Raw genomic sequence first — 115343 nt, 5'->3', positions numbered from 1 at the left:
TTTACAGTAGAGTCTATAGATAAGTATTTAGATTCTAAGTATAATCAGAAATATAATGAGGGGAGTAAAAAAATAACTTGGAACTTAAACTTTGCTCCGGGACAAATTGGGGTGGTAGGTACTTTTTAAAATGTAATATATACTTTATATCAATATTGCTCGTTCTCGTTAATATAAATTTATAATTAACAACCATTAAAAATTACATATGAAAAAGATTGCATTACTAGCATTTTTATTTATTGCAGGAGCAACTCAAGCTCAAAAAATGAAGGATATAGACGGTAATCCTAAAGATTTAAAAGAGATTAAAGAGTATAACCTTGAGTTTGATTATTCTGATTTAGAGATTCCTAAGTACGATTCGGAAGAAGATTTCTTAGCGGATAAAATGAAGAAGAGAGAAGAAAAAGAAGCTGGTTTAGGAGAAAAATTTAAGGCGTCTTGGTTTTCTGATAGAGAAGAATTTTATGAGCCTAAGTTTATAGAGTCTTTTAATAAAAGATTTGATGAAGGTGAACTTTCTGTTTCTAGTGAAAATGCAGAGGCAGAATACACAATGAAAGTACACACCAATAAAATATATGCAGGATACAATGTTGGTATTGTTAGACACAATGCAGAGATAGATGTAACGTTTACTATATATGAAACTAGTAACCCAGGAAACGTTTTGTTCTCTGGAAAGTTTTATGATGTACAAGGTTATGGTGCTATGGGTAATGATTATAACTCTGGTTATAGAATTTCTGAATGTTATGCTAAAGCAGCAAAATCTTTTGCAGCGTATCTTAAGAAGAAGGCTTTAAAATAATAAAGCTTTATAAGTATAAAAAGAAGAGAGCAATTATTAATTGCTCTCTTCTTTGTTATTACACGGTTTGGTTTTCCATATCTATTACCTTTGCAACAGTTCTTACCAAACGGTTATGATTTTTTACAAAAGGGTTAGTTTTATCCCAAACATACCCAGCTAGTACGGCACATATTTGCTTTTTTATTTCAGGATTTTCTGGTCTGTGAAAAAATATTTTTTGTAAGTTTCCAGTATACCATTCTTTTACATAGGTAGAAAATACATCTACACCTTCTTTTATGTATTCATAGTAGTCTACTTCCCAATTAACATTTTCTCCTTTTAGTTCTTTTGCAGCCAATTTTGCTGCAAGTAAAGCAGATTCGGTTGCGAAAGTTACACCAGAAGAAAATACAGGGTCTAAAAATTCTGCACTATTTCCGGTAAGAGCATATCCTTTACCATAAATTTGTTTTACAGATTTAGAGTAATTTTTAATAAGTTTTGGTTCAAAGTTAATATCTACTCCATCAAAACGGTCTCTATAGTACGTAGAGAGATTTATTATTTCTTTTAATTTCTCTTCGTTTGTCCCTTTAAAAGAATCCATATATTCTGTGGGTCCTACAAGACCAATACTTGTGCGTCCATTAGAAAAAGGAATTACCCACAGCCAGGTTTCTTTACTCAAAACATCAAACGTTATTAGGGTGCCTTCTACCCCTTCAGGGCGTTTAGGGTCATTTACATGCGCAAATATAGAAGAGTGTTTTGGTAGTGGAGATGGTTTATCTAAGTCTAGTAATCTTGGTAATACTCTGCCATATCCACTAGAGTCAATAATAAACTTGGCAAAAATTTTAGATATTTCACCTTTATTATTTTTTATGCTAATTGTAGAGCCTTCGTCTGTAATAACTACATCTGTAACTTCTTGTTCAAAAGCAATATCTACGCCTCTTTCTATTAATGTATTGGTTAATATAGTATCAAAATCTGCTCTAGGTACTTGCCATGTCCAATCCCAACCTTCGCCGTGTTTTTTTGCAAAGTCGAAGTTACAAATTTCTTCCCCTCTCATAAATCTAGCACCAGATTTAACTTCAAACCCAAAATCTTTTAAGGGTTGTAATAAATCTACTTCATCAAAATGATCCATACATCTTGGTAGAAGACTTTCTCCAATTACAAATCTAGGGAATGTGCTTTTTTCTACAACCTTTACTTTAAAGCCATTGTTGTGCAAATAGGAAGCTGCTACTGAGCCAGATGGTCCTGCTCCTATTATTAATACTTCAACATTTTCTTGAATCATCTTACAGATTAAATTGGATATTTATTAAATAATGTAAATTTGCACAGCAAATTAATCATTTTTATTTATAAATTGCCGCTTATTTAAGTATAGCCAACATTAGATGCCAAAAATTAAAGGAAAGTTAGGAATTACAGAGTTTTATAATGTAATTTTCAAAGGAGAAAAGTTAACTATAGACCCAAAAGTTGTAGCTACTATTAATGAAAGTCATAATTTTTTAAAAGAATTTTCTCAGAATAAAGTAATCTACGGAGTAAATACAGGATTTGGGCCAATGGCTCAGTATAAGATTAAAGATTCTGAAAGAATTAAATTACAATACAATCTTATAAGAAGTCATGCTTCTGGAACAGGAAACCCAATAGCACCAAAATATGTAAAAGCAGCAATGCTTGCAAGGATTAACACATTGAGCTTAGGGAATTCTGGAATTCATATTTCTGTTGTTGAGCTAATGATAGAATTAATTAATAGAGATATAACTCCGTTAATTTATGAACATGGTGGTGTTGGTGCTAGTGGAGATTTAGTTCAATTAGCACATTTAGCTCTGGTTTTAATAGGAGAAGGTGAAGTTTTTTATAAAGGCGAAAGAAAAACAACAGAAGAAATATTTAAAAAGGAAGGTTTACAACCAATTTCTGTAGAACTTAGAGAAGGTCTAGGACTTATTAATGGTACTTCTGTAATGACGGGTATTGGTATTGTAAATACTATATACACTCGTAGACTTTTAGAGTGGATGATTTCTTCTTCTTCTGCTATAAATGAAATAATGCAAGCTTATGACGATCATTTATCAGAAGAGCTAAATAATACTAAAATGCATAAAGGACAGCGAGAAATTGCACGTTCTATGCGTAGCCATTTAAAAGATAGTCAGTTAACAAGAAAAAGAGAACATCATTTATATACCAATAATGATGGTGTCTCCGTTTTTGAAGAAAAAGTGCAAGAGTACTATTCTATTAGGTGTGTACCACAAATATTAGGACCAGTTTTAGACACTTTAAATGGTGTAGAAAAAATAATGATAGAAGAAGTAAACTCTGCAAATGATAATCCTATTGTTAATGTAGAGAAAAAGCATGTTTATCATGGCGGAAATTTCCATGGAGATTATGTTTCTTTAGAGATGGATAAGCTAAAAATAGTAGTTGCTAAAACCAGTATGTTGGCAGAAAGACAACTAAATTATTTAATGAACTCTAAGTTGAATGATATACTTCCGCCTTTTGTTAATTTAGGAGAATTAGGTTTAAACTTTGGAATGCAGGGAGTACAGTTTACAGCAACTTCTACTACTGCAGAAAACCAAATGTTGTCTAACCCTATGTATGTGCACAGTATACCAAATAACAATGACAATCAAGATATTGTTAGTATGGGTACTAATGCGGCCTTAATAACCAAAAAAGTAATAGAAAATGCTTTTGAGGTTATGGCAATAGAGTTAATTACTATAACACAAGCAATAGAGTATTTAGGAGTTCAGGATAAAGTTTCTTCTAAAACTAAAGCTTTATATTCTAAAATAAGAAAAATTGTTCCCCCGTTTAAAGAGGATCTTGTTATGTATCCTTTTGTTAATCAAGTAAAAGATTTTATTATTAACAACGAAAACTAAAAATTATGAAAAAGGGGTTTTTATTCATTTTAACTATTTTATTATCAGTTTCTTCTTTCTATGCGCAAGAACTTGCGTTGGTTAGAGAGAATGATTTATTTGGGTATATTAATAAATCTGGGGTATATGTAATTGAGCCTCAATTTGAAAAAGCTGCAAGCTTCTCGGGAAAATATGCAGCTGCTAGAAAAGATGATAAGTGGGGTTTTATTAATGCAAAAGGAGAATGGGTAATTAAACCAGAATACGATAAAGTAAAGAGATTTAATTCTGGATACGCTTTGGTTTATAGTAATGAAATTTGGAAATATGTAGATGGTACTGGGAAACAATTAGAAACCCCAATACCAGATAAGTATTATGATTTTAATGATGGTGTTGCATTATTTAAAAAAGGAGATAGAATAGGGATTTTAGGAACTGATGGAAAACTTATTTTAGAACCTAAATATACAGTAATAAAAAACTTTTGGGAAGGTCATGCTAAGGTAAAAATTGGAGAGTCTTGGGGGCTTATAAATAAAAAAGGAGAGCTAGTTATACCTGCAGATTATAAAGAAATAAGTAAGTATAATAGCAATGGTATATGGGCAAGAAAAGGAGAAGATTTTGGTGTTATTGTTAACGGTAAATTACAAGTTGTACCTGGTGCTACTAAAATATGGGACTTTCATTCTTCATCTAAACTTACCTATGCTAGAAAAGGAAAAACTTGGGGCTTTATTAATGCAAGCGGAGAATGGGTTATAGAGCCAACTTTTAATAAAGTAAAAGCTTTTGTTGATGGATTAGCACCAGTTTTAAAAGGAAAATCTTGGGGTTATATCAATGAAAAAGGAGAAGAGGTAATTCCTTTTGATTATAGAGATGCAGAAATCTTTGGAGATAAAGGTTTGGCTCCAGTAAGAGATAAAAAATGGGGATTTGTAAATACATCTGGAACATTAGTAATACCTATGGAGTATGATATATCTGGTGGGTTTTCTTTTGTAATGTCTGGATTTAAAAAAGGTTTTATTAATGGTTTAGCCAAAGTAAAGTCTAACAAAAAGTGGGGCTTTATTAATGAAAAAGGAGAAGCTCTAGGAGGTAAATGGTTTCAGAATGCAGAAAACTTTGTGGATACTAGTAAATAATTTTAGAAAGCATCATAAATAAATGAAGGAGAAAATTGCGCCTAAAAAATATGCTCTTGTAACTGGAGGATCTCGTGGAATAGGAAAAGCTGTTTGTATTCAGCTAGCTAAAGATTCTGAATATAAAATTCTAATCAATTATAATAGTAACCAAACAGCAGCAGAAGACACTTTAAAAGAAGTTGAGAATGCTGGTGGTTCCGGAGAAATTATTCAATTTAATGTTGGAAATTTAGAAGAAGTAAAAGCGCGTTTAGATGCTTGGCAAGAAGCAAATGAAAATGCAATTATTGAAGCTGTAGTTAATAATGCGGGAATAACAAAAGACGGTCTATTTATGTGGATGAAACCAGAAGACTGGTCTAGTGTTATTAATACAAGTTTAAATGGCTTTTTTAATGTCACCAATCACCTAATTCAAAAATTGCTTGTAAATAAATACGGAAGAATTGTAAATATGGTTTCAGTATCTGGTCTTAAGGGTACTCCGGGTCAAACAAATTATTCTGCTGCAAAAGGAGCAATTATTGCAGCAACCAAAGCATTGGCACAAGAAGTTGCTAAAAGAAACGTTACTGTAAATGCTGTAGCTCCTGGTTTTATTAAAACAGATATGACCGGAGAATTAGATGAAAAAGAATTAAAAAGAATGATTCCTGCCAATAGATTTGGGGAAGCTCAAGAAGTAGCAGATTTAGTTTCTTTTTTAATTTCTAAAAAAGCTTCTTATATTACAGGAGAAGTTATTAATATAAATGGAGGGATATACTCTTAAATGAGTTTGTAGGTAATGAGAAGAGTTGTAATAACGGGAATGGGTATTTACTCTTGTATAGGCAAAAATCTAGAGGAGGTAAAATCTTCCTTATATGAAGGTAAATCTGGAATTGCTTTTGATCAAGAGAGAGAAGATCTTGGATATAGATCTCCGATTACTGGTATGGTAGATTCTCCAAATCTTAAAAAAGAGCTTTCTAGACGACAACGTATTAGTTTAGGTCAGGAAGGTGCTTATGCTTATGCTGCAACACAGGAGGCCCTTGCTAATGCAAAAATTTCACAAGATTTTTTAGATGCAAATGAAGTAGGAGTTATTTATGGTAATGATAGTACGGCCAAATCTGTAATAGATTCTATAGATACGGTTAGAGAAAAAAAAGATACTACCCTTGTTGGTTCTGGTGCAATTTTTAAAGCTATGAATTCTACCATAACCATGAACCTTTCTACAATATTTAAATTAACAGGAATTAATTTTACTGTGAGTGCGGCTTGCGCAAGTGGGTCTCATGCTATAGGAATGGCGTATCATTTAATAAAAAGTGGTATGCAAGACTGCATTATTTCAGGAGGTGCTCAAGAAATTAACCCTTTGGCAATGGCTAGTTTTGATGGATTGGGTGTTTTTGCAATAAATAATGAAAACCCAACAAAGGCTTCAAGACCTTTTGATAAAGATAGGAGTGGACTTGTGCCTAGCGGTGGTGGTGCTACTGTAATATTAGAAAGCTATGAGTCCGCGGTAAAAAGAGGGGCTCCAATTTTAGGAGAGATTGTAGGTTATGGTTTCTCCTCAAACGGGGGGCATATATCTACACCAAACGTTGATGGACCATCTAAAGCAATGAAAAAAGCTTTAGAAGACGCTAATATGAATGCTTCGCAAATAGATTATGTAAATGCGCATGCTACATCAACTCCTGTAGGAGATGCTAATGAGGCAAAGGCAATTCATGAAGTTTTTGGAGATTATCGTCCATTAGTAAGCTCAACAAAATCTATGACAGGCCATGAATGTTGGATGGCTGGTGCTAGTGAGGTAATATACTCTATGCTAATGATGCAAAACTCATTTGTAGCCCCGAATATAAATTTAGAGAATACAGATGAAGATTCCGCTAAATTAAATTTAGTAACCAAAACCATAGATAAAAAAATTGATGTATTTTTATCCAATTCTTTTGGCTTTGGAGGAACAAACTCTGCGCTTGTAATAAAAACAATATAATTAGATGGATAAAGAAGTTATTATTGAAAAGATAAACGACTTTCTTATAGACGAATTTGAGGTAGAACAAGATGACATTCATCCAGAAGCTAACCTTAAAGATACTTTAGAATTAGATAGTTTAGATTTTGTAGACCTTGTGGTTGCAGTAGAGTCTAATTTTGGAGTAAAACTTGTTGGTGAAGACTTTATCAACGTTACTACATTACAACATTTTTACGACCTTATTGAGAAAAAATTAGGCTAACATTGCAATGGCAAAAAAGTGGGAAGGAAAATCCAAAGGAACCGTTTTAGGGTATAAAATCTTTGTTTTTTTTATAAAAACTTTAGGTCTGTCTTTTGCCTACTTTATATTAAATTTTGTTGTTGTTTACTACTTTTTCTTTTCAAGAGAAGGTAGAACATCTAGTTATGACTATTTTAAAAATCATTTAAAATATTCTACCCTAAAAAGTACCATAAGTATATTAAAGAATACGTATGTTTTTGGGCAAACTATAATAGATAAAGTTGCTATTTCTAGTGGTTTAAGAAATAAGTTTACCTATGAGTTTGATGGTGTAGAAGAAATAAATAACCTTCTAAAAGAAAAGCGGGGAGGTATTCTTATTAGCGCTCATGTTGGAAATTTTGAAATAGCAGATTTCTTTTTTGATGAAATAGATTATAATTCGCAAATTCATCTTGTAACCACAGATAACGAGCATGAACAAATAAAAGAATATTTAGAAAGTGTAACAGGAAAGTCTAAAATTAAGTTTATTCTTATTAATGAAGATTTAAGTCATATTTTTGAAATAAAAACAGCACTTGATCAAGGAGGTTTAGTGTGTTTTACAGGGGATCGTTATTTTGAAGGAAATAAAACCCTAACAGAAAAATTATTAGGAAATGAGGCAGAATTTCCTGCTGGACCTTTCTTAATGGCATCTAGATTAAATGTTCCTGTTCTTTTTGTATACGTAATGAAAGAAACTAAAAAACACTATCATTTATATGCAAGAAAAGCTAAAGTAGAGAATAGGAATGCACAAGCTTTATTAAAAGAATACACAGAAAGTATAGAGTGGATGTTAGGAAAATATCCTTTACAATGGTTTAATTATTTTAAATTTTGGAATTCTAAAAAAGTAGAATGAAAGAAATACTAGTTATACATTATTCTCAAACAGGGCAGCTAACAACTATTCTTAAAAATATGATTACCCCAATTTTTAAGGAAGAAATTAATGTAACCTATTATGAAATAAAACCCGTAAAGCCTTTTAAATTTCCTTGGGGAAAAGATAGTTTTTATGATGTTTTTCCAGAGACCTTTTTACAAATACCTTCAGAGATAGAAACCCCTCCAGAAGAAATTTTAAATAAAGATTTTGATTTGGTGGTTTTAGGATACCAAGTTTGGTTTTTAACTCCTTCAATACCTATAAACTCTTTTTTAAAGTCAGAATTTGCAGAAAAAATAATGGGTAATACACCTGTTATAACTGTTGTTGCTTGTAGGAATATGTGGTTGCAAGCGCAAGAGAAAGTAAAAAGACTTTTAGTAAAAGCTAATGCAAATTTGGTTGGGCATTTAGCTTTTGTAGATAAGCATATTAATCACATTAGTGTTATAACTATTGAATACTGGATGTTATCTGGTAAAAAAGACCGTTATTTAGGAATTTTTCCTAAACCAGGGGTATCAGATAAAGATATAAAAGAGGCAAATAAATATGGAGCGCCAATTAAAGAAGCATTAGTAAAAAATGATTTTTCAACACTTCAAAAAACATTTGTAAAGCTTGGGGGTGTTATTGTGAATCCTTATCTAGTAATGACAGACGAAAGAGGGAATGTTATCTTTTCTAAGTGGGCAAATCTTATCATAAAAAAAGGAAAGTCTGGAGCACCTAAAAGAGTAAAATTCCTTAAGGTTTTTAAGTATTATTTATTATTTGCAATTTGGGTTATTGCACCAATAGTTTTTATTGTATTTTTGTTGACTTATTTGCCTACGCACCTTAAAAGAAAAAGAGAGAAAGAATATTTTTCTTCGGTTTATTTAAAGGAAAATTCATGAAAGAAGTATACATAACAAGAATATCTAAGTTTTTACCCAACAAACCAGTTGATAATGATCAAATGGAAGAAAAACTTGGAAAAATTGGAGGAAAAACATCAAAAGCAAGACGTATTGTTTTGCGTAACAATAAAATTAAAACTAGATATTATGCCATTGATGAAAATGGCCAGGTTACCCATAATAATGCACAGCTAACAAAAGAGGCTGTGGAGAATTTGTGTGATGCTAATTTTACAACAAAAGATATTCAATTGTTGTCTTGCGGAACATCTAGTCCTGATCAAATATTACCTTCTCATACCTCTATGGTACATGGTTTTTTAAAGAATGGTAATATGGAAATAAATTCTCCGTCTGGAGCTTGTTGTTCTGGAATGAATGCTTTAAAATTTGGATTTCTTTCTATAAAAACCGGTCAAGTAGAAAATGCTGTATGCGCAGGTTCTGAAAGAACTTCTAGTTGGATGCGAGCAGATGTTTTTGAAGATGAAGTAGAGCAACTTAGTGAGTTAGAAGATAGCCCTATTTTAGCTTTTAATAAAGATTTTTTACGTTGGATGCTATCGGATGGTGCTGGTGCTGTTCTTTTAGAAAGTGAACCTAAAGGAAATACTCCATTGAAAGTAGAGTGGATGGAAGGCTACTCTTACGCACATGAGATAGAAGCATGTATGTATGCAGGAGCAGACAAATTAGAAGATGGCAATCTAAAACCTTGGAGCGAGTTTCCTGCAAAAGAATGGGGTAAAATATCCTTGTTTGCTATGAAACAAGACACACGTTTATTAGGTGAAAATATCTTAGTAAAAGGTGTGGATAGTTTAAAATTAGCTTTTGAGAAAAATAATATTGGCCCAGAGGATGTAGATTATTATTTACCTCATATTTCGTCCTATTATTTCAAAGATAACCTCTATGAAGAGCTTAAATTACAAGGGGTAGAAATTCCTTGGGATAAGTGGTTTTTAAATTTAGAGAATGTAGGTAATGTAGGAGCTGCATCTATATATGTAATGTTAGAAGAATTGGTGGCTTCTGGGAAGCTAAAAAAAGGAGATAGAATACTTCTTCATGTTCCGGAAAGCGCTCGTTTTTCTTATACTTATGCATATTTAACTGTATGTTAAATGAATGTAGTAGAACAACCAATTACGGATGAAAGTTTTATACAAAACTTAATACCACAAAAATGGCCATTTGTAATGGTAGATACATTGTTCTATTTTTCTGCCGAGAAGATAATTTCTGGATTTAAAATAAAAAAGGAAGACTTATTTTCATCTAACGGTTATTTTCAAGGCCCTGGATTAATAGAGAATATGGCACAAACCGTTGCCTTACATACTGGGTATTCTTATTTTCTTAAAAACCAAGAAGCACCTACTGGTTATATAGGTTCTATAAAAAAAGCAGAGATAATTAAGCTGCCAAAAGAAGGACAAGAACTAAAAACCACGGTTGTTATTTTACATGATATAATGGGGGTAACTTTAGTAAAAATTGAAGTGGAGTGCGAAGGGGAAATTATTGCATTAAGCGAAATGAAAACCGTATTAGCAAAATAAAAAATACGTGGGCAAAAATAAAATTGGCATTAAAAACTTTCTACCGCATAGAGACCCAATGCTCATGGTGTCTTATATTACCCATATAAATGACGATAGTGCCACAGGAGAATTTCAGATAAACAACGATTGCGTTTTTGTAAAAGATGGTGTTTTAAAAGAACCTGGTCTTATAGAGAATGCTGCGCAAGTTAGCTCTGCGGTTGTGGGGCAAAGTTTTTTTGAAAAAGGAGATTTAGAAGGTAAAACTAATAATATTACAGGCTATATAAGTGCAATTAAAAAAGTAACTATACATCAGCTTCCAAAGGTAGGAGATACCATTGTGACCAAGACAAAGCTGGTTTCTAGGTTTGATACAGAAGGAGTTAGCATTTGTACAATTGAAGGGGCTATTTTTAATAATGATGAATTAATTGTAGCTTGTACTCTAAACTTTCTAATTCACGAAATATAGAGATGAAGAAAAACGAAGTGCCTCAGGATAAAAGTAATCTAGAGTCGGCTAATATTAAAGAAATGTATTATGCTGTAGATGAAAACGGAGAATATACTACAGAATTAAGTACTGGTTGGGACCCTAAAACCATTGCTTTAGATAATGCTATTAAGGATATAGAGGAAAGAACCGAGATTGCTAAACAAAAAGTTTTAAATAATACTACCAGTCCTATTGAGTATTACATGGAACTCCACAAAATGGATGTAGGTATTTTAGCAAGTTATGTTGGCATGTGGGCATGGAGAGTAAAAAGACATTTTAAACCTTCCGTTTTTAAAAAGTTAAATAAAAAAATACTTCAAAAATATGCCGATATTTTTGAAATTACTGTTGAACAACTAAAGGATATTCATAAATAAAGTCCATGGAAATAAACTTTACCCACAAACAATCTGCACATTGTGAAAATGGCGTAGTGTCTAACTTAATGCGTTTTAATGGTTTTGAAGTTAGTGAACCAATGGTTTTTGGCATTGGCTCTGGATTATTATTTAGTTACCTTCCTTTTTTAAAAGTTAATCATGCACCTGTAGTTACATATCGTGCAATGCCAGGAACTATTTTTAATCGTTTTGCAAAACGTACTGGGGTAAAAATAAAACGCGAAAAATTTAGTACTGCGCAAAAAGCAAAAGCAAGGTTAGATGAGAATTTAGAAAAAAATAACCCTGTTGGTTTGCAAGTTGGAGTGTATAATTTATTGTATTTTCCAGAGGAATATCGCTTTCATTTTAATGCTCATAACATGGTGGTATATGGGAAAAAAGAAGGAAGATATTTAATAAGTGATCCTGTTATGGAGGAGGTAACCTCTCTATCAGAAAAAGAACTAGAAAAAGTTCGTTTTGCTAAAGGAGCATTTGCCCCTAAAGGGCATATGTATTACCCTATAGAGTTTCCAGACAAATTAGAATTAAAAAAGGCAATTGTAAAAGGGATTAAGCATACTTGTAAAGACATGACTGCCCCTGTTCCTATTGTTGGAGTAAAAGCTATACGTAAAATTGCAAAACTAATTCGTAAGTGGCCAGCAAAAAAAGGAGTTAAAACCGCTAATCACTATTTAGGACAAATTGTTCGTATGCAAGAAGAGATTGGTACTGGTGGTGGTGGCTTTAGGTATATTTATGGTGCTTTTTTACAAGAAGCAAGTAAGATTTTGGAGAATGACCAACTTTCTACAATGTCTAAAGAAATTACACAAATTGGAGATTTATGGCGAGATTTTGCTGTAGATGCTTCTCGTATTTATAAAAACCGTAGTGCAACCGAAGATGGTTATAATAAAGTGGCGGATCAATTGGCTACTATTGCAGATAAAGAAGAAGCTTTTTTTAAAAAATTAAAGAAGGTGGTCTAATTTTATATAAAAATGATAACTATTAACCAACTATCTAAAAAATATATAGGAGCAGAAGAATATTCGGTGTCCAATATAGATTTGGTAATAGAAAATCAAGAAATTTTTGGTTTGCTAGGGCCTAATGGCGCTGGAAAAACTACTTTAATTTCTATGCTTAGTTCTTTAATAAAACCAACGGAAGGTTCTTTTACAATAAACGGACTTACCTACAAACAAAATAAAAATAAACTTAAGCAAATTATTGGTATTGTTCCGCAAGAATACGCTTTGTATCCATCATTAACAGCATATGAAAACCTTTTTTATTTAGGAAGTATGTATGGGCTTAAAGGAAATAAGCTTAAGGAGTTAATAAAACAACATGTAGAAATTCTAGGTTTAACCGATTTTTTAAATAAAAAAATTCTTCATTTTTCTGGCGGAATGAAAAGAAGAATTAACCTAATAGGGAGTATTTTACACGAGCCAAAAGTGTTATTTTTAGATGAACCAACAGTAGGTGTAGATGTACAATCTAAAAATGCAATAATTAGTCATTTAAAAGAATTAAATAAAAACGGAGCTACCATTGTTTATACATCGCACCATTTAAATGAAGCAGAAAATTTTTGCACTAGAGTTGGTATTATAGATCACGGTAAGCTTATTTGTAATGGAGAACCTTCTGAATTAATAAAACTACAAGAAGGAGCTCGTAGTTTAGAAGAGGTTTTTATTGCAAAAACAGGCAAAGAACTCAGAGATTATGTATAAACTTTGGGCTTCAGCATATAAAGAATTTTTACTTCTAATCAGAGATTTAGGAGGAATGGCCATTCTTTTTGTAATGCCGTTAATTTTACTAATAACCATTACTTTAATTCAAAATAATACCTTTAAGACCATTAAGGATTCTAAAATTCCTATTCTTTTTGTAGATAATGACAAAGGTTCTGTATCGCAACAAATCAATAAAGGACTTACGAGCACCAATGCTTTTGAAGTAATAAATAAGGTTTCAGAACAGGAAGCCAAAGACTTAGTTTTTAAAGGGGATTATCAATTAGCAATTGTAATACCAGAAAACTTATCTTCAGATTTAGAAATAAAAGTAAATGAAAATGTTGATGGTATTCTAGCTAAATTTGGAGTAGAGGAAGAGTTAGAGCCTAGTATTCCAAAAAAAGATAAGAAGAAAGAAGTTAAACTTTATTTTGATCCTGCAACCCAACAATCTTTTAAGAGTTCTGTTAAGAATGGCATAGACAGAGTAATTTCGGGCATAGAGATACAAACTATTTATAAAGCTTTTGAAGAACAGCTGTCTGAAGAGCCTAGTACAGAGCCAATTTTTGACACCAATAGTTTTATCTCCTTTAAGGAGATAGTCCCGGAAAGTACTAAAAATGCCATACCAAATGCCAGTCAGCATAACATTCCTGCATGGTCCTTATTTGCTATATTTTTTATTATACTACCACTTTCCATAAATATGGTAAAGGAAAAGTCTCAAGGAACTTTTGTTAGGTTACGAACAAACCCTGTTTCATATGCTACCGTTTTAGGAGGAAAAACTATAGTTTATTTAGGTGTTTGTGTACTGCAATTTGTGCTTATGCTATTAGTGGGATTGTATTTGTTTCCTGTTATTTCTCTACCAGAAATTAACATTACGGGAAAATTGCCATTACTATTAATAGTTTCTTTATTTGCAGGCCTTGCGGCAGTAGGTTTAGGATTATTACTTGGTACAGTTTTTAAAACACATGAGCAATCTGCACCTTTTGGAGCAACTTTAGTAGTTATTCTTGCAGCTTTAGGAGGCGTATGGGTTCCTGTTTTTGCAATGCCAAAATTTATGCAAACTTTATCAAATATATCTCCAATGAATTGGGGATTAAATGCATTTTATGACGTTTTCTTAAGAAATGTAGGTTTTTCAGAAATTATTCCAGAAATTACACTCTTGTTTTTATTTTTTATAATTACAACAACAATAGCCATACTTTATAATGAGAAAAAAATTGCGGTCTAAACCCTCAAAGGAAATTTCCTATACTAGTGAAATTCGTGTACGTTTTGTAGAAACGGATCCATTAGGAATTGTATGGCATGGTAATTATATACAGTATTTTGAAGATGGTAGAGAGGCTTTTGGAAGACATCACGGTGTTTCCTATTTAGATCAGAAAGATAATAATTTTTCTACGCCAATAGTAAAATCTAGCACAGAGCATAAATTACCATTGCGTTATGGAGATATAGCTACTGTTAAAACAACTTATGTAGATTCCCCCGCTGCAAAAATGATTTTTAAGTATGAAATTTTTAATCCTGAAGGAGAAATTGTTTGTACTGGAGAAACGGTTCAGGTTTTTGTAGAATTAGGAGGAGAATTATCCTTGACAATTCCTGATTTTTTTATGAATTGGAAAAGAAAAGTGGGTTTAATAGATGCGTAAAATTTATCTTTCCTATAATAATATAGTTTCGTCTTATGGCTTTAACAGTGCTGCTGCTGTTAATAAGATTAAAGATGAAATTACTAGTTTAAAACTTGTTAATAATAAAGCGTTAATGCCAGAGTCTTTTTATTCTTCTTTAGTAGATAAAGAAAAATTGGAAGAAGAATTTACGGGTTTAAACTCTAAAAATGCGCATACTACATTAGAGAAAATGATGATACTTTCTCTAAGTAAAGTTATTTCTGCTAGTAAAATTAAAATTACAGAACGCACAGGGTTAATTATTTCTACAACCAAAGGAAATATTGATGCTTTAGAAATAAATACTTTACACAATGAAGGTAAAGCATATTTATCTGAATTAGGAAAAGCAGTGCAAACTCATTTTGGGTTTTTAAAAGAACCTTTGGTTTTATCTAATGCTTGTGTTTCTGGTGTTTTAGCAACATCCATAGCAAAACGCTTAATTAAGCAAGATTTGTTTGACTCTGTTTTTATTGTAAGCGGAGATTTGGTAACTAAGTTTACAGTTTCTGGTTTCAATTCTTTTCAGGCACTAAGTAATGAACCATGTAAACCGTATAGTAAAAATAGAACAGGAATTAATATTGGGGAAGTTGCAGCAAGTATTTTGGTAACAAAAGATATTTCTAATTTAGCACCCGAAGCAGTAGAGATTTTAGGAGATGGTACCGCTAATGATGCAAACCATATTTCTGGCCCTTCAAGAACTGGAGAAGGTTTGGTTAGGAGTGTAAATTCAGCTCTTAAAGAGGCTAATATTCTTGCTTCGGATATAGATTATATTTCGGCTCACGGAACAGCAACAATCTTTAATGATGAGATGGAGGCAATAGCTTTTAATAGGTTGCAAATGAACAAAACACCACTTAATAGCCTTAAAGGTTATTTTGGTCACACTTTAGGGGCTTCAGGCTTATTGGAGACTATAATAGGAATGCATTCCATGCATAAAAACACACTTTTTGCTTCTTTAGGTTTTGATGAAATAGGAGTAAGTAAAACAATAAATATTATTAAAAGTACTGCCGCTAAAAATCTTACTATTTTTTTAAAAACAGCTTCTGGTTTTGGAGGTTGTAATACAGCAGCAATTTTTAAAAAAGTAAAACACTAATTACTCAAAATTAAATAAATGCCACAAAAACACATGAAAGCAATAGATGCATTAGAAGAAGCACAAAAAATTGCTTTTGCACCGTTTATTTTTCAAACCTCAGTTTCTTTAAAAAAATTGGGGGTTTTGGATTATATTTTTAAAAAAAATAAATCGGGAGGAACTACTATAGATGAAATAGCAAAAGATTTATCTGTTAGTGAGTATGGTTTAGGTGTTTTGTTAGAAATGGCAGAGAGTTCAGATATTGTTTATGTAAATGAAAATAATAAATACGAGCTTACTAAAGTTGGTTATTTCTTAGCGTTTAATGAAACTGCTAGGGTTAATATGAATTTTACTAATGATGTGTGTTTTAAAGGGCTTTATCATTTAAATGATTCTATAAAAACAGGAAAACCTTCTGGTTTAAAAGAGCTTGGAAAATGGGATACCATTTATGAAGGGTTATCTGTTTTACCAGATGAAATTAAAAAATCTTGGTTCGAGTTTGATCACCATTATTCTGATGGCGCTTTTGAAGAGGCTTTAAAAATTCTTTTCAGAAATAAACCAAAACAAATTTTTGATATTGGCGGTAACACAGGAAAATGTGCTTTACTTTGTTGTAAGCATGATCCAGATGTTAAGGTTAAAATATTTGATCTTCCTGGTCAATTAAATGTGGCACTTAATAATGCTAAAAAGAATAATTTAGACCATAGAATTTCTGGACAAGAGATAGATTGGCTTTCTGAAAATCCAAAAGTAGGAACTGGAGCAGATGTTATTTGGATGAGTCAATTCTTAGATTGTTTTTCTGAGGATGAGATTGTAAAAATACTATCTACCTGTGTAGAAGGCATGAATGAGGATACAGAACTTTTAATTATGGAAACGTTTACAGACAGGCAACGGTTTGATAATGCTAAATTTATTCTAGAAGCAACTTCTTTGTACTTTACAGTACTTGCTAATGGTAACAGTAAAATGTACAGAGCAGAAGTTATGATTAGACTAGCGGAAAAAGCTGGACTATATATTAAAGAAGATATTGCTATAGGAGAATACCATACTATATTAGTTTGTAAAAAAAGATAAGAATAATTGAGTTCTAAAACTTACATAAAGAGTTATTGTCATATAAAAAACAATTCTATTTTGTTAAATGGAGAATTGCTTTATAAGGCTCCAGAAGAAGAATCTTTTGTAGACTTTATAAAAATGGCATATAAAAATTTGGAAACAGATTATTCCAAGTTTTTTAAGATGGATAGCTTAAGTAAATTAGCTTTTTTAGGGGCAGATGTTTTATTAAAACATGAAAATGTTGTGCCAGAAAAAGAAGAAAATATTGCACTTGTTTTTTCTAATAATGCCTCTAGTTTAGATACGGATAGAAAGTATCAAAAATCTATAGAGGATAATGCTAATTTTTATCCTAGTCCGGCTGTATTTGTATATACATTACCAAATATTTGCATGGGCGAAATTAGTATTAAACATAAACTGTATTCTGAAAATAGTTTCTTTATCTTTGAAAACTTTAACCCAGAATATCTATATGCATATAGTAAGGGCTTAATAGAAGAAAATAAAGCAGAAAAGGTTTTGTGTGGTTGGGTAAATGTAGATGAAGAAGAGTATACCGCTTTTTTATATCTAGTAACAAAAGAGAAAACAGAAATTCCGCACACAATTAAAGAAATAAATAGTAGATTTTAAATATTATGGAAGCGTTAAAAGAAGAGTTAAAAAATAAGATTATTGAGCAGTTAAACTTAGAAGATGTTTCAGTAGATGAAATTGCAGATAATGACCCTTTATTTGGAGAAGGCTTAGGGCTAGATTCTATTGATGCTCTTGAACTTATTGTAATGTTAGATAAGGATTACGGGATAAAATTGTCGGATCCAAAAGAAGGGAAAAAGATATTTGAATCCATAGATACAATGGCTACTTATATTTCTGAAAATAGCCCTAAATAACAATCTTAGAGAAAGATTTTATATTATTTTTTAAGAATCTATGAATAAGGGAGTTGCAATAACTGGAATGGGAATTATTTCTGCAATTGGAAACAATGTAGAAGAGAATTATAATTCCTTAATTTCTGGAAACAAAGGCATTTCTAGAATTTCTAAAATAGATACGGTTCATAAAAATGCTATTATGGTTGGTGAAATTGCTTTCACTGACAAAGAGCTAGAAGAACAACTAGGAATACCACCAGACAATAATTATTCTAGAACAGCTCTTTTAGGATTAGTAGCGGCTAAGGAAGCAATAAAAAATGCTAATATTCTAGATATTACAGCACACAAAACTGGATTAATTTCGGCAACTAGTGTTGGCGGAATGGATAGGACAGAGAAGTACTATTATGACTATCTAGAAAGTGATGCGCATAGAAAATATATAGAAGGCCATCATGCAGGAGATTCTACCCAAAAAATAGCAGAAGAGTTAGGCATAAAAGAAAGTTTAGTTACTACTATTAGTACTGCATGTTCCTCGGCAGCAAATGCTATAATGTATGGCGCCAGACTTATAAAATCTGGAAAGCTAGACCGTGTTGTGGTTGGCGGTGCAGATTGCCTATCTAAATTTACCATTAATGGCTTTAAAACCTTAATGATATTATCAGACACCTATAATACCCCTTTTGATGAAAATAGAAAAGGACTAAATTTAGGAGAAGCAGCAGCTTTTTTAGTGCTAGAGTCTGATGCCTTGGTAGCTAAAGAGAATAAAAAAGTATTGGCCTACGTAAAAGGATATGGGAATGCTAATGATGCTTATCACCAAACAGCATCTTCTGAGAATGGAGATGGAGCTACTTTAGCAATGGAAAAAGCTTTAAAAGTTGCCAATTTAAAACCAGAGGCTATAGATTATATAAATGCACACGGTACTGCAACAGGAAATAATGATTTATCGGAAGGTAGAGCTATAATACGTGTTTTTAAAGATGCCGTTCCGGATTTTAGTTCTACAAAACCATATACAGGACATACCTTAGCAGCTGCAGGTGGTATAGAGGCAGTGTACTCTATTTTAGCACTTCAGAATAATGTGGTATTTCCTAATTTAAATTTTACAACTCCTATGAAGGAGTTTGCAATTAGGCCGCAAGTACAAATAAAAGAAAAAGAATTAAATACAGTTTTATCAAATTCTTTAGGGTTTGGAGGAAATTGTTCCACCGTAATATTTTCTAAATAATGAAAAAAGTTTTTATAAACGGTTGTGGTGTTATTTCTGCTCAGAAAACCTTTGATAATAAAGCGTTTTTAGAGGAAGTAATTACCTATAATGACAGAGTTATGCCTGTGGTAAACCCTGTTTATAAAGATTTTATTTCTGGCGGTGCAGCTCGTAGAATGGCTCTTGGTGTAAAAATGGGAGTAGTTGCTTCTAATATTGCTATGCAAGACGCACAACTAGATTCTGTAGATGCAATAATCACAGGAACTGGAATGGGGTGTTTAATAGACTCTGAAAAATTCTTGAGTAAATTAATAGATAATAACGAAGAGTTTTTAACCCCAACTTCATTTATACAGTCTACACACAATACTGTTGGCGGACAAATAGCTCTAGGCATACAATGCAAAGGATATAATTTTACATATGTACATTCTGGAGCGTCTTTTGAGTCGGCTTTACTAGATGCGCAATTACAATTATCTTCAGGCGAGGAAGAAAATATACTAGTTGGTGGTGTAGACGAGAATGCCCCACATACAGTTAAGATTCATCAATTAATAGGTTTTGTAAAAGAAGAAAATACAGATACTTCTTCTTTATTAGAAAGTAATACTTCCGGAGCTATTTTTGGAGAGGGAGCAGGTTTCTTTGCACTATCTACTACACAACAAGAGAGTTCTTACGCTCAAGTAATTGCAATAGAAACCCTAAATACAATTTCAAAAAAAAATTTAGAAAAACGTATAATTTCTTTTTTAGAAGAAAGCGGTTCTAATGTATCCGAAATAGATGCTGTTATCCTAGGTAATAATGGCGATGTAGATTTTGACGGGTATTATAATCTGCTTTCTGAAGGTGTTTTTGCAGATACACAACAAGTATATTACAAACATTTATGTGGCGAGTATAATACGGCATCTTCTTTTGGCTTTTGGTTAGGAGCTAAGGTTCTTAAAACCCAATCTATCCCAGATGTGGTTAAACTAAATCAGAAACAAACTAAAACTTTAAAAACCATTCTATTATATAATCAGTATAGAGGAGAAAATCATAGCTTCACTTTACTAAAACAATGCTAAGGTTTGGTAACGTAAATAGAATTGTAATTGCACTTTTCTGTTTGTTATTACTTACAAGTTATTGGTTTCCTATTCCTGTTTATGTATATGGCATTATTGCTTTTATTTGGTTTGCGCTAACAGTTTTTGGTTCTTTTTTTATTCAATGGAATTACCATTTAACCTCCTATCATAAAAATAAAAAAATAGAAGAAAATAAAGTTGCCATTACTTTTGATGACGGTCCGCATCCAGAATTTACGCCTCAAGTTTTAGAACTTCTAGAAAAATATAATGCAAAAGCTACTTTTTTTTGTGTTGGTAAAGAAATAAAGGAACACCAAGCTATTGTTTCTACAATATTAGAAAAAGGGCACACTATAGGGAATCATACTTATTCACACACTCGTAATTTTGGTTTTTTAAGTACAGAAAAGGTAAAGCAAGAATTAGAAGAAACAAACACTCATGTTAATGCTGTTTTTAATAAAAATATGCGTTTATACAGGCCGGCTTTTGGGGTAACAAACCCAAGAATTAAACAGGCAGTAAAAGATTTGGGCTTAACTTCTATAGGTTGGAGTGTTCGTTCTTTAGATACTACCAAAAGAACAAAGAATATGGTGGTGCGTAGAATAACCAAAAACTTAAAAAAAGGCGATATTATTCTTTTACACGATACTAGTGCTAAAAGCGTGGCTGTTTTGGAACAGTTATTGCTATTTTTACAGCAGAAAAAAATGCAGTCTATAACTGTAAATAAATTACTAGATATTGTAGCTTATGAATAAGATAGTATATTTTCTTTTTTTTATTGCTTTAGGAACAGTAGCTACGGCACAAACAAAAATGAGCTCTAAAGAGGCTGATGCATTAAAGAATAAAGTGAAAGTTACGGCAAATAAAACCCAATCTATCTCTAGTGATTTTACCCAATACAAACATTTAGATTTTTTGTCTAATGATATAGAGTCTACAGGGAAGCTGTCTTTTAAAGCTCCAAATACAGTAAAATGGGAATATGTAAAGCCTTTTGCGTATTCCGTTTTGTTTAAAGGAGAAACCCTTTATATAAATAATGAAGGAGATAAGAGTAATGTAGATATTGGTTCTAATAAGTTATTTAAAGAGCTAAATACACTTATAGCAGCTAGTATAAAAGGCGATATGTTTAATGATGAATACTTTGCTATCACCTATTTTAAAAAAGATAAAAATAGCGAAGTGCATTTTGCCCCTAAAGACCCAAAATTATCTGAATTTATAAAAGTCTTTCACATTACATTTACTAGTAATGGGGATGTTTTGGAAGTAAAAATGGTAGAGCCTTCTAATGATTATACGCGAATTATTTTTTCTAATCGTGAAGTAAATAAAGTAATTCCAGATGCGGTATTTGCTCAGTAGTATTTGTTTCTTAGTTATGGTTTCCTGTGCAAGTTATCCTAAGAAAAATGGTTTTGCAGAAAGTAATATAAGTGTATCTCAAGTTTATAATCCTTATTTTTCTAATGCAAAAAAGGATTATGTTTATAAGGCCGATTTACAGTTTTATAAAAAAAAATTCTCTGGAATTATTATCATAAAAAAGATTACAGATAAAGAGCATAGATTAGTTTTTACAACGGAAATGGGAAATAAAATTTTCGATTTCTCATTTTATAAAAATGACTTTAAAGTAAATCATATCTTGGAAGATATGAATAAGAAAATTATTTTGAATGTTTTAGAAAGAGACTTTACAACATTAGTAAAAGAATTTAATGTAAGTACCCAAACTTATACTAAAGAACATATTCAAGTTAAAGAAGCGGAAGTATTAAACAAAAACCATTTTTACTTTTATGAGAATATAGGCTTAACAAAAATTGTTAGAGAGGGTAATGGAAAGGAGAAAGTGGTATATCAATTTTCAAACATAAAAGATGCTGCTGCAATGCGTATATTAATAGAACATAAAAACATCAAATTAAAAATACAATTAAAAGGAATTTAAGATGAAGAAGATAATTTTAGTAACTCTATTTTTTGCTTTTTCTATGGTAGGTTTTGCACAATCTAAAGTAAATCCAGGAATACGTTTAGGGGTAAATAGTGCTAACATTTCTAATACTAATTTAGAGGACAAGATTGGGCTTAATGGTGCTGTTTTTTTAGATGTTAGGTTTACAAATTTCTACGCTTTACAACCAGAAATAGGGTTTTCTAGTCAAGGCGGAGAATCTACTAACGGAGGAGAAGACTTAAATATTAACTATATTTCTATAGCTGCAATAAATAAATTTTATGTAGCACCTAAACAAGGGTTTCATTTTATTTTGGGACCTAGTTTAGATGTCGATTTTGATAATAATTTTATAAATCTAGTTAATGATACAAATGAGTCTAATGTTACACCAATAGATTTATCTTTGCTTTTTGGAATAGGATATGAATTTCCTTTTGGGCTTATAATAGAAGCACGTTACAAACAAGGTCTTATTAATATAGACTTGTTTGATGATTTTTTTGACGATTATAATGATAATAACACAAGCTTAAATAATGTTTTTCAAGTAGGTGTAGCTTATAAATTTAAGATTTAAAATATGTTGATAGAAGGATTATATAGTGTAGAAGATTTTGCAGAAGAAGCAGGAACTGTAATTGCAACTATAAAGATATATAAAGAGCACGATATTTTTAAAGGTCATTTTCCTGGGAATCCTGTAATGCCAGGAGTTTGTATGATACAGATTATAAAAGAACTTACAGAGAAAGCAACAGGAAAGCAGTTGTTTTTATCAGTGTCTTCTAACATTAAATTTATGGCAATTATTAACCCAGAAAAAAATGATACTCTTAAACTTACTTTGGCAATTACAGAAGTAGAGGATACTATTAAGGTTAAAAATACAACCTCTTTTGAGGAAACTCTTGCATTAAAATTAAGTGCAACCTTTAAAATTATAAGCTAACATGAAATTTTTCATTGGTAGTATACTTCTAATACTAAGTTTTCTAAGCCCTAATTTAACCGAAATTAGAAAGAATTATATATTGGCAAGTGATAGTAAAGAAGTTTCTGAAAAGCTATATATGACCCTAGAAAATATTACTAAAGAAAGTAAACCTATTTTAGTGGCTTATAAAGGAGCAACTGCTACCTTAAAAGCAAAACACAGTAAAGGAATAAAGCAAAAAAAGAGTTTCTTTAAAGAAGGGGTAGATTATTTGGAATTTTCTATAGAAAAAGCACCAAAAAATATAGAGATACGTTGCCTTCGTTTAAGTGTACAAGAACATTCCCCAAAAATTTTAAAATACAAGAAAAACATAGAAGAAGACAAGCAATTTTTAATAAATAATTTTAAAAGAACTACAGATAAAGCTATTAAAAAGTTTATTAAAGATTATGTTTTGCAGTCTTCCCTTTTTGATGCTTCTGAAAAGAAGTTGTTTTAGTATTTTCAATTGTTATCTTTGTTAAAAACTAAAGTCTTTATAAAAGACCCCCACAACGCATATATTTTTGGCAGAAAACACATCATCTATAAAGGAGTCTATGGAGCAGCTAAAATGTTGTGTAGTTATTCCAACCTACAATAATCAAAAAACCTTAAAAAGAGTTATTTTAGGCGTTCTTGCGTATACCCAAGATATTATTATCATAAATGATGGCTCTACAGATACTACTTCTAATATTTTAGAAGAATTTAAGCATTTAAACTGTATAGAATTACAAGAAAATAAAGGAAAAGGTAATGCCTTAAGAGTAGGTTTTAAAAAGGCCTTTGAGTTGGGCTTTACCTATGCCATTACGATAGATTCTGACGGGCAACACTTCCCGGAAGACATTCCTGTTTTTATAAATGCTTTAGAAAAGGAAGAAACCAAAAATGTTCTTTATATAGGCGCTCGTAATATGGGACAGACGGATGTTCCTAAGAAAAGTAGCTTTGGAAATAAGTTTTCTAACTTTTGGTTTTGGTTTGAAACTGGAGTAAAATTAAAAGACACTCAAAGTGGCTTTAGGTTATATCCAATTTCAGAACTAATGGGCTTAAAATTTTACACTCCTAAATTTGAGTTCGAAATAGAGGTTATAGTAAGAGCAGCTTGGAAAGGAACTTTGGTAAAGAATTTACCAGTGCAAGTTACCTACAATGAAGAGGAAAGAGTGTCGCATTTTAGACCGTTTAAAGATTTTACAAGAATAAGTATATTAAACACTTGGTTGGTATTAATTGCTTTGCTTTATATAAAACCAAGAGATTTATACAGGCGTTTTAAAAAAAAAGGATTTAAACGATTTATAAGGGAAGATTTTTTGCAGAATGATGATTCTCCAAGAAAAAAAGCCCTATCCATAGCATTAGGAATTTTTATTGGGCTTTCTCCATTGTGGGGTTTACATACGGTAATAGTTATTTCTTTAGCCATACTTTTAAAGTTAAACAAAGTCTTAGCATTTACTTTTTCTAATATAAGTTTACCACCATTTATACCTTTTGTATTATACGCAAGTTCTAAGGTTGGGCAATTTATGTTAGGAGATTATTATTCCTATACCATAGAAGAAATGACTACTAATTTTGAAGTTCTTAAACACTTAAAAACATATATAGTTGGTAGCTTAACGCTTGCTACATTTGGTGCCATTTTATTTGGACTCTCTGCATATTTATTTTTAACTGTTTTGGAGAAAAAAAAGCTAGTAAGTCATAATGGGTAATTTTCTATATAAAATATATGAACTAATACATAAGCAAAAAGTTGCTGGCTTACTCTCATTCTTTACTATTTTAATTGCTTTTGGTTTTATTGCTAGTAAAATTTCTTTCGAGGAAGACATTACAAAGCTTATCCCTGTTAATACGAATAATAAAGACTATCAAAAAGTACTACAGACCGTTAAGTTTACAGATAAAATTATTGTAAACATTAAAAGAGAACCTAATAGCAAGGTTTCAGATATTACTGCTTATGCAAATACGTTTTTAGATAGTCTATCTAAGGAGTCCGACTATGTAGAAAATATTCAAGGGAAAGTTTCAGATGCTGTTGTTTTTAATACGATTGATTTTGTTTACAAAAATTTACCGCTTTTTTTAGAGGCCTCAGATTATAAAATTCTGGAGCAAAAAACAACAAGAGACAGTTTATTAAGTATTACAAAGCAAAATTACAATACCCTTATTTCTCCTACGGGAATAATTGCAAAAAAAACTATTTTAAAGGATCCATTAGGATTGTCCTTTATGGCAATGAAAAAATTGCAAAGTTTAGGTGTTGGAGACGATTTTACTCTTAAAGATGGCTTTTTACTAAGTAAAGATGAGCAACATATATTGCTTTTTATCACCCCAAAATACCCTTCTAGTGAAACGGATAAGAATACTAAATTTTCTACATCACTATATAAAATACAAGAAGAGTTAAACACAGCATATAAGGGTAAAGTAAGTAGCGAGTATTTTGGTGCTGCCTTAGTTGCAGTAGCCAATGCAAACCAAATTAAAAAAGATATTCAATTTACAGTAGGAATAGCATTAACGCTACTTCTTGTAATTCTAATTTTTTTCTACCGTAAAATTACAGTGCCTATTGTCCTTTTTTTACCAACTATTTTTGGAGGACTATTATCGGTGGCTATTCTATACCTTTTACGTGGTAAAATTTCTGCAATTTCTTTAGGAATTGGGTCGGTACTTTTGGGAGTTACACTAGATTACTCATTACATATACTAACACATATAAGAAATAACAAAAGTATAAAAAGTTTGTATGTAGATGTTTCACCGTCTATTTTAATGAGTAGCGTAACAACAGCAAGTGCATTTTTATGTTTGTTATTTATAAAATCACAAGCATTACAAGACCTTGGTATTTTTGCTGCTATAAGTGTTTTAGGAGCATCTTTTTTTGCTTTGCTATTAATTCCACAAATATATAGTACTAAGAAAGAAAAGGTTTCTAAAAAGAATATTTTAGACCGTATAGCATCGTATGAAATTCATAAAAATAAAATTGTCCTTTCTGGTATAGCTTTAGTATTACTAGTTTGCATTTTTACGTATAACAACGTATTGTTTAATACGGATATTGCTAAGATGAATTACGAACCTAAAGCATTGTTAGATGCTCGTAATAATTTAGAAGCATTAACAGATATTGGTTCAAAATCTATCTACGCAGCAGCATACGGAAATAATTTAGAAAGTGCCTTACAGGTTAATGATAGTATTTACCACCTATTACAAGAATATAAAGATAAGGGGGTACTTAAAAATTATAGCGCAATAGGAGCATTGGTTTCTTCTCAGAAAAAACAAGAAGAAAAGATTAAACGCTGGCAGCAATTTTGGAATACAACTAAAACCAAACAAACCAAAAACGACTTAATAGTAGCTGGAGAGGAACTAGGGTTTAAACCAAAAACATTTAGTCCTTTTTATGCTGCTTTAGAAAAAGAATACCAACCTTTAACATTAGAGGATTATAAGAGTATAAACGTATTGGTAATAGCAGACTTTATTGGCACTAAAGAAGATTTTACAGCAGTAACTTCTTTGCTAAAAGTAGAGACTTCAGAAAATGCCCAAATTATTAAAGAAAACCTTAAGCATAAGAAAACAATTTTAATAGACCGTCAAGGAATGAATGAGGCTTTTCTGGGTAATCTAAAAAATGATTTTAACCGCCTAATTGGTTATTCGGTACTTGCAGTTTTAGTGTTATTGCTTCTTTTTTATAAAAGCTTTTCTTTAACCTTAGTAACAGGAATTCCTATTTTCTTAACTTGGTTTTTAACCATTGGTATTATGGGACTTTTGGGAATAGAGTTTAATATTTTTAATATCATTATTTCTACCTTTATTTTTGGATTAGGGGTAGACTATAGCATTTTTATTACTAACGGTTTTCTGGCAGAAAATAGGACAGGAGAAAAAATAGTACCAACACACAAAACATCTATACTATTATCGGTAATTACTACAATTTTAGGAGTTGGCGTTCTAATTTTTGCGAAGCATCCGGCCTTATATACCATTTCGGTTGTTTCTCTAGTAGGTATACTATCTGCAGTGCTTATAGCATTTACGGTACAACCTTTATTATTTAAATTATTTATTGGGGATACAACTAAAAGACCAATCTCTTTTCGTCTTTTTATACATTCTGTTTTGTCTTTTACCTATTTTGGTTTGGGTGGTTTGGTGCTTTCTTTTTTTAGTTTAGTATTAAAAATAATTCCAGTTTCTAAGAAAATAAAAATGGCGGGCTTCCATAGGTCTATTTCTAAACTTATGGGGTCCGTACTATATACTAATGGTTTTGTGTCTAAAGAAATAATTAATTTAAAGAAAGATACTTTTAAAGAACCGGTTATGATTATTGCCAACCATACCTCTTTCTTAGATATTTTGGCCATAGGAATGTTGCATCCAAAAATTGTTTTTTTGGTGAACGATTGGGTATATAATTCTCCCGTTTTTGGTAAAGCAGTACAAGCAGCAGGTTTTTATCCAGTTTCTAAAGGAGTAGAAAATGGAGAAGCACATTTGCGTAAAAAGGTAGCGCAAGGGTATTCGCTTATTACGTTTCCGGAAGGCACACGTTCTAGAACCAATAAAATAAAAAGGTTTCATAAAGGGGCATTTCATTTGGCCGATAAATTAGGGCTAGACGTTCTTCCAATTCTAATTCATGGGAATTCGGAGGTATTACCAAAAGGTAGTTTTATTATTCGTGATGGGAGTATAACCATTAAGGTGCTAAATAAAATAGGAATTCAGGATTCTTCTTATGGAGTAACTACAAGAGAAAAAACGAAACAAATAAGCACCCATTTTAGAAAGGAGTTTAATACAATACGAAAAGATATAGAAAATGCTTCATATTTTCATTCTCTAGTGTTGTTAGAATATAGGTATAAAGGAAATCTCATATATAATACCGTTAAATCAGATCTAAAGTTATATGCTTCTATTTATAAAGAAATTATAGATTATTTAGATTCTAAAGCACAAATTATACATTTGTCTAAAGATTTTGGTCAATTAGATTTTTTATTAAAATTAGATGCTCCAGACAGAAAAATAACAACATATATTAAAGATTCTGAAGCCAGAGAAATTGTTACTAATAGTTACATTACACATAATTATAAGAAGTATAATTTTTCAAATTCGGTATTAGAAGCCTTTAAAGAAATAGCAAATGTGGCTATAGTAAATTTAGACTCATTGAATTCTGAAGAAATCATGGCACTTTTAAAATCTGAAATTACTATCTTAATCCTTTTAAAAGAAAGTAAATCTTTACATATTGATACTATTTTAGAAAACGGATTTACCATAGATAAAGAATTACCAGAAGCCTTATTTTTAAAGCGATAAATTAAAGAATGGATAAGAAGTATGATGTTGTAATTGTTGGCAGTGGCATGGGAGGACTTGTTTCTGCTATTATTTTAGCAAAAGAAGGGAAGAGTGTATGCGTGCTAGAAAAAAACAACCAATATGGTGGTAACCTACAAACATTTGTACGCGAGAAAACCATTTTTGATACCGGAGTGCATTATATAGGCGGACTTTCTAAAGGACAAAATTTATATCGTTACTTTAAATATTTAGGCATTTTTGATGGGCTAAATTTAAAAAAAATGGACGTAGATGGTTTTGATATTATCACTTTTGATGAAGATGAAAACGAATACAGCCATGCCCAAGGGTATGAAAATTTTCAGCAATCTTTAATAAGCCAATTTCCAGAAGAAGAAGAAGGTATTAAAGCCTATTGTAAAGAATTAAAAGAAACTTGCGATAAATTTCCGCTTTATAATTTAAAATTAGGAAAACCTTATTATGATGATACCGAGCTTTTTTCACTTCCGGCTAAAGCACATATAAATTCTTTTACTTCTAATAAAAAATTACAGGCAGTATTAGCGGGTTCTAATTTATTGTATGCTGGGGAGTCCGACAAGACTCCATTTTATGTACATGCACTTTCTGTAAACTCTTATATAGAAAGTTCGTACCGTTGTGTAAATGGTGGTAGCCAAATAACTAAGCTGTTAATTAGAAAATTAATAGAAAACGGTGGCGAAGCATATAAACATAAAGAGGTAACCCAATTAGAATATAAAGAAAAGCAAATTGTTGCGGCACATACTAAAGACGGTACTATTGTAAAAGGAGACCTTTTTATATCTAACATAGAACCAAAACTAACTTTAAAATTAGTTGGGGAAACCAATTTTAGAAAAGCCTATAGTAATCGTATTAAAGATATAGAAAGTACCATATCGGCCTTTAGTATTCATTTGGTGTTAAAACCAGAGAAGGTAAAGTATTTAAATAAAAATTACTACCACTATAAAACGCCAGAAGCAGTTTGGAACTGTCATAATTATACCCAAGAAAACTGGCCATTAGGATATATGGTTTCTATGGGTGTAAAAAAAGGATTAGGAGAGTGGGCAGACCAATTAACGGCTATTACTTATATGCAATACGATGAGGTAAGGCCATGGGACAATACATTTAATACGGTTGCACATAAAAACAACAGGGGAGAAACCTATGAAGAGTTTAAAAAGAATAAAGCAGAGCAACTTATAAAAGAGTTAGAAAAAAAGTTCCCAACAATTAGAGAATGTATACAAACGGTGTACACCTCTACACCTTTATCCTATAGAGATTATATAGCCTGTAATGAGGGTTCTATGTATGGCTATGTAAAAGATGTAAATAACCCTTTAAAATCAGTCTTGTCTCCAAGAACAAAAATTAAAAACTTGTTATTTACAGGACAAAGCTTAAATATGCATGGTATTTTAGGGGTTACCATTAGCGGAATTGTTACCTGTTCCGAAATTTTAGGAAGGGAATATTTGTTAAATAAAATTACAGAACCTACTGCAGAAGAAAACATTGTAAACGTAAATGCGTAATGGGAAAATTTAAAATCACTCCTATAGAGCGAGTAAAAAATATTACCAAAGCAGATTTTATAGAAAAGTACTACAAGCCGCAACGTCCAGTTTTAATAGAAGGTTTAACTAAAGATTGGCCTGCCTATGAAAAATGGACGCTAGATTATATTCAAGAAAGAGCAGGGGAGCAAATTGTACCACTTTACAATAATGAGCCTGCAAAAGATAAAGAGAGTGTATACGCTCCAGTAAAAGAACTTAAGCTATACGATTATATAGAAATTTTAAAAACTAAGCCTACCGATTTACGAATTTTCTTTTATGACATTCTAAAAAGTATGCCCGAGTTATTAAAAGATTTTAAATACCCAGATATTGGGCTAAAATTCTTTAAAAGATTACCTGCTTTGTTTTTTGGAGGTGGAGATTCTAAAGTTTTTATGCACTATGATATTGATTTGCCAGACAGTATGCATTTTCATTTTCATGGCGATAAAAGTGTAACTCTGTTTTCTCCTGAGCAAACCCAATATTTATATAAAGTCCCTTTTTCAATACACAATATTGATAAGATAGATATGGATAATCCAGATTTTGAAAAATATCCAGCATTGCAGTATGCAGAAGGGATACAGGTGCAGATGAAGCATGGCGATGCTTTGTATATGCCCAGTGGTTATTGGCATTATATAAAATACCTTAATGGTGGTTTTTCTATGACTTTACGTGCATTGCCAAGGACGCCAAAACGTTTTTTAAATATGCTGTATAATGTGGCAATTATGCGTCATTTTGATAATATTACACGTAGATTTTGGGGGCAAAAATGGTTAAACTATAAAGAGGAACTTGCGGTTAAAAAAACACATAAAAATTTAGAAAAACATTAGAATGAAATTAAAATTAAACTCTTTTTTTTCTATTGTAGTTACCTTTATTTTAAGTACGTTACTGTTCTCTTGTGGTGTTTCTAAGTCTTTAAAAAACGTGCCAGATATTAGTAATTATTCTCTAGAAAAACCGCAGAGAATTAAAGTTTCGGATACTAGTTATGTTACCCAAAACGGATTTTTAAATAAAAATAAACAAGGGCAATGGGAGCTTTATGTAAAAGGCAACCCAATGCAGTTGGGTTTAGCAACAGGATCGCTAACGCAAGAGCTTTTTCATAAACAAGAAAATGCATTATTATCTAAGGTAGACGAAATGGTACCTTCTAAAACTAAGCAGTATTTATTACGTAAATTTTTAGCTTGGTTTAATCGTAAAATGTATTTGAATATTAATGAGGATTTTAAAGCAGAAATTTATGGTTTGTCTCAGTACGCGTCACCAAAATACCAGCATATTGCGGCCCCATATCCCAGAATTTTATATTTGCATGGTGCGCATGATATTGGCCATGCATTACAAGATTTAGCACTAGTTGGTTGTTCTTCTTTTGCTGCTTGGGGAGATAAAACCAAAGATGGGAAACTTATCATTGGGCGTAATTTAGATTTCTATGCTGGCGATACTTTTGCAGAGGATAAGATAATAGCATTTATAGAGCCAGAGAAGGGGCACCCATTTATGTCGGTTACTTGGGGCGGAATGCTAGGAGTAGTTTCTGGAATGAATAATAAAGGGATAACGGTTACTATAAATGCAGGAAAATCTAAATTTCCTTTAGTCGCAAAAACCCCAATTTCTTTGGTCACTAGAGAAATTTTACAATATGCTAGTACTATCAAAGAAGCTATTGCAATTGCAAAAAGTAAAGAGGTTTTTGTTTCCGAATCTATTTTTGTGGGTAGTGCAAAAGATAAAGAAGTAGTCCTAATTGAAGTATCCCCTAAGAACTTTGGAGTTTATAAAGTGGAGAATCAGAATACCTTGGTGTGTTCTAATCATTTTCAGAGTGCAGCGTATGCTAATGATGAAAAAAATCAAAAACATATTTTAGAGAGCCACTCGCAGTATCGTTATGAACGTATGGAAGAACTGCTGCAGGAAAATCCTAAAGTAACACCAGAAATTGCCGTAGATATTTTAAGAAACAAAAAAGGTTTAGACGATAAAGACATTGGTTATGGGAATGAGAAAGCCTTAAACCAATTACTAGCACACCATGGTATTGTTTTTAAACCAGAAGAGCTATTGGTATGGGTATCTTCTAATCCATACCAATTAGGAGAGTTTGTAGCGTACGATTTAAATACCATTTTTAAAAAAAAAGCTAAAAATATAGAGCCAAGGCAGTTGGCAAATAATAATTTAGTAATAGCTAAAGACACTTTTCAATTTACTGAGGCATTTACAAATTATGAGGCGTATAGAACTCTAAAACGTACCATTGAAAAAGCAATACATAAAGAGGAAAAAGTAGACTTACAGCTTTTTAAAGAGTTACAGAAGAAAAATCCAAACCACTGGGAAAGCTACTACATTAGTGGAAAATATTTATATGAGCAAGGGTATTTTAGAGCTGCTTTGGCCGAGTTTAATAGTGCTAAAACAAAAGAAATTACTACACTTGTAGACCAAGAAAATATAGAGGAGTATATTCGCAAAATAAAACGGAAAATAGACGCATGATTCCTGAAATAGAAAAGGCAGACCAGAAAACAATAAAAGCTTTTCAAGAAGAAAAACTGAGAGAATTAATATCTTATCTACTGGAAAAATCTCCGTATTACAGACGTTTGTTCAAGAGTCATAAAATTGTTGCAGAGGATATTCAGACTTTGGAAGATTTGGTAAAAATAACACCAACTACGAAGGAAGAGTTACAAAAGCATAATGCCGATTTTCTATGTGTTTCTAAGACCGATATTGTAGATTATGTAACCACATCGGGCACCTTAGGAGACCCAGTTACCATAGCTTTAACTGATGCCGATTTGGAGCGTTTGGCCTATAACGAGTCTATCTCTTTTGCTTGCGCTGGTATTACAAAGGAAGATGTTTTACAACTTACTACGACTATGGATAGGCGTTTTATTGCTGGTTTGGCATATTTCTTAGGCGCCAGAAAATTGGGCGCCGGAATTATAAGAGTAGGCGCCGGCATTCCAGAATTGCAATGGGATACTATTGTAAAATTTAAACCTTCGTATTTAATAGTAGTGCCTTCTTTTTTATTAAAATTGGTAAGCTATGCAGATGAGCACGGTATAGATTATAAAAATTCGGGTATTAAAGGAGCAGTTTGTATTGGAGAGTCGTTACGCAACCAAGATTTTTCTTTGAATATTTTAGGAAATAAAATTAAAGAAAAGTGGGATATAGATTTGTTTTCTACCTACGCTTCTACAGAAATGAGTACTGCTTTTACGGAATGTTCCGAAATGCAAGGAGGGCACCAACATCCAGAATTAATTATTGTGGAGGTCTTAGATGATAACAACCAACCTGTTCCGGCAGGAACAGAAGGAGAATTAACAATCACAACACTGGGAGTAGAGGCAATGCCGCTTTTACGTTTTAAAACTGGCGATATTGTAGTGGCACATAATGAGCCATGTGCTTGTGGTAGAAATACGGTTAGAATAGGGCCTTTAGTAGGAAGAAAAAAACAAATGGTAAAGTACAAGGGAACTACCCTTTATCCGCCAGCGATGGATAATCTTTTAAACGATTTTACAGAGGTAGAAAGCCATGTTATAGAAATTTATCATAACGATATTGGTACCGACGAAATTGGAATTAAAATAGCTTCTAATAACCAATCCGACGAATTACAGAGCGAAATCAGAGACCACTTTAGGTCTAAACTTAGAGTTGCTCCAAAAATTGAATTTTGTAATAATGCAGAAATTCAGAAACTCAGAAGTTCTATGTTAGGCAGAAAACCCGTTACGGTAATTGATAGGAGGGGGTAAAGGTGTTTTTTAAATCTTTTAGATATGGAAGAAGTAAGAAAATCTCTAGATACTATTAGCAAGCTTTCGGATGCCGATTGGGAGATATTCTCTTCCAAATTAAAGAAATACGAAATAAAAAAAGGCGATGCGCTTTTAAAAGCAGGAAATGTAGAGCGCTATCTTAGTTTTATTATAGAGGGCTCTGCTAGAATTTATATTCCTAAAATAGAGAATGATGTAACTGTTGGGTTTGTTTTTGAGAATGAATTTGTGAGCTCTTATGCTTCTTTTTTAAACAGAGAACCAAGTATATTTCAGATAGATGCTATGTCTACTGTCGTAGTTTGGCGTTTAACCTATGCCGATCTTCAGGATATTTATAAAGAAACAGTTGATGGAAATAGTATTGGTAGGGTAACGGCAGAAACTTTGTTTCTTGCCAAATCTAAAAGAGAAGCGTCTTTATTAACCCAATCTGCTGAGGAAAGATATCTTAATCTATTTAGAGAAAGACCTAATTTAATAAAGGAAATTCCTCTTAAATATATAGCTTCTTATATTGGAGTAACACCACAAGCTTTAAGTAGAATTCGAAAAAGAATTACTTAACCTAGGTTCATTGTTTGGTCTTTTAGCTACCTCTACTTTTGCTAAAAAAAAGATGAAACCATTTTTAATTCTTATTGTTGTTAGTATTCCTGCACTTATTTTTATAAAAATAAACACAGGAAATTATGATTATGCTTTTTCCGCACGTATAGGAATGTCTGCCATGTTGTTTTTTACAGCATTAGGGCATTTTATGTACGCAGACGGAATGGCTTTAATGGTCCCCGACTTTATTCCTTTTAAAAAAGAGGTTATTATTTTAACTGGAATTATAGAGGTGTTTGGCGCTTTTGCTTTACACTTTTCGGAATACCGAGTAGTAGTGGCATGGCTTTTAATTTTATTTTTTATAGCAATACTTCCTTCTAATATAAAGGCAGCACTAGAAAATATAAACTATCAAAAAGCTACCTATGATGGGCCTGGATTAGTATATCTTTGGTTTAGAGTGCCGTTACAAATATTCTTTATTGTATGGATATATTTAAGCGCCATTAGAGTCTAACAAATACAATCCCATTTTAATTTTCCAGTAGGGTATTTTTTCTTCAAAATAGGTAAAATATGCTTTTAAACCATCTTCTGCTGTAAGTGCTTCTTTGGCTTTTTCTATTTTTTGTATTTCTTCGGAAGATATAAATTGTTCAAAATCTATGGGTTCACCATTTTCATGCATCTTTTGTAAATGTCCGTAGATAGTATCTTGTTTTATGCCTCTTTCTACAGCAATATCGCTAATAGAAATTCCGTCTTTAAACATAGTATACGAAACCTCATGAGTAGGAACTTTTGTTTTTACGGTTCTTCTATGCGCTGCTATTTCATCCATAAAAACCTTAGCATATTTCTTTAGTTTGGCAGCACCAACACCAGAAACTTTTTCAAAAGCTTCTATGGTCATAGGTTTTTTTGCTTCCATATCTTTTAAACTGGCATCGGTAAAAACTACATAGGCAGGCACGTTTTCTTCGGTTGCTATTTGTTGTCTAAGGGCACGTAATTTTTCAAATAAAGCACTTTGTTTTTTAACAGCTTTTGCTTTTTCCTTAGCTCTTTCTTTAAGGTCTATAAGGGTAGCCAATTGCACTTTTTGTTTTTCAAACAAAATAGACTTTGCCAGTGGTGTTAATTCTAACTTAGAATGTTCTTTAAAGTTTATTTGCAGCACTCCTTGATTTAGTAATTGTACTATATATTGCTGCAAATCTTGCCAAGGAATATCCTTTAAAGCACCGTAAGTTTTTATGTTTTGATATCCTTTATCGTATACCGCAGCGTTTTGGGAACCTCGTAAAACATCTATAACCGTTCCCATAGCTTCTTGCTCTTTTAGACGAACAATAGCGGAGCAAATTTTTTGGGCAAGCACCGTAGCATCAAAATAGGCAGGTGGGCGTTTGCATATATCGCAATTCCCACAAGCTTTGGTATTGTGTTCTCCAAAGTAATTTAATAGTGCAATTCGCCTACAACTTAAAGCTTCGGCAAATTGTTGCATACGTTCTAATTTTGCCAACTGCACGGTAGTATTACCTCCGTTATCTATAAATTTACGTAGTTGCAAAACATCAGAATAGCTATAAAAAAGTAAGGTGTTAGAATCTATACCATCACGGCCAGCCCTACCAATTTCTTGGTAATAACCTTCTAAGTTTTTAGGCATGTTGTAGTGAATAACCCAACGTACGTTACTTTTATCTATTCCCATGCCAAAAGCAATGGTAGCAACAATAATTGGAGTGCGGTCATTAATAAAGTCTTCCTGAATTGTAGAACGTTTATCGGCCTGTATACCTGCGTGATATGCTTTGGCTTTAAAACCTAAACTACAGAGCTGTTCGGCAATTTTTTCGGTACTTTTTCTGCTTAAACAATAGATAATACCACTTTCGGTACTTTTACCTTCTAAGAACTGCTGTATTTGCTGCATTCTATTTTGCCCAGGTCTAACCTCTAAATACAGGTTTGGTCTGTTAAAAGACGCCAAATGGCGCTCTGCATGCGGAATAGAAAGTTGGTCTAGAATATCATCTTGTGTAGCACGGTCGGCAGTTGCTGTAAGTGCAATAATAGGCACTTTTGGGTAGGCTACTTTTAAACGCCCAAGTTGGGTATATGCAGGTCTAAAATCGTGTCCCCAAGAAGAAATACAATGCGCCTCATCTACCGCAATAAGGTCTATGTTTACTTGGGTAAAATAGGGCTCTATAAAAGACAAACTTTCTGGCGCTACGTAAAAGAGTTTTAGTTTCCCTTCTTTAAAGTTTTTTAAAGTTTCTTGTTGTTCCTCGGTTGGTTGGGAACTATTGTAATAAGCTACTGAAACACCGTTGGCACGTAACACATCTACTTGGTCTTTCATAAGTGCAATAAGTGGAGAAATAACCACCGTTGTACCTTCTAATGCTAAAGCTGGTAATTGGTAGCAGAGCGATTTACCACCACCTGTTGGCATAATAGCCATTACGTCTTTTTTGTTTAGTACATTGGAGATAACCTCTAACTGGTTGGGTCTAAAAGAATCGTAACCAAAATGGGTTTTTAAAAGGCTAAGTAATTGTTGTTTTTGTTCTTCTTGTAGCATACGAGGTAAAGTTACAGTTTGCAGCATTGGTTACAAAACAAAAAACTGTTCTTCTATACTAGAAGAACAGTTTCTTCAAAAAATGTTTATCTAATCTTAATTATTATTTTTTTCTCTATCGATTTTGGATTTTATAAAGCATAATAATGATCCCAAAAAAAATGCAACTATAATTAAAAAACACATATTGTTTAATGATTCATTCATACTATATAAACGTAATTGAGGACTGTTTAAAGTCAATATAATATATATACCAAGAGTAATAAGTAAAATAAAATTAGTAATAATGGCTTCATTACTTAATTTAATTTCTTTTTTAAAATCAAATTCGGATTTAAGTATTTCTAAAAATGGTTGAATAACTTTTAATATGGCGATATAGATAATAAAGCTTAAAATTTTTTTGAAAGTTAATATTTCAATGGATATATTACTATTTAAAATAGAATATCCGTTTGATAATATTGTAATACATTCTGTATATAAAATTACAATAGAAGCTTGTGCAAGCATGGTAGAATTACTTATTAGATATCTTGCGTATTTAGTTATATATGTACTCATTTTTTTACTTCCCTAACATTAATAACTCATTGCAACGAATCTCGGTAATGTATCTTTTTTCGCCTTCCTTGGTTTCATAACTACGGTGCGTAAGTTTTCCTTCTACAGCAACTTGTTTTCCTTTTTGTAAATAGCTTTCTACAATGTCTGCCGTTTTTCCCCATGCAACAATAGTATGCCATTGGGTGTCTTCTACTTTTTCGCCATTCGCATTTTTGTAATGGTCTGTTGTTGCGATAGAGAATTTTGCTAGTTTTTTCCCACTGTCTAGGGTTACAATTTCTGGGTCTTGTCCTAAATGTCCAATCAACTGTACTTTGTTTTTAAGTGCGTTCATAAGTTCTAAATTTTAATGTTAAACAGTTAATACTATGGTGCTTTATTGCTGCCACGTTGCAAACATAGAACGGCTCTTAAAGTTTATTCGGTTACAAAATACTTACTTTCGTTTGTAAACGTTTGTAGTCGTTTAAATTCGAATATAAAATTTTATATGAGGGCATCTATATACTTGTTAGAAAAGGTTTCTCCAATCTGTTCTAATAAAATGATTTTTCACAACATACTTGTCGGAATTAATGCATTTCCATTTTTAAATTCACTATCGACAAGATTAATATTTTTCATATCCTTAAATAGATTCTCCGAAATATGTTCAAATACAATCATTTGAAATTCACTTTTATTTTCGTTTCTTTCTTCAATGAATTTATCTAATAATTTAAAAGCCTGAGTTATTTTGTAATCATCACTATGGTCTTTATCTAATCTTGTTTTTCCATCATCTCCGTAATAAGGTCTACTTGGTTGGTCGATAATTAGAAACGGAGCTACATAAGGTGATTCATTTTTAAAAATTACTTCTTGCATAGCTAATGAGAAAAATAAATGTAAAAACATATGATTAGAACTGCTTCCTACATTTTCATAAAACGTTGTTTTTGGCTTTCTTAATAGTAAAGATTTGTTTTTATAATCAAAGTTTGGTAAGAAATCTTTGTAATTTTCCATTGCGTTATCAACGGTTAACATATATTCTCTTATAATTTCTTCTATTAGTTTTATTGTTAATTCTCTCTTTATTTCAGTATCATCAATTTTTATTGATTCTAGTTCTTCTTCTGTTTTTTTGATATCAGCTTTTACAGTAGCTGAAGGTGAAGAATCCGATTTTGAGTATAAATTTATTTTGGCTTTTACTTCACCTATAAACATATATTTTTTCTTCTCGTTTTCGAAAATTTTGTTCTCCTTGGGTAATGATTCTAATTGGTCTTCTATAGAAGATAATTTTATGTTTAATTGAGAGATTTCGTCTTTAACTTGTTTATCAATTGGAGTTCTTGCTTTTCTAGCTTTTTTTATTTCATTTAATTCAATTGATAATTGTGAAATAAGACTTTTGAAATTATCTGACTTAACTATTTTGTCAGTTTCTTTCTGTATAAAAGTTATTGGTTTCAAACTGTCTTCAATTTCTGTTAGGTTTTTTTTAAAAGCAGAATATTCATTAGTAAAATCTTTTAGGTTTTTGATTTTTCTTTTAATAATATTTCTTTCTTTTTCTAATTTTCCTCTTTCAACACCAGCTACAGTTTCAATTTTAGCACCTTTTACAACATTATTTAATTCAACCAAAGCATCTTTTTCAACAGTGTCAGGGTTTATTAATGAGAACTCTTTTGCTTTTTTTACTAAAGCTTTTTGTTCACGTTGAAAATATTCTGATTTTTTAGATATCTCGGATTCTTTACGTTTTAATTTTGCTAGTTTCTTTTCTAATTCTACTTTTTTCTCTTTTTTTAATATGTTTTCTATTTTTTCTATTCCAGTTGCTATATCAAAAATTCTAGGTAATGCATCTCTGTATCTCGATTCGTTTTGCTTATCAAAAAATATTCCTTGTGAGTTTGTTATAAGGTCTTGAGAAATAGTATTAAACATCAAGAAATATCGTAAAGAAATCTTAGAACCAACTTTAATATTGTTACTACCATAACCAATAGGGAATGATACCGTTTTATCTATACTAAATTCTGTTTCTATTAGTGATTTTATATTTTCCTGAGTATTGTTTGATTCTGGAATTGTTATTGGGATTTCACCTGTAGATGAAAAATAATATTCACTTGAAACATTTCCTTCAAATAAAGCTTTTCTTCCAATGGTATATTTTTTATCATTTATGTTTATTTTTAATCCATACCAAGAAACATTCTCATTAATAATACTTTCTGAAATTGTTGATTTACTAGAAAAATAACAATAATCTATTATTTCTAAAATAGCTGTCTTTCCAGTATTACTATCTCCTGTGATTACATTAACCTTATTTGGTTTAAACTCTAATTCTCTTTTTTTTTCATTCTTAAGCCAAAGAATAATTTTTTCAATATTATATTTCATAATTCTATTCTAAGATTTAAGTAAAGTTTTTCAGTATTTTCATTTAGTAATTTTGATACATTTTGAGATGCTGAATTTATTTTATCAGCTCTTTTTCCCATAGCTTTTTCAAAATTAAAGTGTTGGTTATTTATTAAAATACCATCTTTAATTGAAATGCTATTAGTCTCAATTAAAAGTTGTATTGCATTTAGTGAATTAGCTAATGTATCATAATACCTTTTATTAAAATTTGAAAATAAAGGAGTCTTTTCAGATATTAATTTTTCAATACTTTTTATTTCTGTTGTTTTTCTTGATAAATGTGCTGTTAAGGCTTTACTTGTAAATAAAGGCATAATAAGTAAAGCTTTAGATAAAGAGAGCTCTTTTGATAAAGACAAAACAGAGCTTATGCCTATTGAGGTGATTCCAATATTGTTATAGTTTTCTAAATTCATTCTTTATGTTTTTCCCAATCTTTTTTCCATCCAATTTTTGGTATATCTGATAAGTAATAAAATTCTCCATTACTTAATTCTGTGCCTAATTCTTGTCCATCAATTCTAAGGTTTTCCTCTCTTAAGTGATTAACAATATCCAAACTAGAATCATTATTAAAACCCGATTTATTTGTTAACGCTCTAAACTTATTAGACCATTTTAATATGGCTTCATTTCTATAATTATCAATCTCTTCTATTGTAATTTCACCTTCAGTATGCCATTTAGCTATGTTGTTTTCTAGTTTAAGTTTAAAACGTGTAAACTGAGCAATTAACTCAATGTCATTAGTTTTAATATCATTAATCTCTAGTAGTTGTTTAATAAATGTTTGATTTTCAAGTTTATCAGGTAAGCTCATTGTTAGAGGTACAATTTGTAGCTTTTCTGTTCGGGTATTATTAAAATACTTTCTGTATTTTTTCTGAAAATCTTCAAAACTGATTTGAATTTTATGACCAGTTTTAATTTCTATAAAATTATCTTCTCTTATCCTTGAATCAATTTTTGCAAAAACATTATCAACTTTATTTTTTGGAATTAACTTTGTTTCTATTGCGTCTTTACAATTTTGAAGTATTTCATCTTCACCTAGTTCAAAAGTGATTTTTGATATATAATTATTAAGAACATTTTTATCTAAAAGTAAAAATTCGTTAATGTATTTTTTTATTGTATTATTCTCTGAGTTTTCCTCAAATTTCTTGATGTTTTTGATGAAATTATCAATAGAAATAGTCTTGTTCTTTAGTTTTTCTATATTGGCAATAATTTGATTTTTAGAGCTATGATTTTTATTACTCCACATCACAAAATGAGCCTTATGAACAAATTCCAATTGTGATTTTACTTCTTTCCTGTTATCATTTTCATCACTTATTACTTTCGCCCAATTATATAGCGTTTTCCATAAATCAATATCAGAGGCTGTCATATTTTTTATATCACCCTGCTTGTTTTTTTGTACAGAGTGCTTAACTTGATAAAAAATATTAATATCATTTTCTAGTTCAGTGTGTACATCATCTTTTACCTCTAAACCAACAGATTCACCTTTATTTAGGGTTAATAATTTCCACAAGAAAAAGTAGTATTGAAAATCGAATCCAATTGATTTTGTTTCGCCTCCAGTTTTCTCAAAATGTGTTTTATAACTCATTAATTCCCTAGTGTTTATATTAATCTCATCTAGTATTCTTAAATTATCAAAAATTAATTTCAATTTCAAATGTAATATTATAACTACAGGGTTTGTTTTATAAAAACGGAGAATAACCACATAGTTTTTAACACACAATGTTGAAATGTAGGCTTATCTATAGCGTTTTTAGGCATTAAGCAAACACCAACTAACGGTTAAAATATGAAGTACACCAAAAGGTATATGCATTTTATCGATAAATACGGTATTTTAAAGATTATAACATAGGGTAGTAGCGTTCTCATTTGTATTATATATACACCATAGGAAATAAGAAAGGATAATAGTTTAGCGTACTAGTAACCTGCTCGTTGTTAAAACTCGTTTTTTTGGATTACAAAGTTACTATCGTAACGTAAAAAAGCATCGAGATTATATCCTCATAAAACTATTTTAGAGGTAATTTCTGGAGGTGTATTTGGGCAGGAATTTTTAAAGGCCAAATCTTAAAATTAAGGTATATGCTATTCCTCATGTTAGTATAATATGTAATAGCTTAAATGTAGGGTCTATAAATTTAATGTGCCCTATTTTTTGTATTTTAGAATACTAAGTTTAAACCGTTTTTACAGTTAAAATTCTCGTAAATGAAAAAGAAAATAATAGTAAGTGCAGCTTTACTTTCTATTGGTATATATGTAATTAATCTCTTTTTTATACAACCAAAATCTGTAGAAAAACAAATGGCGTCTGTGGCTCAAAGTATAAATAAAAAATGCCCCATTTATTTAAAAAAAAGTTCTAGGCTAGATAGTGTTAGTACAATCTCCAATACAAATTTTATCTACTACAAAACGCTTTACGGAATGGATAAAAAATATATGAAGATAGATTCTTCTACCGCATTAATACGCCCTTACTTATTAGAAGAAATTAAAGAGAATCCAAATTACGAGGCTTTTAAAAAACACGACATTATTTTAGACTATGTTTTTTATGATAAATATGGATCGTATGTTACCAAAATCTCTTTTACTCCAGAACTATATGCGCACTAATAAATTTTATTTCCATAGCCTTTTCTTATGGGTTGTTTTATGCTTTTTGTCTTGTGAAGAGAAAGAAGACAACATACCACCTACAAGCCTTTTTACTAGTATGCCAGTAGATGTTACTGGGGTTACATTTGAAAATAAGGTTTTAGAATCCGAAGAGCTATACTATTATAAATACTTGTATATGTACATTGGTAGTGGTGTTGCAGCGGCAGATTTTAATAATGATGGGTTAGAGGACCTTTTTTTTGTGTCTAACCTATATCAAAACAAAATTTTCTTAAATAAAGGAGATTTAAAATTTGAAGATGTTACCTCTACATCTGGTATAAAAAAAACAGACGGATTTAACACAGGCATTTCTATTGTAGATATTAATAATGATGGTTTTTTAGATGTATATATTAATAGAGCCGGGTGGTATGAAGATGAAAAAAAACTAGCCAACCTACTTTATATTAATAATGGCGATGTAACTTTTACAGAGCAAGCAAAATCTTATGGCATAGCAGATACTAATAGATCTATAACTTCTACCTTTTTTGATTATGATAAAGATGGCGATTTAGATTTATTCATTGCCAATGCCCCTTCTAGGTTTGATGTTTCTGGTGTGGTTTTAGATAAAAAAAATATTCAAAATCATCCATTAACTAAAACCTTTAAAGGGAGTGATAAACTTTATAATAATGACGGAAATGGTCATTTTAACGATGTATCTATTACTGCAGGAATATTACCAGATTTAGGATTTGGACTAAATGCCCAAATAGGAGACTTTAATAATGATAGTTGGCCAGATATTTATGTTTCTAATGATTTTGTTGGCTCAGACTTTGTATTTATTAATAACCAAGATGGCACCTTTAAAGATGGTAGAGATGAGACATTTAAACACATATCTTACTTTAGTATGGGTAGCGATATTGCAGATATAAATAATGACGGATTACAAGATGTAATGGTTTTAGATATGGCACCCGAAGATTATATTAGATCTAAAACAACAATGGCAATGACCTCTATTGCTAAGTTTAAGAAAATGATAGACAAAGGCTACTATTACCAATACATGCACAATACCCTGCAATTAAATAATGGTAATGGCACCTATAGTGATATTGGTCATATGAGCGGAATTGCCAAAACAGATTGGAGTTGGTCAACCCTCTTTGCAGATTTTGATTTAGATGGCTTTAATGATATTTATGTTACTAATGGAATTTACCGAGATGTTGTAAATAAAGATGTTATTAGGTCTCTAGATGCATACGCTTCTAAAAACAAAGATAATTTAGATGCTAAAAAGATTTTAGAACTAACCCAAAAATTACCGCAACAAAAATTAACCAATTATATTTTTAGAAATAAGGGAGATTTAACGTTTGAAAATAAAACTGCAGATTGGACAAACGAGAAAGAAAGTTTTTCTAACGGCGCTATTTATAGCGATTTAGATAATGATGGAGATTTAGATATTGTTGTAAATAATATTGATGATAATGCTACCATTTTAAGAAACAATTCTAGAAGTGTTTCTCCAAATAAGTATGTTCAATTTAATATAAATGGCCCTAAAAAAAATAAGCAAGGCATTGGTACTATTATAAAATTGCATCTGGGGAATGGAGAGACACAAACAAGACAAGTCATAGGTTCCAGAGGTTTTTTATCTTCAGTATCTAACAAATTACATTTTGGATTAAAGGAAAACAAAACAATTCCTATGGTTGAGGTGCTATGGCCCAATGGAAAAACGCAAGTTCTAAAAGATGTTGCAGCAAACCAAACCGTAACTATTACTTACAATCCACAAAAAAATATAGCACAAGAAAAAACACCTAAAGCCGTACTTTTTAAAGAACAAAGAATAGACTATTCTCATGAGGAGCCAGTTTTTGATGATTATAAAAAACAATTACTACTACCACACAAACTGTCGCAAACTGGGCCTGCTATTGTAAAAGTAGATATTAACAACGATTCTTTAGATGATATTTATATTGGTGGGGCGCATAATTCTCCAGGGAAATTAGTACTTGCACAACCAAACAATACTTTTAAAGAAGTTACCATACCAGATTTTATAAAAGATAAAAAATTTGAAGATGTTAGTGCCACTTTTTTTGATGCCGATAATGACAATGATTTAGACTTGTATGTGGTTAGTGGTAGTTATGAGTTTAATGAAAACTCAGAAATGCTAGAAGATAGATTATATATTAACAATGGAAACGGAATTTTTGAACGTTCTAGGAATAGTATTCCATCCATAAAATCGGCGGGATCTATAGTTACTGCTGCAGACTATGATAATGATGGGGACCAAGATTTGTTTGTTGGCGGTAGAGTAATTCCTGGAAAATACCCGTATACGCCTAATAGCTATTTGCTAATAAATGAAAAAGGTAAATTTAAGATACAAACCAAAGAACTTGCTCCGTCATTAGAGAAAGTTGGTATGGTAACCGATGCCATTTGGAACGATATAGATAACGATAAAGATTTAGATTTAATAGTTACTGGGGAATGGATGGGTCTTGAAGTATTCACTAATAACAATGGAAAATTAACTAAAAACAATTCCTATTCGGATCTTTCTTCTACCGTTGGTTGGTGGAATAAATTAATGATTGTAGATATAGATGAAGACGGAGATAAAGATATTATCGCAGGAAATTTAGGTCTTAATTACAATTTTCATGCATCTAAAGAAGAGCCTTTTCATGTTTACACCAACGATTATGATAACAATGGTATTGAAGATATTATTTTAGCTAAATATTACAGAGACAATCAGGTTCCTATACGTGGTAAGTCTTGTACCGCAGAGCAAATACCATCTCTCAAAGAAAAATTTACCACCTATGATGCTTTTGCCAATGCGGATCTTAAAGATATATTTGGAGAGGGTTTAAATACCTCTTTACATTTTAAAGCTACAGAATTTAGATCCGGTATTTTTATAAATCAAGGAAACAATAACTATTCGTTTCAACCTTTTTCCCATGAGGCGCAAATTGCTCCTATAAATTCTATTCTATTCGAAGATTTTGATGGAGACCAGAAAAAAGACTTGCTTATGGCTGGTAACAATTATATGCCTGAAGTAGAAACTACAAGAGCAGATGCAGGAAAAGGAATATTTTATAAGGGAGATGCTACTGGAATTTTTAATTATATAGAGAATACTACTACTGGTTTTTTTGCAGATAACGATGTTCGGAAAATGTTGCTCTTAAACTCTAAAGAAGGAAAGAATATTTTTATAGGAAACAATAACAATAAACATCAATTATTTAGGGTAAAAAACTTAAAGTAGAGGAGTATTTAAAACCAATAAAACCCTAATACATCAGGAATAAAAAAAGAGATAAGCATTACTACGAAAGCTTATCTCTTTTTTATTTGGTGTAACTCAAAAATAGCCTATTATTTATACGTGTAAATTTCCGCTTTCTGGATTCCTATACCCTCCACAGGAAGAAATACGCCCTTCCCTCTATTAGTTTCATCGCCTCCAAGTCTTCGGCCTTTAATCCATTTGTTATTAACCTCTATATATTCGTCTACAGTGCCAATACCAGCTTTTACACTCTTATCTTTTGATATAAAGGTAATAACAGCTTTGCTTCCCGTTATGGTAAAATGGTTCTCTCCTGTTTTAAGTATTACGCCATAAGCATCTTCTACTCTGTAACTGCCTTTTCTTTTATACAGTTCTGCTCTAACTATATAATCTCCCATGCTAACTTCTATAAATGGTTTGTCTTTGTTTAATAAGAAAGCGCTTATTTTATTTTTATTTCCTTGACTTTCTAAAATAGATGGGGATAAATAGTTAACAGCACTATACATTTCTCTAAGTAATGGTTCGTCTTTAGGGTTTACCCTGTCTATACCAAAGGGTGCAACACCCAAAGTATTATAATTTCCAATAGCATATAACATATAGCCTACATATTCTGGTTTTGTCCACCAGGTTTCTGGAATAAAAAGAGGGTCTCCTTGCGTGGTATATTGGTTACACCATTCTACAAAGTCTCCGCCATAAATATCTGGACTCATAAAATCTATATCTGGTGCGCCAGCTTTCCAAATATCTTTTACTCTTGGTAATGGTCCGCCAGTTGGGAAACCTCCAGGAAGTGGACTGCCTTCATATTCTAACCAAGCATTAACAAACATTGGTAAATTGTATTCCTCTTTGCCCAATTTTGTAACATAATTCATGTAAGTAGCATATTGCCATGACATAAAAGCCAAGTCTGTCCAAACACTTGAACCAAAAACTTCTTCCCAACTGCCTGATTTTTTATAACCACTAGAAGCCCATAACTCTTTTAATTGCGGCATTAGTGTTTTTTTATTTTTAATTAGATATTCTATTAATGCTTTAGGAACATCCTTTTTAAATTCTTTCTCGGCAATTGCAGAACGGTCTCTAGAATCCTCCATAAGACCAACCTCATTTTCTACTTGTACCATAATAACAGTTCTATGCTCGCTATCCACTTTTTTAATATGCTTCATTAGTTCTGAAAAAGCTTTGGCATCTGCATTACGAGCTTCTAAGCTTAAGGTAGAAACAACCTCTACACTGCCCGAATTTTTTTTTTTTTTGATCTAGGGAATCTTTTATAGTCTTTTTTTACCCAAAGTGGCGCATAACTAGACATTCCGTTTTTCCAGGTGCCAAACCATAGCGGTATTACTTTTAAGTTTTTTTTGCGGGCTCCTTTAAGTATAGCATCTACCACGGTAAAATTAAACTTACCTTCTTCTGGTTCAATCATTTCCCAGCTTATAGCAACTAATACGGTATTTACATTTAGATCTACCATTTGATCCCAAACGGAACCATCATAATCCATATTTTTACTGGTGTCATTTCCTAAAGTACCACCCACCATGGAATATTCTTTTCTTGGTAATGGTTTTCCGCTAGGAAGCATATGTTCTATACTACCACTAATAGAATTGGATAGTTCCCCAGCAAGCATAAGAAATGGCTTGTTATTTACTATAAGTTGTGTTTTATTTTTTTCTTTTTTGAGGTACGGAATATCTTGGGCTGTAGTACTTATACAAAAAGAAACTATAACAATAGTAACTATTGTTTTGAGTAAAGAGAATTTTATAGTGTTGTTAGAATTAGAGAGCATAATTTTTTAAATTTTATTAATGTGGGTTGATAGCTATTATTTCTAGAGCCCCACTATTTTTTACTGCAATAATGTTTTTACGTTTATTAATGGTAATAGTTTTAATGTGTTTTACTTCCCCTTGGAGCATTAATCCGCTTTTGTTGGTTTTTATAAGGTCAAAATCACCTTTGGATTTACCCTTTAAAAATAGGCCGTGCGAAGCATCATTTCTTGGTGTTTCTACTTCGGAACCATAGAGGTTTCCTGCCATTAGAATATCAATATTTCTATCTGCATCTAAATCCTCTATTAAAATAGCATTTACCGAAGAAAACTGAATTTCGGTTTGCATGGGTTGTGCTATAAAATGACCACTCTTATTTTCAAAAAATGTGGTAGCAAAAATATTTGCTTTTAAATGGGTAGATTTTTTTAGTTGGTCCTCATTAAAAATATCATTTACTGATGCTTTTCCAAAGGCATCATAGGTAGGGAATTTTTCCTTTAAAAATGGCATTTGTCTAGAAGAACATTCGCGCCCACGAACTGGTACCAATTTTTCATTATCGTAATAACTTAATACAATATCATTACTGCCAGAGGCATCAAAATCGCTAGCATAAACTTCAAATGGAGCGTCTTTACTAGCTCTATATTTATAGTTAAGGCCTAAATTTCCTGCGATAATATCTTTGTCTCCGTCATTGTCTATGTCATGCACAGCAAGGCTATACCACCACCCGTTTGTGTTTTTAAAGCCGTAGTCATTTGTCTTTTCTATAAAATCTTTTCCTTTATTATTTTCAAATACTCGTATAGGCATCCATTCTCCTGTAACTACTAAATCTAAATAATAATCGTTATTAAGATCTACCCAAACGGCATCGGTAACCATTCCTAGTTTTTTCCACGTAGCATTACCTTCTATTTCTTTAAATGCTATTTTTCCATTAGCACTATTGTTTTGGAGTATATAGCTTTTTGCAGGTGTGGGGTATTTTCCTGGTACTTGGCGGCCACCTATAAATAAATCTGTATCACCATCTTTGTCATAATCTACTGCTTTTATGCAGGAACCGCTTATTGCAATTTTTGGTAGTGCATTAGATGTTTTTATAAAGTTGCCTTTACCATCATTTACATACAATCTATCTTCTAAAAAAGAGAATCCTTGTGCATATTCATTACCACCACTTACTACATACAAATCTAAATCGCCGTCGTTATCAACATCCATAAATTCTGATGCAACATCTTCATAAGCAGCTTCACTATTCATGAGTGGTATATTTGTTTCTAAAAAAGTACCGTCTTTATTTTGAATATATACAACTCCTTTCCTAGATAAGGCCCCTCCAACATGAATATCGTCTAAACCATCTCCGTTTATATCGCCAACAGCTAATGATGGGCCTTCGGTAGACATTTTATGGGGTAGGAGGCTTTCTCTAGAAAAATCATCAAAATTATTTTCTATATGCTTGTAGTCTAATCCTTGAATATTACTTTTTGAAAAGAGATGCTTAGCAGTCTCCTTATTTTCATTTTTAGATACCGCTATTGCATCGGCATAATCTATAGTAATTAATTGATTGGCATCTACATTTTTTATAAGTTGCTGTTTATTGTCTGGCCATATAACTTCTACTGTTGCTTTTGATGAGGTGCCAAGTCCAAAATGTAGTTCTCTAGACATGGCAGACATAAAACCTCTTGAAAAATATAATTCTTGTGTTTGCTTGTTTTCTTCTGTGGTAACCATAACACGAGCACCTATACCATCTATATTTTTTTGTGGCCCTTTTAGTGTAATAGTTACGCTATGGCCTAAGCCTAATTCTTTTGAATTGTTTTTTAAAATAAATGCAGGGTCATCTGTATTATTAACAATAATATCTAAATCGCCATCATTATCCATATCTGCATAGACAGCACCGTTAGAACTTGTTAATGTTTGGTCTCCCCAAACCTTATTCATTTTTGAAAAATTAAGTCCATCGTTATTTTTAAAGAAAAAGTTCTCTTTTTTTCTTGTTGGCATCTTATCTAAGAGATCAGAAATATAATCTTTAGGTATAAATTTTTTACTTGCAAGAATAGTGTCTTGCTTTTTATTCATGTAATTTACAAAGTCATTATTTCTAAAATCTCTTTTAATTCCGTTAGAAACAAAAAGGTCTTTAAAGCCATCATTATCCATATCAAAAAATAATGGTGCCCAACTCCAATCCGTTCTTGATACTCCTGCTAACTGTGCAAGGTTAGAAAATATTGGTACATTATTCTCATTTAAAAAGCCAGAATTTATTTGTAATGCATTATACATATATTGATGGTGTAATCCTATATCCACTGTATTCTGGAATTTTTTAGGATTCATTCCACTCATACTTGTTTTAATATCGTAATTGCTTTCTCCCATCATGTCTACCGTCATAATATCTAACCAACCATCGTTATTTATATCAGACATGTCATTTCCCATGGCAAAAAAAGAAATGTTATTTGTAGCTTCTAAAATTCTATCTGTAAAAGTGCCATCTGCATTATTCATATATAGATGGTCTTTCCCGGAGTAATCATTAGATACATAAATATCTGGCCAAGAATCGTTATTTACGTCTCCTATTGCCACACCCAATCCGTACTCTAAACGATTATGTATGATGCCTGCTTCCTTACTTATATCTGTAAAATAATTAGTATCATTTCGTAGCAACCTATCGTTAGAAACACCACCGTCTACATTTAATAATTCTTCAATAGTTGTATTATCAGGGTATGTTGATGGAAAATGATTTAATAAATACATATCTAAATCGCCATCTTTATCATAGTCAAAAAAAGTTGCTTGCGTGGAACAATCTGCTATATCTAAACCGTATTTTTTTCCTTGTTCCGAAAAAGTGGGGATTTTATGTTCTCCCTTGGTGCCCATATTAATATAAAGCTTATTTCTTCTTTTTTCTTTATCCTTAAATTTTCCAGAGTTAGAAATATAAACATCCATCCACCCATCATTATTTATATCCACAATGGTAACTCCTCCAGAAAATTTTTGCTGATATACTATACCTGTAAATCGTGTTACATCTTTGAATTTTAAATCCCCTTGGTTTAAGAAAATTTGATGTTTTTTTAAAGTTGATACAAAAAACACATCTTTTAACCCATCGTTATTAAAATCGGCAACTGCCAAGCCACTACCATTATAATAGTACTCATATTGCACACCATTAAATTTCATATTCTCATAAAGCTCATTAGAAAAGTTTATTCCAGTTTCTTCTTTAGAGAGTTTTGTAAATATGGCTTCATTAACTGAATTTAATCCAGATAACTTAATTTCTTTGTTACAGCTCCATAGAACTAATACTATAAGAATACATATCCAACCGTTTTTCTTCATCCTAAATTCATTTTCAAATTTTTCCTATAAAATGCACTTGTAATATTATGGATTTAAAAATGTTATAAACAAAAACGACCCAACCTCATTGTAAAATGATATTGAGCCGTTCTCAAAACTAACTCTCAACTTACTCGTAACCAGGATTCTGAACCAAACTTGGGTCAGCTTGTATTTGGGAAATATGAATTGGCAAATAATACATTTTATCTAACCATACTCTATTTTCAAAACCTGGGTCTATATCTTGCACTGTATAGGTGTAATCGTAGTTATCCTTATCATAAGCATAAGTGTCCACACTTGCTCCAGGTTTTAAGGCTCCTGAAACATTAATTATTTTTACAGGTGCTCCATGTGTTTCAGAAGGAATCATCCATCTTCTAATATCAAAATATCTGGACTCTTCATATGCCAATTCTACTCTTCGCTCTTTTCTATACGCTGTAACTAAATCGGCACCGCTAGCTCCTGTAATAGCAGGTAAGCCAGCTCTATAACGAACTTTGTTTAACCATGCAATTGCATTTGCTTCATCTCCTGTTTCTATACACGTTTCTACAAAATTAAGCATAGCCTCGGTATATCTAAAAAATGGCCATGGTATGGTTTGAAATTGTTGAAAATCTACTATACTTGGATCATTATTTATAAACTTTCTTACGTAATACCCTGTTCTTGTTCCATTCCAATCTTCTACAGGACCTTCTCTTGTATCTAACCCTGGCCATATTCCACTATTAATTTCATACGATCCCGTTTGTATTTGGTTAGCAGGGTCTCTAGATGCAACATCGTCTGTTCTTGGTTTCCAATCTGCACCATCATACAATATACTTGCATAAAATCTAGGTTCTCTGTTTTCGTATGGTGCAGCAGCATGAGCTGGGTTATCCCAATCAAAATCTGAACCATCCTCCATAGCATAAGCGTCTATAAGGTTCTGAATAGGCACATTACCTGCCCAGTTATGGTATCCATTGGGACCATTGAAAAGGCCTATTCGTTTACCTCCCCATTCATCACCTTCTGTATTAAATTGTCTTTCCCATAATATATCTTCTTCTCCTCCATTTTGAGCAAGGGAAACACTTATGTAATTCTCTTTTGCATCTTCCAAAGATTCAGGAGCAGACAAACCTGTTTTATAACCTCCAGCATAATCTAAAACAGCTTGTGCTGCATTTTTTGCTCTTACCCAACGAGCTTGCTGGTCACCAGAAGTGTACCCAAAAAGTTCAAAATTAGCACCTCCAAGTAAAGAAGAGTTTGCAGTTGCTATAGATGCATCGTGCAAATCACTTGCAGCATCTAATAACATTCTTGCTTTTAGAGCTAAAGCGGCATCTGCAGTTGCTCTACCTCCATCCATACTTTCTCCGTCTAATAAACTAAATGCAGCGTCACAATCTTTTACAATGAACTCTATACATTCTTCGTAGGTATTTCTTGGATTATTAAAATCAGAATCTAAGTCAAAAGGAGTATCTATTAGTGGTACTCCTCCATAAAATCGTACTAATTTATGGTAATAAAAAGCTCTTAAAAACGTAGCTTCTCCTAATAACCTATCTCTTAAAGCGTCATCCCCTATATCTCCTTCTTGTAGGCCTTTTATAGCCAAGTTAGCATTCCTTACACCAACATAAATATAATCCCATTGATTTTCCTGAGCTATAAATCCAGTATTACTAGAATTAGCTCTTCCTTCTGTGGTTGTATTAACTCTAGCTCCTGTATGTATATATACAGATTCATCGGTTAAAGAAGATAACATTTCTGGTCCAAATCCTCCAGTTAACAAATTCTCGTATACATTGGTAACTGCTGCTGCTGCTAGACCAGGGTCATTCCATATAGCTGACTCTGGAGCACCATCTGTAGGTGTTACATTCGTAAAATCATCGTTGCAACTGACTGTTATAATTAGTAAAGCCAGTATGCATATAAAATTATTATTTTTCATATGTATGTTTTTTTAGTAATAAATTTAAAATGAGACTTTAAATCCTGTGTTAATTATTTTTTGGTTAGGATAATCTCTACCAGCTGCCTGAAGTCCTTCAGGATCAAATGTAGTATCTGATATTGTAAACAAATTAGATGCACTTACATAAAACCTAATGTTACTAAGCCCTACTTTACCAACAATTTCTTCTGGGAATGTATAACCTAGTTCTAAAGTTTTAAGTCTTAAATAGTCTGTATCTTCTAACCAATACGTATTGCCACTACTATAGTATTGATCGGCTCTATTGGTAATTCTTGGATGTACCGAACTTGGGTTATTTACTGACCATCTGTTTCTATAAGTATCCGCTGTATAATTTCCAATTTCACCTGCTTCATTAAAGAATAACTGTACACTTGAGCCAGTTGCTCCTTGCATAAAGATAGTAGCATCAAAATTCTTATACCCTAATTTAATGTTTACCCCTCCCATAAAAGTTGGGATATTAAATGCACTCTTATCTGTTCTAAATTGATCATCTGGTGTTATTGCACCATCACCAGAGAGATCTTTAAATTTCATATCACCTGGTCTTAAATTATTTGAAATTGCAGAATAATCTAATGTTTCTGCATCAATATCTGCCTGCGTAGCAAAAACACCATCATAAGCATAAACTAATGGAGCACCTATAGCATGTCCTGTTATTTTTTGACGATCAAGTACACCATCTGGCTCATCAATATTTACTATTTTATTCTTAGCTAAGCCCCCATTAATAGCAATATTATAAGTAAAATCTCCCTTGCTATTAAAATAAGCTGCAGTAAAATCAAACCCTTTATTCTCTACCTCTCCAATATTTTGTCTAGGAGGGAATATTCCTGTATAAGAAGGCAATGAAGCGTTTGGTTGCGTTAAAATATCTGTTCTTACATTTTTAAATACATCAAATTCTAAAGTTAAATGTCTTTCTAAAAATTTAGCCTCTAGACCAATATTAATGTTATTAGCTTTCTCCCAAGTTATTCCTGGATTAGGAACTACTGCTTCTGCCAAAGTGGTGGTTTGACCTCCGTTAATAGTATATGTACCAAAGGCATAGGTAGGTAAAAACTGATTTGTTGGAAAATCTTCATTATCGTATCTATCATTTCCTAATTGTCCCCAAGAACCTTTTAATTTTAAGAAATTTATAAACGAACTATCTTTTAAGAAATTTTCTTCAGATACAACCCAACCAGCAGAAACACCTGGGAAAAATCCGTATCTACTACTTTCTGGAAAAGCGTAAGAACCATCATATCTCCAAAGAAATTCTAGTAAATACTTCTCTTTAAAATCGTAATTAACACGTCCAAAATAATTTAATCTAGCTGCGCTATTTGAAAGACCACCATTATTTTGCTCAAGAGCTCCTCCTTGATCTAAATTATCAAGCGCAGACGATATAAAAAATCTTCTGTAAGCAAACATATTCTCGTCTTGTATTGTCTCTTTATTTAATCCAGCAAGAAACACTACATTATGATCACCTATACTTTTCTTATACTTTATGTTTGCTCCCAGAAAAATATTTAATCTATTGGAAGATACTTGCGTTAAGTTGGGCTCTGGTGGTCCTTTTTGACCAGCTTCCAATGCTGGCAAACCATCTTCTCCTAAAGTTGTTCCATCCCAGCTATATAAGGTCCATGGCGTAACCCATGTTTTTTGGTTATGAAAACTTTTGTCAATTGCAGCGGTACCTTGTAAAGACAAACCTTCTACCCACGGAATATCTATATCTAAAACTCCATTCGTCTGTAAAAAATCACTTTTTCCTCTATCATAACCAGTTGCATTGGTAGTTATTACAACAGGCTGTTGGCCGTTTTCAATGTCTGGCCCAGGGAGCCCATTAGGATAGGTAGCAATTTCTGTGGGTCTACCTCTGGTTAGCATTCTAAAAATAGCGCCCACATCTTGTGTTGGTGCTTTACGTATTTCCTCTCGTAGCATAATTCCCATGTTAAATGTAACATGCTCATTTATGTTCATATTCACATTCAATCTAGCATCATATTGCTCATATCCTGTTGCTGAATTTTTATATATAGCATCTTGACTTAAGTAGCCTAAAGAAGACATATACTGTACTTTCTCTCCTCCTCCAGAAACTTGAAAATTATGTCTTTGCTGAGGCGCTGATGTTTTAAATGTTTCATCGAACCAATTCGTATTTGGGTACCTCCAAGGGTCTTGACCATTTCTAAATAACTCTATCTCCTGCGGAGAAAATGGAGCATTAACTACAGTGCCATCTGGTTGCGTAAAAGTACCAGAAGATGCAAACCCATCCGTAGCCCCTTGCCACTGATTTGTTGGGAGTTGATAAACTCTTAACTCGTTAAGTAATTCCGCATATTGAGGGGCATCAGCCATATCTGGCAGTACAGTTGGTTTTGACCAACCCTGGTTAAAAGAATAACTAATTTCTGTTCTGCCTTGCTTCCCTTTTTTGGTAGTAACTAGAATTACTCCGTTTGCAGCTCTTGCACCATATATAGCAGCAGATGCATCTTTTAAAACAGAAATATTATCAATATCGGCGGGGTTTATACGTGCCAAACCTCCAGCTCTATCTGGAATACCATCAATAACCACTAATGCATTGGAATTATTATAGGTATTTATACCTCTAATTCTAATGTCTGCATTATCCTGTCCTGGCTCTGCACTTTGTTGCGTAATAAATAAACCAGGAACTCTACCTGCAAGACTATTCGTAAGGTTCACTGCAGGTGACTTGGTAAGTTCTACTCCTTTTACGGAAGCAACAGCACCCGTTATTGTTTCTTTTTTTTGCGTACCGTACCCAACTACAACAACTTCTTCTAAAGCCGCAGAATCTGGCTGCATTTTAATATTTAATTGCGTTTTATTAGCTACTACAATTTCTTGAATAGAGTAGCCTATGTAGGATACTACTATAACAGGATTATCACCTGTTAAGGTTAAAGAGAAGATTCCATCAAAATCTGTAGTTACTCCATTCGTAGTACCTTTTTCAATAATACTAGCTCCTGGTAAAGGTTGCCCTAATTCGTCTATAATAACACCACTAATACTATTCTGCGTGCTAATAAATGAAATATCTGATTCTTTTGTAGGCACTTTATTAGATTTATAAAGTAATATTTTCCTACTATCTATTTCAAAGGAGGTCTTAGTGTTCTTAAAGACCCTATTAAGAACATTACCAATGTCTTCCTTATTAGCATTAATAGATACTTTTCTATCTAAGTTTACTACATTTGTTTTAAAAATAAACTTAAATTTTGAGTTAGCTTCTATTTCGTCAATTACTGATGAAACGCTAACATTGTTTAAATTTAAGGTAATTTTATTTTTTTGAGAGTATGCAGAATTTGCCTGTAAGGATAGTGCAGTTGTTAAAAGAAAAAGAAGTGATAACTTCATTTTTAAATTCAGTTTGATTCCCCACGGCATAATACCATTGGGATTGAGTTGTTTTTTCATACTTTAAGAGTGTTTTTTTGGTAGTTTGTTTTTTGTAAATAAATTGCCTTAGTTAGATTGAGGGATGTTCCAGCATTCCTCAATTTTTTAGTTTAAGACAATTGGTAATAAAAAAGAGTTAGTTAATTCATATAGTTTAGTTATTAGTTAATTAAAATTTCATTGTTAATAATCTTATATTCAATCTCATACACTTTATTAAAGTAGTTTAAAACTTGTTCTATAGTTTCATTTTCTACTTCAATACTTGCATTAAAATTTTCATTATCAATAAGGTCTTTATTGTTTAGGATAATAGTAACATTGTATAACCGTTCTAATTTTTTTACAATTTCTCTAAATGGAGTATTTCTAAAAACTACTGTTCCTGTCATCCAAGATGTATAGATAGATGTGTTAACCTTTTTAGATGTAATGTTTTTTTGTCTTTTGTTAAAAGACCCTTTAAATCCAGGCTCTAAAACAAGGTCATTTTCTTTGTAATTAAGTTTTTTTTGAGCATCTAAACCAACACTACCTTCCACTAAAATAACATCAACTTTAGAATCCTCTTCGTAGGATTGTATATTAAATTTGGTTCCTAAAACTTGTACGTTTAACTCTTTAGTGTCTACAACGAAAGGATGATTTTTATCTTTTGCAACATCAAAAAAAGCTTCACCATTTAAAAAAACTTGTCTATTATGACCTTGAATAAATTTAACAGGGTATTTTATAGAACTGCCAGAATTTAAAAATACTGTTGTGCCATCAGATAAAATTAAATCAAATTTTTTCCCATAGGGTACCGTCAATTTATTGTACACTAATTTTTGAACATCTTTATCATTTTTATAGACTAATTTATCTCCTTGTTGCGCCCCAACTACTTTTCCATTATTATCTACAACAGTTGAGGAACCGTCTTCGGAGATTACTTGAATATTTCCATTTTCAAGTTCTAAGGTTATAAATTCTTCCTTCGGAATAACTATATTATTTGTTTCTTTTTGTAAAAAAACATTTTGAAAAAAATAACCAACACCAATAAAAACAATAGATATTGCTGCGTATTTAAATATTGACTGTACTCTTTTTTTATGTACAAGTTTTTTATCTTTCCTAATTTCTTTAAGTAAGCGCTCTCTAATTTTACTAGAATCTGGGTTGTTCATACTAATAGTAATGGCGTAATGGGCCTTTATATATTTTTCAAAAATAGGTGTGTTAGAAGAATTCGAAACCCATGTATTAAGCGCATCTAACTCTTTGCTTTTTGCAAATTTGTTAATAAATTTAGTAAGAAAATTCTTAATTTCAGGAGTACTCATTAAACTAATTTGTTATTTGTATTACAAGTCTAAATAGCAATACCCTAATGTTTTGTTATTTTTTTTTTTAAATTCGTATTTATTCACAGTTATTATTGTCATTTTAAAAGTGTTTTAAATTATGGATTTAAACGATAACAAGTCACTTATATATTTTTTAAAAAAAGGCGATGAAAAAGCATACATGTTTTTACTAGACAAATACCATAGAAGATTGCACGCTTATGCTTTAACTTTATTAGATGACCATAGCTTGGCTCAAGATATTGTTCAAAATGTATTTTTAAAAACTTGGCAGTATCGCAAAAAGTTAAATCATGAATATACAATTCAAAGTTTCCTATATAAATCTGTTTATAATGAATTTGTAAATACTTATAAGAAGGATAAAGCTATGATGCTTTTACAAATGAAATATTATGAAGCCTTGCACCAAGAAATTGAAAAAATAGATGAAAAAAGCCTTGAAGAATTAATACAACTAGTAACTAAGGAAGTTGAGAAATTACCTCCCAAATGCAAGCAAATATTTTCGCTTAGCAAAAAAGAGGGGCTTACCAATATGGAAATATCAGAATATTTAAATATATCTATTAAAACGGTAGAAGCTCATATTACAAAGGCTTTTACAATACTCAAAAATAAATTAGACGGTAAGGTTGAAATTTCTCTTTTTCTATTATTTGGAATTAGTTTTACCCAAAAAGTAGATTAATTGTAACGTGTAATCTTAGTAAAAGCAATTTTCTTCTGTTGCATTTTCAAAAATTATGTAATTCATCTGTTTTGTTTAAAGAATAGAATAGTCTAAAAATATTTTCTACATTAAATCAAATTAATTTTTTTACTAAAGCCTGCATTTTACCGAGGAGTTTTGCTTTTTGCTGGTATAAATATAGATAGCCTAATATTTTAATCACCTTTGCTAATTAAAGTATAGAGGTTACCAAATACTTAGGATAAATTTTTATTTTTTTATTAAATAATTAACCAATAATCAAACATTTAGAAGTTAAAAACGTTTATTTATTCTAAACATTAAAGATTACCTATAACCATTTTCTAATGAAGACTAAAATATTCCCCCTTTATAGTTTCTTGTTATTTATGTTAACTACTGTGTTTTTAGGTACGTTACATGCACAAGAACGGTCTGTTTTAAATATTGCAAGTCCAAATGCTACTACTGTTTGGAAACTGTCTGATGGTGCTACTTTAGAATGGTCTACGCAACATATTGGAGAAGAAAAAAATATTCGTTTTTTTCTTATTAGAGATGAGATGGTAGTGCAAGAGCTAGGTATTTTTCCAAATACGGGAACTGCTACCAATATAAAATTTGCAAAAAATATAGGAGCTGGTAATCATTACAAAGTAATGGGTATTGAACTATTTCCGGATGATAAATTTAAGATAGCAAAATTTGCGACACCATTTTTTTCTATACAAAAAGAAGTTAAGAATTCTCCTGTAGTTTCAGAACGAGCGGTTGTGGTAGCACAACCAAAGCAAGCTAAACCAGAAAGTTTATCTAAAAATGAATTAAGAAGATTAGAAAAAAAAGAACGTAAAGCCAAAAAGTTAGCAGATGCTAAAAAGAAAGAAGAGGCTAAGAGAGTAGAAAAGGTTGCTGCAAAAGAAAAGGAAACAACTGTTGCTGTAAAAGAAAATGTAATTCCAGAAAAACCTAAGCTTAGAGAAGAGTTTGTAGGTAGAAATATTACTTATGTAAATGATTTATCTTTTGATGGCACAGAAATTAGTGTATATATCTGGGATCACGGAAGGCAAGATGGTGATATTGTTTCTATATATTTAAACGGAGAACCAGTATTATCTAAATATTATTTAACCTATTGGAAAAAAGAAATTAAAATTAAAGTAGATCCAAATAAACCTAACGATTTGTTTTTATATGCTCATAATTTAGGTAGCGCACCTCCCAATACAGTTTCTTTAAAAATTTCAGACGGAACCACTACCTCTGAAGATATTATTTTAAATTCCGATTTAAAGAGTTGCGAGGCGGTAAGTATTAGTGTAAATAAATAGTATTTTTTGTAAAAGAAAAAAGAAAACCCTAACAAGTTAATTGTTAGGGTTTTGTTGTACTCGAGGTGGGAATCGAACCCACACTCCGAAGAACTGGATTTTGAATCCAGCGCGTCTACCAGTTCCGCCACTCGAGCATTATCTGTAAGAGGATTGCAAAATTATAAAATAAATTTGTTTTAAGGTTAAAAAAAGACACAATTATAATGCGGTTACACAAATAAATTTCTAAATTTGCACCTCTTTAATTAAAAGGAAGTTTAATAAACTAGGGAACAATACATTAGCTATGCCTTACCAAGTACCAGAACCTAAGATTTTTGCTTGCACACAAAGTACCGAATTAGCACAGAAGATTGCTAAAAAATTTGGGGCTGCTTTGGGGAAAGTTAAATTTTCAAGATATAGTGATGGTGAATTTCAACCTTCTTTTGAAGAATCTGTTCGTGGAGCTAGAGTCTTCATAATTGGATCCACAAATCCAAGTTCAGAAAACTTAATGGAAATGTTGTTAATGTTAGATGCTGCTAAACGTGCATCTGCAAGGCATATTACTGCTGTTATGCCATATTTTGGATGGGCAAGGCAAGATCGTAAAGACAAGCCTAGAGTTCCTATTGCAGCAAAACTTGTTGCTAAAATGTTAGAGACTGCTGGTGCAACTCGTATTATTACAATGGATTTGCATGCAGATCAAATACAAGGTTTCTTTGAAAAGCCAGTAGACCATTTATTTGCATCGACCTTATTTTTACCATACCTAAGAAATTTAAATCTAGAGAATTTAACAATTGCATCTCCAGATATGGGAGGCTCTAAAAGAGCATATGCTTATTCTAAGGCTTTAAAGAGTGATGTGGTTATTTGCTACAAACAGCGAGCAAAAGCCAATGTAATTTCGCATATGGAGTTAATTGGTGATGTGCAAGGAAAGAATGTTGTTTTAGTAGATGATATGGTAGATACAGCAGGGACATTGGCCAAAGCAGCAGATTTAATGATGGAAAGAGGAGCTTTGAGTGTAAGAGCAATTACAACGCATGGTTTATTATCGGGTGATGCTTATGATAAAATAGAAAAATCTAAATTATCAGAACTAATAATTACCGATTCTATACCAACAAGAAAAGATAGTAAAAAAGTAAAAGTATTAAGCTGTGCTGCACTATTTGCAGATGTTATGAATAGAGTACAGAGCAATACTTCTATAAGTTCTAAGTTTTTAATGTAGTATAAATTAGAACTTAAAAAAAGAATTATTAATTTTTAATATATATAATGAAGTCAATTACAATTAAAGGATCAGAAAGAGAAAGCGTAGGCAAAAAAGCAACAAAAGCCTTACGTAATGCTGGAAAGGTTCCTTGCGTAGTATACGGAGGGGAAAAACCATTACATTTTTCAGCAGATGAATTATCATTTAGAGATTTGGTTTACACTCCAAACGCACACACTGTTGTGATTGAGTTGGAAAACGGAACTAAGGTAGATGCTATCATGCAAGATATACAGTTTCACCCTGTAACCGATAAAATTATCCACATAGATTTTTACCAATTATTTGCAGACAAAGAAGTTACAATGTCTATACCTGTAAGATTGTTAGGTAACTCTCCAGGGGTTAAAAATGGTGGGCGTTTATTGTTTAGAAATAGAAAACTTACTGTTAAAGCTTTACCAGCAAACTTGGTAGATTTCTTTGATGTAGATATTTCTGAACTTAAAATTGGTGGAAATATAAAAGTTGCATCCTTAAAGAGCGATGATTTTACATTACTTCACCCAGATAACACTGTAGTTGTACAGGTTAAGACTTCTCGTAATACAGTAGTAGAAGACGATGAAGAAGAAGGAGAAGAAGGAGCAGAAGCGCCAGCAGAAGCTGCTGCAGAATAAGCAAAATTCTTATAAGTATACAAAAGCATCCTATTTTTATAGGATGCTTTTGTATTTTTATAGCATCACATTTTAACGTATGCTATCTATAATAAAATTACTGTTTGGTAAGAATACTACCTATTTAGAAGAATTAGATATAATGAAGAAATTTTTAGTCGTTGGTTTAGGGAATATTGGAAATGAATATGCAGAAACAAGGCATAATATAGGCTTTAAAGTATTAGACACTTTTGTTGCAGATAAAGAAGCTTCTTTTGAAACTCAAAAATTGGGAGACATAGCAATAGCTAAAGTAAAAGGAAGAAGCATTCTATGTTTAAAACCTTCTACCTATATGAATTTAAGTGGAAAGGCTATTAAATATTGGATGGACAAAGAGAAAATTCCATTAGAAAATATATTGATAATTACTGATGATATAAACCTAGAATTTGGAACCTTTAGGCTAAAAACTAAAGGCAGTGACGGTGGTCATAACGGATTAAAAAGTACGCAGGAAGTTTTACAAACTGCTTCTTATAATAGGTTTAGGTTTGGTGTAGGAGCCGATTTTGGAAAAGGAAAGCAAGTAGATTACGTCCTTGGAGAATGGAATGCAGAAGAAAATAAAGCATTAAAAGAGCGTTTAGAAAAAGCATCAAACCTTATAACATCTTTTGTGTTATCTGGAGTAAAAAATACAATGAACCAGTTTAACGGAAAGTAATTAAAGTGCTTTAAAGCTAAAAATACCAGAATCTGAAGTGTTTCCTTCTTTATCTGTAGTAATTATTTTCCAGTAATATACCGTATCTGCAACTGCGGTTACTTTATATTCTGTTATTCCAGAAGTAGTGGTTTCTAATAGTGTTGTTGGCGGATTTTCTGTTCCGTAGTAAAGTTGAAAACTATCAATATCATTATCTAAATCGGAGCCAGCCCATTCTAGTGTAACTTCATTATTTATATCTACAAAGGCATTATCTCCTATTTTAGGAGTAAGTATCTCTGCGGGGAAAGGCGCAAATGCAGTAATAAAACCAGCATTGTAAAAAGCCCAAGTTTCACTAGAAGCAGAGCCACTAGTTTTAGAGTTTTTAGAAAGTACTTTCCATGTATATGGAGCTCCTTTATCTAAAGGCACTCTAGCGGTTGTATTGGGGGTGTTAATAGATTGTGAGGTACCTGATGTTAAGTTTGTTACTTGTAGTTCATATACTTCGGTATCTGCAGACGATTGCCATCTAAATTCTACTTCGCTAACATCATCACTAATTGATATACCTGTAGTACATTCTGAGTTTTTATCAGGATACGTTAGTTGCGTACTTTGCGGAGGATTTGGTGGCGAGTCAGATTTTTTGCTGCATGCACAAACAAAAAAACTAAATATAAGTGCGGCTAAAATTCTCATTGCTTAATTACTTTTAAAGTCCCTTTTAAATCTTTGCTACTATAAGAAACAAAATAAATTCCTATTGGTAAACTACTAAGGTCTAATTCTATTTCATTAGAAATATAGTTGTATGTTTTACTTTTAATTAATTGTCCAGTATTAGAAAATATTTTTACCGCTACTTCTTCTAGGTTAGTCCCAATATATAAATTGGCTATAGAGGTCATAGGGTTAGGATACATTATAGCTGTACTAGAAATAAATATGTTTTCTTCATGAACACCCTGGCATGGTATGTTAGTATATACTTTTAGGGTGTTGGTACCTTCTTTTAATGTTATGTCAATTTCGCTTTTAGTGGTTTGGGTAACTATGCCATTAAGCTCAATGTTATATAAATTAGACCCAGATAAAAATAGTGTTGTCGTATTTTTAGTAATAGCGGCTTTAGAACTTACATTAAGTGCTTCGGGTTCTGTAATACTTACAGTAAAACAATGTTCATTGTATGTTATGTTACCATCTGTTCCTGTAATGCAGATAGTATACTCTCCAGCACTTAAATTATTTAAGGTGTAATTATTTGTATTAAAATTATCCGTAGAATTTAGAGTATCACCAGTTATTACTATGGTATATTCTAAGGGAAGCGTAGCATCAATACTAATTTGCCCATCATTACTATTTCTACAGGCTTCACTTTGCGTAGAAACCGCAAAATTTGTATTTGGAAAAAGATAAACAGTGCATCCATTTTCATCTACTTCTAAACCTTCTGGGGTACCAAGGCATAAATCGTCTCCATCATCAAAAACACCGTCATTATCTTCATCGGGTCTAAATTCACCTTCAACACAAACTTCTATATAAAAAGCTTTAAGAAAACCGCCATCATCACTGGCGTTATCATTTATTTGTAGTGTCCAATCTCCTTTTATAGATTCACCAATTAAGGAACTTAAAGAGCCTAAAGGTTTTACAGTTCCATTTATGGCAGGGTTTCCTCCACAAGTAAAACTGTTAGCATCATCATCAAAAGTGGCATTAATGTTTTTTAAATCTCCACAAGAACTAGAAACTAGTGCTACTTTAGTTCCTTGAGGGGAAATTAAATTAACAACAATATCGGATAAATAGTTATGGTCTATTTCTAAACTTACATTTATATCGGATAAGTTTATGTCTTCAAAAAAAGAAATTTTAGAATTTACTGTTGGAGTCCCTTCTGCAGAAATCTCTAATGGAAGACCTACAGCGCTTTTTGTTTTACAACTGAATTTTATGGTAGAAAAACTAAAAGGTTCGCTAAAAGTTCCTTCGCCACATACGTTTTTTGGTTTTACACGCCAATAATAAGTAGTCTCATAGGATAGAGAAAGTGGACTATATGTATTAGAAATTAGGGTTTTGCTATCTATAATAGTCGTAAATAAATCATCGGTGGCTATTTCTATATCGTAAGAGGTGTATTCGGGGTTGCTTTCCCACTCTAGTGTAATATTTTTTGAGGTGTCTTCTATACCATTTATGGGACTTTGTAGAATTACTGGGTTAAAAGAGTTGTCAAATATATTTAACTCTAACACAACTGTTTTTGTTTGTGTTGTTGCCGTAGATACTATTTCTATAGGATAGGTGCCAGGAGTTAAAGAACCAATATTTGTAAATGATATTGTAACTTCAGTATCATTTAGTGTTGCAGTTTCCGGAGAGAAAGTTATGCCTAAACCAGGAGGAGGAGACGTGACACTAAAAGTGCTTTCTTCAGAAAAACCTAAATAAGTTTCATAGTTAAAAGTTGTGGTAACATCACCTGGAGAGCAAACTTCATATTCTAAGTTTGTAAAGTTTAGAACAACTTCACTTTCTTCAATAGTAAAGTTAGTATCATTTATTGCAAAGTAAATAGAGTTACTAGCTTTAACCATAACTCTAGCTTGTGTTGTAGCAACGCCTGGAATAATTATTTTATGTTCTCCGTCATTTACAACATCATCACTTAATGTAATAGGGTATGTTAGCCCTCCATCTGTAGATAATAATATATCTACTTTTGTTGTATTTATTGGGGCTTTATCAGTATTTGCTACATCCCAAAGAATAGTTTGGGTGGAACCTGCTTTTAAAACTTCATTTGTGGTTTGTGAGGTAACTTTAAAAGGCCCTGCATTACCACTAACAGAAACTTCAACAAGGTCTGTAACCACTTGTCCGCCTCCAGAAGCATTATCTCTTACGGTGAGTGCAAAATTTAACTCTCTTTCTACCTCAGATAAGGTTTCCCATGCAGAATTTATGGTTGGCATAGTTTGGGTTAGTTGCCCAGTTAAAATGCTAGAAAGTTTTGGGAAATAACGTTCTGGACTTGTAGAAGGAATTTGGGATCTAAAATTAGCGCCACTTACACTGGTTGGACCAAATGTAGCTTGTGTAATAACACCATTATCAATTTGTTCCCAAGTATAGGTTAGTACATCTGTGGGGTCTGTATCTGTGGCATTACCTGTTAAAACAAAAGGGGTAGATTTTGGAATAGTAAAATTACCTGTTAAAGTAATTGTGGGAGGCAAATTTGTTAAATCTGTTTCTACAGCGCAATTGGTAGTTTTTACATAATTTACAATTTGTACAATACTCCAGTAATGAAAATAACCATCTCCGTTAGAGGCTACATTATTGTCGCCTACAATACCAGCATACCCCATTATTGTGGTTCCACTTCCGGGTTCTACTTGTACTAAAGTTCCTTCAGATTCATGAGACCATGTATGGTTTGCTCCAAATTGATGCCCCATTTCATGCGCTACATAATCTAAATCAAATAAATCTCCTGTAGGGTTTGGGTGCGATGAAAAAGCACTTCCTTTTTTACCATCTTGGCACACAGAACCTATAGAACCAGCATTACCATTTGCAGCATCTAAATGAAAAAGATGCCCTATGTCATAATTTTCTTCTTCTATAATACTAGATAAGGTACTTTGTGTTTGTGTGTTTAAATTACCATCATAAGGATCTGTTTCTGGATCCGTATAAATTACTTCATCGGTATTTGAAACTAGTTCTAAGGTAATTGCTAAATCTGTTTCAAAAACCTGGTTAAGTCTTGTTACAGTTGCATTTATTGCAGCTAAAGCATCTGTAACAGTACCGCCATGAAAAGTGGTGTATTCTCCTGTGGTAGAAACCGCTAGACGGTATTTTCTTAATTTCTGATCATCTACAGGTCTAAGAGCTTGCGAAGAACTCTTGTTTGTAATAGAGGCTTTTGTTTTGCAAATAAAATCTTTTTCGGTTTTATTTTCTTTATCTCTCTTATAAGAAACATAGGTGTTACCCTTAACATGTTCTATGTATGTATTTCCGGATTTATTACCATGAACAACCATGCTTTGTATTCCTTTATGAGAAATACTAAAACGAACTTTGTCTTGCGGGTTGTTAATAGAGTACCCTGTGTAAGACTTTATATTAGGGTATTTAGTTGCAAGAATTGGAGATAAAACCGAAGACTCTTTTACCAGAAAAGCTTCTTGTACTCCATTTTCATTAGGTAGATATATAGAGATTCCGTTGTTTTTAGAATGTACACCAGACTTTAATTGAGATTTAAAATTACTTGCGTTAAATGTAAATGTTTTTCCTTTTTTTACCTTGTATTGTTTGGCATAAGCTTTTTTTATGGAGTTACTAGAAACCTCTTGTTTCCAGTAATTACTCTGTGCAGATCCGTAAAAGGAAAGAAATACTATGGTAATTGAAAAAAGTAGACGTAATTTTGTAAGCATTAATGGTCTTTTATCTCTAAATCAAAGATAAGCCTTTTATTATTTATTAAAAGTGAATATTGTCCAAAGCATTTCTAAATACGATAAAAAAAAACCTATAGCTATTACTATTGGAACTTTTGATGGAGTTCATATAGGGCATAAAAAAATAATAAAACGCCTTATAAACAATGCAAAAGAACTGGGTTTAGTACCTACTGTGCTTACCTTTTTTCCTCATCCGAGAATGGTTTTACAAAAAGATGCAGAGATTAAACTTTTAAATACTATAGAAGAAAGGGGTGTAATTTTAGAAAAACTAGGTTTAGAGCAATTAATAATACACCCGTTTACAATAGATTTTTCAAGACTTTCTGCTACTGAATTTGTTAGAGATTTATTAGTAAACAAGTTAGATACTAAAAAAATAATTATTGGGTACGACCATAGATTTGGGCGTAATAGAAATGCAAATATTAAAGATTTAATCGCTTTTGGAGCAACTTATAATTTTAGTGTTGAAGAAATTCCAGTGCAAGAAATAAGCGAAGTATCTGTTAGTTCTACTAAAATTAGAAAAGCTTTAGATAGTGGAGATGTACAAACTGCTAATAAGTATTTAGGATATAAATATATGCTTAGTGGCGTAGTCACTAAAGGAAAAGAGTTAGGCAGAAAATTAAGTTTTCCCACGGCAAATATTACGATAGAAGAAAAGTATAAACTTATTCCAAAAAATGGGGTTTATGTTGTGCAAAGTGTGCTAAACAATAGTACTGTTTATGGTATGATGAATATTGGTTTTAATCCTACTGTTGAAGGAAAAAAGCAAACTATAGAAGTTCATTTTTTTGATTTTAATCAGGATTTATATGGACAAAAAATACGAGTTGATATTTTAGAGCGAATAAGAGATGAACAAAAATTTGAATCTATTGAAGCCCTAAAAGCTCAATTAATATTAGATAAAGAAACTTCATTAAAATTAATAGCAAACTAAGATGTTACATCGGTTCCTTTTTCAAAGAATAGATAATAGCTCTTTACTATTATTTAGAGTCTTTTTTGGAATCTTAGTTTCTTTAGAATGTTATGGTGCAATAGTCACAGGGTGGATTAAAAGAACCCTAATAGAACCTAGTTTTACTTTTAATTTTATTGGTTTTGAGTGGTTGCAACCTTTGCCAGGAAATGGTATGTATTTCTATTTTTTTTTAATGGGAACTTTAGGAGTTTGTATAGCCTTAGGGTATAAATATCGCGTAAGTATTATTGCTTTTTTTATTTTATGGTCCGCAGTTTATTTAATGCAAAAAACCTCTTATAACAATCACTATTATTTATTAGCATTAATTTCTTTTTTAATGTGTTTTTTGCCCGCAAATAAGGGTGCCTCTTTAGATGCAAAGAAAAATTTAGGCCTGCAATCTAAAACTATGTACGCTTATGTAAAATGGGTAATAGTATTACAGCTACTTATTGTTTATACCTACGCTTCAGTTGCTAAATTATATGGAGATTGGCTAGATTTTGGTATGGTAGAGCTTTTAATGAAAGGAAAGGCAGACTATTATGTAATTGGCGATTTTTTACAACAACATTGGGTGCATGTTATTATGGGAAGCTTTGGTATCTTGTTCGATTTGCTAGTTATTCCTGCATTACTTTATAAACCTACACGTAAAATAGCTTTTATCTTATCTATCTTTTTTCATTTATTTAATGCTGTAGTTTTTCAAATAGGTATTTTTCCATTTTTATCTTTAGCTTTTACAGTCTTCTTTTTTGAACCAGAAACTATTAGAAATATATTTTTTAAGACAAAAGAGGTACATAAGCCTACCCTGGTTAGTAATCCAAAAAATAAAAATATTTTAATAGCTTTTTTTGCTACTTATTTTATTTTTCAATTGTTCTTGCCTATACGACATCACTTTATTACAGACAATGTACTTTGGACCGAAGAAGGACATAGACTAAGTTGGCGAATGATGTTGCGTAGTCGTAGAGGAAGTGTTCTTTTTAAAGTAAAAAATAAGGATACGAACAAAGAAATATATGTAAAGCAAGATAAGTATCTAACCAAAAAGCAAAGAGCAAGAGTTGCATCTTATCCAGATTTTATGTGGCAATTTGCACAGCGTTTAAAGAAGGAATACAAAGAAAAAGGAGAAGACGTAGCAGTCTATGCTATAAATTCTAAAATTAGTATTAATGGGAGGAATATGCAGCCTTTTATAGATCCTAAGATAGATTTAGCAAATGAGTCTTGGAGTCACTTTAGGCATCATGATTGGATTCTTCCGTCTAAATTAAAAGAAGAGTGAACGTTTTTCTGTTGGCATTAGACGTAAATAAACCTAAATTTGCAACTCAAAATATAACCAATGCTACAATTACAGGCAATTAGAGAGTCTAAAAACGAATTTATTACCGCATTAAAAAAGCGAAATATAGATGCTGCACCTTTATTGGATAAAGCAATAGCATTAGATGATAAAAGGCGTGAAACGCAAACGAAATTAGATAAAACTTTAGCAGAATCTAACAGTCTGTCTAAAGAAATTGGAATGCTTTTTAAAACGGGAAAAGCGCAAGAAGCAACAGTTTTAAAAGAAAAAACTGGAGTATTAAAAGAAGAGTCTAAGGTGTTGAGCGATACATTAACTAGCGTTGCAGAAGAATTACAAACGTTATTGTATCAAATACCTAATATACCTCATGATAGTGTTCCTGCAGGAAACACGGAGGAAGATAATGAAGAGGTTTTTGCAGAAGGAGATGTACCTGAGTTGGTTTCTAGTGCTTTGCCACATTGGGAGTTGGCAAAAAAATATGATATTATAGATTTTGAACTTGGAGTAAAAGTTACTGGAGCAGGCTTTCCTGTTTATAAAGGAAAAGGGGCTCGTTTACAACGTGCATTAATTTCTTATTTTTTAGACAAAAATGCAGAAGCTGGGTACACAGAAATACAAGTGCCACACCTAGTAAATGAAGCATCTGGGTATGGTACTGGTCAATTACCAGATAAAGAAGGGCAAATGTATCATGTAGGAGAAGATGACCTGTATTTAATACCAACAGCAGAAGTTCCTGTTACCAATTTATTTAGAGGAGAAATAATAAAAGAAGAACAATTTCCTATTTGTTATACAGCCTATACACCTTGTTTTAGAAGAGAAGCAGGGAGTTATGGCGCGCATGTTCGCGGTTTAAATCGTTTACATCAGTTTGATAAAGTAGAAATAGTACGAGTAGAACATCCATCAAAATCTTTTGAAGCTTTAGATGGTATGGTAGAACATGTAAAAAATATTCTTAGAGAATTAAAATTACCATATAGAGTATTAAGATTGTGTGGTGGCGATTTAGGTTTTACATCTGTTCTTACGTATGATTTTGAAGTATTTTCTACAGCACAAGACCGTTGGTTAGAAATAAGTTCGGTATCTAATTTTGAAGCCTATCAATCTAACAGATTAAAATTGCGTTTTAAAGACGAAAATGGAAAAAGCCAGTTTGCACATACTTTAAATGGTAGTTCTTTAGCCTTACCAAGAGTTCTTGCTGGTATTTTAGAAAATTACCAAGTAGAAGATGGTATAGAAATTCCAGAAGTGTTAATCCCTTATTGTGGTTTTAGTAAGATAGATTAATTAACTTAGTCACTTAATAATAAAATAACAAAGAATACACCCTTATTAAGGATGTAAATTTTTTAATGGTGGCTTATAATTTATTAATTGAAAATATAAAGAAACACATAAATCTGTCTGATTCAGAAGCAAACAGTATTTGTGAGTTTTTTAAGCTGAAAACAATTAAGAAAAAAGAGTTTTTATTAACACAAGGAACTATTTGTAAGTTTGAGGGGTTTGTAGTAAAGGGGTGCTTTAGAACCTTTACCATAGATAAAAAAGGGAATGAAAATACCCTGTATTTTGCAGCAAAAGACTGGTGGTTAATGGATATTGATAGTTTTATGAACCATAAACCATCGGATTTAAATATACAAGCTTTAGAAGACAGTGAGGTTCTAATAATATCTCAAAAAGATAAAGAAACACTTTACACTAAAATTCCATCTGCAGAAAAACTGTTCCGTATTATGTTTCAAAAATCCATAGTTGCATGGCAACGAAGAATCATAAGAAACCATAGCTTAACTGCAAAAGAACGTTACAATCATTTTATAGAAAAATATCCTAAAATTGCGTCTAAACTTACAGACAGGCAAGCATCAAGTTATTTAGGTATTACACATGAGTTTTTAAGTAAAATTAAAAAACAGTCTTAAATTTTAACTAAATTTTTATGGAGTTGAACTTGTTCAACTTTTTTATCAGATTAGTTTATAATTTTTGTGGAATAAAAATAAAATGATAATTATGAACGTAGTTAAGTACTTAAAAATTGGTGTTTTTACATTTGCCTTATTATTTGTTGTTTCTGCTGCTAATGCACAGATAACCAATGACATTACTCATGAAGAAGCCTTAACCGCTCTTTTAGCGGCTAAGAAAAATGCTGAAGATTCTAATGTTTTAGTAAATATTGCTGTAGTAGATGCGGGGGCAAATTTAAAGGCATTTATTAGAATGGATGAATCTTACTTAGGAAGTATAGATGTAGCTATTAAAAAGGCTAAAACAGCACGTTATTTTAATATGGATACGGGAAAATTAGGAGAATTAACCCAGCCAGGAGGTATAATTTATAATATAGAATTAACTAATAATGGATTGGTGTCTTTTCCAGGAGGACTACCAATAAAAAATAAAGACGGTAAAATTATTGGAGCTATAGGTGTGAGTGGTGGTACTATAGAGCAAGACAGAGCTATTGCTACAGTAGGAGCTAAATCTATTTTAGAGTAATCTATTAAATTTTAAAAAATAAAATCATGAAAAATATAATTCTATTTATAACATTAATAGTGTCCCAAATTTGTTTGGCTCAAGTTTCAGATGATTTAATGCTTTACAGAAAAGATTTTAAGAATTTAACAGCAAAAAACACTGTAAGCGTTACTAGTTACGCAAAAAATGGAAAACATTATGTATATACTGGTGGCGCAGGAGATATAGATGTGTTTAACCTAGACAAAGAGGGGGCTTTAAAACCAGTTAGTAGTCATAAACTATATAAAGAAAAAGGGCCAGCAAGAGGTTTAGTTGCAGATAATATTAATGGTACAGATTTCTTATTTGCAGGTAATAAACACGGAGATGCTGTTGAGGTATTTAAAATTCAAGATAATGGGTCTTTAAAGCAAGTGTTCATGGTAAAAGACAGTGATACTGTTCATTTACAAACGGTAATTACGTTGCAAGTTGTTCACATGAAAAAAGCATCCTATCTTTTTGTTGGTGGCTTAGAAAGAAAAGATCCAGGTTTAACATGTTTCAAAATCCATGATGACGGAAAGCTTACCCATGTACAATCCATGAAGGATACTAATAAAATCTATACAGATGGTATTATAGGCATGTTTACACATAAAATAAAAGGAAAAACCTTTTTATATACTGGCGGATTTCAAGATAATGGGGTAAGTAGTTTTAGGGTTTATGAAAATGGTGAGTTTAAAAATATTAATAATATTGGTGATAATACAACCGATAGGTATTTAACAGGAGCGTATCCTGTAACAGGAGCAAAACTAGGAGATAATTATTATGTTGTTGTGGGACATAGGCATCATAAATATTATGATTATGCTCCGAATTTTATTAAAAATAAAGACTTTAAATATCATGGAGATGGGGTAAGTGTTTTTAAAATAAATAGAAAAGGAGCTTTAGTTCCTCACTTTGTTTTAAAAGATGACAAAACCACAAAACTACAAGGCCAAACAAGAATTGAAGTTGTTTCTAGTGATGAAAAAGAAGCTGTTTTAGCAGTTGGTACTAGAGATGATGCGGCTATTCAGCTTTTAAAATTAAATGAAGAAGGTATTTTAAGCCCTATAAATTATTTAGAAACAGGGTTCTCTATTTATTATGGATTGCGATCTCATGAAATTGATGGGGATAACTTTTTGCTGGCAGGGTCTAATAGGTTCGATTTTGGAAAAGTAGTAAGCTATAAGATTGCTCCAGAAACTAATAGAGAAGGTAAAGTGTTAAAACATATAGTACATCTTAAATACAAAGAAGATGCTACAGAAGAACAAGTTAACGAAGCGGTTAATGCTTTTGTGGATCTTAAAAATAAAATACCAACGGTTGCTGGTTTTGAATGGGGTTTAAATGATAGCTCTGAAGGCCATACTAAAGGACTTACACATACTTTTGTAATTACATTTAATGATGAACACGCAAGAGAAGTTTACTTATTTCATAAGGCGCATCTTGATCTTTTAGAAAAATACGGGCAGTTTTTTGCAGATGCTGTGGTGATGGATTATTGGACAGGAGAGTAAAATAAATAGAACGATTTATACTTTAAATCTGTAGCCTAATAAATAACCTATAATTATTTATTAGGTTACAGTATCTAATAGCAGCATAATACCGCTAATTTTTTTAGGGATTAATAAGTTAATCTCTAAAAACTTTGGAATACCTCCTAATTAAAAACAAAATGAAGAAATTAATTTTACTCTTCTTTGTTCTTTTCTCATATATTTTAGTGGGGCAAGAACAGGAAAAGGATAGTATCCAGAGCGGAAATTGGTTAAACAATTCTATTGACCCCTTTGTATCTTATGCTTCTATTGCAGCGGCTAATGTTTCGGGAGGGCTAGAGCATGGTAGTAGATACGCTGGACAACTTTATACAGGACTTAAATTTAATTTTGAGGAAATGTTAGGTTGGAAAGGTACTCGCGCAAAAATCTCTATGATAAACCGCCATGGTAGTGGGCTAGAAAAAGAAGTGGGTTCTGTTTTTGAACCATTGAATCTTGTTGGTGGTCAAAACACATTTTTATATGATTTAAGTATAGAAAAAGATTTTGGAAAGAAGTTCTCCTTAAAACTAGGGCGTACTACATCTGTAGATGATTTTTTTGGTTCTAATCTCTATTTTTATTCACTTAATAATACGGTAAATGGAGTCATAAGAGCTTTGTTACTAGATGGTCTAGCAAGTACATTCCCTTTTGCTACATGGGGTACTAGGTTTAAATACAAGCCAAATTCTAAACATCAATTTCAATTGGGGGCATACCAATTTGGACAAAATATCTTTGATGATACAAAACATGGTTTAGACTTTTCTTTTAGAAGTTCAGACGACTTATCTGTGTTTTTTCAGTATGATTGGTTTGGGAAAATTGGAAATAGTAAGACTAGAGTTTATATGGGAGCAAATCAAGTTTTTGGGAATTTCTCTAATTTTAATACAAACAATACATCGGACTATTTTTTACGTTTTTATGGGCATATTGATGTAGATTTAACAGAAGGATTAAATTCCTTTCTAACCATGTCATATTCTCCTCATGGGGAAGTTGCTAAATTGCCTTTTCAAAGTAGTTTAGGCCTTAATTGGAAAGGTTTTGTAAATTCTAGGATAGAGGATAGAATATTGTTTTTTGCTACTGTAGGGGCTTTTAGTAAGGAGTGGGCTGCAGAACAAAACAGCAATTTGTTTCCAGAGATAGTATTAGAGTTAGGCTATCGTTTTCAAATAACGGACTATTTTGTACTACAGCCTGCAGTACAATATGATATTAGACCAGGTGGTTCGGGAACAATTGATAATGCTATTATTCCAGGGGTTTGGATGGAAGCTAATTTTTAACAAGGTTCAGGCATAATAATGTAATTTAAAACACAAAAAAATGAGCAATCTAAAAAATAAAAAAGCAATTATTACTGGTGGTGGCAGAGGACTAGGAAAAGCAACTGCCTTAGCGTTTGCTAAAGAGGGTATTAATGTAGCAATAACAGGTAGAAACGAAACTGTTTTAAAAGAAACCGTTGCAGAAATAAAATCTTTAGGAGTAACCGCTATTTATTCGGTTTTTGATGTTGGAGATTATAAAGCTGTAAAAAGCAGTATTAAAACAATTATAGACACCTTAGGTGGTGTAGATATTTTAGTTAACAATGCAGGAATTGCTGCTATTGGTTCATTTGTAGAAATGCCAGTAGAACAATGGACGCAAACAATACAGACCAATGTAATGGGGATGTATTATGTAACTAAAGAAGTGCTGCCTTATTTACTAGAAAAAAATGAAGGAGATATTTTTAATGTTGCGTCAACAGCGGGGTTAAACGGTAATCCTAATGTATCTGCATATTCAGCATCTAAATTTGCGGTTATTGGTATGTCCGAATCTTTAATGAAAGAAGTTAGAAAAAATAACATTAGAGTTATTACTTTAACACCGAGTACTATTGAAACGGATATGACTATAGAATTAGGTATTGCATCCGAAGGTTCTGAAGAGAATGTGCTACAGCCAGAAGATTTTGCCGAACTAATAGTAGCGGGTCTAAAACTTCCAAGAAGAGCAATGCTTAAAAGTGCTGCTTTATGGTCTACAAATCCTTAAATAGAGCGCTTTTATAATTAAATAGTGTTTTGTAGCTAAAAGCGTATCTTTAAAATAAAAATGAAATCTTTTCTGCTGTTTTTTAGCTTAAGTGTGTTTCTGTCATTTGGGTGTTCAAATAATGATGAAGAAATTGGTGTGGTTGCTAAAGAGGAAAAAGAAGAAGAAAAAGTTGATACCCTTAAAAGTAGAACTATTTCCATTCTTTCTTTAGGAGATAGTTATACTATAGGGGAAAGTGTGTGCACATCTTGTAAATTTCCAGAGCAACTAAAAGAAAGATTGTTAAGCAATATTGAATCGGACACTTCCATAGATTTAAAAGTAATTGCTAGAACAGGTTGGATAACTACAAATCTAATTAGCGCCATAGGTTCAGAAAATATAGACAATAGCTATAATTTAGTAACCCTTTTAATTGGTGTAAATAATCAATATCAAAATAAACCCTTTTCTTTATATGAGCTAGAGTTTCCCACCCTTGTTGCTACTGCAATTAAAAAGGCTAAATCTGATAGCAGTAAAGTTATTGTTGTGTCTATTCCAGATTATGCCTTTACCCCTTTTGGAGGAGGAGATATTAAAATATCTAATGCCATAGATAAATACAATGCTTTTGCAGAAAATTATTGTATTAAGAATAATATTTCATTTATAAATATAACAGACATAACAAGAGAGGGGCTAAAGAATAAAGATCTAGTTGCTTCAGACGGTTTGCATCCTTCTGAGTTAGCTTATTCAAAATTTGTAGAAAGAATACTCCCTGTGGCTACCTCAAAGCTTAAAAATGAACTTTAAAATATAAGCTACAGTTAAATAGCATCTAAGATCTTTTGATATTATCTATCTTTGATAAAAATCCTAGCTTGCGCGTATTTATTACATTTTTATTTACTTGCTGTTTTTTCTGGACATCTGGCCAAGAAGATTTTTTGGCATTGCAATATTTTAATGATGGGGAGTTTAATAAGGCAGTTGTTTTCTATGAAAAACTTTCGAACTCTAACCCAAGAAGATTAGATTATATAGAGGGTTTAGTTGCATGTTATCAGCAATTAGAAAGGTATGAAGATGCAGAAGCTTTTTTAGAGAAAAAAATAAAAGAGAATAACGGAGCTCCAAATTTTATAATAGATTTGGGATATACCTATTCCCTTCAAAATAAAAACGAGAAAGCAGAAGCCCAGTATAATAAAGCAATAAAATTCTTAAGTAAAAATCCTAATTACGGTTCTAGAATAGGAGCTAAGTTTCTAAAATATTCCTTACTTACAAAAGCAATTATAGCTTATGAGAAGGCAATGACACTAAATCCTTCTTTAAATTATAATTACCAACTTGCAAGAATTTATGGGGAGCAAGGTAATATAGAGAAAATGTATGTTGCCTATTTAACACTGCTCTTAGAAGGAAAAACTTCTAAGTCTAATGTTTTGCGTAATATAGATGCTTTTATAACAGAAGAACCTACTAATGCCAATAATTTAATTTTAAAAAAAGTGCTTTTAAAAAATGCGCAAAGAAATCCAGATATTCTTTGGAACGATTTGTTAAGTTGGTTGTTTGTAAAACAAAAACAATATGAAAGTGCTTTTAGACAAGAAAAAGCTATTTTTAAAAGAACAGAGGGTACAAATACAAATAGATTAATAGATCTGTCGGATATTGCATATAATGTTGGAGAATTAGACGTAGCAAGAGAAATTTATTATTTTATTTTAGACGAAACTGAAGATACTACAACAAGGTTAGACTCTGAGTTGCAATTAATAAACATTCAATTACAGCAAGAAGATGCTAGTACTTTAGATACTATAGAAAAAAAGTATAAAGAGCTATTGCAAATTCATGGCATTAAGAATACAACACTTAGATTGCAAATAGCATATGCAAAGTTTTTAACTTTTAAAAAAAATACTCCTGACCCTGCAATAAAAATATTAAAAGATTATTTAGAAATACCTTTAAACCGAGAGGCTGTTGCTTACGTAAAATTTGCACTTGGAGAAATCTTAGTTTATAACAAAAAGTTTAATGAAGCGCTTATTTATTTTTCTCAAATTCAGAGAAAATTTAAGAACGATGTTATTGGCCAAAATGCCAGATTCAAAGTTGCACAAACAAGTTTTTATAAAGGAGATTTTGATTGGGCTTTAACCCAATTAAAAGTTTTGCGAAGTTCGGCTTCACAACTTATTGCAAATGATGCAATGCAACTTAGCTTATTAATTTCAGATAATGTTTTGGAAGATTCTACGCAAATAGCGTTAAAAAAATATGCAAGGGCAGATTTGTTAGCATATCAAAACAAAACAAAAGAAGCGGTTACAATTTTAAATGATATTTTAGAAAATCATAAAGGAGAAAAAATAGAAGATGAGGCCTTGCTTAAACAAGGGCAATTTTTAGAACAATTAAAACAATATGAACAAGCAGAGTTTAATTATCAGAAGATAATAGAATTTTATGCGCAAGGAATCTTAGCAGATGATGCGTATTATGCATTGGGTATGTTATATGAGAATAAATTAAATAAGCCGCAGAAAGCAAAAGAACAGTTCGAAAAAATAATTTATAACTATCAAGATAGTTATTACGCTCCTACTGCAAGAAAACATTTTAGAAGATTGCGTGGAGACGCTATAAATTAAAAAAATATGTATATATATAACGTTACAATTAATGTAGAAGAAACCATTGTTAGTAATTGGTTGGTGTGGATGAAAGAAACACACATTCCAGAAATGCTTGCAACAGGAAAGTTTAGTAAAGCATTAATGACAAAGGTTTTGGTAGAAGAGGAAATGGGAGGTATTACCTATTCGGTACAATACACAACAGACAGTAAAGCAACTTTGCAAAAATATTATGAAGAAGATGCAGAAAAGATGCGATCAGATGGTAGTAAACGTTTTGCTGGTAAATTTGTAGCATTTAGAACAGAGTTAGAAATAGTAAGCGAACATTAAACTATGGCAAAAAAGGGAAAAGGAAAGTATGTTGGAGGCAAGCCTAAGTTTAAAAAAAACTGGCAAGAAGAAAGCCCAGTAAAAGCTAAAAAGCATTTAGGACAACATTTTTTAACAGATGAAGGTGTTGCATATGATATAGGCAATACGTTGTCTTTACAAGGGTATAAAAATGTTATAGAAATAGGGCCTGGTACAGGAGTTTTAACCAAACACTTACTAAAACAAGAAATGGATTTGGTGGCCTTAGATTTAGATACAGAGTCTATAGCGTATTTAAAAACTAATTTTCCATTAGAACATCCAGAATTACAACAAAGAAAAGGAACGTTTAAAGTAATTGAAGCCGATTTTTTAAAATACAATATAGAAGAACTCTTTGGAAAAGAACAATTTGCAATAACAGGAAACTTTCCTTACAACATTTCTACGCAAATTGTTTTTAAGATGTTAGAAATGCGGGAGCAAGTGCCAGAGTTTTCAGGAATGTTTCAGAAAGAAGTGGCAGAGCGTATATGTGCTAAAGAGGGGAATAAAACCTATGGTATATTATCCGTATTAACACAAGCTTTTTATACTGCAGAATATTTATTTACGGTAGAACCAAATGTATTTAATCCGCCGCCAAAAGTACAATCTGGAGTTTTACGTTTAACACGTAAAGAGAACTTAAAATTAGATTGTAATGTTCCTATGCTTTTTAAAGTGGTAAAAGCTGCTTTTGGGTTACGTAGGAAAACGTTAAGAAATAGTTTAAAACCATTTGGGCTTTCCGATAATCTAAAAGAAGATGTTATCTTTGGCAAGCGACCAGAGCAATTAACAGTGGCAGATTTTATTGCCCTGACTAAGAAGATTGAAAATGACACCGTTTAAACTTACAAAAGAACTTGTAGAGGAAATAGAACAGTTAATTGGCAGCCAAGAGGATGTGCAATTAGTGGCTCTTTTGGATGAGGTGCATTATGCCGATGTTGCTGAAATAATAAATGAGCTAGCCGCAGAAGAGGCTACTTATTTAATAAAGTTATTAGAAAGCGATAAAACTTCAGATGTTTTAACAGAGGTTGATGATGACTTAAGAGAAGCCATTTTAGGTAATTTATCTTCAAAAGAAATTGCAGAAGAATTAGAAGAGTTAGATACAGATGATGCTGTAGATATTATTGCAGAATTATCCGAAGAACGTCAGCAAGAAGTAATCTCTAATATAGAAGATGAGGAGCATAAAGAAGAGATCAAAGAGCTTCTTAAATATGCAGAAGATACCGCAGGGGGGTTAATGGCAAAAGAGTTAGTAAAAGTTTATGATACTTGGACAGTTGCAGGGTGTTTACGTCGTATAAGAGGCCAAGCAGAAGAAGTAACACGTGTGCATTCTGTTTATGTGGTAAATAAGCAAGAAATGTTAGTGGGTAGATTGTCTTTAAAAGACCTTATCGTAGCTAAAAACGAACAAAAAATTGCCGATATATACATATCTAATGTAGATTATGTAAATGTAGAAGATAATGTAGAAGATGTTGCAAAAGTAATGTCTAAATATGATTTAGAAGCCATTCCTGTTGTAGATGAAAATAAAACTTTATTAGGAAGAATTACTATTGATGATATTGTAGACGTTTTAAAAGAAGAAGCCGATAAAGATTACCAATTAGCAGCAGGTATTACGCAAGATGTAGAGGCAAATGATAGTATTTTAGAACTTACAAGAGCACGTTTGCCTTGGCTTTTTTTAGGACTTGTAGGTGGTATTGGTGCTTTTTTAATTATGGAAGGTTTTCAGGAAGCTTTTAACAAATACGCAGTATTATTCTTTTTTACACCATTAATAGCTGCTATGGCAGGGAATGTTGGTGTACAATCTAGTGCAATTATAGTACAAGGTTTAGCAAATGACGATGTGAAAGGAAGTATAAATAGTAGACTTATAAAAGAGATGCTTTTAGCGGCTTTAAATGGTTTTATATTAGCACTTTTTCTATTTCTTTTTGTTTGGGTAACTAAAGGCGAATTAAATACAGCATTTGCTATATCGGCATCCTTAGTTGTGGTTATTATTGTAGCAGGACTTATAGGAACTTTTGTGCCATTGTTTTTAAATAAACAAGGAATAGATCCTGCAATAGCAACAGGACCTTTTATTACAACTAGTAATGATATTTTTGGAATCCTAATTTACTTCTGGATTGCCAAAATGGTATTAGGAATTTAATCCTTTTTACAATACCTTACTGTATAATTTATTTTTATGAAATCAATAAACATTGTAGCAAAGCATGCTGAGTTTACCAAAAATTGGCATCCGCACCAAATTGCTATTGTAGATAATATGCAAGTTTTATTAGCAAAACTTAAAGGGGAGTTTGTTTGGCATGCACACGAGAATGAAGATGAGTTGTTTCAGGTTATAAAAGGTACTTTATATATGCAGTTTAGAGACCGTACAGAAGTGGTAAAAGAAGGAGAGATTATTGTGGTTCCTAAAGGGGTTGAGCATAATCCCATGACAAAAAATGGAGAAGTGGTGCATGTACTTCTTTTTGAAAAACTTTCTACAGCACATACTGGAAAAGTAAAACATGCAAAAACCCAAACTTCCTACCCTAAAATTTAATTTATGAGAGTATTACATTTAGATATAAATCACCCATTAATAATAGAACAATTTACTGCTTTAGGCTTTCAGAATGAAGAGGATTATACCTCTTCTAAAGAGCAAGTAGAAGCAAAATTACATTTGTATGATGGGCTTATTATTAGAAGCCGATTCACGATAGATAAAACATTTTTAGATAAAGCAACTAACCTAAAATTTATAGGAAGGTTAGGTGCTGGCTTAGAAAATATAGACACTGTTTATGCAAAACAAAAAGGAATTTTTTTAGCATCTGCACCAGAAGGGAATAGAAATGCAGTTGGGGAGCACACTTTAGGAATGTTATTGTCTTTATTTAATAAGCTTAATAGTGCAGATAAAGAAGTGCGTTCTGGAATATGGGATCGTGAAGGTAATAGAGGAATAGAGTTAGATGGGAAAACGGTTGGGATTATCGGGTATGGTAATATGGGAAAAGCATTTGCTAAAAAACTAAGAGGTTTTGATGTAGAAGTAATATGTTATGATATTCAAGGTGGAGTAGGAAATGAAGACGCTAGGCAGGTGGGAATATTAGAATTGCACCAAAGAACAGATGTTCTTAGTTTACATGTTCCGCAAACTGAATTAACTATTGGGATGATAAATGAAGAATTTATATCTCAATTTCATAAACCATTTTGGATACTAAATACGGCACGTGGAAAGTGTATTAAAACAGAAGATTTAGTACAAGCTATAGAATCTGAAAAAATATTAGGAGCAGGCTTAGATGTTCTGGAATACGAAAAGAGTTCGTTCGAAAATATGTTCACGGAAACAAATATGCCCAAAGCTTTTCAATATCTAATAAAGTCTAATAAAGTCTTATTAAGTCCTCATGTAGCTGGCTGGACCGTAGAGAGCAAAATAAAATTAGCTCAAACAGTTGTAGATAAGGTGCAAACACAGTTTTGTTAATTTAATCTCATGAACAAAAGCGAAGATTTTTATTTTAGTAAACAAGAGCCCAATAAGAGTTGTCTACTTGCTTTAAGAGATATTATTCTTAAGCAAAGCAAAAATATAACGGAGACTACAAAATATGGAATGCCGTGTTTTTGCTATAATAATAAAATGTTTGTTTATCTCTGGGTAGATAAAAAGACAAAAGAACCGTATATTCTTTTTGTAGATGGGGATAAAATTACAGATTCAGATTTGGAAAAAGGAAAACGAGCAAAAATGAAAATTTTTAGAGTAAATCCTACCAAAGATATTGCAATAGAAAAGCTTTCTTTTTTACTCCAAGCAGCAATAGATATTCGTAAAAAAGAAAAATAAACTAAATTCTAAATTTAGTAACTTTAAAGAGTAACTTTTAATTTACTCTAAATGACCTCTAATGCCACTACACCAGAAGCGTATATAAACCAACTGCCAGAAGATAGAAAAGAAGCAATTTCTAAAATTCGTACCATTCTAAAAAGCACTTTACCAAAAGGGTTTTTAGAATGTATTAGTTATAAAATGTTAGGCTATGTTGTACCACACACGATCTATCCAGATGGCTATCATTGTAATCCAAAATTACCTTTGCCATTTATAAATTTAGCCTCTCAAAAAAACTTTATTGCTTTATATCATAATGGGATATATGCAGATTCTAATCTTTATAATTGGTTTGTAGAGGAGTATCCAAAGCATTGTAAAAGAAAATTAGATATGGGTAAAAGTTGTATTCGTTTTAAGTATGTAGACGATATACCGTATGGTTTAATTGAGGAGTTGGCAGGAAAAATGACTCCAGAAAATTGGATATACTTGTATGAGAAAAACTTAAAGAAGTAATATTTTTTGGTGATTTAAAATGCAGTGTAATGTTTTGGTATTTAGGTTGTTATTAATATTCTAATTGGTATAAAAAACCTATCAGTATTTAAAATTATCCTTTTTTAAGTGTTTATTTTTTACGAAAAAAAGGGATTTTGTATAAAGTTTAATAGTGTTATATTTTACTATAAAAAAAGAGCTTCCTCAATATTCAAAATTATTGGTACTTTTATAAAAAAGTATTAACCACCAAAAACTAAAATAAGAATGTCAGAAGAAAACAAAAATTTAGGGGATAAAGCAGAAGATGCTTTAGATTCGGCAAAGGATAAAGCAAAAGACATAGGGGAAAATGCTTCAGAAAAATTTGAAGAAGCAAAAGAATCTGCTAAAGAGTTTGCAGAGGATGCAAAAGAAAAAGCAAGCGAGTTTGCAGAAGAAGCAAAAGAAGCTGCAGGAGATTTTGCGGATGAAGCTAAGAAAACAGCAAATGAATTTGCAGATAGTGCAAAAGAAGCTTTTGGTAGCGCAGGAGGGGAAAATAAAAAAGTGCTAGCTGGTTTGTTGGCAATATTTATTGGGTCACTCGGAATACATAAATTTATATTAGGGTACCCTAAAGAGGGTATTATACAATTAGTGGCTACATTTATTACATTTGGTTTTGCAGGGATAATTCCTTTAATAGAAGGTATTATTTACTTAACCAAATCTGATGAGGAGTTTTACAACACTTACCAAGTTGGTAAAAAACCTTGGTTCTAATACATTATAAAGTCGAACTTTATAGGTTCGACTTTTTTTAAGTTCTTTTAATCGTAATATTACGATTAAAAGAAGGAGTATCATTTGTTCTTTATAAAAAAAATAAAACCGATACGAATACCGGTTTTAAAATGCGTTAATTATATAATAATTAACCTAATAGAACATTTCAAAACTATAGTATATTCCAAAAGAAAAGGTTAATCTATATTTAACTTAAAGTTATTTTAAGTTCAATTTAATGTTGCCTTTGTAAATTTAAAAATAGGTCTTGTTTGTATAAGATATATGTAAAACTAAAAAGAGCTCTATCCAATAAGACAAAGCTCTTTTACGAGAACACTATATGAAAATGAAAAATTATTATTTCGTTTTTATTACACTGTAAATATACTAGAGAGGTGTTGTTTTTTAAAAGAAATGATGTGTATGACTAGTAATTTGTTGTAAACCCTGCTATTTTTGATTTTTGTGAATAAAAGCAGCAATTTTAAGCGGATAAATTATACGGTTTTATGGCATCAAGTTTTAAAAGAAAGGTTTCTATAAGAGGTTCTCAAGATTTTTTAGATATAAAATTGGGAGAGCCTATGAAAAAAGCAGCAGGAATGTTAGGGGTAAAAGAAGCTCTTAAGCATGGCTTTAAAGAAATGGGTGTAGTTAAATCTATGGGTGCTTTATTGCAAATGAATCAGGATAAAGGTTTTGAGTGCCCTAGCTGTGCATGGCCAGTACCAGAAAAACAGTCTAGCTTTGCAGAGTATTGTGAGAATGGTGTAAAAGCTTTGGCTGATGAAGCTACCTCATCACAAATAGATGCTTCTTTTTTTAAAGAAAACTCTGTAGAAAAACTTTCAGAACTTACGGATTATCAATTAAATAAATTTGGAAGAATTACAGAGCCAATGGTTCTTAGACCAAACAGTGTGCATTACGAACCAATAACTTGGGAAGAATCTTATGCTTTAATCTCAGAAGAATTAAAAAAATTAAACTCTCCAGACGAAGCTGTTTTTTATACCTCAGGGCGTTCTAGTAATGAGGCTGCCTTCTTATACGGCATGTTTGCAAGAGCTCTAGGAACTAATAATATGCCAGACTGTTCTAATATGTGTCATGAATCTAGCGGTGTGGCTTTAGGAGAAACACTTGGTATGGGAAAAGGTTCGGCTACTTTAGAAGATTTTTATGAAGCTGAGGTAGTTATGGTTGTAGGACAAAATCCAGGTACTAACCATCCTCGTATGCTTTCTGCATTAGAAAAATGTAAACAAAACGGAGGTAAGGTTATTAGTATAAACCCTTTAGAAGAAGCGGGATTAGTAAACTTTAAAAATCCACAAAATTTAAAAGGTATTCTTGGGCCTGGAGAAGATATTGCAGACATACATTTACAAGTAAGAATTAATCAAGATATTGCTATTGCTAAGTTGTTGATTAAAAGATTAGCCATTTTAGATGAGTTGAATAAAGGTGTTTTTGATCATGCTTTTATAGAAAAATATACTCAAGGGTATGATGCGTTATTGGCTGATGTAAAAAATTATAATGAAGAAGAGTTACTTACCTTAAGTGGTATAAGCAAAGAAAAAATTGAAGAAACAGTAAAATTACTAGCAAGCAACTCTAAAATTATTATTTGCTGGGCAATGGGGCTTACACAACATAAAAATGGCGTAGAGAATATTAAAGAATTTGTAAATATTCTGTTGTTAAAAGGAGCAATAGGAAAACCAAATACAGGAACATGCCCTGTTCGTGGCCATAGTAATGTGCAGGGAGACCGTAGTGTGGGTATTATGCACTTTGTAGACTTAGAGTTAAACAAGCGTATTAAAGAGCATTTAGGATTTAATGCGCCTACAGAAGAAGGGCTAGATACGGTAGAGGCTATTCATGCTATGCATGAGGGTAAAGCAAAGTTTTTTATGTGTTTAGGAGGCAACTTTTTAATGGCAGCATCAGACACAGAATATACAGCAGAGGCAATAGAACAATGTAGTTTAACAGTACAAGTAAGTACTAAGTTAAATAGAACGCATTTAGTTACTGGTAAAACAGCTCTTTTGTTACCAACTTTTGGTCGTTCAGAAAAAGATATAAAAGATGGTGTGCAACGTTATGTTACAGTAGAGAATAGTATGGGAAGAGTTCGCCAATCTATGGGAATTTTAAAACCTACTTCAGGGACCATTAAAAGTGAGCCAGAAATTATTGCAGAAATTGCTGCAACTCATTTTACAGATTCGCACTCTGTGCCTTGGCGTAAAATGGCAAGCGATTATGAGCTTATAAGAACCAAGATAGATCAAGTAATTAAAGGGTATAAGAATACTAAAGAAAGGTCTAAAGGGAAAGGGTATTACTTACCCCATAATGCAAGAGAATTAGATTTTAGTATGTTGCCTAATGGTAAAGCGCAAATTTCTATTAATAAATTGCCAGACCATAATTTAGAAAAAGATGAATTTTTATTAATGACCATACGTTCACATGACCAATTTAATACTACAATATATGGCTTAGATGATAGGTATAGAGGGGTTTACAATGCAAGAAGAGTTGTTTTTATGAATCCAGAAGATATGAAAGAGCATGGATTATCTCAACTACAAGTGGTAAATATTAGTAGCTATTATGACGGTAAGGAGCGTACTGCAAATAACTTTAAAGTAATTTCCTATAAAATTCCAAGAGGAAATATAGCAGCGTATTATCCAGAAACTAATATTGTGGTGCCTTATAACCAATATGCAGATAAGAGTAGAACTCCTATTAGTAAATCTGTAAAAGTAAAAATTAGTAAAGCTGTTATAAATTAAGAACAGACATTTGTAAAACTAAAAAGAGCTCTATCCATGAAGACAAAGCTCTTTTACGAGAACACTATATGAAAATGAAAAATTATTATTTCGTTTTTATTACAGGGTAAATATACTGGTAGTCTTTATTTTTAAAAAAGTATTGTTGCGTAATAAGCAATAGTTGTTGTGTAGCCCTGCAGTTTTGTTTTTAAACCTTTTTTGTGTCTTTAAAATAACATTTGGACACATACATTAACAATGTAATAACTTAATAATAAACCTATCCTTACCGTAGCTAGAGAATAAATATAGAATTTTGCAATATCTATTTTTATGTGATGAAAATAATTTTAATTGCTATCTCTACTTGCATTGTAAATGTTTTAATTACGCAATTAAGTACTTATTATTCTCCGTTAAAATTTAAGAGAGTTAGTAAACTACCACAAGGCATGCCCACGAGGTATTTCTACCAAAAAAAATATAAAAACTTTGAGGCTTGCCTCGAAGTATTTAAATCTGGATTATCGCGTAAAAATTCTTCCAAAACAATTTTATGAAAAAAAGGCCCGTAGATATTGTGGTTATATCAGATGTGCATTTAGGTACGTATGGTTGTCATGCTAAGGAACTTCTTAAATATTTAAAATCGATAAAACCCAAAGAGGTAATTTTAAATGGAGATATTATAGACATCTGGCAATTTAAAAAACGGTATTGGCCAAAGGCGCATATGAAGGTTGTAAAACTAATTATGGAATGGATATCTAAAGGGGTAAAAGTGCATTATATTACAGGCAACCATGATGAAATGCTTAGAAAATTTGTAGGCTTTAAATTGGGGTCATTTACAATAGTAAATAAAGTGTTACTTACTGTAGATGCTAAAAAAATGTGGTTTTTTCATGGCGATGTTTTTGATGTCACCATGCAACACTCTAAATGGATAGCAAAACTTGGCGCACAAGGGTATGATTTATTGATTATTTTAAATAGAGCAGTAAATTTTATCAGTAAAAAAATGGGTAAAGGCCCTGTTTCCATGTCTAAAAAAATAAAAAATAGTGTAAAATCTGCAGTAAAATTCATAAATAATTTTGAGCAAATTGCGGCTGATATAGCTATTGAAAATGAGTACGATTATGTAGTTTGTGGTCATATTCATCAGCCAGAAATGAGAGAAATTAAAAATGACAAGGGCAGTGTGCTATATTTAAATTCTGGAGATTGGATAGAAAATCTTACCGCTTTAGAATATAATAACTCCAAATGGTCGCTTTACAATTATCAAGAAGAGCTTTTAGATACCAATTATGAAGAGGAAGAAACTGAGGTTTTGGAGAAGAATGAATTGTTTGAAAGCTTGGTTAAAGAATTTCAAATCTTAAGGGCACCTAAGAAAACTAATTAAGTTTTATAAAGATAACTTGTCAATGAAAGTATTGTATGCTATTCAAGGTACAGGTAATGGACATTTAAGTAGAGCTAGAGATGTTATTCCTGTATTACAAAAAAAAGTGGACTTAGATATTCTTGTAAGCGGTACCCAAGCAGATATTGAAATTCCGTATGATATAAAATACCAATTAAAAGGATTAAGTTTCATATTTGGAAAAAAAGGTGGTGTAAACATGTGGCGCACTTATTTAAAAGCAAACACAAAGCGCCTGCAAAAAGAAATTAAGAGTATTCCTATAGAAGATTACGATATTGTTATAAACGATTTTGAACCAGTAACTGCTTGGGCTTGTAAACTTAAAAACAAACCATGTTTTAGCTTTAGCCATCAGGCAGCAGTTCTTTCTCCTAGTGCTCCAAAGCCTAAAAAAAATGATTTATTAGGTAAAATGATTTTAAAAAATTATGCTCCAACAACCCATCAATACGGCTTGCATTTTAAAGAGTATGGGGATAATATGTATACGCCAATTATTAGAAAAGATATAAGAGAGCTAAAAAGTACAAATGAGAATCACTATACAGTATACTTGCCCTCTTATAGTGATGATAAAATTATAAAAGTACTTTCTAAGATTAAGAAAGTACAATGGCAAGTTTTTTCTAAGCATAGTAAGCAGGCTTATTTTACAAATAATATTGCTATATCTCCTATTACTAATGAGGCTTTTATACAAAGTATGGCTAGTAGTAAAGGCGTTCTTTGTGGTGGTGGATTTGAGACCCCTGCAGAAGCTCTTTTTCTTAAAAAGAAATTGCTGGTTATCCCTATGAAAGGGCAATATGAGCAACAGTGTAATTCTGCAGCCTTAAAAGAAATGGGCGTTCCTGTTCTAAAGACTTTAAAAGTAAAACATGTAGAAAAAATAAAAAAGTGGATAAATTCAGATTCTGTTGTAGAGGTAGATTACCCAGAAATTACAGAACTTATTGTAAATAGGCTACTTCAAGAAGCTACAGCGTTATAAATTTTATGAGTAAATCAGAAGAGAATAAAACAAGAAATCTTACTTCTAAGGATTTTGGAGATAATTTTATTTGGGGTGTTTCTACGGCGGCTTATCAAATAGAGGGTTCTCATAATAAAAGTGGAAAAAGTGCATCTATTTGGGACGATTTTTCTTCTAAAAAAGGAAATATATACCAAGAGCAAGACGGTAAAGTTGCTTGTGATTTTTATGAAAGGTATAAAGAAGATATTCTCCTTATGAAATCTATGCATATTACAAATTTTAGGTTTTCTATTTCATGGACAAGAATATTACCAAATGGTGTTGGGGAAGTTAATAAAGAGGGGGTTCATTTTTATAATAGTGTTATAGATTTTTGTTTAGCATGTGGTATTACTCCTTGGGTTACCCTATATCATTGGGATTTGCCGCAAATATTAGAAGATAAAGGAGGTTGGGCAAATAGAGAAATCTTAGATTGGTTTTCAGAATTTACAACAGTATGCGCAACTAGTTTTGGAGATCGTGTTAAAAATTGGATGGTTTTAAATGAACCTATGGTTTTTACAGGTGCTGGTTATTTTTTAGGAGTGCATGCTCCTGGTAAAAAAGGATTAAAATATTTTTTGCCGGCAGTGCATCATGCGGTTTTATGTCAAGCAAAAGGGGGTAGAATACTAAGAGAACTAGTAGAAAATGCAAATATTGGAACCACTTTTTCTTGCTCCCAAATTACACCACATAGTTCTAAGAAGAGAGATTTAGTTGCTGCAAAGAAGGCAGATGCAATGCTTAATAGATTGTTTATAGAACCGTCTTTGGGTTTAGGATATCCTATAGAAGATGTTTCGGTTTTAAAACGAATAGAAAAGTATTGTAAGCCAGAAGATAAGCAAAATAGTATTTTTGAGTTCGATTTTATTGGGGTGCAAAATTATACAAGAGAGATAGTAAAGCATAGCCATTTTGTTCCTTATTTAAAGGCTAAAATTGTTAAGGCATCCAAGCGTAATGTTAAGATAACACAGATGGATTGGGAAGTGTACCCGCCAAGTATTTATAAAATGCTTAAAAAATTTGACGCATATCCTGGAGTTAAAAATGTAATAGTTACCGAAAATGGAGCAGCTTTTAATGATGTTGTTGTAAAAGATGGTATTCATGATGAAGAACGTACTACCTATTTACAAGATTACATTAAAGAGATTAAAAGAGCTAAAGAAAAAGGGGTAAATGTAAATGGCTATTTTGTATGGACATTTACAGATAATTTTGAATGGGCAGAAGGGTATTACCCTAGGTTTGGGTTAGTACACGTAGATTTTGATACGCAAAAAAGAACTATTAAAAAGTCTGGGCATTGGTACAGTAAATTAATTAAACCTTTAAAAAAAGAAAAACCGATGGAGACATCGGTTTAAACTAACTCAAAAAAATAACATATGAACGTTTCCATTAAGGACACTACAAAGATAGTAGTAGTGCTATGTAAACTATGTTAAGCTAATATGAGGCTTAGGTTATATAAGTCTTTACTCGATAATCGAGATTTAAATGCTCCGACGCTTGCGTCGAAATCAATGCTAATTTTCCTTCTAATGCCTCGTGTGCTTGCCCCGAGGTAGTTTACTTAAATGCAGATAAACCTGTAATGTCCGCGCCAGTAATTAGTAAATGTATATCATGGGTGCCTTCATAGGTAATTACGCTTTCTAGATTCATCATATGGCGCATTAAACTATATTCTCCACTAATACCCATTGCACCTAAAACCTGCCTGGCTTCTCTTGCTATTTTTAATGCCATATCTACATTATTGCGCTTTGCCATAGATATTTGTGCTGTTGTCGCTTTTCCTTCGTTTTTTAATTGCCCAAGTCTAAAAGCAAGTAATTGTGCTTTAGTTATTTCGGTAATCATCTCTGCTAACTTCTTTTGTTGCAATTGGGTGGCAGCTATAGGTTTTCCAAATTGTATGCGTTCTTTTGCGTAGCGCAAAGCCGTATTGTAACAATCCATTGCGGCGCCAATTGCTCCCCAAGAAATACCATAACGAGCAGAATCTAAGCAACCTAGTGGTGCTCCTAAGCCAGACTTGTTTGGCAATAAATTTTCTTTGGGAACCTTTACGTTATCAAAAATTAACTCTCCGGTAGCAGATGCTCGTAAGGACCATTTGTTGTGCGTGGTAGGGGTAGAGAAACCCTCCATGCCACGTTCCACAATTAGACCGTGAATTCTACCCTCTTCATTTTTTGCCCATACTACAGCAATATCTGCAAAGGGCGAATTAGAAATCCAAAGTTTAGCGCCATTTAAAAGGTAATGGTCCCCCATATCTTTATATTTAGTTTCCATACCATTTGGGTTAGATCCGTGGTTAGGTTCTGTTAAGCCAAAGCAACCCATTATTTCTCCAGAAGCTAATTTTGGGAGGTATTTTTTTCGCTGATCTTCAGTTCCATAAGCGAAAATAGGATACATTACTAAAGAAGATTGTACAGATGCGGTAGAGCGTACACCACTATCTCCGCGCTCTATTTCTTGCATTATTAATCCGTAACTAATTTGGTCTAATCCGGCGCCGCCATATTCCATAGGAATGTAAGGGCCAAATGCACCTATTTCTGCAAGTCCATTTATAATTTGTTTTGGAAACTCGGCTTTTTGAGCATAATCTTCAATAATAGGAGAAACTTCTCTTTTTACCCATTGGCGTGCAGCATCACGAATTAAAATATGTTCTTCGGAAAGTAAATCGTCTAAATTATAATAATCAGGAGCTTCAAATAAATCGGGTTTCATAATGCCAAGGATTTCCCTCAAAGATAAATAAAGAAATATAACATTACAATTGACTTGAGTTACATTTTTAAATAAAAATCTTTAGTCAACTCTTTATATGCATTAGTGTATACATGCCTTTCTTTTTCAATTATTAAGACATCTATTACAGTTTCTGTTTGGGTAAAGGTAAGTTCTAATAAACTTCGTTTTATTTCTGTTTCTGGGTTTCCTTTAACTCTAGTAATTCTTTTTGGGAATAAGTTAAATTCTTTTGCAATTTCAATAAAATTAACTTCTTCTTTAAAGGGTATAATAGTAGAAAAAGATCCTTTTTTGGTTAATAGTTTGGAGACTCCTTCTAAGAGTTCATCAAAAGGTAAAGAGGTATTTTGTCTGGCAGAATCTCTTGCGCTATTGCCACTTGTAACTTCTTCACTATAAAAAGGAGGGTTAGAAACTATTAAATTGTATAATTCGTATTCATCTGGTTCCTCTTCTGTATACTCATCTACAAACTCATCAAACCCTGCATGAAAACAAAAAAGACGGTCTCCCCAAGGCGAGTTCTCAAAATTTTCTGTGCATTGCTCAAATGCATCGCCATCTAATTCTATAGCTTCAATAGTATCGGCAATACTGCGTTGTGCTAGCATTAAGGCAATTATACCTGTTCCAGATCCAATATCTAAGATGTTATATGTGTTGTCTTGGATTGCTGTCCAAGCGCCAAGTAAAACGCCATCAGTTCCTATTTTCATAGCACAGCGGTCTTGCTCTATTGTAAATTGCTTAAATGAGAATGGCTTATTCATATAAAATTCCTTTCTTCTAAATCATAAACTTTTTTAGTTTCCATTTTTTGGAATTTGGAATTTTTTATTTGGATTTTGTTATTGGAGATATAAATCTACAAGTCCTTCTGGTGTAGTTACAAAGATAGTTTTGGTTTCTCTATCTAGTTTTGTGATAATCTCATCACGTACAGGAATAAGAATTTGTTTGTCTTCTTTTTCTATTTCAAAAAGAGCTTGCGAAGTAGTGTCATTTACTCCAGTTACTGTTCCTATGTCTCCGTGAACAGAATCCTGAACAGTAAAACCTATTATTTCGTGAAAATAAAATTTGTTTCCAGATAATTTAGGAAGCATGGTAAGTGGTAAATACAATTTAGACCCCATAATGCGGTCTGCATCCGATTCTGTTTTTACCTCTTCAAAATCTATACGTAGTAAGTTAGATTTGTGTAAGCGACATTTATCAATAAAAAATGGAACCAGATTGTTTCCTAAAGAAACAAACACTGATTCCATGTTTTCGTAGGTTTCAGGGTCATCAGTATCTAGTTTAACTAGTACTTCTCCCTTAAAACTATATTTAGAGACGATTTTGCCTAAGTAGAAACATTCTTCCTTCTGCATAGCGTCTTTATTTAATCTATTCTTCTTCTGTAGATGCAGCAGGAGCAGCTTCTACTTCTTCAGTAGTTTCTGCAGGAGCTTCTGCGGCAGCCTCTTCGGCAACTTCTTCTACTTCTGGTAATAAAGCAGCAGCAGCTTCGGCAGCACGCTTCTCATTTACTTCTTTTTCAGCAGCTAAAGCTTTAGCTTTTTCGTCCGCTTTAACTTTATCTAATCCGCTTACTTTAGCAGCAACAGACTGTTCTTTTTCAGATAACCACGCAGCAAATTTTTCTTCTGCTTGCTCTTCTGTTAAAGCTCCTTTACGAACTCCTCCTAAAAGGTGGTGCTTTAATAGTACACCTCTATAAGATAAAATTGCTCTAGCAGTATCAGTAGGTTGTGCTCCATTCTGTAACCATTTTACAGAACCATCTACATTAAGGTCAATGGTAGCTGGGTTAGTATTAGGATTGTATGTTCCTAATTTTTCTAAGTATTTACCATCTCTTTTTGCTCTTGCATCTGCAGCAACAACCCAATAGAATGGTTTACCTTTTTTACCGTGTCTTTGTAATCTAATTTTTACTGGCATATCACATTAATTTGTAGGGTGCCCGACCCTTGGTTATTAATTCTTTTATAATTCGCTTAGTTATAAGCGGGTGCAAATATACATCTTCCTAGTTAATAAAAAAATATTTATTAGCTTTAGATAGGTAGGTTATGGTTTCATACAATTTCGTTAATAAGGTTTGTTTTTATTTTACTCACAATTAATGAAGGGTCTATCGTCCTCAGCTAAATAGAAGTCAATGTTTAGAATGTTTTTGTTTTTCATATTTATGAAATCAGTTTCTACAATTTTATACCCAATACCTGATGCTTTTATAAATAAAGCACCATTGCTAAAATCTTTTAATTTAAAAGAGAATTCACCATTCGTGTTAGTTTGAGTTTTTTTACACCCAACGGTTAATTCAATACCTCCTAATAACACATTGGTTTTAATATCAAATACTCTTCCTGTGATATTTTTCTCTGATAGGTTAAAATTAGTGTTTAAGCTCAATAAATACCCACCTTTGTTTGCTGTTGGAATTAATTTTCTTTTAGTGGTAGAACAGCTTATAAAAAGGAATAATAATGTAAAAGTCAATAAAATTTTTGAAAGTTTTATCGTATATAGATTTTAGAAGTAACCTCACTTTAGTTAATAAAATTTTAATTGTTTTTTACCTCAGTTCTTTTTTGTGGTTAGTGTTAATTTTTTATTTCGTCTACCCATTTAACTGTATATCTACACCATTCCGTTGCGTTTTCTTTTTCATAAACATAAATTTGATTAAATACATCGTCTTTGGAAATTATTTTAATTCGACCTTTTTTTTCTCCTTCGTCAATATATTTCTGTCGGATATCATTTTCTATGTTTGTAATATCAGTTATTGATTGGAAGTTTATTTCATTTATTTGAGAACTAGAGATTTTTATTCCTTTTACTATGGATATGAAGTGTTCATTTTGTATTATAAAATTTATTTTTCCTCGGGAATCATAATATTTTTTATTTAAATTATTTTCTGCTGAGAATTTTAAATGCGCAACTTCTATTTTTTGAATATTTGGAGAATAAAACCCAAAATATAATAGCGGAATTAAAAGTATAAGTTTCATAGTTTTTTATTTACATTCTTTGTTTCCATTCGATTTATGTGATCTGATAGTCTTTTTTACTCTTTCTTTTTCAGAGGGAGATAAATTCTCCCATGCAATTGTATCCTGTAGACCCTCCCAAGCTAAATCATTATAAAATTGATTAGTATTTTGGTTATCATCATATGCTTTTAATATGTCAGCTATGGTTTGTCTGTAATGTTGCGCCATTTGCTGATGTTGCCAATTTTTGACATGACGTCTGTAATAATCATAAATTCCAGGAAAATCATTTTGAGATATTAATCCGCCAACGGACCTAACTTTTCTATATAACTCCGCATGTATTATTTCATGAGATAATGTTCTTGCTAGCCCTAGTGCGGTTCTATCATTAAGGGTATTGCTATTAATTTTAATTTCAATATGATTTGTTCCTGAGTTGTTTGTAGTAGCATTTGTTGAATTGTCCAAGTTTGATGACATTGAAAACTTTAAATGCGCCACAGGGAAATCTCCGTCAAATTTTTTGATAGCATTTTTAAGTCCCCAGTCCTCATTTTTCATTTTATCAAATACACATTTGGCTTTATCTTTTAGTTCATCTATTATTTTATCATCAAATTCTCTAATAGCTTTATTTCTATAATAATTTGCATAAGCATGCCCCATAGAAGAATAGTTATTTAGAGAATTACTCCACGAATAATGGTTATTTAACAATCCATCATTATAACTATGCCAAGAAGAAGGTCTATTAGTTACAACTACTTCTTCTAGGTCAATCTGACATGGAGGATTGGGGTAACCACATGGGGTTGAGGAAGTAATATTTGGTTTGTAGTACGAACCTACTATTTTGCTATTTTCAATATTAAATCCACTAAGAACAATACCATACAGATTTGTAGTGTAAACTGAACCAGTAAAATATGAAGTTGCTATTTTATTAGACTTTCCTTTGTTAGTAGCGTTTTTCTCTGGTATATGATGGTAAAGAACAGTTTGAATATTTCCATCTATTTCTATTTGTAATACTTCTGTTTCTACATTATCGAATTTAGTGGTAGCATTTGCAATATTTAATTTAGCTTTAGTATTGGTTATATCAACTTGTTTTAATGATTTTAAATCAATTTCTAACTCAATACTATTTTCATCAACACTTTTATTTAATCTATTAGTAGTATTTAATGAATTAAAAAAATCAATACTATTTTTTAAAGGAACAGTACTTAAGCCATCTTCTTGGAGATTGATTTTTTCAATAAGAGTATTGTCTTCTTGAATATCATCGCTACAATTATATGAGAATAGAGTAAGAATTGTGATGGCAAAAATTCTAAAAAAGTGTTTTTTTGTTTTCATTCCGTTAAAGTTTTGAAGTTAGTAAAAATGGTTATTGTATTATATATATTTTAATAGAAAGATTAGTAAGTATTTGGGTATTTCAATATGCGTTATTGTGACTATACATTTATCTGTAAGTTATTTCTGTAAAAATCAAAAAAATAAACTGATAAGACAAAGTATTTTAAGAGGGAAATTCCCTCTATTTTTAGTGAGCTGTTGCGATTACTGTGTTTTGTTGGGATTTGGCTTTAGAAAAAAATAAACTAACGGTTTCGCTATGATTTTATAATTATAGATTTTCATTAAAATGATTAAACATTCGTTGATAACTTAAATGATATAGTGATAAATAGAATCCTAACTTTGCGTATTTTTAGCTACTTATTTTTTCTGAAACCCGACACTCTATGTACCTTATTTTTGATACGGAAACTACCGGATTACCTAAACGTTGGAATGCTCCTATTACGGACACCGACAACTGGCCTCGCTGTATACAAATAGCTTGGCAAATTCATGATGAAATGGGAAGGCTTGTAGAGAGTCAGGATTATTTGGTAAAACCAGAAGGGTTTAATATACCATACGATGCCGAAAAAATACACGGTATTTCTACAGAATTAGCAGCGCAAAATGGTATTTCTTTAGCAGAGGTTTTAGGGAAATTTAATATTGCAATGTCTAAGACCAAGTTTATTGTAGGTCAAAATGTTGGGTTCGATGTGAATATCATGGGAGCAGAATTTCACCGTCTAGGAGTAGAAAATCCATTACAAGAACTTCCGGTTTTAGACACTTGTACGGAGCATACAGCAAGTCTTTGCCAAATTCCTGGTGGTCGTGGTGGTAAGTATAAGTTGCCAACGCTAACAGAATTGCATCAGTTTTTATTTGGAGAGCCTTTTGGAGAAGCACATAATGCCACTGCCGATGTTGAGGCCACTACCCGTTGTTTTTTAGAGCTTATTCGTAAGCAGCAATATACCATTGAGCAATTAGATGTTACGCCAGATTATTTTAAGAATTTTAATGAAGCTAATCCGCAACCAATTGAATTAATTGGTCTTAAGCACATTAACCTAAAAAAAGCATCTAAAAAAATTGCAGATGCACTTTGGGAAAAAGATACTGGCGGCGTTTCTGAAGAAGAAATAAAAGAAAATTTAGCATCTCTTGAGAATGCAGAATTTGCACATTTACATAACCATACTCAGTTTTCTATATTACAATCTACCATTAGTGTTTCGGATTTAGTAAAAGCAGCAGCAAAAATGAATATGCCAGCGGTTGCAATGACGGATCATGCGAATATGATGGGGGCTTTTCATTTTGTAAATGGAGTTCTTAATCATAATAAAGGTGTAAAATCTAGAAATGATGCTAATGAAATACGGTATGAAGCTACACAAGAAAATCGTTTAGAGGAAGGCGAAGAACCTTTGCATGAATTTGTTCCCGAAAAAGAAATTATACCTATTGTAGGTTGTGAGTTTCAGGTTTGTGAGGATCATAAAGATAAAACTCAAAAAGATAACGGCTACCAAATAGTTATGTTGGCCAAAAACAAAAATGGGTATCACAACTTAGCAAAAATGTCTTCTATTGCCTTTGTAGATGGGAAATATTATGTGCCTAGAATAGATAAAAAAGTAATAGAACAGTATAAGGAAGATATAATTGTTCTTACAGGAAACTTGTACGGAGAAGTTCCAAGTAAGGTGCTTAATGTAGGAGAGAACCAAGCAGAAGAAGCTTTAATTTGGTGGAAAGATACTTTTGGAGACGACTTGTATATAGAATTAATGCGTCATGGTCAGGAAGATGAAGATCGTGTAAACCAAGTATTAATAAAGTTTGCTAAAAAACATAATGTAAAACTAATAGCCTCTAACAACACCTATTACGCAGAAAAAGAAAATGCCCATGCACATGATATTTTACTTTGTGTAAAAGATGGGGAAAAACAAGCTACGCCAATAGGTCGTGGTCGTGGGTATAGATACGGCTTACCTAATCAGGAATATTATTTTAAGTCTTCGGAGGAAATGAAGGAGCTCTTTAAAGATGTTCCAGAAGCTATTATAAATATTCAGGAAGTAATAGATAAAGTAGAAGCCTATACGCTTGCTCGAGATGTATTATTGCCTGCTTTTGATATTCCAGCAGAATTTCAATTTAAAGAAGATAAGTTAGATGGTGGTAAGCGAGGAGAAAATAAATTTTTAAGGCATTTAACCTATGAAGGTGCTAAAATAAGATATGGCCAAATTACTCCAGAGATTGATGAGCGTTTAGATTTTGAGCTTCAGGTTATTGAAAAAACAGGGTATCCTGGTTATTTCTTAATTGTGGAAGATTTTATACGTGCCGCTCGTGATATGGATGTATCTGTAGGGCCTGGCCGTGGTTCTGCTGCTGGATCTGCAGTTGCCTATTGTTTATGGATTACCAATTTAGATCCTATTAAGTATGATCTTCTTTTTGAGCGTTTCTTAAATCCGGATCGTGTGTCTATGCCCGATATTGATATTGATTTTGATGATGAAGGTCGTGGGCGTGTAATGGACTATGTAATTGATAAATATGGCTCCAACCAAGTGGCGCAGATTATTACCTATGGTACCATGGCGGCAAAATCTTCTATTCGTGATACTGCTCGTGCGTTAGATTTGCCTTTGATGGATTCTGACCGTATGGCAAAGCTTATTCCTAATATGTCTAAGCTTAAGAAGATAATTGGGGTAGATGAGGCTACGCTTAAAAAGAAATTTAATAGTGAGGAGCTTATAAAGGTAAATGAGCTTTTAGCAATTTCTGAGGGAGATGGTTTGGAGTCCGAGACTTTAAATCAGGCCTACGTTTTAGAGGGTTCTGTTCGTAATACAGGAATACACGCCTGTGGTGTAATTATTACGCCAGATGATATTACCAAATTTGTTCCGGTAGCTTTGGCTAAGGATTCCGAGATGTACTGTACTCAGTTTGACAACTCGGTTGTGGAAGATGCAGGTTTACTAAAAATGGATTTTTTGGGGTTAAAAACATTAACCCTAATTAAGGATACTGTTAAAATTGTAAAAGCAAAGCATGGTATTGAGCTAGATCCAGAAAACTTTCCGCTTGATGATGAAAAAACCTACGAACTTTTTCAAAGAGGAGAAACCGTAGGGGTATTCCAATATGAATCTCCCGGAATGCAAAAACACATGAGGTCTTTAAAACCTACCGTATTTGCAGATTTAATTGCTATGAATGCTTTGTACCGTCCTGGGCCAATGGAATATATTCCAAGTTTTATTGCTCGTAAACACGGTACCGAGGAGATTATATATGATTTAGATGCTTGTGAAGAATATTTAGCAGAGACCTATGGGATTACAGTATACCAAGAGCAAGTAATGCTCCTTTCGCAAAAGTTGGCAGATTTTACCAAAGGTGAAGCCGATGTTTTGCGTAAGGCAATGGGTAAAAAGCAGAAGCATGTTCTAGATAAAATGAAACCTAAGTTTATAGAACAAGCTTCAGAAAAAGGGCATGCAAAGGATAAGCTAGAGAAAATTTGGAAAGATTGGGAGGCATTTGCGGCTTATGCATTTAATAAAAGTCACTCTACTTGTTATGCGTGGATAGCATACCAAACAGCTTATTGTAAGGCACATTACCCTGCGGAATATATGGCAGCGGTACTGTCTAATAATATGAATGATATTAAGCAGGTTACCTTCTTTATGGAAGAATGTAAACGTATGGGCTTAGATGTATTAGGACCAGATGTAAATGAATCCTATTATAAATTTGCGGTGAATGATGCTGGAGCGGTACGTTTTGGTATGGGGGCTGTAAAAGGAGTGGGGCGTGGTGCTGTAGAAACCATTGTAGAGAATAGGAAAGAAGACGGACCTTATAAGTCGGTTTTCGATATGGCAAAGCGTATAGACTTAAGAGCATCTAACAAAAAAGCATTTGAAAGTTTAGCAGTAGCTGGTGGTTTTGATTCTTTTGGGGAAACCCATAGAGCGCAATATTTTCATACCGAAGGGGATGGAGGCACCTTTTTAGAAAAGGTAATAAAATCGGGTTCTAAATATCAAGAAAACCAGAACTCTTCTCAGATGGATATGTTTGGAGGAGTAAGTGAAGCGCAAATACCAGAACCTATAGTACCGCCTTGTGAAGAATGGGGTACTATGGAAAAACTTCGTAGAGAAAAAGAAGTAGTTGGTATATATATATCAGGACACCCTTTGGACGATTTTAAGTCTGAAATTAAAGCTTTTACGAATGGGACCATTGCTTGTTTTAATGATTTGCCATCCTATGTGAATAGGGAAATTTCTTTTGCAGGGGTTATTACCGATGTGCAACATAGGGTATCTAAAAATGGAAAAGGTTGGGCAATGTTCACCATGGAGGACTATATGGATTCTTTTGAGTTTCGTGTTTTTGGAGAAGAGTACTTAAAGTTTAGGCACTTTTTAATGGTAAACTCTTTTGCATACGTAAAAATCTTTGTAAAAGATGGCTGGACGAATAGGGAAACAGGTAAAAAAGGAGATCCAAGAATGCAATTTAATAGTTTTATGTTATTGCAAGAAGTTATGGAAACCTACGCTAAAAAACTAACTATAAAATTAGATGTGGCGCAATTAAAGGAAGAAAAGGTAGTGCAATTAAAGGACACCATTAGTTCTTTCTCAGGAACACATTCTTTAAATTTTATAGTGTACGAAATGGAAGAGAAAATAAAGATTAATTTATCGCCAAGGAAACAAAAAGTGCAAATTACAACGGAGTTATTAGCCGCACTAGAAGAGCAAGAAGTGAAATATAAAATTAATTAAAACTATAAACTTTACTAATATCACAATAGGAAAAAGGTATATTACGTTAGTAAGGAAAAGGAATAAAAATTGACTAAATTTGTGTAATATTTATAAAAATAAAAAAACATGGCATTAGAAATAACAGATGCTACTTTTGACGAAGTAGTTTTAAAAAGTGATAAACCAGTAGTAGTAGATTTTTGGGCAGCTTGGTGTGGTCCTTGTAGAATGGTAGGTCCTATCATAGATGAGGTAAGTACAGAGTATGATGGTAAAGCAGTTGTTGGTAAGGTAGATGTAGATGCTAACCAAGAATTTGCGGCTAAATACGGTGTTCGTAATATACCTACTGTATTAGTATTTAAAGATGGTGAGATAGTAAGTAGACAAGTAGGGGTTTCTCCTAAAAAAGTGTACACAGATGCTATTGATGCAGCAATGTAATACGTAATAAATTAGAATAATTAAAAAGGCTTGATTTTTTATCAAGCCTTTTTTTGTTTTTATTTATTATTTAAAAATAGGAGTGTCATTAACAAGTTTCCAAATTCCTTTTTCATTTTTAACTAAAATTAGAATAGAAACTATAGTTGCTTTTTTTCCTTTAAAAGTAACTTTGGCACTAGAAACGGTACCGTTAATTACAATATTTTCAATTGTAAGTTCTCTAGAGTCTCCTCCCCATTCTTTTGTTTTTATTTTTTTAAGATATTCTGCTTTGGTAACAACGCTAACGGTTTTGCTTCCAAAAAGCCTATTCATTACAACCCTATAGTTTGTATCTAAAAGTGTGTCCAATGTATTAGCGTCATTTGAGTCTCCTGCTTTAGAAAAGGCTGTTATAGCCTCTGTTATAGCTTCTTTTTCTGTTGTTTGCGCTTTACAGCCAATTGTTAGTATTGCAAATAATAGTCCTAAAATTTTTAATTTTTTCATAATGCTAAATTTGTTTAATAATGTGTTTTAAAATTCTACTGGTTTGTTTTTGCTTTTGTTTACGGATAATTCATTTTTATAGTTTTTAAATTTATATAGTATCAATTATTGATATATCAATTTTAATAATAAAAAAATACTAGCTCATGTTCTTTTGTATTTTTAAGAGTAAGTTCTTTAGTAATTGGGCTTCTTTTTCGGAAAAGCCTTCCATACTTTTTCTTCGATGTTCCTTTATCATTTCTATATTATTCTTTACAAACTTTGTTCCTTCATTGGTTAATTTAATATTGTATTGTCTTCTATTATTTAAAATGGGTTCTCTTAGTAAAAGATTTTTGGTTTCTAAAATATCTAATGTTCTAGTAATAGATGCGGGGTCTCTTAGAGATTTGTCTGCAAGTTCTTTTTGAGAGATGGGAGCCGTTTCTTCAATAATTTTTAAAAGTACCCATTGGTCAATGGTAATGCCAAGTTTAATTCTATCAAATTCTTTTTGAGAATATTTTTTTGATATTTTACTTGTCTTATCAATCTGAAAAAGAATAACATCTTCAATATTTCCTCCAGGCATAATTAGCTTTATGAGTTAAATAATAGTGCAAATATAAATTTATTATTGATATATCAATAATAAATTTATAAATATGCAAGAATAGGTTTTATATCTTAGTAAAAGATTTAATATTATGAATACACAATCAGAATTAAATAAAGCCTCCCTTTTTCAAAATCTAGAGCTGCTTGCAAGTCAAGTGGTAGAGGGGTTTATTAGTGGAATTCATAAAAGTCCTTTTCATGGGTTTTCTGCTGAATTTGCAGAACATAAAATCTATAATAGTGGAGAAAGTACAAAACATATAGATTGGAAACTGTATGCAAAGACAGATAAGCTGTATACTAAAAAATACGAAGAAGAAACTAATTTAAGATGCCATATGATTTTAGATAATTCGGCATCTATGTACTATCCTGAAGTAGAAAAATTAGGGATAGATAATTTAAATAAAATAGGATTTTCTGTGCTTGCTATTGCTGCTTTAATGAATGTTTTAAAAAAGCAAAGAGATGCAGTTGGTTTAAGCGTATACGCTTCTTCTTATCAGAATTATTATACAGAAAAAGGTAGTGAGCGTCACCATCAAATGTTATTGGCAAGGCTTAATGAAATATGCAAAGATGCCAACCCTAGTAAAGAAACTAAAACCTACACCTATTTACATGAAATAGCAGAAAATATAAAACGTAGGAGTCTTGTTTTTTTATTTACAGATATGTTTCAATCTACTCTAGATAACAAAGCTTTGTTTGATGCATTGCGTCATTTAAAACATAATAAGCACCAAGTAGTGCTTTTTCATGTATTGGATAAGCAAACAGAATTAAATTTTGATTTTGAAAATACACCAAAACGTTTTGTAGATGTAGAGACAGGGGAGCATATAGATTTATATGCAGATACGGTTAAAAAGAATTATGAAAGTAAGTTACATACTGCAATAGAGGAACTTAAGTTAAAATGTTCTCAGTATAAAATTAGATATGTGAATGTAGATGTAGCATCAGATTTCTCTAAAGTCATAAATACCTTTTTGGTAGAGAAACATAAATTTTAAATTTATGTAAATTTTTTATTGAAATTGTTTGTGTAATTCAATTAGCGGCGTATATTTGCAACCGCTAAAAGCCACGGTCTGGTAGTTCAGCTGGTTAGAATACCTGCCTGTCACGCAGGGGGTCGCGGGTTCGAGTCCCGTCCAGACCGCAGAAAGCTCTCAAGAAATTGAGAGCTTTTTTTGTATGAACTATTTTGCTTTTTTTAAAAAAGAGCTACTACATGTATCTTTTTAATTAACTAAACTGTTTAGTTAACTCTGAAACCACATTTTCAATAGTTTTATTTTGATTTTTTTTCTCTAAGATTTTTGGAGGAACTTTTCTTTCGTTACAATCTTTAATAGCACAGCGTTCACAAGTTATTCCTACGGCTTGCGTTTTTATTTTTTTGTCTCCTAAAAACTTTATTTTCTTTTTTAACTGTTTATCAATAAGTAATCCAATACTTATGCTTCTATATTTTTTTTCTTTAAAAGGGTCTTTTGTGGCGGAAGAAAGTACTAAATAGGATAAATCGTCATTAGGGTATTCGGAAATTTGAAGGTCAAAGACATGATTTTTTTTAGTTTTAATAATAGTTTCAATTACCCTTAAAGAAACCCATCTCCTGCAATAGTGTTCATTTGTTTCATTTGCATGTGGAGATTGTTGGTTGGGTAAGTGTAATTCTTTGGTAAGGTAATAATTGGTGCTCCTGGCTTCATGAGTAAATCTTAAAAAAAATAAACTTTGAATATTAAAATCTTTTGGCAATAAGTTTGTTAGTCTTTGATAGAAGGTTTCCGGGGAATTTGTGTAAGAGGAAATGGTTTTAATAAAAGTAGCTTTATTAAAAGTGTCTTTATTAAATAAAGAAGTTAATTGTTCTGTCATTACATCTCTTGGTAAAACTAGAGCACCAGCAAAATAGGAGGCATAAAAATTATTTAATACTTCTTCAAAATTTTCAAATTTAATCCAAGGAAAAGTATAAAGGCGTAATTCGTATTTTAAATAGTTATACGCAATTTCTTTAGCGTATATAAAAGTCCGTTGCGCCTCGTCTATATTGCTAGATAGTAATAGTGTTTTTGTTTTTGGGGCAAATACAGAACGTAAATCTAGCAGTTCTTCATGCTTTTTTAAATCTTCGTTATTTATGGTATAGTCATATTCTTCTACGAGAATTTCTTCTAATTCTTGAGCAGATACCGGTTTGCGTAAATTTATGTGGTATGCTTTACAAAAACCTATAACTTTTTGTTCTAACGCTTCAAAATAATTATAATTTGCTTGTTGGTAAGAACGTAAAGAAGAAAGGTAAAAGCTTTCTTTTCCAAAATTGTAATGCTTTGCTATTTCTATTATAGTAGTTATAAAGGCATTAACCTTGTCTGGAGCGTTTGCAATTATATCTATAAGATTACTTTCTTTTATTCCAAAAAGGTCTAAAGGTATTTCTTTTAAAATTTTAGACTGTAGAATTTCTCCAATTGGAGCTAGATTTTTATCTAATTTTAGGGAAACTAACTTATCATATGGTATATCTAATTTGTTAGATAGTGTTATAATTTTATCTGTTTTTGGATATTTTTTTCCTTTCTCAATTTCGTTTAAATAAGATTTAGATAGTCCTGTAATTTTGGACAGTCCAAATAACGATAAATTTTTATCGGTACGAATCTGCTTTAATTTTAGTCCAAAAATTAACTTAATATATTCTTCTTCCATAGTGTTTAAACAAATATAAAACTTTTTTGCGGATGTTGTAATTTTAATTTTTTTTAACATTTAGCGAACGTTCGCTTTTTTTATTGAATATTTTTTTTTACTATTGTAGGTATAAAATAGTCAGTTATGGAAAAAAACACGTCAACAATGCTTGCGAAAATGCAGTTCAGTTCATCTGTTCAGAATTATTATCCAGAAATTCTAACAGATGATGCGATACTTTTTTTAACTGCTTTGCAAGAACGTTTTAATGAAAAAAGGGTAGACCTTTTAGAGAAAAGAGAATTACAACAGTCTTTCTTTGATAAAGGAAATTTTCCTGAATTTCCTGTAGAAACTATGGAAATTAGAGAGTCCGATTGGAAGGCTTCTGATATTCCTGCAGATTTACAAGACCGTAGGGTAGAGATTACTGGGCCAGTGGATCGTAAAATGGTTATAAATGCTCTTAATTCTGGAGCAAAGACATTTATGGCAGATTTAGAAGATAGTAATGCTCCTTCTTGGTCTAATTGTATAGAAGGGCAGCAAAATTTGCTAGATGCTAATCGTAGAACTATAGATTTTTTTGACCCAGCGAAAAACAAATTTTATGCTTTAAATAAAGAAATAGCAGTATTATTGATTAGGCCAAGAGGGCTTCATTTAAATGAACGTCACATTTTAATTGGTTCTTCAGAAATGTCTGCTAGTTTGTTAGATTTTGGTCTATATGTTTTTCATAATACTAGAATATTACTAGATAAGGGTACGGCACCATATTTTTATCTCCCAAAATTGGAGCATTATTTAGAAGCTCGTTGGTGGAATGAGGTTTTTGAATTTGCACAAGAGTACCTTGAGGTTCCAAATGGCACATTTAAAGCCACAGTACTGGTAGAAACTATTACGGCAAGTCACCAATTAGATGAAATTATTTATGAACTTAAAAACCATATTGTTGGATTAAATTGTGGAAGATGGGATTATATTTTTTCATATATCAAAAAATTTAGAAATCACCAAAGATTTGTCGTTCCTAACAGGGATCAAGTAACTATGACTTCTCCGTTTATGGATGCTTACTCTAAATTGGTAATTCAAAGATGTCATAAAAGAGGAGTGCTTGCTATAGGTGGTATGGCCGCACAAATTCCTATTAAAAATAATGAAAAAGAAAATGAAGAGGCACTAGAAAAGGTTCGTGTAGATAAGGAAAGAGAAGTTAAAAATGGCCATGATGGTACATGGGTTGCGCACCCAGCATTGGTAAATGTAGCCATGAAAGAGTTTAATAAGTATATGCCATCTTCAAATCAATTACATATTACCAGAGACGATGTTAATGTTAAACCAAGGGACTTAGTAGAACTTCCAAAAGGGACAATTACAGAAGCAGGTATTAGAAAAAACATAAATGTAGGAGTACTTTATTTAGAAGCATGGTTACGAGGCAATGGTGCGGTAGCGCTATATAATTTAATGGAAGACGCTGCAACTGCAGAAATTTCTAGAACGCAAATTTGGCACTGGTTACAGAAAGAGGTCTTTTTAGAAGATGGCAGAAAATTTACTAGTAATCTATTTGCAGACATTTATGACGAAGAAATAGAAAAAATATGCACAGAGATAGGTCCAAAAAAGATTAAAAAGGGTCAGTTTAAAAGAGCTTTTATTTTATTTAAAGAACTAGTAGTAGCTAATACTTTTGTAGAGTTTTTAACACTTTCGGCATATAAATACATATAAAAAAGAACCCCGCAGATGCGGTAACATCTATTGCAGGGTTCAAATTATTAATAAATAATAACGTAAATCAAAATTATGAAATCTTCAACGAAAAAGCGGTCATTAATTACAAATTGGGCAATTAATAACACAATACAATGGAATGAGTCTTATAATGTATTAACTGAAAAAATAGCAACAGAACAACCTCAATTAAAGTATTCTTAAAATAATAATAATATGGAAAATTATAATTCAGCAATAAATGCTATTCGTAACATAAAGAAACAGCATGGAAATAGATGGGCAGCAATAAGCCCAGAGAATACGGCAAGAATGAGAATTCAGAATAGGTTTAAAACAGGTTTAGATATTGCCAAATACACAGCGTCTATAATGCGAAAAGATATGGCAGATTATGATGAGGATTCCTCTAAATACACTCAATCTCTAGGTTGTTGGCATGGCTTTGTTGCCCAACAAAAAATGATTGCAGTAAAAAAACATCACGGTACTACCAATAAAAAATATTTATACCTTTCTGGTTGGATGGTAGCAGCTTTACGCTCAGAATTAGGGCCTTTGCCTGATCAATCTATGCATGAGAAAACAGCTGTGCCTAAGTTAATCGAAGAGATATACACTTTCCTATGTCAGGCAGATGCTGTAGCCTTGAACGACCTTTTTCGTCGTTTAGATTCAGGTGAAGATGTGCAAGATGAGATTGATAATTTTGAAACCCATGTTGTACCAATCATAGCAGATATTGATGCAGGTTTTGGTAATGAAGAGGCAACGTATTTACTTGCAAAAAAAATGATTGAGGCAGGTGCTTGTGCTCTACAGATAGAGAATCAAGTATCCGATGCTAAGCAGTGTGGTCATCAAGATGGTAAAGTAACAGTGCCTCATGAAGACTTTATAGCTAAATTAAATGCACTGCGTTATGCGTTTTTAGAATTAGGAGTAGAGGAAGGCATTATTGTAGCACGAACAGATTCTGAAGGAGCAGGTTTAACTCAAAAATTACCTGTTTCTCTTAAAGATGGAGATTTAGCATCAAAGTATATGGATTTTATTGAGGCAGAAGAGGTTTCTGCGAATGAAGTTAAAGATAACGATGTGTTATTTAAGCGAAATGGAAAATTAGTTAAGCCAGTTCGTATGCCTAATGGATTATATAAATTTAAACCAAATTCTAATATTGATAGAGTAGTTTTAGATTGTGTTACCAGTTTAAAAAATGGAGCAGATTTACTTTGGATAGAAACTCCCACACCAAATGTTCATCAAATTGCACATATGGTAAATAGAGTTAAGGAACAAGTACCTAATGCAAAATTGGTATATAATAATTCCCCATCATTTAATTGGACAATTAATTTTAGACAGCAAGCCTATGATGTTATGAAAAAAGAAGGTTTGGATATGTCTAGGTATAGTAGAGAAAAATTAATGGATTTAAAATATGATAACACCCCATTGTCAGATATTGCAGATGAAATGATTAGAACTTTTCAGATAGAAGCATCTTTAAATGCAGGAGTCTTTCACCATTTAATAACACTGCCGACCTATCATACTACTGCTTTACACATGAATAACCTAGTAGAAGGTTATTTTGGAGATTTAGGGATGTTGTCTTACGTAGATGCTGTACAGCGACAAGAAATACGAAAAGGAGTTTCTTGTGTAAAACATCAGAGAATGGCAGGTTCAGATTTAGGAGATGACCATAAAACCTTCTTTGCAGGAGATAAAGCTTTAAAGGCAGGTGGAGAAAAAAACACAAGTAATCAATTTGATAGTAAGGAAAAGGAATCAGTTATGGTTAAATAAATCGTCTTTTTTTATTTTTGGAAAAAGGGAGGCAATAGTATACGGCTCCCTTTTTTATTTGGAGTTTTAACCATAACAAAAACAGCCTTTTAATACTCCTTTTATTTTTCTATTTTAGTAAACCCCCTTTTACTCATATTATACATAAACCAATAGACTAATGAAAAACCTTTTTTTATTGTCTTTAATTTTTTGTGCTTTTAGTTGTAAAAATAAAGGAGCAGAAACTATTAAAGATTTTATCCCATTGTACAACGGAGAAAATTTAAATAATTGGGATTGCCATTGTAAAGGGGAAGACCCTGAGTTAGCCAAAAAAGTATTTAGTTTAGAAAAGAATAAAGAAATCCATGTTTTTAAAGATTTTCCAGATAAATATGGTGTTTCAGAAAATAAGAATGAAACGCACTGTATGATTTTTACAAAGAAAAAATATAGTCGTTATATTTTTAAGTTTGATTATAAATGGGGCAGTAAATTGTTTAATAATTACGATACCTACCAATATGATGCAGGAATGTATTTTCATGTTTTTAACACCAAAATATGGCCAGAAGGTATAGAATATCAAGTACGATATAATCATATAAAAGATTTAAACCATACCGGAGATATATGGAATTCTGGCTCTAGTTTTGATTGGTATGCAAGTATTCATGATAAAGCATCAGAAAATAAAACATATACACCTCTAAAAGAAGGAGGTGTTTTACAAGCGCATAAGGGAGGGGAGCATAGAGCATCTATAAATGCGGAGTATAATGCGCTTAATGGAAAATGGAACCATTGCGAGGTTATTGTTATGGGTAATTCTTATGCCATTTTTAAATTAAATAATAAGGTGGTTAATGTAATGACTAATATAAAACATAAAGAAGGGGTAATAGGTTTACAAGCAGAAACAGCAGAGATTTTTTATAAGAACATTAAAATAAAAGAATTTTCTGAAGATATTCCAATTTCACAATTTTTAAATAATTAACTTAATGTTAGGTAGATTTTTTTTTGGTGGTATACTGGTGTTATTAATCTCTTGTGCAGGGGCAAAACAAAATAAAGAAAAAGAGAATAGCTGGGGAAATGTAATCTCTACAAATGAATCTGAATTAATAGGAAGGCATGAGGCCGCATTTGTATGTGTTAAGGATAAATTTTATTTATTAGGAGGAAGAGGTATTAGACCTGTAAGTATTTATAATGCAGTAACTGGAGTTTGGACTAAAGGAGCTAAACCACCTATAGAGCTGCATCATTTTCAGCCAGTAGTTTATAAAAATTTAGTTTATGTTATTGGAGCAATGACAGGAAGGTATCCAGGTGAAACACCAGTTCCAAATATTTACATATATAATGTTTCTACAAATAGATGGTATAAAGGAGATACTATACCAAAAGAAAGAGTAAGAGGCTCTACAGGAAATGTTATTTATAAGGATAATGTATATATATCTTGTGGTATAAAAAATGGCCATATTGGCGATCATAAAAAGTGGTTAGACACCTATAATTTAAAAACTGGGGAGTGGCAAATTTTACCAGATGCTCCTATAGCAAGAGACCATTTTCAGGCAACTATAGTAGAAGATAAAATATACCTCTTGGGAGGAAGGCAATCTAAAGCTCCAGACGAAACTTTTAAACATACAATAGCAGAAGTAAATGTTTTTGATATTGAAAAAGAGAGTTGGGAAACCATGCCGAATAATTTGCCTACAGAACGAGCTGGTAATATGGTAACTGCAATTAAAAAACATATTTGGGTAATTGGCGGGGAATCCGATAACCAACCAGTAGCGCATAATGAAGTTGAGGTGTTAAATACCCAAACAAAGGAATGGTATAAAAAACCTAGTTTACAAAGAGGTAGACACGGATCAGGTATTATAGTTTATAAGAGTGCTTGCTACGTGGCATCTGGCTCAGGAAATAAAGGGGGTTCTCCAGAATTGAAAAGCATGGAGAAGATAGATTATTGAATATTAAAAAATAGGTAATATGAAAAAAATACTTGGAATAATTTTTATTGTTTTTTTATTTAATTGCTCTAGTGATGATGCTATTGTTGCAGATAAAATTTTTGAAGGAGATGTAACACTCAAAACTCAAAAAGAAGTGGATGATTTTGGGGCAAAAAAAATTACTCAAGTTAATGGGGTGCTAACTATTGGCGGAGATGAATTAGAAGCAACAAATATTTTAGAATTAAAAAGTCTAAAGAATCTAAAAAGTGCGTCAAGTATACTCCTAATATTTAATGATGAGTTAAGTAGTTTAATGGGCTTAGAAAACCTTGTAGAAGTAGAAAACTCTATAACAATTAGTCAAAATGAAAATATAGAAAGCATAGAGGCTTTGGCTAATATGACAACCAGTGGGCAAGTAATTATTTCAGGTAATCCTAAATTAGTTAGTTTAAAAGGTTTGGAAAAAATTTCTGAAGCGGCAGTTATTTCTATAAGGCATAATGTTACTCTTATGAATCTTGAAGGTTTAAATGGAGTAGTTAATTTATCGAGTAGTTTAAATGTGATAGATAATTATAACTTAAAAAGTTTAAATGGTCTTACTAATTTAAAAAGTACTCAATGGTTGCACATAGTAGGGAATGCTATAGAAAATTTAAATGGCTTAGAAGGTCTAGAGGAAGTAGATAATCTTTTCATTGAAAGAAATAATAGTTGTTTAAATTTAAACGGCCTCTCTAATTTAACCTCGATAAAAGAAAGATTAGTAGTTAATGAAAATTTAGTCCTTTCAAGTTTTTGCGGACTTAAATTGCAGGCTATAGTTAATTATAATGGCAACTATTTAGTTAGTAGTAATGCTTATAATCCTACTTTGCAAAATCTTAAAGAAGAAGAGTGTGAACTATAATTTTAAACAATATGTATTTATGAAAACAACAAATCTTCTATTAAAATTTCAAATAAGTATACTTTGTTTTTTTATTTTTTTCTCTTGTAAAACAAAAGAAAATAAGCCTAAAGAAAAAGAAATAAAGCTGCCTAATATAGTATACATTTTGGCAGATGACTTGGGTTATGGGGATTTAAGCTTTACTGGACAGAAAAAATTTAGTACTCCTAATATAGATAAGCTTGCTCGTGAAGGGATGTTTTTTTTGCAGCATTATTCTGGTGCTACTGTTTGTGCACCATCAAGATCAGCATTAATAACAGGTCAGCATACAGGGCATACACCTATTAGAGGCAATAAAGAAGTTCTTCCAGAAGGGCAATGGCCAATGCCTAAAGGAACATTTACTTTGGCTCAAATGTTACAAGAAAAAGGGTACGCTACAGGTGCTTTTGGAAAATGGGGTTTAGGGTATCCTGGTTCAGAAGGAGAACCATTAAACCAGGGGTTCGATACTTTTTATGGCTATAATTGTCAGCGTTTAGGACATCATTATTATCCATATCATTTATGGGATAATACTACCAAAGTAATGCTTAATGGTAATAAGGGTTATAAAAAAGAAGAATATGCACCTAATTTAATTCATGAAAAAGCAATTTCTTTTATGGAAAAACATAAGAACCAGCCCTTTTTTATGTACTATCCAAGTGTAATTCCACATGCAGAACTTGCCGCTCCTAAAAAATATATAGATATGTTTTTAGGAAAACTAGAACCAGAAAAATCATTTGAAGGAAGAGATAGTGGAGAAGAGTATAGAAATGGAGATTATGAATCTCAAGAAAATACGCATGCAGCTTTTGCTGCAATGGTAACACTATTAGATAATCAAGTAGGAGATATTGTTAGTAAATTAAAAGAGTTAGGCCTTGAGGAAAATACGCTAATAATTTTTACATCAGATAATGGCCCACATATAGAAGGAGGGGCAGATCCAGATTATTTTAATAGTAATGGTATATACCGTGGATACAAAAGAGATTTGTATGAAGGAGGTATTCATGTTCCTATGATTGCTAAATGGAAAGGTGTTATTAAGGAGAATACAACAACAAATCATGTTTCTGCTTTTTGGGATGTTTTACCAACATTAGGGGAGATTGTTGAAGCAAAGATTGAAAGTGATTTAGATGGAATCTCTTTTTTACCAACCTTAAAAAGTGAAGAAGTACAAGAGCAACATAATCATTTATATTGGGAATTTCATGAAAAAGGAGGAAGACAGGCAATTAGAAAAGGAAAATGGAAATTAGTAAGATATAATGTTAAGAAAAATGGAGATTATGAGCTGTATAATTTAGAAGAGGATCCAGGAGAAACAAATAATCTTGCCAGTAATATGAAAAATAAAGTAGTAGAATTAGTCAAAATATTAGAAGAAAGTAGAACTCCATCTAGCATATATAAGTTTAAACAAACAGCTTTTAATGGTAATAAAAAATAATTTTTTAACTCCATTAAAGATGCTTAAAATAAGAGAATTTTTTTTTCTGTTTTTATTCCTTAGTATCATCTGTAATGCTCAGGAAAAGAAAAAATTGTCACTAGGGGAACAACCCGTTTTTAAAGTTAGTAAAGCAACAACCTCTATTATTGTAGACGGTAAACAGGAGGAAGAAGTTTGGGACAAAACTGAAGCAAGAGAGTTAAACTATTTTTATAAAATAGATAAATCTACAGATAAGCAAAAAACTACTTTTAAAATGCTTTGGGATGAAGAGAATTTATATGTTTTTTTTAAATGTGAAGACCAGTATATAACTGCAAGAGAAACTAAAAGAGACGGGCAACCTTATTTTGATGACTGTGCGGAACTATTTTTAATAACAGTCCCAGATAGCTTAGATACTCATTTTGGATTTGAGCTAAATCTAAATAAAGCATCAAATGATTTTATTTATTTTAACGATTATTATAAAAATGAACATGCAGTTTTTAAGAATTATAATCCAAAGTTTAAAGTAGAGATAACATATGATGGAACTATAAATAATAATACTGATATAGATAAAGGATGGACTATGGAAATGGCTATTCCACTTTCAGAATTTGGTGCATTAGGAAAGCTAAAAGAAGTAAAAACGGGTAATCGTTGGGCTTTTTTAGCTATTAGACAAGACCGTAATGATTTGGAAGGTAACCGTAGATCTACTTCTACTATTTTTCCTATTTATGATATTTCTAAAAATGTACATCAACCTAACCGGTTTGGGTTATTAGAGTTCGTAGAATAGTTTTTTGTAGTTATTCTTGGGAAAACAATAAAATGTGTATTATTATTGTGTATATTATGATAATAATATATTTTTAAGCATATTTTTTATAGAATTTAATAAATTCTATGCGGTTTTCAATTACTCAATGAAGGATAAGAATAGCCAAATATTAGAAAAGGTTTTTGTAGAACATTATGATGAATGGTGTCTATTATCCTATTCTTATTTACAAGATATGGATGAGGCAGAGGAAATAGTTCAAGACGTTTGTGTTTCTATTCTACTTAAAGGGAGACTAAAACGTATTTTAAATCCTAAGGCTTATATTGCAATTTCTGTTAAAAACAAGAGTTTGCAGAGAATTAAGGAGTTAAATAAATATGAAGTATTTGATACTCAAAAATTACATGTAGTATTTTCTGCGGAAGAAAATTTAATACAAAAAGAAAAAAAACAATTTTTGGAAAAGGCAATAGCTTCACTTCCAGATGCAAGTAAAAAGGTTTTTAGTTTGTGTGTATTAGAAGGAGAAAAGTATCAAAAAGTGGCAAAAACTCTAGGTATATCTATAAATACAGTAAAATATCACTTAAAAAAGGCTTATAAAATATTAAGAGTAGAAGTCAAAGATGCTTACTATTCTTTGTTAATTATTGTTGAATTTATATTTTTTTAGTAAAATTTTTATTTTTTCACTACCCTAAATCATTATTTTTTACTCATATAATAAAGAGTTTATATTCTTTAGATGACTTATTTATGAAAATTTCAAAGCTTATTGTTAAGAAACTTAGAGGAGAAATTTCTACTGATGAAGATTCTTTTTTAGAACAATGGAGGTTTCAATCTACGGATAATGATAATCTTTTTAAAAGGTTAAAAAAGCTTCATGAAAAAGGTATAGATATATCAGAAATAGATAATATTCAAGATCCTAATACTGCTTGGAAAAAGGTAAATCAAGAATATGAAATAAATAAATCCAGTTTAAATAAAAAACCGATAGAGGTATGGAAGTATGTAGCTATTTTTGCTTTAATACTATCTGTAGGTTATTCTGCTTATACATCCTTTAAATACAATGCGCCTATTTCTAAGATAGATTCTAATGCAATAACCTTGCAATTAGACAATGGAGAAATTCAAATATTATCATTAGATAACAATAAGAACATTACAGATGATAAAGGAGTTATTTTAGGGAAGAAAGATGGAGCTAAATTAGACTACTCAAATGCGGGAGTAGAAGAAA

Annotated in this window: 104 protein-coding genes and 2 tRNA genes (2 of these 106 running past the window's edge); 80 read left to right on the top strand and 26 right to left on the bottom strand. The window is 31.9% G+C overall.

Annotated elements, in window-relative coordinates; all coding sequences use genetic code 11:
• Both Q0820_RS02810 and Q0820_RS02805 read left to right on the top strand, forming a co-directional pair.
• Positions 1-129: the final stretch of a phosphatase PAP2 family protein gene (locus tag Q0820_RS02810; protein ID WP_298484892.1), read on the top strand. 747 nt of this gene lie to the left of the window's left edge; the window shows 129 of its 876 coding nt (coding positions 748-876); its start codon lies beyond the left edge, outside the window; its stop codon occupies positions 127-129.
• 79 nt (positions 130-208) lie between these two features.
• Entirely contained in the window at positions 209-814 is a 606-nt protein-coding gene (locus tag Q0820_RS02805; protein ID WP_298484890.1) for a hypothetical protein, read from the top strand.
• A 58-nt stretch (positions 815-872) separates the two neighbouring features.
• Here the strand turns inward: Q0820_RS02805 and Q0820_RS02800 are convergent, their stop codons facing one another.
• Positions 873-2111: an NAD(P)/FAD-dependent oxidoreductase gene (locus Q0820_RS02800; protein WP_298484888.1), complete on the bottom strand. Its 1239-nt coding sequence runs from the start codon at positions 2109-2111 to the stop codon at positions 873-875.
• Between the two features lie 103 nt (positions 2112-2214).
• On the opposite strand from Q0820_RS02800, the gene Q0820_RS02795 reads away from it, so the two are divergent.
• The 35 genes from Q0820_RS02795 (at position 2215) to Q0820_RS02625 (ending at position 35096) form a co-directional block, all read left to right on the top strand.
• Entirely contained in the window at positions 2215-3741 is a 1527-nt protein-coding gene (locus Q0820_RS02795) for a histidine ammonia-lyase (RefSeq protein ID WP_298484886.1), read from the top strand.
• Between the two features lie 5 nt (positions 3742-3746).
• Complete coding sequence (locus tag Q0820_RS02790) at positions 3747-4877, top strand: WG repeat-containing protein (protein ID WP_298484884.1); 1131 nt, start codon at positions 3747-3749, stop codon at positions 4875-4877.
• Between the two features lie 22 nt (positions 4878-4899).
• Entirely contained in the window at positions 4900-5652 is a 753-nt protein-coding gene (gene fabG, locus Q0820_RS02785) for a 3-oxoacyl-ACP reductase FabG (RefSeq protein ID WP_298484882.1), read from the top strand.
• 15 nt (positions 5653-5667) lie between these two features.
• A complete protein-coding gene (locus Q0820_RS02780; protein ID WP_298484880.1) occupies positions 5668-6885 on the top strand; it encodes a beta-ketoacyl synthase in 1218 nt (405 codons plus the stop codon).
• 4 nt (positions 6886-6889) lie between these two features.
• Positions 6890-7132 carry an acyl carrier protein gene (locus tag Q0820_RS02775; protein ID WP_121063795.1) on the top strand — a complete coding sequence of 81 codons (243 nt, stop codon included), beginning with the start codon at positions 6890-6892 and terminating at the stop codon, positions 7130-7132.
• A gap of 7 nt (positions 7133-7139) precedes the next feature.
• The gene (locus Q0820_RS02770; protein WP_298484877.1) at positions 7140-8027 is read left to right on the top strand and encodes a lipid A biosynthesis acyltransferase; all 888 of its coding nucleotides are present in this window, start codon (positions 7140-7142) and stop codon (positions 8025-8027) included.
• Complete coding sequence (locus Q0820_RS02765; RefSeq protein WP_298484876.1) at positions 8024-8953, top strand: dialkylrecorsinol condensing enzyme DarA; 930 nt, start codon at positions 8024-8026, stop codon at positions 8951-8953. The genes Q0820_RS02770 and Q0820_RS02765 overlap by 4 nt, the downstream gene beginning before the upstream one ends.
• A complete protein-coding gene (locus tag Q0820_RS02760; protein WP_298484874.1) occupies positions 8950-10083 on the top strand; it encodes a beta-ketoacyl-ACP synthase III in 1134 nt (377 codons plus the stop codon). The genes Q0820_RS02765 and Q0820_RS02760 overlap by 4 nt, the downstream gene beginning before the upstream one ends.
• Positions 10084-10521, top strand: coding sequence for a hypothetical protein (locus Q0820_RS02755; protein WP_298484872.1), 438 nt, complete (start codon positions 10084-10086; stop codon positions 10519-10521).
• 7 nt (positions 10522-10528) lie between these two features.
• Positions 10529-10978 (top strand): ABC transporter permease, encoded by a 450-nt coding sequence (locus Q0820_RS02750; RefSeq protein WP_298484870.1) that lies wholly within the window; start codon positions 10529-10531, stop codon positions 10976-10978.
• A gap of 2 nt (positions 10979-10980) precedes the next feature.
• Positions 10981-11382, top strand: a complete 402-nt coding sequence (locus tag Q0820_RS02745; RefSeq protein ID WP_298484868.1) for a hypothetical protein — start codon at positions 10981-10983, stop codon at positions 11380-11382.
• 5 nt (positions 11383-11387) lie between these two features.
• On the top strand, positions 11388-12383 hold the full coding sequence (locus Q0820_RS02740) for a BtrH N-terminal domain-containing protein (protein WP_298484866.1): 996 nt from the start codon (positions 11388-11390) through the stop codon (positions 12381-12383).
• A gap of 12 nt (positions 12384-12395) precedes the next feature.
• Complete coding sequence (locus Q0820_RS02735) at positions 12396-13139, top strand: ABC transporter ATP-binding protein (protein WP_298484864.1); 744 nt, start codon at positions 12396-12398, stop codon at positions 13137-13139.
• Positions 13132-14400, top strand: coding sequence for an ABC transporter permease (locus Q0820_RS02730; protein WP_298484863.1), 1269 nt, complete (start codon positions 13132-13134; stop codon positions 14398-14400). The genes Q0820_RS02735 and Q0820_RS02730 overlap by 8 nt, the downstream gene beginning before the upstream one ends.
• Positions 14378-14827, top strand: coding sequence for a thioesterase family protein (locus Q0820_RS02725; protein ID WP_298484862.1), 450 nt, complete (start codon positions 14378-14380; stop codon positions 14825-14827). Before Q0820_RS02730 ends, Q0820_RS02725 begins: the two co-directional genes overlap by 23 nt.
• The gene (locus tag Q0820_RS02720) at positions 14820-15968 is read left to right on the top strand and encodes a beta-ketoacyl synthase (protein ID WP_298484860.1); all 1149 of its coding nucleotides are present in this window, start codon (positions 14820-14822) and stop codon (positions 15966-15968) included. The genes Q0820_RS02725 and Q0820_RS02720 overlap by 8 nt, the downstream gene beginning before the upstream one ends.
• Positions 15969-15986: 18 nt before the next feature.
• On the top strand, positions 15987-17048 hold the full coding sequence (locus tag Q0820_RS02715; protein WP_298484859.1) for a methyltransferase: 1062 nt from the start codon (positions 15987-15989) through the stop codon (positions 17046-17048).
• A 6-nt stretch (positions 17049-17054) separates the two neighbouring features.
• Positions 17055-17672: a 3-oxoacyl-ACP synthase gene (locus Q0820_RS02710; RefSeq protein ID WP_298484857.1), complete on the top strand. Its 618-nt coding sequence runs from the start codon at positions 17055-17057 to the stop codon at positions 17670-17672.
• Positions 17673-17677: 5 nt separating this feature from the next.
• Complete coding sequence (locus Q0820_RS02705; RefSeq protein ID WP_121063768.1) at positions 17678-17935, top strand: phosphopantetheine-binding protein; 258 nt, start codon at positions 17678-17680, stop codon at positions 17933-17935.
• Positions 17936-17975: 40 nt separating this feature from the next.
• On the top strand, positions 17976-19172 hold the full coding sequence (locus Q0820_RS02700) for a beta-ketoacyl synthase (RefSeq protein ID WP_298484856.1): 1197 nt from the start codon (positions 17976-17978) through the stop codon (positions 19170-19172).
• Complete coding sequence (locus tag Q0820_RS02695; protein WP_298484854.1) at positions 19172-20236, top strand: beta-ketoacyl synthase N-terminal-like domain-containing protein; 1065 nt, start codon at positions 19172-19174, stop codon at positions 20234-20236. The genes Q0820_RS02700 and Q0820_RS02695 overlap by 1 nt, the downstream gene beginning before the upstream one ends.
• A complete protein-coding gene (locus Q0820_RS02690; protein ID WP_298484852.1) occupies positions 20230-21006 on the top strand; it encodes a polysaccharide deacetylase family protein in 777 nt (258 codons plus the stop codon). The genes Q0820_RS02695 and Q0820_RS02690 overlap by 7 nt, the downstream gene beginning before the upstream one ends.
• Complete coding sequence (locus Q0820_RS02685) at positions 20999-21622, top strand: outer membrane lipoprotein carrier protein LolA (RefSeq protein ID WP_298484850.1); 624 nt, start codon at positions 20999-21001, stop codon at positions 21620-21622. Before Q0820_RS02690 ends, Q0820_RS02685 begins: the two co-directional genes overlap by 8 nt.
• On the top strand, positions 21603-22211 hold the full coding sequence (locus tag Q0820_RS02680; RefSeq protein WP_298484848.1) for a hypothetical protein: 609 nt from the start codon (positions 21603-21605) through the stop codon (positions 22209-22211). Before Q0820_RS02685 ends, Q0820_RS02680 begins: the two co-directional genes overlap by 20 nt.
• A 1-nt stretch (position 22212) precedes the next feature.
• Positions 22213-22800 (top strand): porin family protein, encoded by a 588-nt coding sequence (locus Q0820_RS02675; protein WP_298484847.1) that lies wholly within the window; start codon positions 22213-22215, stop codon positions 22798-22800.
• 3 nt (positions 22801-22803) lie between these two features.
• On the top strand, positions 22804-23172 hold the full coding sequence (locus Q0820_RS02670) for a 3-hydroxyacyl-ACP dehydratase (protein ID WP_298484844.1): 369 nt from the start codon (positions 22804-22806) through the stop codon (positions 23170-23172).
• Position 23173: 1 nt separating this feature from the next.
• The gene (locus Q0820_RS02665) at positions 23174-23659 is read left to right on the top strand and encodes a hypothetical protein (protein WP_298484842.1); all 486 of its coding nucleotides are present in this window, start codon (positions 23174-23176) and stop codon (positions 23657-23659) included.
• A 67-nt stretch (positions 23660-23726) separates the two neighbouring features.
• The gene (locus tag Q0820_RS02660) at positions 23727-24929 is read left to right on the top strand and encodes a DUF2062 domain-containing protein (RefSeq protein ID WP_298484840.1); all 1203 of its coding nucleotides are present in this window, start codon (positions 23727-23729) and stop codon (positions 24927-24929) included.
• Positions 24922-28596, top strand: coding sequence for a 1-acyl-sn-glycerol-3-phosphate acyltransferase (locus tag Q0820_RS02655; protein WP_298484839.1), 3675 nt, complete (start codon positions 24922-24924; stop codon positions 28594-28596). Before Q0820_RS02660 ends, Q0820_RS02655 begins: the two co-directional genes overlap by 8 nt.
• Positions 28597-28604: 8 nt before the next feature.
• Positions 28605-30155 carry an NAD(P)/FAD-dependent oxidoreductase gene (locus tag Q0820_RS02650; protein WP_298484838.1) on the top strand — a complete coding sequence of 517 codons (1551 nt, stop codon included), beginning with the start codon at positions 28605-28607 and terminating at the stop codon, positions 30153-30155.
• A complete protein-coding gene (locus Q0820_RS02645) occupies positions 30155-31027 on the top strand; it encodes a cupin-like domain-containing protein (RefSeq protein WP_298484837.1) in 873 nt (290 codons plus the stop codon). The genes Q0820_RS02650 and Q0820_RS02645 overlap by 1 nt, the downstream gene beginning before the upstream one ends.
• A 1-nt stretch (position 31028) precedes the next feature.
• The gene (locus Q0820_RS02640; RefSeq protein WP_298484836.1) at positions 31029-32714 is read left to right on the top strand and encodes a C45 family peptidase; all 1686 of its coding nucleotides are present in this window, start codon (positions 31029-31031) and stop codon (positions 32712-32714) included.
• Positions 32711-34000 (top strand): AMP-binding protein, encoded by a 1290-nt coding sequence (locus Q0820_RS02635; protein WP_298484835.1) that lies wholly within the window; start codon positions 32711-32713, stop codon positions 33998-34000. The genes Q0820_RS02640 and Q0820_RS02635 overlap by 4 nt, the downstream gene beginning before the upstream one ends.
• 24 nt (positions 34001-34024) lie before the next feature.
• Positions 34025-34591: a Crp/Fnr family transcriptional regulator gene (locus tag Q0820_RS02630; protein ID WP_298484833.1), complete on the top strand. Its 567-nt coding sequence runs from the start codon at positions 34025-34027 to the stop codon at positions 34589-34591.
• Between the two features lie 52 nt (positions 34592-34643).
• Positions 34644-35096 (top strand): hypothetical protein, encoded by a 453-nt coding sequence (locus Q0820_RS02625; protein ID WP_298484831.1) that lies wholly within the window; start codon positions 34644-34646, stop codon positions 35094-35096.
• Here the strand turns inward: Q0820_RS02625 and recQ are convergent.
• The 6 genes from recQ to Q0820_RS02595 all read right to left on the bottom strand — a co-directional run bounded on the left by recQ (position 35076) and on the right by Q0820_RS02595 (position 41859).
• Positions 35076-37202: a DNA helicase RecQ gene (gene recQ / locus Q0820_RS02620; RefSeq protein ID WP_298484829.1), complete on the bottom strand. Its 2127-nt coding sequence runs from the start codon at positions 37200-37202 to the stop codon at positions 35076-35078. The two genes, Q0820_RS02625 and recQ, sit on opposite strands and share 21 nt — an antisense overlap.
• Positions 37203-37271: 69 nt before the next feature.
• On the bottom strand, positions 37272-37742 hold the full coding sequence (locus Q0820_RS02615) for a hypothetical protein (protein WP_298484828.1): 471 nt from the start codon (positions 37740-37742) through the stop codon (positions 37272-37274).
• A gap of 4 nt (positions 37743-37746) precedes the next feature.
• Positions 37747-38079: a single-stranded DNA-binding protein gene (gene ssb / locus Q0820_RS02610; RefSeq protein WP_298484826.1), complete on the bottom strand. Its 333-nt coding sequence runs from the start codon at positions 38077-38079 to the stop codon at positions 37747-37749.
• A 218-nt stretch (positions 38080-38297) separates the two neighbouring features.
• A complete protein-coding gene (locus Q0820_RS02605) occupies positions 38298-40148 on the bottom strand; it encodes a DUF3732 domain-containing protein (protein ID WP_298484824.1) in 1851 nt (616 codons plus the stop codon).
• The gene (locus Q0820_RS02600; RefSeq protein WP_298484822.1) at positions 40145-40588 is read right to left on the bottom strand and encodes a three component ABC system middle component; all 444 of its coding nucleotides are present in this window, start codon (positions 40586-40588) and stop codon (positions 40145-40147) included. The genes Q0820_RS02605 and Q0820_RS02600 overlap by 4 nt, the downstream gene beginning before the upstream one ends.
• A complete protein-coding gene (locus Q0820_RS02595; RefSeq protein ID WP_298484820.1) occupies positions 40585-41859 on the bottom strand; it encodes a hypothetical protein in 1275 nt (424 codons plus the stop codon). The genes Q0820_RS02600 and Q0820_RS02595 overlap by 4 nt, the downstream gene beginning before the upstream one ends.
• A 560-nt stretch (positions 41860-42419) precedes the next feature.
• Here Q0820_RS02595 and Q0820_RS02590 point away from each other — a divergent pair.
• Both Q0820_RS02590 and Q0820_RS02585 read left to right on the top strand, forming a co-directional pair.
• Positions 42420-42830, top strand: a complete 411-nt coding sequence (locus tag Q0820_RS02590; RefSeq protein ID WP_298484819.1) for a hypothetical protein — start codon at positions 42420-42422, stop codon at positions 42828-42830.
• Entirely contained in the window at positions 42820-46149 is a 3330-nt protein-coding gene (locus tag Q0820_RS02585) for a VCBS repeat-containing protein (protein WP_298484817.1), read from the top strand. The genes Q0820_RS02590 and Q0820_RS02585 overlap by 11 nt, the downstream gene beginning before the upstream one ends.
• Positions 46150-46259: 110 nt before the next feature.
• Here Q0820_RS02585 and Q0820_RS02580 read toward each other — a convergent pair whose 3' ends face one another.
• From Q0820_RS02580 to Q0820_RS02555, 6 genes are all read right to left on the bottom strand, one after another.
• Positions 46260-47360: a DUF5597 domain-containing protein gene (locus Q0820_RS02580; protein WP_298484815.1), complete on the bottom strand. Its 1101-nt coding sequence runs from the start codon at positions 47358-47360 to the stop codon at positions 46260-46262.
• A 62-nt stretch (positions 47361-47422) separates the two neighbouring features.
• On the bottom strand, positions 47423-47992 hold the full coding sequence (locus Q0820_RS02575) for a beta-galactosidase (protein WP_298484813.1): 570 nt from the start codon (positions 47990-47992) through the stop codon (positions 47423-47425).
• A 16-nt stretch (positions 47993-48008) separates the two neighbouring features.
• A complete protein-coding gene (locus tag Q0820_RS02570; RefSeq protein WP_298484811.1) occupies positions 48009-51383 on the bottom strand; it encodes a VCBS repeat-containing protein in 3375 nt (1124 codons plus the stop codon).
• 130 nt (positions 51384-51513) lie between these two features.
• The gene (locus tag Q0820_RS02565) at positions 51514-53349 is read right to left on the bottom strand and encodes a RagB/SusD family nutrient uptake outer membrane protein (RefSeq protein ID WP_298484809.1); all 1836 of its coding nucleotides are present in this window, start codon (positions 53347-53349) and stop codon (positions 51514-51516) included.
• 24 nt (positions 53350-53373) lie between these two features.
• Positions 53374-56856 (bottom strand): TonB-dependent receptor, encoded by a 3483-nt coding sequence (locus Q0820_RS02560; protein WP_298484807.1) that lies wholly within the window; start codon positions 56854-56856, stop codon positions 53374-53376.
• Between the two features lie 143 nt (positions 56857-56999).
• Positions 57000-58166: a FecR family protein gene (locus Q0820_RS02555; RefSeq protein ID WP_298484805.1), complete on the bottom strand. Its 1167-nt coding sequence runs from the start codon at positions 58164-58166 to the stop codon at positions 57000-57002.
• Between the two features lie 121 nt (positions 58167-58287).
• Here Q0820_RS02555 and Q0820_RS02550 point away from each other — a divergent pair, with 121 nt between their 5' ends.
• Complete coding sequence (locus Q0820_RS02550; RefSeq protein ID WP_298484804.1) at positions 58288-58881, top strand: RNA polymerase sigma factor; 594 nt, start codon at positions 58288-58290, stop codon at positions 58879-58881.
• Between the two features lie 350 nt (positions 58882-59231).
• A complete protein-coding gene (locus Q0820_RS02545; protein ID WP_298484801.1) occupies positions 59232-60218 on the top strand; it encodes a hypothetical protein in 987 nt (328 codons plus the stop codon).
• Positions 60219-60275: 57 nt separating this feature from the next.
• Here Q0820_RS02545 and Q0820_RS02540 read toward each other — a convergent pair.
• Positions 60276-60355 (bottom strand) — tRNA-Leu (locus tag Q0820_RS02540).
• A gap of 152 nt (positions 60356-60507) precedes the next feature.
• Here Q0820_RS02540 and Q0820_RS02535 point away from each other — a divergent pair.
• The 3 genes from Q0820_RS02535 to pth all read left to right on the top strand — a co-directional run bounded on the left by Q0820_RS02535 (position 60508) and on the right by pth (position 62823).
• Positions 60508-61449 carry a ribose-phosphate pyrophosphokinase gene (locus Q0820_RS02535; RefSeq protein ID WP_298484799.1) on the top strand — a complete coding sequence of 314 codons (942 nt, stop codon included), beginning with the start codon at positions 60508-60510 and terminating at the stop codon, positions 61447-61449.
• Positions 61450-61496: 47 nt separating this feature from the next.
• Positions 61497-62114 (top strand): 50S ribosomal protein L25/general stress protein Ctc, encoded by a 618-nt coding sequence (locus tag Q0820_RS02530; protein WP_298484798.1) that lies wholly within the window; start codon positions 61497-61499, stop codon positions 62112-62114.
• A 79-nt stretch (positions 62115-62193) separates the two neighbouring features.
• Positions 62194-62823 (top strand): aminoacyl-tRNA hydrolase, encoded by a 630-nt coding sequence (gene pth, locus Q0820_RS02525; protein ID WP_298484796.1) that lies wholly within the window; start codon positions 62194-62196, stop codon positions 62821-62823.
• Here pth and Q0820_RS02520 read toward each other — a convergent pair whose 3' ends face one another.
• The gene (locus Q0820_RS02520; protein ID WP_298484794.1) at positions 62824-63510 is read right to left on the bottom strand and encodes a hypothetical protein; all 687 of its coding nucleotides are present in this window, start codon (positions 63508-63510) and stop codon (positions 62824-62826) included. It abuts the gene before it with no gap.
• Positions 63507-67280, bottom strand: a complete 3774-nt coding sequence (locus Q0820_RS02515; RefSeq protein ID WP_298484792.1) for a reprolysin-like metallopeptidase — start codon at positions 67278-67280, stop codon at positions 63507-63509. The genes Q0820_RS02520 and Q0820_RS02515 overlap by 4 nt, the downstream gene beginning before the upstream one ends.
• A 52-nt stretch (positions 67281-67332) precedes the next feature.
• Here Q0820_RS02515 and Q0820_RS02510 point away from each other — a divergent pair, with 52 nt between their 5' ends.
• From Q0820_RS02510 to Q0820_RS02405, 22 genes are all read left to right on the top strand, one after another.
• Positions 67333-68259 (top strand): bifunctional riboflavin kinase/FAD synthetase, encoded by a 927-nt coding sequence (locus tag Q0820_RS02510; protein ID WP_298484790.1) that lies wholly within the window; start codon positions 67333-67335, stop codon positions 68257-68259.
• Between the two features lies 1 nt (position 68260).
• Positions 68261-69586, top strand: coding sequence for an HTTM domain-containing protein (locus Q0820_RS02505; RefSeq protein ID WP_298484788.1), 1326 nt, complete (start codon positions 68261-68263; stop codon positions 69584-69586).
• A gap of 60 nt (positions 69587-69646) precedes the next feature.
• Complete coding sequence (gene serS / locus Q0820_RS02500) at positions 69647-70918, top strand: serine--tRNA ligase (protein WP_298484786.1); 1272 nt, start codon at positions 69647-69649, stop codon at positions 70916-70918.
• A 68-nt stretch (positions 70919-70986) separates the two neighbouring features.
• On the top strand, positions 70987-71559 hold the full coding sequence (locus tag Q0820_RS02495; RefSeq protein ID WP_298485441.1) for a Crp/Fnr family transcriptional regulator: 573 nt from the start codon (positions 70987-70989) through the stop codon (positions 71557-71559).
• 91 nt (positions 71560-71650) lie between these two features.
• Entirely contained in the window at positions 71651-72139 is a 489-nt protein-coding gene (locus Q0820_RS02490) for a heme-binding protein (RefSeq protein ID WP_298484784.1), read from the top strand.
• Between the two features lie 26 nt (positions 72140-72165).
• Positions 72166-73686 carry a Dabb family protein gene (locus tag Q0820_RS02485; RefSeq protein ID WP_298484783.1) on the top strand — a complete coding sequence of 507 codons (1521 nt, stop codon included), beginning with the start codon at positions 72166-72168 and terminating at the stop codon, positions 73684-73686.
• Positions 73687-73847: 161 nt separating this feature from the next.
• Positions 73848-75011 (top strand): carbohydrate porin, encoded by a 1164-nt coding sequence (locus Q0820_RS02480; RefSeq protein WP_298484782.1) that lies wholly within the window; start codon positions 73848-73850, stop codon positions 75009-75011.
• Positions 75012-75051: 40 nt separating this feature from the next.
• A complete protein-coding gene (locus Q0820_RS02475; RefSeq protein WP_298484781.1) occupies positions 75052-75771 on the top strand; it encodes a 3-ketoacyl-ACP reductase in 720 nt (239 codons plus the stop codon).
• 60 nt (positions 75772-75831) lie between these two features.
• Positions 75832-76572 (top strand): SGNH/GDSL hydrolase family protein, encoded by a 741-nt coding sequence (locus tag Q0820_RS02470; RefSeq protein WP_298484779.1) that lies wholly within the window; start codon positions 75832-75834, stop codon positions 76570-76572.
• Between the two features lie 68 nt (positions 76573-76640).
• Positions 76641-78425: a tetratricopeptide repeat protein gene (locus Q0820_RS02465; protein ID WP_298484777.1), complete on the top strand. Its 1785-nt coding sequence runs from the start codon at positions 76641-76643 to the stop codon at positions 78423-78425.
• Positions 78426-78431: 6 nt separating this feature from the next.
• Complete coding sequence (locus tag Q0820_RS02460) at positions 78432-78743, top strand: DUF4286 family protein (RefSeq protein WP_298484775.1); 312 nt, start codon at positions 78432-78434, stop codon at positions 78741-78743.
• A gap of 3 nt (positions 78744-78746) precedes the next feature.
• Positions 78747-79619, top strand: coding sequence for a 16S rRNA (adenine(1518)-N(6)/adenine(1519)-N(6))-dimethyltransferase RsmA (gene rsmA / locus Q0820_RS02455; protein ID WP_298484772.1), 873 nt, complete (start codon positions 78747-78749; stop codon positions 79617-79619).
• Positions 79606-80958, top strand: coding sequence for a magnesium transporter (mgtE, locus tag Q0820_RS02450; protein WP_298484771.1), 1353 nt, complete (start codon positions 79606-79608; stop codon positions 80956-80958). Before rsmA ends, mgtE begins: the two co-directional genes overlap by 14 nt.
• 36 nt (positions 80959-80994) lie before the next feature.
• The gene (locus Q0820_RS02445; RefSeq protein WP_298484770.1) at positions 80995-81360 is read left to right on the top strand and encodes a cupin domain-containing protein; all 366 of its coding nucleotides are present in this window, start codon (positions 80995-80997) and stop codon (positions 81358-81360) included.
• A 3-nt stretch (positions 81361-81363) separates the two neighbouring features.
• Complete coding sequence (locus tag Q0820_RS02440; RefSeq protein ID WP_298484769.1) at positions 81364-82302, top strand: 2-hydroxyacid dehydrogenase; 939 nt, start codon at positions 81364-81366, stop codon at positions 82300-82302.
• A gap of 9 nt (positions 82303-82311) precedes the next feature.
• Entirely contained in the window at positions 82312-82665 is a 354-nt protein-coding gene (locus tag Q0820_RS02435; protein WP_298484768.1) for a DUF1801 domain-containing protein, read from the top strand.
• Between the two features lie 51 nt (positions 82666-82716).
• The gene (locus tag Q0820_RS02430) at positions 82717-83172 is read left to right on the top strand and encodes a DUF1801 domain-containing protein (RefSeq protein ID WP_298484767.1); all 456 of its coding nucleotides are present in this window, start codon (positions 82717-82719) and stop codon (positions 83170-83172) included.
• Positions 83173-83421: 249 nt separating this feature from the next.
• On the top strand, positions 83422-83919 hold the full coding sequence (locus tag Q0820_RS02425; protein WP_298484766.1) for a TM2 domain-containing protein: 498 nt from the start codon (positions 83422-83424) through the stop codon (positions 83917-83919).
• Positions 83920-84434: 515 nt separating this feature from the next.
• Positions 84435-86741, top strand: a complete 2307-nt coding sequence (locus tag Q0820_RS02420; RefSeq protein ID WP_298484764.1) for an FdhF/YdeP family oxidoreductase — start codon at positions 84435-84437, stop codon at positions 86739-86741.
• 538 nt (positions 86742-87279) lie between these two features.
• Positions 87280-88134 carry a UDP-2,3-diacylglucosamine diphosphatase gene (locus tag Q0820_RS02415; protein ID WP_298484762.1) on the top strand — a complete coding sequence of 285 codons (855 nt, stop codon included), beginning with the start codon at positions 87280-87282 and terminating at the stop codon, positions 88132-88134.
• Between the two features lie 22 nt (positions 88135-88156).
• A complete protein-coding gene (locus Q0820_RS02410; RefSeq protein WP_298484760.1) occupies positions 88157-89149 on the top strand; it encodes a glycosyltransferase family protein in 993 nt (330 codons plus the stop codon).
• A gap of 5 nt (positions 89150-89154) precedes the next feature.
• Positions 89155-90552, top strand: coding sequence for a GH1 family beta-glucosidase (locus Q0820_RS02405; protein ID WP_298484759.1), 1398 nt, complete (start codon positions 89155-89157; stop codon positions 90550-90552).
• A gap of 205 nt (positions 90553-90757) precedes the next feature.
• On the opposite strand, the gene Q0820_RS02400 is transcribed toward Q0820_RS02405, so the two are convergent.
• The 7 genes from Q0820_RS02400 to Q0820_RS02370 all read right to left on the bottom strand — a co-directional run bounded on the left by Q0820_RS02400 (position 90758) and on the right by Q0820_RS02370 (position 96339).
• Positions 90758-91936: an acyl-CoA dehydrogenase family protein gene (locus tag Q0820_RS02400; protein ID WP_298484758.1), complete on the bottom strand. Its 1179-nt coding sequence runs from the start codon at positions 91934-91936 to the stop codon at positions 90758-90760.
• 59 nt (positions 91937-91995) lie between these two features.
• Positions 91996-92730 carry a methyltransferase gene (locus Q0820_RS02395; protein WP_298484757.1) on the bottom strand — a complete coding sequence of 245 codons (735 nt, stop codon included), beginning with the start codon at positions 92728-92730 and terminating at the stop codon, positions 91996-91998.
• A 78-nt stretch (positions 92731-92808) separates the two neighbouring features.
• Complete coding sequence (rimM, locus tag Q0820_RS02390) at positions 92809-93336, bottom strand: ribosome maturation factor RimM (RefSeq protein WP_298484756.1); 528 nt, start codon at positions 93334-93336, stop codon at positions 92809-92811.
• A gap of 16 nt (positions 93337-93352) precedes the next feature.
• A complete protein-coding gene (locus tag Q0820_RS02385; RefSeq protein WP_298484755.1) occupies positions 93353-93910 on the bottom strand; it encodes a 30S ribosomal protein S16 in 558 nt (185 codons plus the stop codon).
• A gap of 171 nt (positions 93911-94081) precedes the next feature.
• Complete coding sequence (locus Q0820_RS02380; RefSeq protein WP_298484753.1) at positions 94082-94474, bottom strand: carboxypeptidase-like regulatory domain-containing protein; 393 nt, start codon at positions 94472-94474, stop codon at positions 94082-94084.
• Between the two features lie 104 nt (positions 94475-94578).
• On the bottom strand, positions 94579-94992 hold the full coding sequence (locus Q0820_RS02375; protein ID WP_298484751.1) for a hypothetical protein: 414 nt from the start codon (positions 94990-94992) through the stop codon (positions 94579-94581).
• Between the two features lie 6 nt (positions 94993-94998).
• On the bottom strand, positions 94999-96339 hold the full coding sequence (locus Q0820_RS02370) for a hypothetical protein (protein WP_298484749.1): 1341 nt from the start codon (positions 96337-96339) through the stop codon (positions 94999-95001).
• Positions 96340-96731: 392 nt separating this feature from the next.
• Here Q0820_RS02370 and dnaE point away from each other — a divergent pair, with 392 nt between their 5' ends.
• Both dnaE and trxA read left to right on the top strand, forming a co-directional pair.
• Entirely contained in the window at positions 96732-101165 is a 4434-nt protein-coding gene (dnaE, locus tag Q0820_RS02365; RefSeq protein WP_298484747.1) for a DNA polymerase III subunit alpha, read from the top strand.
• Positions 101166-101273: 108 nt separating this feature from the next.
• Entirely contained in the window at positions 101274-101591 is a 318-nt protein-coding gene (trxA, locus tag Q0820_RS02360) for a thioredoxin (protein WP_121063647.1), read from the top strand.
• 66 nt (positions 101592-101657) lie between these two features.
• Here trxA and Q0820_RS02355 read toward each other — a convergent pair whose 3' ends face one another.
• Both Q0820_RS02355 and Q0820_RS02350 read right to left on the bottom strand, forming a co-directional pair.
• Positions 101658-102083: a nuclear transport factor 2 family protein gene (locus Q0820_RS02355; protein WP_298484743.1), complete on the bottom strand. Its 426-nt coding sequence runs from the start codon at positions 102081-102083 to the stop codon at positions 101658-101660.
• Between the two features lie 139 nt (positions 102084-102222).
• Positions 102223-102657, bottom strand: coding sequence for a MarR family transcriptional regulator (locus Q0820_RS02350; RefSeq protein WP_298484741.1), 435 nt, complete (start codon positions 102655-102657; stop codon positions 102223-102225).
• A gap of 115 nt (positions 102658-102772) precedes the next feature.
• Between Q0820_RS02350 and Q0820_RS02345 the strand changes: the two genes are divergently transcribed.
• Both Q0820_RS02345 and Q0820_RS02340 read left to right on the top strand, forming a co-directional pair.
• Positions 102773-103699, top strand: coding sequence for a DUF58 domain-containing protein (locus tag Q0820_RS02345; protein ID WP_298484739.1), 927 nt, complete (start codon positions 102773-102775; stop codon positions 103697-103699).
• 75 nt (positions 103700-103774) lie between these two features.
• Positions 103775-103848 (top strand) — tRNA-Asp (locus tag Q0820_RS02340).
• Positions 103849-103934: 86 nt separating this feature from the next.
• On the opposite strand, the gene Q0820_RS02335 is transcribed toward Q0820_RS02340, so the two are convergent.
• Positions 103935-105410 carry a helix-turn-helix domain-containing protein gene (locus Q0820_RS02335; RefSeq protein WP_298484738.1) on the bottom strand — a complete coding sequence of 492 codons (1476 nt, stop codon included), beginning with the start codon at positions 105408-105410 and terminating at the stop codon, positions 103935-103937.
• Positions 105411-105536: 126 nt separating this feature from the next.
• Between Q0820_RS02335 and aceB the strand changes: the two genes are divergently transcribed.
• From aceB to Q0820_RS02285, 10 genes are all read left to right on the top strand, one after another.
• Positions 105537-107138, top strand: a complete 1602-nt coding sequence (gene aceB, locus Q0820_RS02330) for a malate synthase A (RefSeq protein WP_298484736.1) — start codon at positions 105537-105539, stop codon at positions 107136-107138.
• A 75-nt stretch (positions 107139-107213) separates the two neighbouring features.
• Entirely contained in the window at positions 107214-107345 is a 132-nt protein-coding gene (locus Q0820_RS02325) for a hypothetical protein (RefSeq protein WP_298484734.1), read from the top strand.
• 12 nt (positions 107346-107357) lie between these two features.
• Positions 107358-108956: an isocitrate lyase gene (locus Q0820_RS02320; RefSeq protein WP_298484732.1), complete on the top strand. Its 1599-nt coding sequence runs from the start codon at positions 107358-107360 to the stop codon at positions 108954-108956.
• A gap of 160 nt (positions 108957-109116) precedes the next feature.
• On the top strand, positions 109117-109938 hold the full coding sequence (locus Q0820_RS02315; RefSeq protein ID WP_298484730.1) for a DUF1080 domain-containing protein: 822 nt from the start codon (positions 109117-109119) through the stop codon (positions 109936-109938).
• Between the two features lie 4 nt (positions 109939-109942).
• Positions 109943-110932 carry a kelch repeat-containing protein gene (locus Q0820_RS02310; protein WP_298484728.1) on the top strand — a complete coding sequence of 330 codons (990 nt, stop codon included), beginning with the start codon at positions 109943-109945 and terminating at the stop codon, positions 110930-110932.
• Positions 110933-110951: 19 nt separating this feature from the next.
• A complete protein-coding gene (locus Q0820_RS02305) occupies positions 110952-111830 on the top strand; it encodes a hypothetical protein (RefSeq protein WP_298484725.1) in 879 nt (292 codons plus the stop codon).
• A gap of 19 nt (positions 111831-111849) precedes the next feature.
• Complete coding sequence (locus Q0820_RS02300; protein WP_298484723.1) at positions 111850-113319, top strand: arylsulfatase; 1470 nt, start codon at positions 111850-111852, stop codon at positions 113317-113319.
• A 19-nt stretch (positions 113320-113338) separates the two neighbouring features.
• Entirely contained in the window at positions 113339-114109 is a 771-nt protein-coding gene (locus Q0820_RS02295; protein ID WP_298484721.1) for a carbohydrate-binding family 9-like protein, read from the top strand.
• 127 nt (positions 114110-114236) lie between these two features.
• Positions 114237-114767: a sigma-70 family RNA polymerase sigma factor gene (locus Q0820_RS02290; RefSeq protein ID WP_298484719.1), complete on the top strand. Its 531-nt coding sequence runs from the start codon at positions 114237-114239 to the stop codon at positions 114765-114767.
• Between the two features lie 83 nt (positions 114768-114850).
• Positions 114851-115343, top strand: the beginning of a protein-coding gene (locus Q0820_RS02285; RefSeq protein ID WP_298484717.1) for a FecR family protein. 662 nt of this gene lie beyond the right edge of the window; the window shows 493 of its 1155 coding nt (coding positions 1-493); the start codon lies at positions 114851-114853; its stop codon lies off the right edge, out of view.

The organism is uncultured Maribacter sp., assembly GCF_947495965.1.
Classification (GTDB): domain Bacteria; phylum Bacteroidota; class Bacteroidia; order Flavobacteriales; family Flavobacteriaceae; genus Maribacter_B.
The sequence above is the reverse complement of the archived record's forward strand: the minus strand, read 5'-3'. Positions and strand labels throughout refer to the sequence as shown.

Coding starts and splice junctions, on each gene's coding strand:
- Q0820_RS02805 (WP_298484890.1), top strand. CDS start 209: ATGAAAAAGATTGCATTACTAGCATTTTTATTTATTGCAGGAGCAACT.
- Q0820_RS02800 (WP_298484888.1), bottom strand. CDS start 2,111: ATGATTCAAGAAAATGTTGAAGTATTAATAATAGGAGCAGGACCATCT.
- Q0820_RS02795 (WP_298484886.1), top strand. CDS start 2,215: ATGCCAAAAATTAAAGGAAAGTTAGGAATTACAGAGTTTTATAATGTA.
- Q0820_RS02790 (WP_298484884.1), top strand. CDS start 3,747: ATGAAAAAGGGGTTTTTATTCATTTTAACTATTTTATTATCAGTTTCT.
- fabG (WP_298484882.1), top strand. CDS start 4,900: ATGAAGGAGAAAATTGCGCCTAAAAAATATGCTCTTGTAACTGGAGGA.
- Q0820_RS02780 (WP_298484880.1), top strand. CDS start 5,668: ATGAGAAGAGTTGTAATAACGGGAATGGGTATTTACTCTTGTATAGGC.
- Q0820_RS02775 (WP_121063795.1), top strand. CDS start 6,890: ATGGATAAAGAAGTTATTATTGAAAAGATAAACGACTTTCTTATAGAC.
- Q0820_RS02770 (WP_298484877.1), top strand. CDS start 7,140: ATGGCAAAAAAGTGGGAAGGAAAATCCAAAGGAACCGTTTTAGGGTAT.
- Q0820_RS02765 (WP_298484876.1), top strand. CDS start 8,024: ATGAAAGAAATACTAGTTATACATTATTCTCAAACAGGGCAGCTAACA.
- Q0820_RS02760 (WP_298484874.1), top strand. CDS start 8,950: ATGAAAGAAGTATACATAACAAGAATATCTAAGTTTTTACCCAACAAA.
- Q0820_RS02755 (WP_298484872.1), top strand. CDS start 10,084: ATGAATGTAGTAGAACAACCAATTACGGATGAAAGTTTTATACAAAAC.
- Q0820_RS02745 (WP_298484868.1), top strand. CDS start 10,981: ATGAAGAAAAACGAAGTGCCTCAGGATAAAAGTAATCTAGAGTCGGCT.
- Q0820_RS02740 (WP_298484866.1), top strand. CDS start 11,388: ATGGAAATAAACTTTACCCACAAACAATCTGCACATTGTGAAAATGGC.
- Q0820_RS02735 (WP_298484864.1), top strand. CDS start 12,396: ATGATAACTATTAACCAACTATCTAAAAAATATATAGGAGCAGAAGAA.
- Q0820_RS02730 (WP_298484863.1), top strand. CDS start 13,132: ATGTATAAACTTTGGGCTTCAGCATATAAAGAATTTTTACTTCTAATC.
- Q0820_RS02725 (WP_298484862.1), top strand. CDS start 14,378: ATGAGAAAAAAATTGCGGTCTAAACCCTCAAAGGAAATTTCCTATACT.
- Q0820_RS02720 (WP_298484860.1), top strand. CDS start 14,820: ATGCGTAAAATTTATCTTTCCTATAATAATATAGTTTCGTCTTATGGC.
- Q0820_RS02715 (WP_298484859.1), top strand. CDS start 15,987: ATGCCACAAAAACACATGAAAGCAATAGATGCATTAGAAGAAGCACAA.
- Q0820_RS02705 (WP_121063768.1), top strand. CDS start 17,678: ATGGAAGCGTTAAAAGAAGAGTTAAAAAATAAGATTATTGAGCAGTTA.
- Q0820_RS02700 (WP_298484856.1), top strand. CDS start 17,976: ATGAATAAGGGAGTTGCAATAACTGGAATGGGAATTATTTCTGCAATT.
- Q0820_RS02695 (WP_298484854.1), top strand. CDS start 19,172: ATGAAAAAAGTTTTTATAAACGGTTGTGGTGTTATTTCTGCTCAGAAA.
- Q0820_RS02690 (WP_298484852.1), top strand. CDS start 20,230: ATGCTAAGGTTTGGTAACGTAAATAGAATTGTAATTGCACTTTTCTGT.
- Q0820_RS02685 (WP_298484850.1), top strand. CDS start 20,999: ATGAATAAGATAGTATATTTTCTTTTTTTTATTGCTTTAGGAACAGTA.
- Q0820_RS02680 (WP_298484848.1), top strand. CDS start 21,603: ATGCGGTATTTGCTCAGTAGTATTTGTTTCTTAGTTATGGTTTCCTGT.
- Q0820_RS02675 (WP_298484847.1), top strand. CDS start 22,213: ATGAAGAAGATAATTTTAGTAACTCTATTTTTTGCTTTTTCTATGGTA.
- Q0820_RS02670 (WP_298484844.1), top strand. CDS start 22,804: ATGTTGATAGAAGGATTATATAGTGTAGAAGATTTTGCAGAAGAAGCA.
- Q0820_RS02665 (WP_298484842.1), top strand. CDS start 23,174: ATGAAATTTTTCATTGGTAGTATACTTCTAATACTAAGTTTTCTAAGC.
- Q0820_RS02655 (WP_298484839.1), top strand. CDS start 24,922: ATGGGTAATTTTCTATATAAAATATATGAACTAATACATAAGCAAAAA.
- Q0820_RS02650 (WP_298484838.1), top strand. CDS start 28,605: ATGGATAAGAAGTATGATGTTGTAATTGTTGGCAGTGGCATGGGAGGA.
- Q0820_RS02645 (WP_298484837.1), top strand. CDS start 30,155: ATGGGAAAATTTAAAATCACTCCTATAGAGCGAGTAAAAAATATTACC.
- Q0820_RS02640 (WP_298484836.1), top strand. CDS start 31,029: ATGAAATTAAAATTAAACTCTTTTTTTTCTATTGTAGTTACCTTTATT.
- Q0820_RS02635 (WP_298484835.1), top strand. CDS start 32,711: ATGATTCCTGAAATAGAAAAGGCAGACCAGAAAACAATAAAAGCTTTT.
- Q0820_RS02630 (WP_298484833.1), top strand. CDS start 34,025: ATGGAAGAAGTAAGAAAATCTCTAGATACTATTAGCAAGCTTTCGGAT.
- Q0820_RS02625 (WP_298484831.1), top strand. CDS start 34,644: ATGAAACCATTTTTAATTCTTATTGTTGTTAGTATTCCTGCACTTATT.
- recQ (WP_298484829.1), bottom strand. CDS start 37,202: ATGCTGCAAACTGTAACTTTACCTCGTATGCTACAAGAAGAACAAAAA.
- Q0820_RS02615 (WP_298484828.1), bottom strand. CDS start 37,742: ATGAGTACATATATAACTAAATACGCAAGATATCTAATAAGTAATTCT.
- ssb (WP_298484826.1), bottom strand. CDS start 38,079: ATGAACGCACTTAAAAACAAAGTACAGTTGATTGGACATTTAGGACAA.
- Q0820_RS02605 (WP_298484824.1), bottom strand. CDS start 40,148: ATGAAATATAATATTGAAAAAATTATTCTTTGGCTTAAGAATGAAAAA.
- Q0820_RS02600 (WP_298484822.1), bottom strand. CDS start 40,588: ATGAATTTAGAAAACTATAACAATATTGGAATCACCTCAATAGGCATA.
- Q0820_RS02590 (WP_298484819.1), top strand. CDS start 42,420: ATGAAAAAGAAAATAATAGTAAGTGCAGCTTTACTTTCTATTGGTATA.
- Q0820_RS02585 (WP_298484817.1), top strand. CDS start 42,820: ATGCGCACTAATAAATTTTATTTCCATAGCCTTTTCTTATGGGTTGTT.
- Q0820_RS02580 (WP_298484815.1), bottom strand. CDS start 47,360: ATGAAGCATATTAAAAAAGTGGATAGCGAGCATAGAACTGTTATTATG.
- Q0820_RS02575 (WP_298484813.1), bottom strand. CDS start 47,992: ATGCTCTCTAATTCTAACAACACTATAAAATTCTCTTTACTCAAAACA.
- Q0820_RS02570 (WP_298484811.1), bottom strand. CDS start 51,383: ATGAAGAAAAACGGTTGGATATGTATTCTTATAGTATTAGTTCTATGG.
- Q0820_RS02565 (WP_298484809.1), bottom strand. CDS start 53,349: ATGAAAAATAATAATTTTATATGCATACTGGCTTTACTAATTATAACA.
- Q0820_RS02560 (WP_298484807.1), bottom strand. CDS start 56,856: ATGAAAAAACAACTCAATCCCAATGGTATTATGCCGTGGGGAATCAAA.
- Q0820_RS02555 (WP_298484805.1), bottom strand. CDS start 58,166: ATGAGTACTCCTGAAATTAAGAATTTTCTTACTAAATTTATTAACAAA.
- Q0820_RS02550 (WP_298484804.1), top strand. CDS start 58,288: ATGGATTTAAACGATAACAAGTCACTTATATATTTTTTAAAAAAAGGC.
- Q0820_RS02545 (WP_298484801.1), top strand. CDS start 59,232: ATGAAGACTAAAATATTCCCCCTTTATAGTTTCTTGTTATTTATGTTA.
- Q0820_RS02535 (WP_298484799.1), top strand. CDS start 60,508: ATGCCTTACCAAGTACCAGAACCTAAGATTTTTGCTTGCACACAAAGT.
- Q0820_RS02530 (WP_298484798.1), top strand. CDS start 61,497: ATGAAGTCAATTACAATTAAAGGATCAGAAAGAGAAAGCGTAGGCAAA.
- pth (WP_298484796.1), top strand. CDS start 62,194: ATGCTATCTATAATAAAATTACTGTTTGGTAAGAATACTACCTATTTA.
- Q0820_RS02520 (WP_298484794.1), bottom strand. CDS start 63,510: ATGAGAATTTTAGCCGCACTTATATTTAGTTTTTTTGTTTGTGCATGC.
- Q0820_RS02515 (WP_298484792.1), bottom strand. CDS start 67,280: ATGCTTACAAAATTACGTCTACTTTTTTCAATTACCATAGTATTTCTT.
- Q0820_RS02505 (WP_298484788.1), top strand. CDS start 68,261: ATGTTACATCGGTTCCTTTTTCAAAGAATAGATAATAGCTCTTTACTA.
- serS (WP_298484786.1), top strand. CDS start 69,647: ATGCTACAATTACAGGCAATTAGAGAGTCTAAAAACGAATTTATTACC.
- Q0820_RS02490 (WP_298484784.1), top strand. CDS start 71,651: ATGAACGTAGTTAAGTACTTAAAAATTGGTGTTTTTACATTTGCCTTA.
- Q0820_RS02485 (WP_298484783.1), top strand. CDS start 72,166: ATGAAAAATATAATTCTATTTATAACATTAATAGTGTCCCAAATTTGT.
- Q0820_RS02480 (WP_298484782.1), top strand. CDS start 73,848: ATGAAGAAATTAATTTTACTCTTCTTTGTTCTTTTCTCATATATTTTA.
- Q0820_RS02475 (WP_298484781.1), top strand. CDS start 75,052: ATGAGCAATCTAAAAAATAAAAAAGCAATTATTACTGGTGGTGGCAGA.
- Q0820_RS02470 (WP_298484779.1), top strand. CDS start 75,832: ATGAAATCTTTTCTGCTGTTTTTTAGCTTAAGTGTGTTTCTGTCATTT.
- Q0820_RS02460 (WP_298484775.1), top strand. CDS start 78,432: ATGTATATATATAACGTTACAATTAATGTAGAAGAAACCATTGTTAGT.
- rsmA (WP_298484772.1), top strand. CDS start 78,747: ATGGCAAAAAAGGGAAAAGGAAAGTATGTTGGAGGCAAGCCTAAGTTT.
- mgtE (WP_298484771.1), top strand. CDS start 79,606: ATGACACCGTTTAAACTTACAAAAGAACTTGTAGAGGAAATAGAACAG.
- Q0820_RS02445 (WP_298484770.1), top strand. CDS start 80,995: ATGAAATCAATAAACATTGTAGCAAAGCATGCTGAGTTTACCAAAAAT.
- Q0820_RS02440 (WP_298484769.1), top strand. CDS start 81,364: ATGAGAGTATTACATTTAGATATAAATCACCCATTAATAATAGAACAA.
- Q0820_RS02435 (WP_298484768.1), top strand. CDS start 82,312: ATGAACAAAAGCGAAGATTTTTATTTTAGTAAACAAGAGCCCAATAAG.
- Q0820_RS02430 (WP_298484767.1), top strand. CDS start 82,717: ATGACCTCTAATGCCACTACACCAGAAGCGTATATAAACCAACTGCCA.
- Q0820_RS02425 (WP_298484766.1), top strand. CDS start 83,422: ATGTCAGAAGAAAACAAAAATTTAGGGGATAAAGCAGAAGATGCTTTA.
- Q0820_RS02420 (WP_298484764.1), top strand. CDS start 84,435: ATGGCATCAAGTTTTAAAAGAAAGGTTTCTATAAGAGGTTCTCAAGAT.
- Q0820_RS02415 (WP_298484762.1), top strand. CDS start 87,280: ATGAAAAAAAGGCCCGTAGATATTGTGGTTATATCAGATGTGCATTTA.
- Q0820_RS02410 (WP_298484760.1), top strand. CDS start 88,157: ATGAAAGTATTGTATGCTATTCAAGGTACAGGTAATGGACATTTAAGT.
- Q0820_RS02405 (WP_298484759.1), top strand. CDS start 89,155: ATGAGTAAATCAGAAGAGAATAAAACAAGAAATCTTACTTCTAAGGAT.
- Q0820_RS02400 (WP_298484758.1), bottom strand. CDS start 91,936: ATGAAACCCGATTTATTTGAAGCTCCTGATTATTATAATTTAGACGAT.
- Q0820_RS02395 (WP_298484757.1), bottom strand. CDS start 92,730: ATGAATAAGCCATTCTCATTTAAGCAATTTACAATAGAGCAAGACCGC.
- rimM (WP_298484756.1), bottom strand. CDS start 93,336: ATGCAGAAGGAAGAATGTTTCTACTTAGGCAAAATCGTCTCTAAATAT.
- Q0820_RS02385 (WP_298484755.1), bottom strand. CDS start 93,910: ATGCCAGTAAAAATTAGATTACAAAGACACGGTAAAAAAGGTAAACCA.
- Q0820_RS02375 (WP_298484751.1), bottom strand. CDS start 94,992: ATGAAACTTATACTTTTAATTCCGCTATTATATTTTGGGTTTTATTCT.
- Q0820_RS02370 (WP_298484749.1), bottom strand. CDS start 96,339: ATGAAAACAAAAAAACACTTTTTTAGAATTTTTGCCATCACAATTCTT.
- dnaE (WP_298484747.1), top strand. CDS start 96,732: ATGTACCTTATTTTTGATACGGAAACTACCGGATTACCTAAACGTTGG.
- trxA (WP_121063647.1), top strand. CDS start 101,274: ATGGCATTAGAAATAACAGATGCTACTTTTGACGAAGTAGTTTTAAAA.
- Q0820_RS02355 (WP_298484743.1), bottom strand. CDS start 102,083: ATGAAAAAATTAAAAATTTTAGGACTATTATTTGCAATACTAACAATT.
- Q0820_RS02350 (WP_298484741.1), bottom strand. CDS start 102,657: ATGCCTGGAGGAAATATTGAAGATGTTATTCTTTTTCAGATTGATAAG.
- Q0820_RS02345 (WP_298484739.1), top strand. CDS start 102,773: ATGAATACACAATCAGAATTAAATAAAGCCTCCCTTTTTCAAAATCTA.
- Q0820_RS02335 (WP_298484738.1), bottom strand. CDS start 105,410: ATGGAAGAAGAATATATTAAGTTAATTTTTGGACTAAAATTAAAGCAG.
- aceB (WP_298484736.1), top strand. CDS start 105,537: ATGGAAAAAAACACGTCAACAATGCTTGCGAAAATGCAGTTCAGTTCA.
- Q0820_RS02325 (WP_298484734.1), top strand. CDS start 107,214: ATGAAATCTTCAACGAAAAAGCGGTCATTAATTACAAATTGGGCAATT.
- Q0820_RS02320 (WP_298484732.1), top strand. CDS start 107,358: ATGGAAAATTATAATTCAGCAATAAATGCTATTCGTAACATAAAGAAA.
- Q0820_RS02315 (WP_298484730.1), top strand. CDS start 109,117: ATGAAAAACCTTTTTTTATTGTCTTTAATTTTTTGTGCTTTTAGTTGT.
- Q0820_RS02310 (WP_298484728.1), top strand. CDS start 109,943: ATGTTAGGTAGATTTTTTTTTGGTGGTATACTGGTGTTATTAATCTCT.
- Q0820_RS02305 (WP_298484725.1), top strand. CDS start 110,952: ATGAAAAAAATACTTGGAATAATTTTTATTGTTTTTTTATTTAATTGC.
- Q0820_RS02300 (WP_298484723.1), top strand. CDS start 111,850: ATGAAAACAACAAATCTTCTATTAAAATTTCAAATAAGTATACTTTGT.
- Q0820_RS02295 (WP_298484721.1), top strand. CDS start 113,339: ATGCTTAAAATAAGAGAATTTTTTTTTCTGTTTTTATTCCTTAGTATC.
- Q0820_RS02290 (WP_298484719.1), top strand. CDS start 114,237: ATGAAGGATAAGAATAGCCAAATATTAGAAAAGGTTTTTGTAGAACAT.